Origin of the sequence: Bacillus sp. FSL K6-6038 (assembly GCF_038050455.1) — a bacterium.
GTDB classification, from domain to species: Bacteria; Bacillota; Bacilli; order Bacillales; family Bacillaceae_G; genus Bacillus_A; species Bacillus_A pseudomycoides.
In genome coordinates, this window is record NZ_JBBOUH010000001.1 from 981372 (window position 1) to 1096714 (window position 115343).

Below are 115343 nucleotides of genomic sequence, written 5' to 3' on the forward strand. Positions count from 1 at the left end.
AAATATTCTCCTAATAAACCAAATAATACTATATATTTAATTTGATTTCGCTACATAATTCAGACATAGGTAATAATAAAAATAGGATATGTAAGGTGATAACAATGTAAATGATTTTCAAAATCCATTGGATCTCTGTGATATTGGAACCTTATGTTATTAATTAATCCGCTTAATTAGTGATTAAATTCTTTTCGCAATACTACTTGTATATCTTTAAGTTCTTTTGCTTAGTTAATTATCAAAAGGAGAATTCTCTAAAGAGAAATTTAAGTTACCGAGTTATTAAACTAAAGTTGATATAAAAATATATTAACAAAAAGGTTGAAATTATACAGACCTGTCTGTATAATAAAATGCACACGGAGGGGAGGTATTTAAAAGATTCAAAATTAGCCTTTATCGATTTAGTTAATATAACGAATCATTACAGCGAAGGGGAAAATTAATATGAGCAAAGATATTAGACCACCATTTACACATGAATCTGCATTAGCAAAAGTGAAATTTGCTGAAGATGCATGGAACTCACAAGATCCAGAACGTATTTCGATGGGATACTCTCTTGATTCAAATTGGCGTAATCGTACTGAGTTTTTTTCAGGCCGAGAAGAAATTAAGAAATTTTTAACAAAAAAATTCAAAAGAGAAACTAACTATAAGTTAATGAAAGAACTATGGTGTTACACCGATAACCGAATTGGAGTACGATTTGAATACGAGTATCAAGATGAAAAAACTGGTCAATGGATGAGGTGTCATGGTAACGAATTTTGGGAGTTCGGTGAAGATGGACTTATGAAAAGAAGAGATATGAGTGGAAATGATTATCCTATTAACGAGGCCGATCGCAAATTCAAATAGTTTTTTAATAAATATTGATAAGTGAAAAATTTAAAAATGATTATGTAAACTTTTAGCAAATACATCTTTCAGAATTAGAGATCATTATAAGAGGATTTTGTATATCTAGTAGAACTTTTAAAATAATAAAATACGTATACGTTTTTTGTATTCATTAAATAAAACAATAAATGAAAGTAGGAGAATTAAAATGAATAATAATCAATCATTAAGTACATTAAATGCAGAAACGGTTCAAACATCATATGTGGAAGCTGGAGGAATAAGATTCGCGTATCGTAAATTCGGTGTGGAATCTGAAGTACCACTTGTTTTTTGTCAACGTTTTCGAGGTACAATGGAAGACTGGGATCCAGCACTTGTTAATGAAATAGCAAAAGAAAGAACAATTATCCTGTTTGATAACGCTGGTGTGGGACTGTCTTCAGGTGTTACACCGAATAGAGTTCCTGAAATGGCCAAATATGCAATTACTTTTATTGAAGCACTTGGACTAAAACAAGTGGATATACTAGGTTTCTCAATGGGTGGAATGATTGCCCAATATGTAACACTTAATCGACCAGATCTAGTTCGACGTATGATTCTTTCAGCAACAGGACCTGGTGCAGGAGAAGGTATTGAAGGATCCAGAGAAGGTGTATTTGAAGTTATGACCAGACCGGTTCATACTGAAGAAGATTTCTTATTCATGTTTTTTGACAAAACTGAAACGAGTAAGTCATTAGGGCGTGAATATTTAAAACGACTTACATGGAGAAAAGAAGATCGATCGCCTCTAGTTAGTTCGGAAACAATGAAGGCACAATTAGAAGCTATCATTAGGATGGTAAATCCTTCTGAGGAAGATACGACATTCCCCCGATTAAACGAGATAAAACAACCTGTATTAATCGCTAACGGAAATAAGGATATTATGATTCCGACAATCAATTCTTATATTATGTCTCAGAAGATTGAGAACGCTCAACTAATCATCTACCCTGATTCAGGACATGGATTTTTGTTTCAATATCCTGAATCGTTTGCCGAGCAAATTTCAATATTTTTAAGATAAATAAAGAATAACTATAAAGAGATTGTCCCCCCGAGATTATTAAATAAATAACTAAAAATCGGAGGGCATTTCATTAAATTTAGTTTATAAAAGGAGTAAATTATGAGAATTCAAAGGATGCAATGGGCAGGGATATTATTAGAAAACGAGGAAAATGTCTTAATGATTGACCCTGCTTTTAAATTTAATAAAGAATTTTTAGGTTTGCCACTTGAAAAAATATATGACTTTTCAGCATTTAAAAAACCAGATTTGATTTTAATCACGCACCTTCATCCTGATCATTTCGATCCTGAATCAATCCTTGAACATTTTGGGGAAAATATACATTTAGTTGTACCAAAGCCATGTCTGGAAGAGGTAAAATCAAGCGGGTTTAATATGGTAACCGGTTTACAAATTGGTGAAACTATTAAATGTGGGGAATTCGAAATTTTTGCAGAGTATTCGGTCGATGGGGCAGGAGATGAACAAGTATCGTGGATAATTAAAGATCGTAATCAGACATTTATTCACTGCGGAGATACTTTATGGCATGGCCGTTGGTGGAATATAGCTAATACCTACGGACCAATTGATATTGCTTTCCTTCCCGTAAATCAAGCCATTGTTAATAGAGGGAAAGGAATAATTCCTAGTAATCAACCAATATGTCTTGGACCAGAGGAAGCTATATCTGCAGCAACAATACTAAAATCAAAAATATTAGTCCCAATACATTACGGAACATTTCATAATCCTCCTGTCTACAATGAAACAAAATCACTAATTGAAAGATTGTTATCTAGTGAGAAAAACTTTGAGGTTAAATTTTTAAAAAATAAAGAAGAATTTATTTATGAATCATAATAATATATGTGTAACACCATCGACATATGCTTGATAACGATTTTTCCATCCCCCATTAAGAGATCGAAGTACAAAACTCAAGTCGAACCTTTCTTTATCAGATTGTACAAAGAAATGAAGAAAAGGGAATGAAGTAAATAATGGAAGCATCTTTTGCTAATATAAAAAAATGTATCGCAAAACCTTTAAAAGTTCCTTCAGAAGAGATAAGAAGGGACCTTTTGTTCATATAATCTCACTTATAGATAATAAAAACAAAAACTTTGGCTCTGCAAGATTTTTGTAATACTTTTAAAAGAATTTTGAAAGACATATCAATTAAAATGAATTCATAAGAGTCAACTAACGATTTAAGTAATGACTTTTACAACAAACAATATAGTAACAAGGAGAAGACAAAAAATGAATGTTAAAAGAAAACTACCTATATTAACATTTTTATCACTTGTATTTAGCGTGATTGTAATTATTTTTCCTACAAACTCTGCTTATGCAGAAGAAGATGACCGTATACTTGATATTTATGGTGATCCAATCAGAACAAATAAAGATTATATATTAGTTCATAAAGAACTTGAGCCGGATCAAGCAATAGGTGTTCCTTTAAACCAACGTGAAGCAGCTGTAGGTGCACATAAACATGGAATAACTTTTGAGACCTATATTGGTTGGTATTATCCTGTTACATCCCACAATAATTCTTATTTTGGGGGAGAACAACACTACGATACAAAAGGCAATTTATACTATGGTACCCCTATAAATTTTGAAGCCCCAAGAGGGGAAAGAGGGGATGGGTATCTAAGAAATGATACTCAAGTTTCAGTTTCAATGAAGATTGGGAATAACTCTAGATGGGGAGGAGCACCAAAATACCATCTAACTGGTACGAACTCGCCATATTTTATTCAGAACAAATCACAAGAAAAAATCTATACAGTTTTAAAAGAAAATTCTAAAGAACTAAACCTGGTAGCAGATAGAGTTACTCTATATCACGATAAATTTGGTCGACCTACTACTTCGTACAATGCTCACACTTCTTATATTTCTACTCGAGTTTTACAAAGTTGGTACACAGGTCGTGAGAAAGCTTGGGTACAACATGAAGGTCGAGGGTATGCTGGCCTTGAAGTAGTACCCATTCAAAACTCTTGGGACCCGGAGAGCGTAAATGGTACGTATCACCTTATTTCCGGTGTGAATGGGACAAGTGTTGTAGATATGAGTACACGTAGATCGCCGGATCCTAACATACCTCTTAATAATGTTCACCTACATGAAAAACATGATGGGGCGAATCAAAAATGGATATTTGAGTATGATCAAATAATAGGAGCATACCAAATTAAAAGTGCAACAAATCCAAATTTAGTGTTAGCTTGGAATGATAGTAATAATTCTAATAATGTATTTGCTACACCGAATCAACAGAAACTAGAGCATTATTGGATTCTAGAAGATTCTGGAAGTGGCTATATATATGTGAAAAATTTCAAAAATCAAAATAAGGTACTAGATGTACAAGGGAAAGGTACGTCAAACGGAACAAATATAATTGTAAATAATAATAATAATGGCTGGAACCAATCATTTAAGCTAGAAAAATTAGACTAAAGGGTTCTACTACTGCAGGCTGTGGAGAAAGTCTTTTCTACAGCCTGTTTTTATGTTTCCTATCCTTTGTCGGCTTGCTAAATTAGCTAAAATGGAGTATGGAAACCAAAAGCGAAATATGGAGCCATATGCAAGTATATTCCAATTCAGCTCGTGATCTCTCGAGACAAAAAGTAAAAACGAATCTACAAATATAGTGGGTTCGTTTTTACTTTTTCTGGAGAAAACAAGGTAATGAAATTTTTTATTGTAACAAAAACAAACGTTTCTGTTACATTTTCTATTTGAAAATATGAAATGCCTTAACTGTTGAATTAGCTGTAACAAAAATAATTCGTAACATTATTGACTTTAATTCTTTTTGTTACAACAAAACTTGATGAGTGGCTCCAAAAAGAAGGAATCGTTGCCGTACCCCAGCTACATCCAGAAATCGTTTTCGTTTATTGCTAATTTCAGATCTTTTTCTTACAAAACAAATTACTTTTCCCCTAATTGCACCTACTACTGGTAGTAGGTTTACAAATTAGAAAGCCATTATTCCCTCTTTGGTAATTTTCCAAATACCTGGTTTCGTAGTTACCAAATACCCTTTCGCTTTTAAATACATACAGGACCAACGAACATCATTATGCCATTGTAGTTCTGCTCCCTCTTTAGGGGTACGGAAACGATTCTGGGTATGAGGGGCCACTCTGGAAAAATATTCAACAGAAAAAGTTGTAGAAACCATTATCTACGACTTTTTATTATTAGAACTAGCTAATTATTAGTTGCAATTTGAAACTTCATTAATCTGGACAAATATCCAAAACATCATGAAAAAGGGCATACTCTACAGTTACCTGAGGACCAAATAAGGTTACACCTTCTGGAAATTGAACGCCTTCAACAACTTCATTTATTTCTGCATACGATAAATCTGTATAACCACCTAGTTTTAAAGTTTTATTTATCATTTGATTCAGTTCTAGCTGTTGAAAAGTATATGGTTGTACATCATATCCATTCAGCTATTACAGTTAGTAGAACAACTTCGGGAAAAGGATGTTCACTTTGCGATTTTAAATTTAGGAATAGATACTAGAACTCTAACAGGAAAATTCTTTTTAACTGTCATGGCTGCCTTTAGTGCATTAGATCGAGAAATGATTAAAGAAAAACAACGTGCAGGAATAAAGTTAGCGAAACAAAAAGGAGTGTATAGAGGAAGATTGAAGAAATACATGGATAAGCACCCAGGTATGAATCATACGATTGAATTACGGAAGCATACCAATAAAACTGTTAAGGTAATATGCCAAATTACAGGAGTGAGTCAAGCTGCTCTGTATCGTAGATTAAAAGAACTTGAATAAAGTTCTTTTTTAATTTGTAATTAAATCCCAGAGTGGCCCCTCATACCCAGAATCGTTCCCGTACCCCTACTAAAAACGACCGTTTTTGGATCTCATTGTTAAATCCCTGTTATATCAAGGGATTCAGTCTTAGCGTACAGAATCCGCGAAATGTTGGTGCTACCTCACTAAGGACTACAAAAATTTATCATTACAGTATTTTTAAAATCTGTGAACAACTATGAAAAATTCGGGGGTTTGCAACCATCCATATAATCAATGCTATTCTTAGTAACAATGCAAAGGGAACGTGATATATTCTCATATGTAATATTGCATATAAGAATGTATTGATAAAAATGTAAGCGCTTACTATAATAAAAGCATAAAGATAAATCACATCTTAGCATCAACGACAGAGGAGGAAATAATATGACAATCGCAATGGCAGTTTTATCGTTCTTAGGTGGAGTACTTCCATTAGTAACAGAACTTTTAAAAGCAGTAATGTAAGTCCATTATTCAGCAATTATTTATAAAAATTATCATACAAATGATCTGTATATCAAGAATGAATTGATGTGCAGATCATTTGTGTGAGTAAACTTTAAATCAAAAAAAGAATCCCAGAAGCCATAAGGGATTCTTTTTTGTAATTTAAATTAGATTCTTTGCATGAGAATGCAACAATATAGGACATTAAAGAAAATATAAACGTGTTACTTTACATTCTTGTGATAAGATTGCATAGTAATTTACTATAAAGTATTCATATTGATAGGATATTCTTATCAGAAGGAGAGTGGGGATTGTGAGAGAAACTTGTGTTCCGACTGGCGTAGAACTAAAAAACACTGGTTTTGGATATACCTTATCCTTAATAGGTGGTAAATATAAAATGATTATTTTGTATTGGTTGTCTGAAAATAAGGTTATGAGGTTCAATGAGCTGAAGCGATGTATTGGGACTATTTCCTTTAAAACACTAAGTGTTATGTTAAAAGAGCTTGAGGAAGATGGTCTTATTATACGTAAAGAATTTCCCCAAATACCTCCAAAAGTTGAATATTCATTATCTGAACGTGGCTGTTCACTTATTCCATTGTTAGATATGATGTGCGAGTGGGGAGAGAAAAATAGGTTTCAAGCTCTAGAAGATGTAACAAAATAGGCATAGTGTAAAAAGGAAGTACCTTCTTGTTTAGAAGGTACTTCTTATTTTAACTTTTATAAAAGTTACCTATTACATATTATCAATGAAATTTAAATAATCTTGAGTACTTTTTTCTATTTCACTTACAGATGGCTCAAATTCTGCTCCATAAAACGCAAAGAACGAACGATAATCTGCTTTACAATAGATGGCTGTCGTCTCAAACGGAAGCAATACTTGTTCAAGTGTATAATGGTATCTTCCAGCTTCACTATAATCCACATTTTTGATCCCGGCAGATACCCCTAAAGCAACTTTACGATTCTTTAATTTATCTCCTTTTGAACCATAAGCCCATCCATAAAGGAAAACATCATCCAGCCACTTTTTTAAGAGAGGAGGACAGTTGAACCAATATACAGGAAATTGGAAAACAAGGTTCCCGTGAGTTTCAACCAATTTTTGTTCTTTTTCCACATCTATGTTCTCATCAGGATAAACTTTATACAATTCGTGCACAGTATATTTTTCTGGATATTTTTTTAATTCTTCTACCCATCGCTTATTAACAACAGATGTTTCTAAACTTGGATGTGTTACGATAACAAGAGTTTTCAATGTTTCTTCCTCCTTAGGCTGATTTCATTTTTATTGTAAAGTCCAAGCTGAAAATATGTAAGTACGCACTTTTATTACAGGTACTTACATAAAGGTAAGTACCTCCAATTTGCAGTCTATTTTTATCGTGCCGAATGACCAATAAACTGATGAAAGGGAAAGAAGGCTGCATAAGATGGTCTGTCCACGGTAAATTTTGTTACAATATCCCATGAAAATTAACGTTTGGAAAATACTATATCACTATAACCTAGTTTTACACGTATCCCGGCTGAACCCCATCGCCATCAACCTAAGAAAACAGGATGGCTACAAGATGGAGGAAAATGGTACTACTTTGATGCAAGCGGAAAAATGAAAATGGGCTATATTGAAGATGAAAATGGAGCTTACTTATTAGGAACAGACGGTGCACTGTATACAAATACGGGATGGGTTCAATATGAGGGAGATTGGTATTACATTCTCGAAGGCGGAAATCTACACATGGGCTATCTTAAATATAATGATAAAACATATTATTTAGATGGATTTAGTAAAGGGAAAATGCGAACAGGTTGGATAGGAGAATTCCCACAAGGTAATTATTTCCTTCCTGCTGGCTCAATGGTAACGGGTTGGAATTTAATTAATAATCAGTGGCATTATTTCAAAGATAACGGAGGTGCTTATATGGCTGGTTAAGTTATCAAGGAAGCTGGTATTACTTTGTTGGTGCTAAGATGCAAACAAGTTGGGTACAAGATAAGGATAATTGGTACTATATGAATGCAGATGGCACAATGAAAACAGGTTGGGTACAAGATAATGGAAATTGGTACTATTTACAATCTAATGGTGCAATGGCAGTAGGAAAACATTTCATTGATGGTAAATGGTATTCATTCAAAGATAATGGCGTTATGATGTAACAAAAGGTCTTTTAAACTGAATATATGACATCAGATATCTATTTTAAGATATTTCTATAATAAAAAAAGACACCTGTGAGGGTGTTTTTTTCATCCCTCTGATTAATCTAGGAAGAATAACTTTTATAACAATAATGGGTAGTAAGTACTCTTAAGTTGATGGCGATGGGGTGCCGCCCCATCGCCATCAAGCTAACAAAACAAAATACCCCCTAAAATGAAAAAATACGCTATTATTTCAATGTAATAATAAAGGTATAAGAAATACATACATAGAAAAAATATAATAGACAGAGGTAATTATAAGATGATTTTAAAACTAGCATTTATACTTTTTGGAGTACTCTTAGTATTATGGGGTATATATAGTACTAAAAAATATGAAACATTTTTAGATAAAATCACTGGAATAGGACAATTTTTAGCCGGAATTGCATGTATAATTATAGGGATTTTAAACTTTATAAATGAAAGTAAACTTTTGAATATTAATTTACTTTCAGTGATAGGAGTAGCACCACTTGCCCATGAACCTAATATTTTGGAGTACCGCAAAACAAAAATTTCACCTCACCACAGTTGTCTATGAGAATTCAGTTCATTTTTTTGTTTTAGGGAACAATTAATTTCCAATACATGTCTTAATGCGAAAATGTGATATTTCATTGACCTTACTCAGGTATGCAATATTGCATATAAGAATGTATTGATAAAAATGTAAGCGCTTACTATAATGAAAGTATAAAGATAAATCACATCTTAGAAACAACAAAAGAGGAGGAAATAATATGACAATCGCAATGACAATTTTAAAATTTGTAGGTGGAGCACTTCCATTCGTTCAAGAACTTTTAAAAGCATTTATGTAAGTTCACTATTTAGCAATTATTTATAAATAATTATCATACCTTAATACGAAAAAAAGGAAGGAGTTGATTTTTTTGAAAATCAAGAAAAATACTAAGGGAATAAAATTACTAGCATGTTTATCAATTGGCTTATGCACTATTAATTATTCTTCTATTTCCTTCGCTGAAACAAAAACAAGTAATGCAGCTGATGCAACAAAAAAAGCTATTAACATTGATACTGGCATAGAAAATCTTAAGTATAATAATCAAGAGGTTTTAGCAGTAAATGGTGATAAAGTAGAGAGTTTTGTTCCGAAAGAAAGTACAAATTCAAATGGTAAATTTGTAGTAGTTGAACGTGAGAAAAAATCACTTACAACTTCACCAGTCGATATTTCGATTATTGATTCTGTGGCTAATCGTACTTATCCAGGAGCAGTACAACTTGCAAATAAAGCTTTTGCGGATAATCAACCTAGTTTGTTAGTAGCTAAGAGAAAACCTTTGAATATTAGTATAGACTTACCTGGCATGAGAAAAGACAATACAATTACTGTCCAAAATCCTACATATGGTAATGTGTCTGGAGCAGTAGATGAATTAGTATCTACTTGGAATGAAAAGTATTCAAAAACACATACGTTACCTGCAAGAATGCAGTATACAGAATCTATGGTGTATAGTAAATCTCAAATAGCAAGTGCTCTTAATGTTAACGCTAAATATCTTGACAATGCACTGAACATTGATTTTAAAGCGATTGCAGATGGAGAGAAAAAAGTGATGGTTGCGGCATATAAACAAATCTTTTATACCGTAAGTGCAGAACTACCTAACAATCCATCAGATCTTTTTGATAATAGTGTTACTTTTGATGAGTTAACTCGTAAAGGGGTAAGTAATGCGGCTCCGCCTGTTATGGTGTCAAATGTAGCTTATGGTAGAACAGTTTATGTGAAATTAGAAACATCATCTAAGAGCAAAGATGTACAAACTGCTTTTAAAGCCTTAATTAAGGGTCAAGGCGTTGAAGCGAGTGGACAGTACAAAGATATTTTTGAAGACAGTACCTTTACCGCTGTAGTATTAGGTGGAGATGCAAAAGAGCATAACAAGGTTGTTACAAAAGATTTTAATGAAATCCGAAATATCATTAAAGATAATGCAGAATTAAGTTCTAAAAATCCAGCATACCCAATTTCATATACTAGCTCTTTCTTAAAAGATAATGCAACTGCTGCTGTTCATAACAATACAGATTATATTGAGACTACAACTACAGAATATTCTAGTGCTAAAATGACGCTTGATCATACTGGTGGATATGTTGCTCAATTTGATGTATCTTGGGATGAAGTCTCATATGATCAAAATGGAAAAGAAGTACTAACCCATAAAACTTGGGAAGGAAACGGCAGAGACAGAACTGCTCATTTCAATACAGTCATACCACTTCCGCCGAATTCAAAAAATGTAAAAGTCGTAGCAAGAGAATGTACAGGTCTTGCATGGGAATGGTGGAGAACAATTATCAATGAACAAAATGTTCCATTAACAAATGAAATGAAAGTTTCAATTGGAGGAACAACATTATACCCAAGTGCTAATATTAGTCATTAGGTAAAAGTGAAGCGCCCTGTTTACAGGGCGCTTTTTTACTTGGTCGCAAGGGTTCTGGTGCAAAGATAAAATAAAAGAGAATATAGCTCATATATTTCTAGCGGAATTCTATTTTATGCTGTAAGCCCAAACAATCGATGGATGAATTCTTTCTGGTTTTGGACAGACTGATCCCGTAAATCAATCTGTCCAAGTTTAGGAGATTACTTGCAAAAGTTTTAGAGTTTTTGCACCAGAACCAGACTTTTTATGGATAGTGCAACTTTATTTTGGATGGATAATTTTCACAATACACATAACGTTCTGCTTACGATAGATCCTGCAAATCATTTATCCAAAAATTTACAATAAATACATAAATAATTAAAAATTAATAGATAAAATAATACAAGAAAAGTGTATCTGTTCTAGTTAACAGGATAAAGAAAATTATTTTTTTCAAGGGGGAACTACAAATGTTAAAGGAAATATCAACAGTTGCTTTAATGACGAGTGTATTATTTTTAACAGTAAATTCTACACCGAATTTGGTGGGGGAATTTTCAAATCCAAGTGTACAAGAGAAACAAAAACATTCAAAACTTGTAAAAGTGGAAGCAAAAGAGGAAACAGATGCAGTTGCCAATGCGGGTGATGCAGCTGATGATCCAGCAATTTGGGTTCATCCTCATGATTCTGAAAAAAGTAAAATTATTGGAACGAATAAAGAGGGTGGGATAGCTGTCTACAATTTAAAAGGAAAACAACTACATTCGTATAACTTTGGGAAACTAAATAATGTTGATGTACGATATGGATTTCCAATTGGAGGTAAAAAAATTGATATTGCGGCAGCTTCAAATCGTTCTACAAATACAATCGATATTTTTGCGATAAACCCTAAAACAGGAGAATTAGAAAATATTACGGGATCTCCCATTCAATCTAGCATGAAAGAAGTATATGGGTTTAGTCTCTATCATAGTCAAAAAACGGGTATTTTTTACGCATTAGTTGTAGGGAAGGATGGAACTTTTGAACAATATGAGTTATTTGACAATGGAAAAGGAAAAATAGAAGGAAAGAAAGTACGTGAATTAAAGCTAAGTTCTCAATCAGAAGGAATTGTAGCAGATGATGAGTATGGAACAATATATATCGGTGAAGAAGATGTGGCAATTTGGAAATTCAATGCGGAACCAGACGGAGGAAACCAACCGATTGCAAAAGTAGATGGTGCGGATGGAAACCATTTAACAGCAGATATTGAGGGTTTGACGATATATTATGGAAAAAATGGGACAGGGTATTTAATTGCTTCTAGTCAGGGGAATAATAGTTATGCAGTGTATGACCGTAAAGGCAACAATGAGTATATTGGTAATTTTGCTATTGTTGATGGTAAAAATGCTGATGGAACGAGTGATACAGACGGTATTGATGTAATGAGTTTTGGATTAGGAGAAAAATATCCAAATGGCATTTTTCTAGCACAGGATGGAGAGAATATGGATCATGGGAAAATAGTAAATCAGAATTTCAAAATGATAGATTGGAAAAGGATTGCAAAAGGATTCGACTCAAAATTACAGATAGAAAATAACGTAGATCCTCGTAAACTAAAATTTAGAGAAATATTTAGCAAATAGTTAAGGTGAATAAAAGATCATTTCATAGTATATTGAAATGATCTTTTTTAGAATTTTATAATGCCTCAAAACAAAAAAATTGTACATTTTCAACTAGAGATGTCAATTTTCTCGTTTGGGGAGTATTTGCTTTCCTAAGCTTGATGGCGATGGGATAGCACCACATTCCCATCAACTTAAGAAATTGGTTGTTCCCCAAAACGAAATTTCTATCTAAGAAATAAACCATTAAATGTAAAATTAAAATAAATGTATTTTATTTTAATTTCTTAAATACGCATAACCCCGTTCCAATTTTAGAACGGGGTTAAAATAAACTTTTTTAGTTTCTGGTGTGATATAATTCCATATTAAAAATATAATAACACACATTCGTTTAAAGATGGTTTGGGTTATTCCACAATCACGCCTGATTGCTATAGATCAATAATTTTTTTAAGGTTCTCAATTTAACAGGGTAAATAGTGATTTATCGGTAATTGTTATGAATTGGTTGAAACAAATCCTCTTGGCTGGTCCGAACAACAGAAAAATTGTCAACATTGTAATGACCATGAAGTATTTCATTATGATGACTTATTATCTTTTCAGCAGATAGGATTGAAGAATCTGTCGTTGAATGACCATCCCCAACTAAAGTAACATCAAAATGATTCACCGTTGCAGTTCTAACCGCTGTGTCAATACAGTGTTCTGTTTTACATCCCATGATAACAAGATGTTCGATCTCGTTTTCCTTTAAAAAATCCATTAATAGTGTACCATAAAACGCATTTGTAGCTACTTTATCAAATATTTTTGCATTGGTTGGCACTTTTACTGTCTGGTGTATTTGAAAACCTGGACCTTTGCCATCAGCAACATCTTTATCCCTCACAAAGATAATCAAAGCATGTGATTCTAGTGCTTTATTAATAACCAAATTAACATTATCTAACAATGCTTCTTTATTAAGCACATTTTTAGTTTCGTTATTACCATCAACTAATTCTTTTTGGACATCAATAATAAGCAAAGCTTGGTTCAATATAAAAACTCCTTTATGCTATAATTTATATATATGTTCTCCATATCTTTCTTCATTCTAATAATCATAATATCGCCCCCTTTTATCTTTTGAACCTATTTCGTTACGAACCTAATAAGTAGTATTGTTATATGTTAAGAGAGCAGACACTACTAGATAGGGGTCTAGGTCTTTTAACAAGTTCTCCTTGACAATTAGGACATACATAATTCATTAATTTTGTACACTCCTCACAAAATGTACATTCATGTGTGCAAATAAAAGCCAAAGATTGCTCTTCAATCTTATTATTACATTTCTCACAACATTTCCTCATTTCAAGTCCCATTTTTATTCCTCCAATAACATTTTTTTCATTATATACATAAAATTATAAATATAATATAATTTTGTTTAAATACAAATTATTAGCTATTTCATCCAAAAGACTTAAAAAATTTATTCATTATAAGCGTTTTGCTTTAAATAAAAAGGGGATGTTTAGAATAGACCATATTGACCGAAAGATTTTACATATTCTTCAAGAAGATGGACGTATATCTATGACTGAACTAGGAAAAATGGTGAACTTATCAACACCAGCTGTAAAAGAAAGAGTAAAAAAATTAGAGGATAAAAATATTATTACAGCCTATAGGGCAGTTATAAACCCAGAGAAATTAAATAAGAATGTAACGGCTTTTGTTTTGTTTGAATCAAAAAAATGTCAACAATTCAGAAATTTTTGCAAAGAAAATCCTATGGTCTTTGAGTGCCACAGATTAGCCGGACAATATAGTTATTTGGTGAAAATAGTCACTGAATCGGTGCAACATTTAGAAGAATTTATAGATGCTTCAATGGAGTTTGGCTATCCATCAACTTTAATTAACTTATCATCACCAGTAAAATATAGATGTATTTTTTAGAATAGAGTTCTTCGAATTTATTTAAGGGATGCTGCCACACATCCATCAACTTAAGGATTTAGACTATTCTTGAAGTTAAAAGCACGTTACTATTCTCTTATGTTAATGAGAAAGGGTGACGTGCTTTTTATGAATATGCATCAAAAACAAGAGTTGTCTTTATTTGCCGAAGAGTTATATCGCTATATGTCTCCCGCTACACTTAATCAATTAGCTATAGAAGCAGGCGGAATGAAACGAAAACGTAAGTGCCATGGGCACCATTTTTTATCTTTGTGTGTATGGTTAAATCAACAAATCGCTACTACCTCTCTTACTTAACTTTGTAGTCAATTAGAAACTTCAACAGGAATTTTATTAAGTCCTGAGGGACTTAATCGACGATTTAACGTGGCTTCTGTAGCCTTCTTTCGAAATGTATTTACTACACTTCTACAAGCTAAAATTGGAGGGTTATCTAGGATTTCTCATTCTCTTTCTGCTTACTTTGAGCGTATTCGCATCCTTGATTCTACAACCTTTCAAGTTCCAGATCGATTCGCAGCTACTTATCCTGGTGCCGGAGGATGTAGTCATAAAGCTGGTGTAAAAATTCAACTAGAGTATGACTTGTTGAGTGGAGAATTTTCTGATGTGAAAATTGAACCAGGAAAACGAAGTGATCAGGCGTATGGTGCGGCTCGAACAGGTATGGCACAAAAGAATGAACTATATATTCGTGACTTAGGATATTTTCGTTTACAAGAACTTTAAGTCTATTCAAGATAAGCAAGGATATTATTTATCACGTCTTAAGTTACCAACTAAGATATATAGAAAAGAATTCGAAACAGTCGTATTTAAAACAAAACCCGCTCAACTGAGACCGGTATAGGGTAGCACCACATGTCTATCAAGCTAAGAAATCGAGTCACCCAAAAAAACGAAAAAGCTCATTTCTTATCTGAAAAAAGATACTAAGTGAGCTTTTTCGGATACTACCAATAATTAGGATTATGTTAACTAAGTTTGTATATGAGATGTAAAAAACATTTACAATATATATCCAATAATGTTAGTATATATGAAATTAAATGCAATGAAGAGAAGAGTAAATAAAGTGAATTCTATACAGAGAACCCTGGTAGCTGAAAAGGGGTTAGAATTTCTTTATTGAAGCAAGGCTCAGAGCAGCACATTGGAACCGACTATAGGGGGATAGTGTGACGGGCGCTCCCGTTATAGAGCTAGGGTATAAGCCTTTTTGTTGTACCTGATAAGGTTAATATGGCGACATATTAATAAACTGGGGTGGTACCGCGATCTAAAATCTCGTCCCCAAGACACTTAAGTCTTGGGGGTGGGATTTTTTTATTTCGTTTTAAGTGTTGCATTCTATCTGATTATATTTTAGGAGGAATTCAATTGAGTTTAAAAAAAACATTGGAAAATTGGCGGTATCCATCTATCTTATTGTTTAGCATTGGTGTTTCAAGTGTTGGAAGTTGGGTTTACTTTATCGCTCTAAACCTTATCGTTCTTAACATAACAGAGTCGGCCATTGCTGTCTCTGGTTTATATATTATTAGGGCTTTATCAACGTTGTTTACTAATATTTGGTCAGGAAGTCTTGTAGATCGTTTAAATAAAAAGTATCTCATGATAGCACTAGATGTTTTTCAGACTGTGCTAATTGCATCATTACCTTTCTTCTCTTCTTTAGGGCTTATATATGCTATGGTCTTTCTTATTACAATAGCGAGCTCTATGTACCACTCAACATCGGTAACTTATATTACGAAGTTAATACCAATAGGACAAAGAAAACGTTTCAATTCTTTACGTAGCCTACTTGATTCCGGAGCTTTTTTGACTGGACCAGCAATAGCAGGAATGATGTTTACAATTGGTACACCAAATATGGCTATTTATATCAATGCTGTAGCTTTATTTTTATCTGCATTAATTACAGTAGGAATGCCTAATGTTGAATCCTCTGCACAATTAGAAAAAACATCAGATACAACAAAATTATCTCTTAAGTTATTAATAGATGATTGGAAGCTTGTTATTAGATTTAGCCGTAAGTATTTATATATCATGATGATTTATCTTTTGTTTAGTGCGATGATAGTCATGATGACAGCTACAGATTCGTTGGAAGCTGCTTTTGCAACTAGGATACTTTCCTTATCTGAAGGTGAATATGGAGTCTTAGTCAGTATTGCTGGAGCAGGAGTATTAGCAGGTTCTTTATCCAATGCAATAATTATTGAAAAAATACCTACCTCATGGCTTATTGGTATGGGTTCCTTAATAACTGCAGTAGGTTATATGGTTTTTACATCCTCTAATACCTTTATAGCATCTATAGGAGTTTTTGTTTTGTCATTTGCTACTGCCTTTTCTAATACTGGTTTTTACACATTTTATCAAAACAATATACCTGTTGATGTGATGGGGAGAGTTATAAGTATTTACAGGTTTATTGAGGCTTTTTTAATTATTACCGTTACGGCAATCTTTGGTATTTCTTCCGAGCTTATATCTATACGATTTGTTGTAGTTTCAGGAGCATTTATAATGTTTTTGGTATCTATTACACTATTTATTTGTAGTGTTCAACCATCAAAAGCGAAATTCTATTCTAATTCACCTGAGCTTAAAGATTCATTCCAATAAATTCTTTTTTTAATGAATAAAATTAGATAATAGTTATGAAATAAAAAGGATCTTTATTCAAAGATCCTTTTTACTACCGATAACGAGAATTATGTAAAAAAGTTAGTATGGATCTAACTTTTTCTTTTTTTGTTACAAACATTATATCCTCTTTATTCACAGTGTTTTGAATGTATACTTTTCTTGATGTTTTTGAAGAAAATGATTAACTCACGATAAAATGAGTTATTATCTATTTATGATGGTAATAAGTATCGCAATGATAATTGTCGTTTTTTTAGGGGATGGATTTAAGTTAGGCTCTATTTTAAAATGGATTGTGTGTATTATGTGGTTTTTTGTATTTATAGGGAATCTTTGTTATTACATTAAAAGTTTGAGAAAAAGAAATTTTAAGGATTAGATTGATATGTAAAAGCCTCAATTATCTAATATACATTTAGATAATTGGGGCTTTTGATTTTGTTATTTATCTTTTATTAATGTAAGCGTCAAAGTGTGTCCTGAAGGATTTCTTGCACGAAAAGGAGTGAAAAAAATGCGAGAAATTCATGCTTTGTAAGATATGAGGGAAGGCCCCCATATCCATCAAGCTAACAAGGACGAGTTACCCCAAAACGATAAAAACGATCAACATGCAAAGATTTTTCGTTCTGGGGGTATTATGATATCTTAACTTGATGGGTGCACGGTTAGTCCCCTTTTATAAACTCATTATTTACCAGACAGGTCTTAACCTCGATGATGATTTACCCTCATTTGCTTCATAAACTAACTTTGTTAAATCTTCCTTGAGCATTTGCATTCTTTCATCGCCTATGTTTTCAATCCAACGTTGTTCCATTTCAGTTAGTATCTTCTCTTTTGCTTGCACTACTAGCCAACCTTTTTCGGTCAAAACAATAATTTTCCCTCTCTTATCAGTTGGATGAGCTTTGCGCATTACATAACCACTTTTCTCAAGATAATCCACCATTTTACTCACAGCTTGCTTTGTAATTCCTAAATATTCGGCTAGTTCTATACCTGTCGCTCCATTAGGAGTGATGCATTTAAACATAAAACCGTGTACAGGTCTAATATCTCCAAATCCCAATTCACTCAATTTGTCATGTAGTTCATTGATTGATGCGCTAAAGGATAATGACAAAAGTGACGTAAGGTCCAATTCACTAAATACTGGATGACTCATACATAAAACCTCCTTAAATAAAGTCAATACGGTTGACTACATCTGATTTCTATTGTACTATATGGCATATAGTCAATCAAATTGACTATAATTAGTTATAAGAGAAATAAGGGATTCAACGAAACAAAAATTAATAAATTATGGAGGTTTCTCATGGCTAACATCGTGAAAATTAGAGGAAGTGTGTTTGCCCCGTATGCTTGGTTAGAACCTATTAAAGATCCTACAACAGGAAAACTTTTTGAATATACTGGTGATGCACGTGAATTTACACCTTATGCTGTAAACACAATGCGGTCAAGATTAGAGCAAGAAGTGATTATTGATTTTTATAAAAAAGAAATTTTTTCACATGCAAATGCTTGTATCGTAACTGTGAAAATTACAAATCCAGATGGTTCTATCGAGTATAAAAAAGGGAGAACAAGCACAGAAAATATTGTATGCACTAATGTTGTGTGGGGTACTGATGAAGTTTCTTTTAAAATGAGTGCAAGTGCCAGCAATCCTTTAAATACAGCAGCACCTGCAGCTGACTATGTATTAACTATACACGTTAACAAAAGTGGGGTTGCACAAATTGAAGGTGCACATGATGGGTTCCCCTGCTATGAATTTTATAAACAAACAGATTTTGGTCCATTTGAATTAATATATACACATGATTTCAGAAAAACTGGTGACACTCCAGCAGCACTAGCTGGGGAAATGGAATACAGTTTTAAAACGACAATCTAGATATAAATATTGAATAGAAGTTTACAAGCAGCAAAATTATTTATACGAAAGAAATTGCGATCTGTTTTGCTCAATGGGTCAATATTATTATTACCCAAAATAAAATTAAGAATTGCAGAGGTGTGTCTCATGACTAATATCGTTAAAGTTAGAGCAAGTGTATTTATTCCAATGTCTTGGACTGAACCTAAGAAGGATACTCAAACAGGAAACGTGATTCAATTCGAAGGTGACTCACGTGAATTTACACCATATGCTGTAAATACTATGCGTTCCAGAATTGAACAAGAAATAGTTGTAGATTTTTATAAAAAAGAAATTTTCACATATGCGAATACCGGCATAACAACAGAAAGAATCACAACTCCTGATGGTTCCGTTAATAAGAGAACAGGAAAAGCTAGTACGGAAAATATTTTGTGCACTGATGTTGTATGGAAGTCAAATGACGTCAAATTTAAAATGACTGCAAGTGCTAGCAACCCATTAAATGTATATGCACCTCCTGTTGACTACCTATTAACTGTACATGTCCAAAAAGATGGTACCGTCGATATTGAAGGTGCACATGATGGATTCCCTTGTTATGAATTTTATAAGCAACTAAATTTTGGTCAGTTTGAGAAAATTCATACACATGACTTCAGAGAAACTGGTGATACAGCTGAAGCTCTAGGTGGAGACATGGAGTATAGTTTTAAAAAGATATTATAAAGAACAATATAATACCCTTTTTATTAAATAAATATATAACAACATCAAAGAGTGAGTAACAGGAGGAAAAGCGAATGACAACAGTTTTATTTGTAAAAGCAAACAATCGTCCAGCAGATCAATCAGTTAGCGTGAGATTATATTATGCTTTTTTAGCAAGTTATAAAGAATCTCATCCAAATGAGACAGTAGTAGAGCTTGATTTATACAACGAGGAATTGCCATATGTAGGAGTAGATATGATTAACGGCACATTTAAGTCTAGTAGAGGATTGGATTTAACAGCAGAAGAAGCAAAAGCAGTAGCTGTTGCTGATAAATATTTAGATCAATTCCTTGCAGCTGATAAAGTTGTTTTTGGTTTCCCATTATGGAATTTAACAATCCCAGCTGTATTACACACATATATTGATTACTTAAACCGCGCGGGAAAAACATTTAAATATACGTCAGAAGGTCCAGTAGGTCTTATTGGAAATAAGAAAATTGCATTATTAAACGCAAGTGGCGGTGTATATTCTGAAGGACCAAAAGCCCCAATGGAAATGGCTGTTAAATATGTAGCAAGTATGATGAGCTTCTTCGGTGCAAAAGATATAGAAAAAATAGTAATTGAAGGTCACAACCAATTCCCAGATAAAGCAGAAGAAATTATTGCTGCAGGGCTTGAAAAAGCGATTAAAGTAGCAAGTACGTTTTAATTAACAAAACACTTGTCACTCTATATGGCAGTACCAACACTTTTATAGCGGTGGTACTGCTTTTTTATTCGCTTAGCTCGCATCAATTGGGTAGTAAGGATCCAATTGATGCGAGCTTTCCCTTCTCAACTTATTAAACGAAAGAAAGCAGGATTACATTACAATGGAACGTTTATGGACAAAAAACTATATAATGCTGACCATTACAGCATTATTACTATTTAGTGGTTTTTATTTACTCATGCCAACACTACCTATGTTTATTAAACAATTAGGTGGAAGTGAATCTCAAGTTGGATTTATTATTGGGGTGTTTACAATATCGGCAGTCATTTTTCGTCCTATTGTTGGAGGATTAATGGATCGATATGGTCGAATGGTATTTATAATAAGCGGACTACTATTTTTCGCAATTACAATGTATTTTTATGATTGGGTAACAGGGGTTATATTTTTAGTGGTCTTACGTATTCTCCATGGAATCAGCTGGGCAGTTGCTACAACTTCGATAGGAACGGCTGTGACTGATGTTATTCCACAATCTCGTCGTGGAGAAGGAATGGGATGGTATGGACTTGCCGTGACTTTAGGTATGGCTTTAGGACCAGTATTAGGTCTTTGGGTAATAAAATCATTTTCATTCCATTATCTATTTCTTCTATGTACAGGATTAGCACTTGTTGCATTCATACTTGCACTTGGTACAAAAATACCAGCAATTCAACATGCATCAAAAAAACCAATATCATTTTTTGAAAAAACACTCTTACCAATCGCTATTGTTACATTTTTCCTATCTCTTACTTTTGGTGGCATTACAACATTTTTACCACTGTTTGCGGCAAAAATTCAAGTTAATGCTGGTACTTTTTTCTTAGTTTATGCTGTCACACTTACAGTAGTTAGACCATTTGCAGGGAAGGTATCCGATAAATATGGAGAAGGAATCATTATTATCCCTGCGCTGTTTACACTGATAGCCGCACTATTAGTTCTAGCAATGACAAATGGGATTGTTGGACTAGTTATTACAGCTATTTTGTATGGGATTGGATTCGGATCAGCACAACCTGCTCTTCAAGTAGCCATGATACGATTAACTTCACCAGAGAAAAGAGGAATAGCGAACGCTACATTTTTTACTGCTTTTGATTTAGGGATTGGTTTAGGGTCCATTCTTCTAGGATTTGTTTCACAACTCATGGGATATCAAATGCTATTCATTGTTTGTGCTGTCTCTGGGTTTGTTAGTCTGTTAATTTTTATTTTGTTTGTAAAAAAGACGCTAACATAACTTTTAAACTTACGAAAAAAGCGCTATTCTTTTTGTAGAAATATACAGAAAGGATGGCGTTTTGGCTATGAATTTATCGATTTCTGATGAACTAGAATTGTTTTCTAAAGAGTTGCAGCGATATATGTCACCACATGCTTTGGAGAAATTTGCTAGAGAGATAGGATTTGTTCAACGAAAAAGTAAATATCGTGCACAAGATTTAGTAGCTCTTTGTGTTTGGTTAAGCGAAAACATAGCAAACACTTCATTGACACAACTAAGTAGTCGATTAGAAGCTAACACAGGTATTTCTATGAATCCAGAAGGACTCAACCAACGTTTTAACTCTCGAGCTGTACAGTTTCTGCAACAAATATTAGCTTCTTTACTCCATCAGCAATTTTGTTCTTCTAGCAAGATTCCAACTTTGTATACAAACTATTTTCGACGTATTCGTGTATTGGATTCTACACATTTTCAGATTCCGGATAAATTCACTTCTACATATCAAGGTTCAGGTGGTAGTGGTCAAAGTGCCGGTGTGAAAATTCAATTAGAGTACGATTTGTTAAGTGGCCAGTTTCTACATGTTCATGTGGGTGCTGGAAAGCACAATGATAAAACATATGGTTCTACTTGTCTAAAATCGCTCCAACCGCAGGATGTATGTATACGTGACTTAGGGTACTTTGACTTAAACGATTTACATACTATAGACGAGCACGGTGCCTATTTCATCTCACGGCTTAAGCTCAATACTCGTATATATCAGAAAAATAAAGATCCTGAATACTTTCAAAATGGAACTATAAAAAAGCACTCTGAGTATATCCAATTAGATATGGAGCAATTCATTGACCAATTACAGTCAGGTGAAACATATGAAATTCCCGAGATTTATATTGGAATGTATCAAAAGCTTCCTGCAAGACTAATTCTGTATAAATTAACTGAAACGCAAATGAAACGTAGACAAAAGGATTTAGCACTTAAAGAACATAAGAAGCAAATTACCTATAAAGAACGCAGTAAGCGGCTTAGTGCAATTAACTTTTATATTACGAATATCTCTCCGGAACACCTCCCCAAGGAACAAGTATACGATTTTTATTCCTTACGATGGCAAATTGAACTGATATTTAAAACATGGAAATCATTTTTTCGTATTCATCACTGTAATTCTGTAAAATTAGAACGACTAGAGTGCCACTTATACGGACAATTAATAAGTATCCTTCTTTGTTCTTCCACCATGTTTCAAATGCGCCAATTACTCCTCATCAAGAAGAAACGAGAATTAAGTGAATATAAAGCGATTTATATCATAAAAGATTATTTTTCACTTATTTATCAATCTTTACAAGAAGACACTCAAGAATTAATAAAGATATTGTTTCGTCTGTTTAATCTCTTACAGAAAAACGGCCGGAAATCCCATAGGTATGAGAAGAAAACAGTCTTTGATATCTTAAGCGTCGTTACTACTTTTATACAGTCAAAACTAGGGGCTTTTGACACCTCTAGGAAGAGTCTGAAAGAAACCTGATTACTGTTCAGGTGGCTGTCGGCGTAAAGGTTGCAGGAGTATGGCACAGGTTTTTACAAGGAACAGGAGAAGTTTGTATTCTGATGATAAGCGAAAAATCCAAGCGATGAACTGACAAGGATGAAAGTAGTGATGCAGAATACAGATGCGGAAGAATCCGTAGTAGTGATGAAATGGCTGTAATGGCAATGGAGCGAAGGGACTCTGTTATCTATACTTCAGAAATTGAACAACCAGAAATGGGAGGATTTAATGAAAGAAGGAAAATCGTTTGAGATTTCACAATATCAAGTACTGGAAGCATACAAACGTGTAAAAGCGAATCGAGGTGCTGGAGGTATTGATGGAGTTGACTTCACAGAGTTTGATAAGGATTTGAAGAATAATTTGTACAAGCTTTGGAATAGAATGTCTTCGGGTAGCTATTTTCCTAATCCAGTAAAAGGAGTAGAAATCCCGAAGAAGAACGGGAAAAAGAGATTGCTAGGTATTCCAACTATTAGTGATAGAATTGCCCAAATGGTAGTTCGTATGAATTTTGAGCCACTTGTTGAACTGATATTCTGTGCAAGTGAGGCAAGAAAGATACTCGACTTTGTGAATCTCACATTAGTCAGATTTATCAGGTTTAAGTATAAAACGGTGAAAAGAAGCAAAGCTAAAGCCTTTAGATATTTAGTACGTATGGCAAAAGCACAACCAAACCTGTTTTATCACTGGCAAATGGGGATACGTCCGACAATTGGATAACAAGAGCCGAATGAAGGGAGACTTTCACGTTCGGTTCTATGAGAGGCTCAGGGTGAAATCCCCTGGGCCTACTCGACTATTCCCCACCTGCCATTTGAAAATAACCAATGAGATAATCTCCTTACATACTACATGTGGAGGTTTTTTATGGAAAAACATCTATTAAAGTTACTTGACGTTTACAAATAAAAGGAGTGCTTATTTTATAGAAATAAGCACTCCTTTGTTTATTTCAAATTAAGAATTTCACAGCAGTCTTCAAAGAGATACAAGAGGAACCAACTGTTCGTAAAAGTTCGGTTCAGAAGGCTAATAATCAGCGAGGGCAAACATAATATCCTGATATTAATCTTTAACGAAAAGTGAATGCTAGGATATGTACAAATCTTTCGACTTTGTTATAAAATGGGAATGTTGAGAAAAAATTCTTAAAGTTGTTAAGGGGAAAGGTGGAAATGCAGTATGAAGATTAAGCAGTTTATGAGTGTTTGTTTTGCAGCTATTCTTACAGTAGGTTTTGTAAGTGGTTGCGATTCATCCAAAAGCTCAACGGAAGTAAAAGAGAATAAGGTATATGGAGTTGGGGATACAGGAAAAACACAAAATATTGAGCTGAAATTAGAAAGTGCGGAATTTGTCTTACCAGGACAATTTGCGAAGCAAACAAATGACAGAGTTTTAAAGGTGAAGGTGAGTTTGAAAAATAAAGGTGATAAGGTAATTAAAATGTTGCCACAAGATTTTTCACTATACCAAAAAGATGAAAAAACGAACCTTTATTATACGTCAGATCCAAATGAGTTAAAAGGAGGAGATGTCGATAACGGGAAAAAAGTATCTGGAACCATTTATTATAATGTGAAAGATTCGTCTTCTTATGAATTGGTTTATAAAAAGTACATTATGGATCCGAAAAAAGAAAAAGAAGAGAAAATTTCATTTAAAATCCAAGGAAAAGAATTGGCGGAAAAAGCAAAAGAGCTACAAAGACCTGCTGAGGCTTTGACCGCATATTTAAATGCAGCCTTCTATGATAAAGATTCTAACAAAATTAATGATTTATCAGGCGAAGATGGTACTGCGTTTGTGAAAGAAGTAGAATCTTCTTTTAAAAGAACAAATGAAAGAATGTTTAACAATCAAATCGATGAGCAAGGGATGTTAAATTACTATAAAACTTTAAAAACAGCATTCCAAAAAAATGTGAAATTTGAAACGAAGGTAGTATCCCTAGATGGAGATAGAGCTCAAGTTGAACTAAAAGCGAAACCAATTATGTTGAACGAGTTGAAATCTAGATTTCAAAGTGAAGCGATGACAATCGCAAATCAAAATCCAAATATCACCAAAGAGGAGTTGACGAAGAAATTATTCGATTATGCAGTACAGTTAATACCAGAAGCAAGACCTGGTGATACGGAAGAAACAGTTAAAATTACTATGCTGAAACACGGAAAAAATCAATGGCGTTTAGATACAGCCTCCGCAGATCAAATTATGAAAGTATTTATTAAATAATCATAGTAAGCATTTCGTTTTAGGATGTGTGCCCCTTATAAGTCAACGTAATACCACTTAAAGGATTTGATGGTGTTATAAACGAAGTCTGTTCATTTACCGTTATTGCAAAATCTATATATGTTTTTCAAGAAAACGGTAAGCTTGAATTAAATGACGGTAAGGCAAAAGATAATATTAGGTTAGTAAAGCAAAAATAAATGTATCATGCCCAAAGGGGACTAGTAAGCTATGAAACGAAACAAAGTACTATCGGTAGCAATCCCTATCATGCTATTAGCGGGATGTGGTGGGGTAGATAAAGCATCGACTGATAATAAGTCAAAAGTTGAAGCAAAACAAGAAAATAAGAAAGTAAAGCTTTCAAAAGAGGACTACCCTAACAAAGTCTATGAACTTTGTCTAGATTTTAATAGGAAGTATACAGAACACGAACGGATACTAAACCTCCCTGCAAGAAAAAGTACTCAAGATAGTTCCTTAGAAACACTACAAAGTCAACTTGGCGGTTTAATAACGGTAACTGATAAGGTCTTAAATATCGAACCTCCTAGTGAGTATGAAGATGTACATAAAAACGTAGCAGAATCAATGAATCACTTTAAAAAATCATTTGAACTCAATAAGAAAATATATAGTGCTAAAGACAAAACTACATCATCACATTTAGCGATGGTAAAAGAGTCTGATGAAGAACTGAAAAAAGCAAAAGAGTGTTGGTCAAAGTTCGAGAACGTTATTAACGATAAGAAATCAATCGGTACTAGGAAAACAGTAAGTGAAGGTGACGGTACGGTAACTGAACAAGATTTAAAAGATTTAGATAGAAAAGCCGGTATTGACATAGATGCTGTTAAGAAAAACACAACAAAAGAAGGTAAAGAGTTTGAAGGTAGTTGGGGTTTTGAAAAAGACGGTAAATTTATACCTACATTTATCTTTAAAGGTAACACATTTGAAACTTATGCAAGAGCCGAGTATCCTAGTAAAAAGAATTATGTAACAGGGACTTGGGTATACCGTAAAGACTCTTCTGAATTAATGTTAACTATTAAACAAGCATATGCAGAGGGAAAACCTATTGATTCAGAAAGACATATTATAGCATTAAAAGTCCAAAACTTTGGAGATAATAAAATGCAACTGTTTGATGGCGAGAATTTCCAAACATACCGTTTCGTAAAACAAAAATAAACGTATGAAAAGGGTTAGGTGTTGAAACCTAATCCTTTCTTAATAAGGAGGTATAGTAAACGTCAAGTAGCCCTAAAATATACTACATGAGTGGTGTATATTTTAGGGCTACTTTTTGTGTGTTATCCTTTCTTATTAATCTAGAAAGAATAACGTTTTTAACAATAATGGGTAGTAAATATTCTTAAGTTGATGGATGTGTGGTACCACCACATGCCCATCAACCTAACAGAACAGCTTGCCCCAAAAATGATAAAAATGAACTTCGTTGCTATAAAAGACATAAAACCATAAACACTTACTTCATATTTACTTTTGTTGTGGACGATAAAAAGCATCTACCAATTGATTATACTCGCTTCTTGAAATTTCTTTATTATACAGTTTAATTAATAACTCTTTATGCGCCTTCGAAAACGCCATTTTGTCAATGAATTTTGGATACATATGATTATTCTCTCTCCGTCTGATAAATTATTATGTTGCATTTCGTCTACTACCCTTGAATATTATAATAGAATAAACAACAAATGTTTTATGAAATATTACATAAATATATAATTTATATATTTATGTAAAAAGATTAACTATAAATCTAATGAACATGCGGGTTTCCTTGTTTGTTAGTTTCATCAGCAAATACGTCAGACCTTTGAAAGGTTTTTGTAACATTTATAAAAGTAAATTGAAAGATATATATAATAAGATAAATATATGGAAAGTGATTTTATGGTTCTGTTGCAAAGTGTACTTGAGTTTCGAAAACTTTGCAACAGAGCCGCAAAAGTAGAAATGTATACTTTTCTACTTTTAGATAGATAACAGTGGACTTAGTAATAAGTTAATATTATATGAAGCAGATACTTATTAATCCGATTTTAATAACATATGAGTAGGAGATGGTTTAATGGGGAGCTTTACTATCAACCGTTTTAATGGAATTGAGAAATACGAAATTTCTGAAGCTAAAATATATGCGGTGAAGAAGCAAGAAAATGAAATAATGCTATGGCTTGAAGTAGAAACAGAGCAAGAACCAATTCAATCATTACCTGATACAGTAGATTGTAAAATGAATCCTAGTGGAGAGGTAACTGTTTATATGGATAACTTAAAACTCGAAAATTTTGGAGAACAAGAATTTATTATTTCTAAAGGATATGATGAAGATAGTAACGATTTAGCAGTAAGAATATATTACTTTGAACACCAAGAGGTTAATAATAATGTACTGAAAATGAAATACAACGGAAATGGGATTTTTCATATCAATTGGACAGGGATAACTAGGGATATATCTTATTATGATGGAAGTAAGCCAGATACTACTATCGAGGTCAATGGAGAGTTTATTTTTGAAGAATTTAAAGAATGGTTATAAAAGAGGAATAATAAAACTATTAAAACGCCGTCAAAGGTTTAATCCTTCAAGGCCTATTGACAGGGTTGCTGCTCTAGTCCGCAGTAATGTTTCTATAATAAGGATATATATGTCAGAGCATAATCGAACCACTTATTTTAAATCGTGTATCTTCCTATATAAAGAAGATCTAGATACACTCGTAATTTCACAAATTTGTTTCATTGTCATATTTCCTTCTTCATACAGCTTAAGTGCATAATTCATTCCAGCATGCTTTTCATGATATTTTTTAACTCGTCCTTGATAATTTCCTTCATTTGTTGTAATTGTCTCTTTGGGTTCTGATCAACAGAACTTACTCGTACGTAACCTATTTTTCTCATATTCTACTCTCCTATTTTGAATCTTTGATTAATGTTCCATAAAGGGGTAGTAAGACGGTTCGTACTCTAGTCCGTCAGATATTTAAATAGAATAAAAAACAAATTGTGTACCCATTAAAGCCTCTGTAAGAGTTTTGTAACATTTATGAGAGAGTTTTATAACATTTATGAGAGAGAAATGAGAGATATGTTAGATATGATGAAGTTAATCTTACTAGTAGGTGTTCTAACTCACCTAGAAAACAAGGAGGAAAAATAACAATGAAGAAATTGAAGCCAGTACTTAGTGTATTAGGTAGTGTATCGATGGCAATGACTTTAGCATCTCCTGCTTTAGCAGACGTAAAGCAGCCGAATCCAGGAAGTACAGTTGAAATATTCAAAGAGGATGCAAATGCAAAAGAAGGAAAAGTTATTTATGGAACGGACGGAAAAAAGGGAAAGATGTCTACTGAAAAAATTGAAGTGCAAAATAACGATTGGGATAAAGATGGTATTTCTAACGACCTAGAGATACATGGCTATAAAATTGAATTCAATGGACAAACTGGGAAAAATGAGGCTCGGGCATGGAATCCAGAGACAGACAAAAATAAGTTAAAATTTATCACGAATCCTATGATGGGGAATTCGGATGGAGATGCTTTTTCAGATGCATATGAAGTTCAGCACTATGGCAATAACTCTGATACTGAGTTTAATCCAATGGTTGCAAATATGCCGAATTTACAAATTGGCGTAAAACGTATTAAGATTACTCCTGTTGCGTCTATTACGGATTCAAACGGTGGGTCCATTAATCAAGGTTGGGAAAAAAGTGTATCGACACAACATTCGTTTGGTATAGGAGCAGGTGTAGAAGGTGGTGCTGAAGGTTCAGCAGCTGGTCCTGTTCCTTCTGGAAAGGCCTCAGTAAATGTAAGTTATGGATACTCGAAAACATCAACAGATACAGAAAGATATTCTTCTAATCTTGATTGGTCTACCGCAAAAACTGTTGATTCAGCAAAAGCAGCGCAAGTGAGCATACAGTTAGAATATAAAAATACAGGGACGGCGTCTGCTCAAAATGTTTCACCTCATTTTAACATTCGTTTAGGAGAAGATATTATCCATACATCAAAGGGAACACAAGAACGTTATAAAGCAAATCAGTTAAGTACAGAAAAAGGTGGAAGAAATACAACAGAAGTATTGGTAGACAGTGTAGAGAATAACCCAGATGTAAAGATTTATTTATCGTTAGATCAATTAAAAGCTGTTGAACAAGGGGCCCCTCTTTCTGTTGAAGTACTACCTACGAGTACAATGGACTTGTATATGCAGGAAGATGGAAAATATATATCTTTAGGAGATTCAGGGAAATATGAATCTGATGTAAATTCTGCTACTGCATTACTAGAGACTGATATCGGGAATAAACCGAAGTTTAGAATGTATGCACCAGAAGGTGTTGGTAGTGATACAAATTTAACGTTTAACGAGGTTCTTAAGCATGTTAAAGTGGACTCTGCAAAGATAAATGAATTTATAGATAATAGCAACGGAGAGCAAGCTATTATTGCGAAAGATAATCTAGAAAATGCTAAAAAATCTTATGTATCGAAAAAAGCAAAAGTCGGTGTTTTCACAAAAATTCAGCAACCAGAATTGTCACATAGTGCTTATAATCCATTTACGAAAAAGTTTTATGCATCAGTCGTACCTGGCTTATTCGGAGCAAGTAATGAAATCTCTGCTTCTTTTGAAAATAAAAAGTCCAAACAAACACAACAAGTAACATTAGTGAAAAAAGGAAACGTATATGAGTCTAAAGAAACTGTAAGTTTGAATGATTTCAATCCAACACAAAAAGTTACATTTGAAATCAATGATGCACAAAAGAAACTTCCGACACAAAAAATTTCTACAGTTGTTACGTATGATCAAGAATATGACAATTATGTGACAGAAAAGGGCAGCGACGCACTTGTTGTAGAAGGAACTCCTTATACTATGAAATCTAATGGATATGCTGTGCAAAGTTATAAAGGTAGTAATAATTGGCAATACCTTGCGGTTGCTGGGAATTACCTTAAACCAGTTAATCTAATTATTGAAAGAAAAGGGCAGCCTAAACCTGGACAACCAATCAAAACAGGTGAAGAGGTACACATTAAAGTTCAAAATAGTGCTTATTCAGGCTATGAATATTTAAAACTTCAAGATGGTTATATCCATTTTGACCAAAAACAAAATGCAAGTACTTTTAAAATTGATCATTTATATGGAAAGGACGACCGTTTTTACAAGTCTGCTTGGAAACTACAATCTGATGGTAACGATATAGGGCTGCCTTATAACGGTTATGTGTCATATGGTAATAAGAATTTCAATAGCTGGACTTTCGAAAAAGCTAAGTAAAAGGGAACGGTTTTGTTGCAAAGTTTAAAAAAACACCGGTAATGAACGGAACCCAAAAAGTTAGACACAAGAATGTAGGCTGATTTTGGACTTGTCAACATTTACTGGACCCTAATTTAGGTGAATATTGGTTTTGTTTCTGTAAAGTGGGCATCTCTAAAAAGGCGAAGCTATCAGTGTGTTTCGATATAGAATCGGGGCACACTGATTTGGTTTTTTTCTGGATTTTTTGTTATTGTAGAACTATATATCGTTGTCAATTGTTTGAATCCATTGTTCTTTGACTTGACATTCTAAAAATTGGCTGTCTCTGTTTTTAAATGCGAAAATAATATTCAATATAAGCATTATCCAAATAATTTCCTTATGGGAATGACTTCTTATCAGATTATAAGCTTTTATACGGTAGGTTAGATGTATATATATTGAAAAACTGATTCAGAATGCAGAGTAGCGTCTTATATAGGCCTTTTCAAGATACAATCTTATGATTATAAAGATCTTGGACAACAGATACATCATAAAGTCGATTCTGACAGGATAAATGAATAATCTTCGTAAAAAAACCTGATTTAAAATTTCTGTTTGTATGACTAGATAAATACGACGATTTAGATTATTTATCTAGTCATGTAAATAAACCAATGTTAAAATTGTCAGCTGGATTACATAGCATTTTTTTTGAATTTTTGGTCATTAAGAGACCGAAGTGTGAGATTCTGATTTAGTGATACGATCAGTTGTTACATCTTCATATCTAAATTTTATTTTCCAAACGAGTGGTTAAAAACCACTGTCTTTAGACGGTATCAACTTTAGCCTTATAAGTTTTGTTTTTTATTTGTTGTAACGAACTTTAGTCGGCTTTTAGCCGAGCGTGATGCCACCTACTTGAGTAGGGGGATGTTTACATATTTATTAGATGAAAGCATATAAGAGAACCTATTGTATTATTGATGAAAAGAAGAGAGGATTACAGATGAAAAAAAGAATTTTAATCGTAGAAGATGAAGAAAATATTCGAGAAGTATGCGAACGGTATTTAGAAAGAGAAGAATATGAAGTATATACCGCTGTAAATGGCACAGAAGGTTGGGATTTATTTCTTACGTATCAACCAGATTTAATTATTTAAGATTCGATGATGCCGAAAAAAGATGGCTGGGAATTATGCGAGGAAATTCGTCAACAATCAAATGTACCTATTATTATGTTAACTGCTAAGGGCGAGGAAAGGGATCGAATTTTAGGACTAACAATGGGTGTAGATGATTATGTAACAAAGCCGTTCTCACCTCGTGAATTAGTATTAAGAGTTCAAATTATACTAAAAAGAAATAACCAGATACCGATACAGGTAAAAGAATCCCTATCAGAAATAATAGAATTTCCAGATTTAAAAATTTATCCAAAGACAAGATGTGTACTTGTTTGTGAAAATAAAGTGGAGCTAACGGCGAAAGAGTTTGAGGTACTTTATGTCATGGCAAAACATCCAAAACAAGTATTTTCTCGCTCTCAATTTCTTGAACTTATTTGGGATACTGAACATGAAGTGACTACAAACATAGTAACCGTGTTAATCAGTCGTTTACGTGACAAGTTGAGAAGCATACGATAAAGAATCGTTGGATTCATACGATTTGGGGGATAGGATATCGTTTTGAGCCAAATGGAGGAAATGAAACATGAGATTACGTATTCAATTGTTACTGATGAATGTATTAAGTACCAGTATCATGGTACTTGCTATATGGTATAGTGAGACGAAAATGTTACTTGAACCAGAACAAACAAGGCTATTAACAATAATTGCGGTTGTTGCATTCATGATTTCAACGTTTATTTACTGGTTAATGACACGCCCTATCATGAGATCTATCAAAAATTTAATGGCATTAACGAAACAATTTAGTGATAGACAATTTGAAACAATGTATATAATTGGAAAAGAACCGCAGGAGTTTAAAGAATTAGCAACAGCCTTTCAACAGATGGCAAAAAAGTTAGAAGAAGGGTTTACTAAGTTAGAAGAAGGGGAAAAAGCACGTAAAGAGCTGATTACGAATATTTCACACGACTTACGCACGCCTATGGCTAGTATGCAATTAATGATAGAAGCAATACAAGATGACCTCATTGAAGATCCTGAAATGAAAAAGCAGTACTTATCGACGACCTTAAAAGAAATAAAACGATTAAGTGGATTAATTAATGACTTATTTGATCTTTCAAAGTTAGAACTTGGACAAGTAGATTTTTATCCAAGTTTCACACATATGGATAAAGTTCTATTAGATGTACTTGAGTCATACTCTGTCTTATCAGCAAACAAACAGATTGATTTACAATTGCATGTTCCTGATACATTACCTCGGCTTTTAATCATGCCATGTAAAATAGCACGAGTTATCAGTAATTTGTTAGATAATGCGATTCGGTATTCTCCTGTCTCCGGAACAATTGAGTTGATTGTAGAGGAAAATAAGCAGAAGCAACAAGTCCAATTCATTTTGCGTGATGAAGGAGAAGGAATTACTCCAAATGACCAATTACGTGTATTTGAACGCTTTTTTAGAACAGATCAATCCAGAAGTTCACAATCTGGAGGATCCGGCCTCGGACTCGCCATTACAAAGTCATTAATTGAAATGCACAACGGAGAAATTGGTGTGAGAAATCGCTCAGATGGAAAACAGGGAAGTGAATTTTGGTTTACTCTTCCCATCACATCAGAAAAAAATAAGACTGCTGAAAGATCTGTGTAATATTTATATTATAGAAATAAAAGGTCTCCTGTAACGTACCACTAAACAGTGTGTTACAGGAGGTCTTTTACTTGATAAAAATAAAATATGTATTTTTAATAAAAATATCTGTGCAGTTTTGTTTTTCTTTCCCCCTACTTCTTCTTTGTTATATAAAATCTACACAATAAACGTGAAATTGAACAAATTAGATGCTTTAAAAAATTTCACACTTATTCTAGGTACTATACTTTCAGAGTCGAAATGTTTTAAACAAATGTTCGTTTAATGTCCTCACAATTGATGCTACATCATATAAGTAAAAAAGAGATAAGAACACTTTTATTAAGTGCATTATCTCTTTTCGAATATGTATTTCATATCCCATGTAAATTTACCACATATTTCAATGGGACTTACAGATTGCTCTTCAATAATAATTATATCTTATTTTTGTAAAAAATATACAAATTTAACTTTTCTCAAAATACATTATAGAAATAGCTGTACTTTGTTTGTGTTAAAAAATTATAGTTATCTTTACCTATCATCACATATTTTTATAACTTCTATAAACTGAATGTAAATATAGTTAATTAGGTAAGAATTTTATATATACACATTTATAGGTGTTTTGGATACAATTATCATTTTCCCTTTTCGCAATTATATCTTTAAATGAAATGCATGTAATCTGCATTTCATCTTTATATAACGGATATATATTATTAATATATCCAATGGGATGTGAAAAAGTATACGAGGAGAAAAATAAAAAAGAAAATTTCATCAATCCATGCGATGGCGCTATTAACAGTAGAATATTCGGTAACAAGTGCGTTTCCTGGAACAATGACACCACATTGAAAAAAGGAGTTGGTATGTTTGTAAGTGATAGTACTACAGCTCCTTCTGAAAGTGGTCATACTGTACGAAGTGGACAGCGTGATACAGTCTTTACAGAGCTAGGAGAGGTGATAGAGAAAGTACGCCCCAAACTGAACATTCTCCAGTATTTATTCTTTTAGAAATGGTATATAAACAGAACGTATCTAAACATACGAGGAATCAATTGTTAAAACTACCATCTGGATTATAGAATCGCTTTTAATAATTTTTAGTGAATAGAAGACCAAAGTGCTGGCTTCTAACCTAACAATACTATCAGTGATAACAGCTGTATATCTAAGTTTCATAGATTTATTAGATGAAAGCAGATAAACGAAACATTTCTTTTGTGATTGATGAAAAAGAAGAGAGGATTATATATGAAACAAAGAATTTTAATCATAGAAGATGAAGAAAATATTCGAGAAGTATGCAAACGATACTTAGAAAGAGAAGGATATGAAGTATACACAGCTATGAATGGAATGGAAGGCTGGGATTTATTTCTTACTCATCAACCAGATTTAATTCTTTTAGATCTGATGATGCCGAAAAAAGATGGCTGGGAATTATGCGAGGAAATTCGTCAACAATCAAATGTCCCTATAATTATGTTAACTGCTAAAGGCGAGGAAAGAGATCGAATTTTAGGCTTAACAATTGGTGCGGATGATTATGTAACAAAGCCGTTTTCACCTCGTGAATTAGTATTAAGGGTTCAAATTATACTAAAGAGAGGTAATCAGATACCGATACAAGAAGAAGAATTCCTATCAGAAGTGATAGAATTTCCGGATTTAAAAATTTATCCAAAGACGAGATGTGTACTTGTTTGTGAAAATAAAGTGGAGTTAACAGTGAAAGAGTTTGAGGTACTTTATGTCATGGCAAAGCATCCAAAACAAGTATTTTCTCGTTCGCAACTTCTTGAACTCATTTGGGATTTTGAATATGACGGGGTTACACACACGGTAACCGTGTTAGTGAGTCGTTTACGTGAGAAGCTGGAGAAACATACGATAAAGAATCGTTGGATTCATACGGTTTGGGGAATAGGATATTGCTTTGAACCAAATGGAGGAAATGAAATTACGCGTATTTGAACGCTTTTTTAGAACAGGTCAATCCAGAAGTTCACAATCTGGAGGATCCGGTCTCGGACTCGCCATTACAAAATCATTAATTGAAATGCACAACGGAGAAATTGGTGTGAGAGATCGCTCAGATGGGAAACAGGGAAGTGAATTTTGGTTTACTCTTCTCATCACACCAGAAAAAACTAACAACTTATCGAATTTCATTATTAAAGAAAAGACACTCATTTGGGTGTCTTTTCTTTATGAAAAAATCCCTACACAATGTGCTGGGACCAGGAGCGACTGTATCGTATCTTTATCTTAGTACATACACCCTCCACTAGCAAAACTGTATAACGCCATTTTTGTAAATTAAAAAACAAATTATTTAAACACCACTTAAATGATGCCCACTAACGCATAACCACTTCAAACATTATCAACCTCTATCAAAAGATACCAAAAAATTATCAATGATAATCACTTCATCTGTTTAATCTTCTATAGAAAAACGGGCAGAAATCCCATCGATATGAGAAAAACAGACATACACGTTAATGAATGTATATTGTGTCTCCTTTTGTAGATAACAATCTTTAAAACAAATGCATGTTATCTGCATCTAATCTTTATATAAAACTTATACCATATAAATATACCTAGAAGGTAATACAGAACTTATAGGAATCTACCATTTTGAAAAAAACATACTAAAAGTTTTTGAGTCATTTTAACCGTGTTTTAAGTAAATTGTGTTGGTGACCGATTTCAATAGTTTTTCTCCATATAAGGCAACACAAATGACATTGTATTGCACTACATGCTCTTAGCGTTGCTAAAATTATTTGTTTTAATGTCGAAATTTACTTAACGTGGTTTTTTTCTGATTTGCGGTCTGTACCCATTATAGATGGTTCAAGAAGGAGGAATTTTATCAATTTACCGTCTGCATTTATATTTGTAAGAGTTTTGTAACACTCACGATATTATTTTTATTTTAAAAAAATCTATTAAATTGTAAACATATTATCAAAAGCAAGTTGATCCAAAGGGGATTTTTTTATGAACAAAAAAATGATTATATTTCCTATACTGATTTTTATATGTATTACATCGGTCTATTTTTTATTCAGTCCAAGAGTAAAAGGAACAATGTATGAAGATACATTATCGAAAAAAGTTATCGTCATAGATCCAGGACATGGAGGAAATGATCCTGGATCTATTGGACCAAAAGGAACAAAAGAAAAAGATATAACTCTCAAAACAGCTAAAAACATTCAACAAAAGCTCGAGGGAAAAGGAATGACTGTAATTTTAACGCGTGAAGATGATACGTTTGTACCACTAAAAAATCGCGTAGCTATTGCTCACAATAAATCAGCTGATCTCTTTCTTAGTATTCATTATGACGGTTTCACAACTAATGATGTAAAAGGAGTAACAACATACTATTACAAGGGATTAAAAGAACAAGCATTGGCAGAAACGATACACGAACATTTATTCAAACATATACAGGCAAAAAATAGAGGTGTAAAATCTGGCGATTACTATGTTTTACGAGAAAATCAACAACCATCAATTTTACTTGAGCTAGGTTATATTACAAACCCAGAAGATGAGGAACGAATGAATTCACAACAATTCCAAGCAGATGTAGCCTCTGGAATTGTTAATGGTGTTATAGAATATTTTAAAAAATAGTAGTCTAGTTAAATCAGACTACTAAACCAAAAATAAAATTCAGTATCTATCAAAAATTTTATTTTTAATAGATACAATTATTTAGTAGAAAATATTAAAGGTTACTAGAAAGGACATACTAGAATGTTTACAAAAGGACTAAAAATAACGGTGATTATATCAATAGTTGCTTGTATCACACTAGGAATTTTTATGTTTCAATTCTTCACATCACCTGCCAAAGGGGTAATGAACCAAGAAAATACTGTTCAACTGGCAAGTGAGCAAACAAAAGGAGAAATGAAAAAAATAGCACCAGATCAATACAATGGTCAGGTTCGCAAAGTAGCATATTTAACATTTGATGATGGACCAAGTCAATTTCAAAAAGAAATCTTAGATATTTTAAAGAGTAATAATATAAAAGGAACTTTTTTTATGATTGGTGGAAATATCCCAGCTCATAAAGAAAGTGTAAAACGCTTAGTAAATGAAGGGCACTATCCAGGTATTCATAGTATGACACACAATTTTAAAAAGCTATATACCCAAGGCGAATTTGTTGAGGAGATGCAACAAGCGCAAGGTATCATGAAAGAAGTAACTGGAATTCATCCAAATCTTGTTCGTTGTCCATATGGGAGTATGCCCGGACTTAAACAGGAATTACGGGATAAAATGGTAAGTGTCGGCATGAAAGAGTGGGATTGGACCATAGATTCTTTAGATTGGCAGTTCACAGGAAATCCAGATGCTGTGGTTCAAAAAACAATTTCTCAGGTTAGTGAAAATCGCGAAATCATTTTAATGCATGAAAAATCACAGACAGTGCAGGCGTTGCAAAGAATTATTGATGATCTTCGTAGTAAAGGTTATGAATTTGAAGTATATGATGAAGCCTCTCATTTCCCATTAAATTTTTGGAAGGATAATCGTATCTAAGTAGGAGGAATTGCAGTTGATATATAGAAAATTAGCACTTATAACAGCCCTATCTGTAACCTTGTTGTCAGGCTGTTTAGGACAAAAACCAGAAGCAAATTTGTATGTAGCACTTGAAAATGCTACAAAACAAGAAAAGACAATATTTGAAGATACAAAAAAATTAGCAGCATTAGAAAAACAAGGACAAGAGTTATATACTCAAATTACACTTGAAGGAAAAGAGAATAATCAAGTAGTGAAAGAAAAGTTAGATCAAGCTGTAACAAACATACATGATCGTGAAAAAGTATTAGAGAAAGAGAAAGCTACCTTAGAAAATGCACAACATGAAGTGAAGTCTGTTGATAAATATATAAAGAAATTGGAAGATAAGAAATTAAAAGAACAAGCTGAAGAAGTTCAAGACATGTATAGAAATCGTGCTGATTCTTTCAAGAAATTGCATGATAGTTATAAAAAATCATTACAATTAGAACAAGAACTGTACAAAATGCTACAAGCAAAAGATGAAAAACTTAAATCAATTACTGAGAAAGTAAAAACGATCAATCAGTCTTATGAACAAATTCATTCAGATCAGGATAGATTTAATAAATACACGAATGAGTATAATCAGAACAAATTAGCCTTTTATAAACAAGCAAATATTAAAGTTAAAGAAATTAAAAAATAAAACGATTGTAAAAAACGAAGTGTATTGTGAGAGTTTTTTATAATTCAAACCCAAGAAGCCAAATTCATTCTAACCAAGAATAATTTGGCTTTTTGGGTTCGACAGTCGGATTGTTAAAACAGAACTATTCAATTATATGTTATCTAGTAGTGGTATTCATGTACACTGCCCATTACATATAGCCACAATAGAAGGGAAAGACATTACGAAAGAGCAGTTAATTACAAAAATATGGGGCTATGAATTTATTGGTGATGATTGTAAAGTAAATAGCCATATTGGTAAATTACAAAATAAATGGGAAGATAAATCTAAGAGTGTTATAATCATTGTTCGAGCGAGTTGTAAACTGGAGGATAAATATGAAAAGGGGAATTGTATTAAAACTATTTATGTTAACAACAGTGTTGTGTATGTCGATCTTGGCAACCATTTTTGTTGGACAAACAATATTCTTTAAACAATTTTATGCGAATAAAAAAGTGGATGATATCAAAACAAACATGAAATCTTTTGAAACAGATTATTTAAATAGTAAAGGAAATTCACAAGTCATTCAAAAGTTAGAACAAGATTTCTATCGAGAACATAATACATGGATTACAACATTAGATAGTAATGGGAATTTAAGGGGTTTAAATGATTTTTATATAGAAGTAAAATTAGATCAATCTAAAAATAAAGAAGGTCAATTCGCTAATTCTACAATTACCATACCGCTGTATAATTTCAAGGTTGAGGACAATCATGCTAGGAATATTGCAAATGAAATATTCCCTTTAGGAGAAACAGTTAATTTGCATGGTATAGAAAAAAATACTACATTCATTCCTTATTTGGTATTCTTCAAAACAAAAACTCCAAATTTGATAAATACGACATTAGATAAAAAAATAAATGAAATTGGTGACGAACTTAAAAATAAATATAGACCTAAAGACTTCTCTGAAAAAGAGCAGATTGAATATCAAATAGCATATGATAAAGAAATACCTGTAAAATATCTAGAGGGGAAAATTACAAAGGTTCAACTTACGGGTGGGAATGAACAATCGAATTTTGTTTATTCAAATAACTTATTTATGGAAAGGATACAAGAGTTTCAGGCAGACTTATTGCTAAATGAAAAGAATACTAACTATAATTCATTACAAGAAATCGATTATGAGCAGCATGATATTAAATATAAGCTCATAATAAAACCGATAAAGGATAAAAGCGGTGCAATAACATACATTTTCTCAATGACTTCGTTGCAGCCAGTTGATGAAGCTGTACAAATGATAAAAGAGTATTATGTCTATATTATTATGTTTGTGTTGCTTCTTATTTTTCTAGCTTCTTTTTACTATTCAAAAAAGATTGCAAGACCCTTGTTACAAATAAATAAGACAACCCAAAAAATTGCAAACTTAGATTTCTCGGAAAGGGTTCCAGTCATGTCAAAAGATGAAATCGGTGATTTATCTCAAAATATTAATTTACTTTCAAATACATTGCATTCACATATTGAGCAATTGCAACTAGACATAGAGAAAGAAAAAAAATTAGAAAATACAAGAAAAGAGTTTATTTCAGGGGTATCGCATGAGTTAAAGACACCTCTAAGTATTATGAAGAGTTGTATTTCTATTTTAAAAGATGGTGTTGCAAGTCATAAGAAGGAGTATTACTTTAAGGCAATGGAAAAAGAAGTAGATAAGATGGATCTGTTGATTGTAGATATGCTTGAGTTAGCAAAATTTGAATCTGGTACGTATAAAATGCAGATGGATGTTTTTTATATTGACCAAGCCATTCAGCATATCTGTGAACAATTATCTTTGGAGATAACAAAAAAGCAATTACATGTTCACACACATCTTTCTACAATTGAAGTCATTGCAAATTATCGTCGTATGGAACAAGTAATCACAAACTTTATCACGAATGCTATTCGTTATACGCCAGAAAAAGAGGATATTATTATTTCTACAATAGATGAGCCAAGTCACATAAAAGTTTGTATCGAAAATAAAGGGGCCCATATTGAAGAAGATCAATTAGATAAGATTTGGGATCGTTTTTACCGAGTTGATACAGCTCGTCAACGCTCACAAGGTGGAACAGGTCTTGGGCTTGCCATTTCAAAAAATATTTTAGAACTTCATGGAGCAGAGTATGGGGTACACAATACAGTTGATGGCGTGTTGTTTTATTTCTATTTACAGAAAAAAGTGTAGAACGGAGGTTCTACACTTTTTTTCATTTATTTTGATAGTATCTTTACCTTTTCTTTAACATAAAGAGAATAGGTTGATTTGTATCTAAACGTACAAAATTCCCGAAATAATATGGTGCGTTCTGTTGCAAAAAGATATAATTTTATTTAATACGTAGTTGTGTTTCGGTATCAAAGAAATGTACTTTGTTCATATCAAATACAAGTTGCATAGCCTCTCCTGTTTGATAATCATTACGTGTATCTAAACGTGCAATAAAGGATTGATTGTGTAACGTAGCATAGATCATCGATTCGGCTCCAAGCAATTCTGCAACTTCAATTTTTATATTTATAATACAATCAGGCAATGTTTCTAACATACTTGGATTATCATAGATATGTTCCGGACGAATGCCAAGAATTATGTTTTTATTTTCATAACCTTGTTCACGTAGTGCTTCTAATTTTTTTTCTGGAATACTCAGTTTGATATGACCTAAAATAAAATTTCCATTTTCCACTTTTCCCGTAAAGAAATTCATGGCTGGTGAACCAATAAAGCCACCAACAAATACGTTTTCAGGATATTCATATACTTCTTTTGGTGTACCAACTTGTTGTATCCGTCCATCTTTCATAACCACAAGGCGCGTTGCCATTGTCATTGCCTCAGTTTGGTCATGCGTAACATAAATGGTTGTTGTTTGTAAGCGATGATGCAGTTTTGAAATTTCAGAGCGCATGGTAACACGTAGTTTTGCATCTAGATTTGATAATGGCTCATCCATTAAAAATACTTTTGCATCACGGACAATGGCACGTCCTAAAGCAACACGTTGTCTTTGGCCACCGGATAACGCGTTTGGCTTCCGTTTTAAAAGTTCTTCTAATCCAAGAACTCTTGCTGCGTTTTGAACACGACGTTCGATTTCATCTTTTGGTAACTTACGAATTTTTAAACCAAATGCCATATTATCATAGACGGTCATATGAGGATAGAGGGCATAATTTTGGAATACCATTGCGATGTCCCGATCCTTTGGTGGTATGTCATTCACATATTTCTCATCAATGTATAAATCTCCTTGTGAAATCTCCTCTAATCCGGCAATCATACGTAAAGTGGTCGACTTACCACATCCAGAAGGACCAACAAACACTATAAATTCTTTATCTTGAATATGAAGATTAAAATTCACCACCGCTGGCACGTTATTGTCATATATTTTATAAATGTTTTTTAATACTACCTCTGTCATGTTGTTACCTCCTGTAATAAAAAAACTATATATGTTTTTATCATTTTTGTTTTCCCTGAATTTTTAAGTATTCATGTTGAACCTCAAACGCTTTTGCTCATCTATCAGAACAAACAATAATACTTTAGAAACTCTATTGGATAGATTTAGGGGACCAGTCTGTATTTCAAGCCATAAGACAAGTATAGGAAACCAAAAAAATCCCTTGGGCTCAAAAGTAGAATAAGAGAAACCGCCGTCCAATTTTGTGCAGTTTCTCTTATTTATCGTGGGCTTTTATGAAACAATGGCCCCTGACATGGTTTATTGGGTATGTCGTCTTATTTAGTAGCTGAATAGTTACATTTATTTTTTGTTAGCTGCATCCTGAGAGATCATGTCCATAGAAAATGTTATGAAACGAGAAACTTGTACTGAATTCACTTCTTCCCCCGACTTCTCAATAGGTTGATCTAGAGCCAAATATATGTCCTTTTCTTCAAAGGTAGGTTTAATAAGGAAAGTTTCTTTTAGGATATTAACTTGATAAAAATCCTTCTTCAGTGGATCTTTTGCACTTGGATCTGGTTTGATTACTTTTCTATCTTTTTTAATGTCTAGTCCTTTTTGCCCTATAGCTTGGTTCCATACTGTAAACTCCGGTTCCGCAACCTCATCTAGATACGCTAGGATTTCTTCATCACTAATTTCTTGTTTTTTTGCTACTTTATTTTGAAGTTTTTTTGCTACAGTTGTTTTTACATTTTTTCTAAACTCGGGAACTTTCTCTTTCAGTTTTTCATAGTGATCATCTATTTCATTTGCTTCTTTTTTGAACTCTTCAAGAGTATAAAAGCCCTTATTTCCTACAAATATTCCTTTAAATAAAACCTCTTTATTATCTGGTTTCACATAAAACTCCCAACCGCCTAATACCTTTCCTTCAAAATGCACTTTATAATATTCTTTCTCCTTATTATCCGTTGAATTTAGATTGGGTTTTGTAACTTCTGCTGTTAATGAAACCGTGTACTCTTGTTTGTCTTTTTGATAATAACTTTTTATTTCTGGGACCGAATTAAACAATACGTTAACAATTTCTTGATCTTCTTTTGAGAGTGTATCTTCTATAGAGAGTTTTGTTTCCTCAACAGGTGATTCCTTTTTCTCTGTACTCGTATTTTGAGCAACAGATTTCACCGAATTCTCATCACCTTTGTTACTACATGCAACCATACCAGTTAGTAACATGCCGCTACATAACATCAGAATCATTTTATTCCTCTTCAATTCTAATCCCCACTTTGCTAGTTATTTTCACTTTAATTGCTACTACCTGTCGTGAATTATATATAGTTTATTCGTTTATATATGTCGTCACTCGATTTTGGATTAGTGCTGCTACATCCTTAGCTGATTTTTGACCACTAAAGTATGACTTGGACTCCTCAGCAATAATGGATTCAATTTTAGTACCTTGTGGGCTCTGAACGCTTATTTCAGCAACCATTTTCTCTAATTCTTGTATATCACTCTCAGTAACGTTAATCATAGAGCCACTTATATGCTCAATTTTCCCTTTTTCCTTCAATGTTTTGATTTGTTGTTCATATAAAGCTTTATTAATTGGAAATGCATTCCCTTTACTTTGGACCTCATCAGACATTAAAAACTTAAGAAACTCCCATGCTTCCTTTTTAACCGGTGATTTCGCATTTATGCCTACTGTTGTGTACGGTGTAAAAGCAACTCCCTTTTTTTGTCCAGCTATATGTGGTTTTTGATATATCTTTGTCCCTGTTATACCAAATGTAGCTCCCGTACTGAAATAGTCTTCTACCGACATGATCATTGGTAGAAGGTTAAAATATGCTTCGCCTAAATTAACAGAATCTGCAGTGGCTATTTTCTCGTCATACATCTTTTTTACGTCTTCCAACATCTGTACAAATAAATCAGACTCGAACTTTGCTTTTCCACTAGTTTTATCTACTAGCTCATTGTAATGATCTTGCACCAGAAATTGCAGCATTTGTTCCGGAGGAGTATTCCCAATAACCTTTTTATCTGTTCCTTTGCTTGATAACTCTTTTCCGATGCTTGTGAACTCACTCCAAGTCCACTCTTTGTCATTCACTTTTACTCCAGATTGTTGTATCGCTGCATCGTCCCCAAGCAGGCCACTTAACCAAAAATATAATGGAATACCATAAAGTTTTTCACCTGTTTTCGAATTATCTAAAACTTTATTAAAATATTGATTTTTATCAAAAGATTTATCCTGTTCCATCATTTTACTTAAGTCTGTAAGCAAGCCTTTCTTCCCATACTTGTCCGCAGGTAAACCGTCTAGTACAATTACATCGGATCCTTTACCTGATAAAAATTCTGTATTCACCTTACTAATCGTTTTCTCTATAGAGGTATCGTCTGTCTTTGATCCCTCTTTATCTGATCCGTTTTCTGGAAAAGCCCCTTTTATCTGGATGTCAATTTTGGGATTCTTTTGTTCATATAGTTTCTCTGCCTGTTTTAGGGATTTAGTATCACCTAAAGTCGACACTTCGACTATCGTTTTTCCATCTTTTGTTTTTCGTTCCTCTTTGCTATCACTATTTCCGCAACCTGCCACGAGGCTGATTGATAGACTTGCTACTAGCATCATACAAACCTTTTTCATTTTAAATTCTCTCCTTATTTTTGTTATTTTATTTTTACTCGTTCTCCTTTTTTCAAAGGTTCACTGGTTTGTAAAACAATTTGATCTTTCTCATATACTCCTTCCAACACGACTGTTTCTTGTCCATTGGATTCACCAACAGTAATAGGAGACTCTTCTATATAAAAGGCATTACCTAAAGGTCCTTTTTTTTCTTCTATTGTATAGACAAATGTTCTCTGTCCTTCCTTCTTAATCACCTTATTTGGTATAAGCACGCCTTTAGTCAATTGTTTAGTCAGTGTAGCTTCTACCTGCTCCCCTTTTTTCAGTTCTTCTCCTTGTACTTTTACAAGAATACGTTTCTGTGGTTGTGGAGTTGCTGATGTTTGTTCAAATTGCTGTTCATCTTTTGGTTCACCTTTTTGTTCATCTTGCTGTTTACCTTGTTCTTCCGGTCTCTGATTTTCATTACTTTCTATATTTTTAATCTCTATAAGTTCACCTTCTAAGGATTTAGCATTTCCTTTCAAATTTATCTTTTCTCCAACCTTCAAGTGCGTGGCTAAATCAGCAGGTACTTGTACTTCAACCTTAAAGCCTTTACTCTCATCAGAGAGAATTACATCACCTTCATCTCTCGTAGAAAGCTGATCCTTCTTTGCATTTATTTTTGTAACAACTCCATCGAAAGGAGCGATCAGCTTCTTGCTCATTTCTAATTCTTCTTTTAAACTTTTAATTTTTCTTTCTTGCGTACTAATCTCAATTTTTTTGCTCTCCACAGCTGTTTTGAGACTTTGTAAACTTGTCTCACTTATCCCACCATTTGGTTGACTATTTGATTTGTTTTCTTGTTGATTATCCTGTTGATTATTTGATTTGTTTTCTTGTTGATTATTTGGTTGATCATTTGATTTGTTTTCTTGTTGATTTTTTTTTGCTTCATTATAATTTGCTTGAGCGTCATTCAGTGCTAACTTTTGAATTTGAAGAGTTGCTTCTTCATCAAGAATCACTTGTTCACTCTTTTTACTATCGTATGTCACTAATAATTGATTTTTTTTGACACGGTCTCCTGCTTTTACATGCACCTCCTTCACTTTCGCCTCTATGCTACTATTACTTAACTTTGCTTCTTCTTGTGGCTGTAATTCGCCATTACCTGTAAACGTTTGTTTAAGCTCACTATTTTTTGGCTTCTCTGTAATAACCTTTGGCAAGTTCCAATTCGCTAGCGTATTGCTAAAGAGTGTAAGGATAATTAAAAGCCCTATAAATAAACTGGAAATAATTTTAATATTTCGTTTTTTTCTTGTAACGACTTGTTCCGTTCTATTCTCCATTGTGTTCCCTCCTAAAATCTTTCCGAAGGAATGTTTACATTGTAATTCTTCATTATTCCTTCACACCTGATAACTGAATTCCCTTAATAAAATAGGACTGCGCATATAAAAATAAAAGTATCATTGGGGTCATATACAGAATAGAAGCAGAAAACCCAACCCCACGTGCCTCTTTGTTAATTTTTGATAAATAGAGCGATAATGGATGTTTGGATTCATCATTCAGAAAAATAAGCGGCTGTTCGATCATATTCCAATAATCTGCAAATAATAAAACAATAAGAGCGGCAATTCCAGGACGAATAAGAGGAAGAATAATCTTAAAAAAGATTGTAATATGGCCAGCTCCATCCATCTTAGCCGCCTCTATATACGCATCCGGGATATGCAACATGAACTGCCGGAGCATAAATACACCAAATGCACCAAAGATTCCTGGAAGAATAATAGACGCTATACTGTTCAAGATTCCAAGTTTATCCGCCATGATATAATTTGGTACGAGCGTAACTTGGAATGGCATGAGCATCGTCAAAAGATAAACTATAAACAACTTGTCTCTTCCTCGAAATTGAATCTTAGCAAAGACATAGGCTGCAAACGATGCAACGATTACTTGACCTACTATTATTGGTACAACCATGAATACTGAATTCCAAAACATTTTTAAGAATGTCGGATTTTTCACTAATACTGTTCCATACTGTTCAAATGACACTAAATCTGGGATTAGTTTTAAATTAATGAACGGTGTATCCTTTTTCACTTCTCCAATCGAATCATAATTGGATCCAATCTCTTGCTCAGTCATGAATGAATTCGTCAAGGTAAATACGATTGGAAATAGCATCATGACCGCTAATATCGTCAAAAATAGCGTTAACATCCATTTACGAAATACATTTTCTTTTTTCATCTGCTTTTCCCACCTAATTCATAAACTTTCGAAAACGACGTTCTATTGCAAACAATACGAATACAAGGATAGAAATAACCGCCACCATCAACGTGGCAGCCGCTGTCAACTTTTGAATATCAAGCGACACGAACATATTGTTCATATAATGCTGCATCATATACAAACTGTCATGCGGATAACTTCCTGCAATCAAGTATGTTTCCCGAAAGACTTTAAACGAATTGATAATCGACATTAATATGACAAAGAACATTGTTGGTGTTAAATAAATCAGTGTAATATTTATAAATGTATGCATACGACCTGCACCTTCAATTTCTGCAGTTTCGTAATACTCTTTGGGGATATTTTGTAGAGCTGCTAAAAATAAAATAATGTTGTATCCGATATTTTTCCATAGATATACGATTGTCAAAACAATAATTGCCCAATTTGATTTCATCCAATCAATTCGTTCAAATCCCATATTGTGCATCCATACGTTAAACGTACCGTTCCAATCGAATAAAATTTGCCAGAGCATGACAATGGAAGCCACAGGAACGACAAGTGGTAATACAAACGCGCTTCGTAACCAATTTTGAATATATACATTTTGATTCAAACAAAGTGCCAGTAATAAGGAGATAATGATGATGAGCGGTACACTCACTGCGGTAAACCAAAACGTATTCGTTGCTGCTTTGAGAAAAGAAGCACTACCTAGCAGTTCTTTATAATTGGCTAAACCGACAAAAGAACCATCAGTAGTGCCGTCCATTAACGAATAAATCATTCCCATTACAAATGGAATCAGATAAAAAATTGAAAAACCAATTGCACTTGGCAGAAGGAACAATAATGCTATACTTGTATCCTTTTGCATAAAATCCCGAAATTTTGTTGGGGATTTTTTTTTATCTTGAAGTTTATTCAAGGATCGATGGTCGCGATCCAAAAAAACATTCCGAATATATGATCGACTTTTGTTTATTTTCATTCGTGGATCCCTCTTTTTTATGAGTCTATTTTTATAAATCCATCTTACAATTATGTAGTTTAGTGGACACAGATGCAGATGAAATGCAGATAAAATAAAGAAATGAGGGATTTTAGTTCCGATGTTCATAAAACGGAATAAAAAAATGAAGGTTCCCCTTCCTTGCTTAGAATCATAAGGTGAAATCGAAAAGATAATAGATAAGCTTTATCAACTTTAGATAGGCTGGGTGGTTCTGTTGTAAAGGCCATGAATGGTTTCAATGCTTTTTATTGTATAAGGGGTATGGCGAAGGTTTAAAAGTAAATAGAAAAATGAAAAAAATAGTAAAATACAAGCAGACCAAATTTAGAAAAAGATAGGCTCTCAATTGCCTATGTATGATAGTCAGAAATCCTACATTAAAGAAATAGTTGAAGGAACTGGAATCCCTTAATATTCTTTATATAGAACGATTAATCATCCGAAACTTGAAAAAACACAGATGTGAATACCTCTGTGTTTTTTACTTTGCGTTCTACAGCAAGAACATTGTCACTAAGCCGACAGGGAACTAGTTAATTTATGTCCAAATTGTGTTTAAACGAACGATTTTCTTTTTTCGTTTTGGTGACACTTTAAAATATTAGCTTGATGGCTATGTGATGGTACGCCAAATAGTGTAGTTAACAATCTTTTATATGTTGTGTAACTCAAAATAAAATGTTTATAAAATTAAGACTACTAAGGTATTTAGAGTTCGAGGCAGTTACACAAAATATAAGATATGGGTAAGTAAAGGAAAGAGTTTTATGTTTTTTCAAATTCCTAAAAGAGTTATATAGATCAATAAAATATGTTTTTTTGAAATTGTCACTTTTCTGTAACATAAGTGATTTATTTTATATAGGTAACTAACATGGAAAGAGGGAGAAGTTATGAAAAAAATCATACCGATAGTTGCATTAATGGGCATACTAAGTTTAGGGATGCAAGAAATGAATGTGAAAGCTGAGACATACAAATGTGCAGATTCCAAAATGGATTTTTGGAATTCTAAAAGAACAGGTACTAATTTTATGAATAGCACTTCATTACCTGAGAATTACAAGAGTGCAAAGGAGGCTCATATTGAATATGTTCGTTTAGCACCTGATAAATGGGCAAAAGATAAAGCTTTCTTCTCTGGTGACAAACCAGATACACCAGGAAAAGATTTTCTTATCGGTAATGCAGATAACTATCAAGGATTAGTGAAAGAGGATGTAGCAAAATTAAAAACAGATTTAGATGCTGCACAATCACAAGGAATTAAAGTTGTACTTACAATGCTTTCATTACCTGGTGACCGTTGGCGCCAATTTAATAATAATCAGAATGATGATAGAATCTGGGAGGAAGAGAAATATCAAGAACAAGCAAGCCAATTTTGGAAGGACCTTGCTCTTGAATTAAAGGATCATCCTGCTGTGGTTGGTTACAATATTATAAATGAGCCACACCCAGAAACATCTAAGAAAAATAGATATAATGATTTTTGGACGGAAGATTATGAGAAATGGTATTCAAAAGTGAAGGGGACCCCAGCAGATTTAAATAAATTTTATCAAAAAGTTGTTACTTCAATTCGTGAAGTAGATAAAGAAACACCCATTATTTTAGATTCAGGCCTATATGCCACACCTTGGGCTTTTAAATATCTTAAACCAGTTAAAGATAAGAAGACATTGTATGCATTTCATATGTATGAGCCATATCAATTAACAAGCCAGCGTGAAAATCAAAATAAAGAGTATCAATATCCTGGAATTGTAAAAGTAGGAGATGTAGAAAAACCTATGATGTGGGATAAAGATGGATTAAATAAATTCTTACAGCCTGTTCAAAATTGGTCTAAGAAGAATCATGTACCATCTAATCGAATCATTGCTGAGGAATTTGGAATTAACCGTACTGTTCCTGGAGCACCTCAGTACATGCAGGACTTAATTTCTATATTCAATCAGAAAGGGTGGCACAAATCATTCTATGCATTCCGTGAAGATACTTGGACAGGAATGAATTATGAATTAGGAACAGGAAAAACAAAATGGGACGAAGAGGGTAAACCAATACGTCAAGATAACCCTCTCTGGGATGTAATTAAAAATGATTTACAAGCTCATAAGAAGTAAATTATTACTAAGTAATATAGTGTATTAGGAACTTGACGGATATATTATCCGTGTTTGAGCATCTGATCTATTAGGATTAGATGCTCTTTCTTTATCCCTTGATATATAAAGGGTACACCTTATGTTGTACCTTTACGGACAAAAAATAACCAAAAAGAAATAAGGTGATATTTAAAAGTTCCTTTTACTCCCGATGTATTGACAGGAAAATTAATTATAATAATTAAATATAATGATATAAAGTTATTAGTGAGGGATAAATATGTTTACAAATAAAAAAGGGATTCGAATTGGTTTAGGTTTATTTATCTTTTTATCTATAATTCAATTTACTATTGGCTATATAGAGGGATATTATAAATCTTCTACAGGTAATGAGTTATTAATTTCAGGAACATGGAAAACTGTGTTATTAGATGCTCCTGAAGGTATACTTGTTATTTTAGGAGCAATTGCTTTATAACAATGCACGAAGAAGTTACTAGAAAAAACGGCATCTATGTAGATTCCGTTTTTTTCTGGTTTGCTACCGGTAAGTGGGGGGATATTAACACATATATAGGATATACAGTTTGTTTGTCTAAAAAAAAGGAAAGCAGATGGCTTTCCTCAGAAATAGTATGTTGAACCAAACGGAATTGTTGAGAAATCAGTTGGATGTATGACATGATGTACAACATGATGATGTATAACATGTGTAAAGAAGGGATTCTGTGCCATCGTTTGGTGAATTGCCTGTTCTGTCACTTCTCCAGAATGTAATGTGATAGCGATTTGTCGTGTGTTATTAAAGTATGGGCTTATCATACTAATTCGTCTCACTCCTTTATAACAGTTGGCTTGCCTTTTTACATGTTATGTCTATGTACTGAACAAAGAGCTTATTTTATTGAGATTTGGTTACCGAAAAGCCGAGCCTAATTTGTGTACTGCCAGTATTTCGGAAAAAACCATGCTAAGGGTTTGGAATATTGAAAGTAACAGGAGCATTATAATATTTCGTTTACTACCGATAACTTGACTTATGTAAAAAACTAGTATGGATCTAGTTTTTTTTGTTTATGGATGTTTTAACCTCTTTATTTAAAGTGTTTCGAATATATACGTTTGTTAGTGATTTTGCTAAAAATAGCTAAATTCGGATAAGGCTAATGAAATCAATGTTTTGAAAGTAAACTAATAATAAAAAGTTTACTTTCATTTAGTGATCTTATTGAGTCCTATCTCAATAGAAACTCAATTAATAATTTACATGAATTTTTACATGCTAAGAGCTTAAATCTTTTTTGGTCTTCAATAGTTTTATTATCTGCTTGGTCGGATACAGACTTCACGCATAGGAATGGTATTTTATTAACATAAGAAACATATGAAAAAGATGCTATTTCTTGGTCAACAGCAATAGCGTTATGGGTACTGCTTAAGGATAGTCTCAAAGCATCTTCTCTAATACGTTGGTCTCCCGATATAACCATCCCATTGTTGATTTTATGTTCACTGGTATTGATAGCAAAATTAAGAAAATCACTAAATATAGAATTATTGCCATCAATAATGGATGTTCTACCAGTATATAGGTCCCACACATCATCGCCTTTTCCAGCATTCGTAACATCATGTTGAAGCATTTGTCTTGCAATGACAATTTCTCCACCCTTGATGCTATCTGACAAACTTCCACAAATTCCTGTCATATATATTTCGTCAGGATGAAACTCTGATATAAGTAATTGTGTACAACTAGAACAGTTTGTTTTTCCAACACCACTTATAACGGATATAATCTCTAAATTGTTAATATTATGATGATAGAATTCCCATGCGGCAATTTTACGAACTTTTCTACTCGGATATTCTTCGTGTAAATAATTTAGTTCAGGTTGCCAAGCTCCAATTATTCCTATCCTCTTCATTTTTATCCTCTCCTTGTCCAAATTATACCAAAAAGATCTTGTTTTAGGATATAATATAATCAGAATGTTAAGATGAATTGAAATATTGATATGTTAATACAAAAGGTAGGTAATTATATGATTCGTGAAGCTGAACCAAAAGACAGTAATGTAATTGAAAATTTATATAAAAAATTAGCACCGCATAGTAAAAACATTAAGGTTTTACCAGAAAGAATTGAGCAGATAAGGAATGATTCTAATAATTTCTTATTTGTTTATGAGGAAGATTGTAAAGTTAAAGGAAGTATATTTATGACTTTTTGTCTTGATCCAGGATACCAATTTAGACCATATACTGTTCTAGAGTATGTGATTGTAAATGAAGATTTTCGAGGTAATGGGATAGGTGAAAAGTTACTAAAGCATGTAGAGCAAATATCAATTGCAAGAGGATCCACAAGAATTATCTTATTAAGTAGTACAACTAGAATAGAAGCACATAAATTCTTTGCTAAAAATGGTTATGATGGAACTATAAGTAAGGGCTTCAAGAAATATATACCAATTAATTAAGTTTGATATATAAGAACCACTCTTAGATATAGTAGTGGTTTTCTTAATTGTTTTTAAATTAATTAACACATTAAAGAAAGTCATCGTGAACCACTTAAAATAAGCATTTTGTGTCAACGATGCATAAAATTGTCGTTATGGGGATAAATCAAAACCTTAGGTTGATGGCGATGGGAACCCTTATATAACAAAGCGTCGAGATCAAAGCATTAAGTAGCTTTAGACAAAGAACAAGCCGATTTCCTTAATGTACAGAAAATTGGCTTGTTGATTCGTTACTCGTTAAAAATGTTTGTAAAGCTTCTAGAGGTTATCATATCAAAAAAAGAAAATTTTACGTTAAACAAAAACATTGGTTACCAAAAAACAATGTTTTTGTTTAACTTCTTAATGAATTCATTCACCTGTGACTTTCTTTTTTATTTTTATGTTGTGTAATGATGGTGAGCTCATGTCTCTTTATCTCAGCAAGCTCATCAGAGGTATAACTAAAAATTCCAGATGCTTTTACTGGATTCGAAGTTATCGTTGCGAGTTTTCGCTTCTCTCCTGGTAGTGCATGAAAAAGTTTATTTAGGTCAAAAGAAGCACTACCTGGTTTTATATTTGGAAATTCCTGTTTAATATATTTTAGAGCTAAAGGACCATTCATGTGACCATTATTGTCACTTTTTAAGTAATATGTTTGCCAATTTGTCAGCGCAATACCAGTATTCCCTGCATCTAATTGTTTTTGTGTAATATAATACGTATCATGTTCATATAGATCTGAGGCATCGGGATTTAAGTCCACTATTATACCAGCTTGCTTAATCAGAAGTTGTTGACCATGTTTTATCGTTTTATATTCAACTTTCCCATCTTCATAGAAAACTTTAATTTTTTTAGAAAAGTTTTGGTTCTTATAATAATCATACACACTAATGCCAAATTCTCCTTTGTTAAAAGTAGGAGCTTTGTAAGCACGGTTTTCATTGTTAGCTGTATAATCATATTTAGCACTTTGTTCTGATAAAAGAATAACAAAAGGCTCTTTTAGAAACGTATCATAGGTATCTCCAAATGTTGTAAGAATCGTTTCTCTTGTATCAACGTCTGCTTTCACTTTATGTTTTGTAATTGGGTTGAAACTGAATAAGATTCCCATCGCTATTCCTACAGGGGAAATTTTTTTTATACTTCTCTTTATCTTTTCTTTCATGACTTTGTTCCTTACTTTCTAAATATACTGTTACCAACATGTTTAAATTAATATCGGTAAGTTTATCTTAATTTAAACCCCTTTCAAATTTCTTTCGTAATTGTTACAAAAGTCTTTCTTTGACTTTCTCTGTTTTCGTAAGAATTGTTGCTATCTTGACCATACTGATAAAAGGTTGACTTTCAACTAGTACATTGGAGTTAAAGGAGGGTTAACATGAAAGATGAATTAAGTATAAATATCTATTTAGATGAAACTGATACTCCGTTTTCAAGATATTATAGCTCAGATGATGTTCACCTAAGCTCTGACCTTGAAGATTTTCTTTTGTCAAAGCTACGCAGTGGCAAAAGAAAAGAAGTTGAAATATTTTTTTTAGGCCAGAATGATTTTGACGAAAAGTTACTGAAGACTGCCACATGTAACACTTTTTCTAACATCTTGAACGAAGAAGAATATACATATGCTAGAAATGTCAATAAGGCTATTGTTTTGTTTGTGGTTGGTATTATTGTTGGGTTGATATACTTGAAGCTTTCAAGCAATCATGCCTATATTGCAGGAGTTTTAAGCATAGTGTGTTGGGTTTTTGTTTGGTCAGGTACAGAGATTTATTTTTTTGAAAATCAGCAAATCAAACGAAATATTAGAAAATGCAAGAACATTCTAAATTCCAATATGCACAAAAAATAGAATGCTAGTAAATATTTATATTCGCGAAGCTGATTTTCGGATTCTATCTTGTACTTGGAAGTCGTGATGAAGATTAATATCGCCATACGAAGAAAGCGTTCATAAATACCTAAGACCTGGATTTAATCTGAGGTCTTATTTTTATCGCAAAAAAACAACAATCTATACGAAAAGAGCCGTGACTTTAAAGAAGTTCAACCAATATGAATGAAAAACAAGCGAATTTCAGTCTCTAATTTATGTTAACAATAATGTGTCTACTTCTTCTATGTTTAACCGATGAATTTTGAAAAGGTTTTTAACGGTATGCTATGAAACGATATCAATTTGATTTTAGTTAAGAAGCAAATATGGAGAGTTGGGAGAAATTGGTGTGAGAGATCGCTCAGATGGAAAACAGGTAAGTGAATTTTGGTTTACTCTTCCCATCACATCAGAAAAAAATAAGACCGCTGAAAGACTTTTGTAATATTTATATTATAGAAATGAAAGACTTTCTTGTTACTATACCACTAAACAGTATACTACAGGAGGACTTTTACTTTATGAAAAGAAAATATGTATTGCTTATAGGAGGTTCCATAATTGTTGGGGGAATTTTATGGTCATTGTTCCGCCCCGAGAAATTATTTATTGATAAGCAAGTGAATGAAGCATTGCCACAAACAGAAATACAATCAAACAAAACAAAACAACAAGAAGAACGAGTAATAAGTACAGGTCAGTTTCAAAACGGTGTTCATGAAACAACTGGAACGGCAACGATCCATCAATTAGGGGATGGAAAACGTGTTTTACGACTTTCAAATTTTTCAACTTCTAATGGACCAGATGTTCGAGTTGTATTAGTTCCTACGAATCGTTTGAAAAATAACGAAGATGTTAAAAACCATCAGTATATTGAATTAGGAAAGTTAAAGGGAAACAAAGGAGACCAAAACTATGAAATTCCTGAAGGGATAGATGTAAGCACATACGGTTCGGTTTCTATATGGTGTAAGAGATTTAATGAAAACTTTGGTGCGGCTTATTTTGAAAAGTAAGAAAGAACATAAAAATGAGGCTTGTGTACATGTCCCATGCCTATTAACTTAAGAACGAAAACAAAATAAACTTTCGTTCAAATGAACTAAAAAAACTCTTGAAATACTTTTTTCCTTAAAAATGAGCATGCCAAATAAACATAGATAGGCATCATTTTTAAAAATGATGCAGCTTTCTTTTGTCTTCTCAATCCATCATACTCATAGACAACACCCATAATATCAAAGACTGTTTTCTTCTCATATCGATGAGATTTCCGACCATTTTCTGTACTAGGTGGAATAGGCGGATTAGAATCTTTGTTATTTCTTGGGTGTTTTTCTGTATAGCTTGATGGGCATGAGGCCAAGTTGAAAAATACAGAATATCTTATAAAATTCGGAATTTTATAAGATATTAACGAAAGAGTTTTGTAACATTTTCGCAAGAAAAATGAAAGGTATTTAAACTAAGATGAACTTATAAATATTGATTTTATATTTTTAAATCAACATACGACAGTCTTTATATGTTTATTTTTTACAGTGTTACATGTAAGCAATCTAGGCTAAATTTTACTAAGAGAGGACAACAAAAATGAAGAAAAAATTTAAAACAATTGGAATTGGAAAGAAAGTCATTCCTACCGCAGCGGCATTAGGTATTCTTTTTTCAGTAGCTCCTATTGCAGAAAACAAGGCTAGCGCAGGGATAGGTACCGTACTCGATGTGACGATTACTTCATTAGGTATAGTGAAAGACATTTATGAAGGACTTGGAATATCTACAGGGGATCCCGACTTAACTGATTACACTGGTCCCTATGCAGAGAATGTATCTTACAGATCTCCTAATTTTAAATCTGGGGAATTCAATATCTCTATGCATCATACGAAAAATGATTCGAATTTTACTAAGCCGATTAAAGTACTTTATCCAGATGGAAAAAGTGAAATTCACAAATTAAAATCAGGACAGCAACTTAAGCTTACAGAAGCGGGTACCATTGTAGATCTAAATCCTGATGCAGAATCTGTTTCAGAACACAATCTTCTTTATATTACACAAGCGCAATTAGATGAAGGAAAAACGGGAGTTGCGCTTAACCAAGTTAAAACTATATATGTAGAAAAAACATCTGGTCAAAATGTAATTCTTCGTGACGAATTTTATAAGAAAAAATTTGGGGAACGTTCTCTTGACGGATTTAAAGGTTTATTTACTGACCTATTCTCTTATTTAACAGAAGAAGAAAAGAAGATAGCAACATTGACTTCACATCCAGTAGGCAGAGAAGTTCTTTCTAATTATGTTACGAATAATCCTGAAGCTCGTGCAGACTTTAATAACAGGTCAACTAATATATTGGCGGAATCTACAAAAATCCTAGAGACACCTATTTCACTACCATTTAGTATACTAAATGACGGTAAACCTTATCAAATTATCCCCTATAAAAAAGGGACGAATAAAGTATTGGTAAAAACAGGTTCAAAATATCTTTCAGGGAAAGAAGGAAATGCACTTCAATATTCTGATTCGATTGGTGATGATGAAGTGTTTGAACTTGTTCAGACCGGTAATTCTCATGATAATAAATTCCAATTCTATTTAAAAAACAAGAATGGAGTAAGTTTGGCTGGTAATTCTTATGTTCAACAATTTGGTACTGATTGGAGTTTCAAATCCGAAATTCGTTTCACTGCAAAAACTAACAATGAAATTCATAACTGGTTAAGAGCATGGTACCCTGGGAAAGAAAATGAGAAACAGAATTATGACGGAATAGAGTTCAGAAGTAATGATAAAGGTGATAGTTCTATATGGACTGCATATGATTCTACTGGAAAATTGATTAAAAATAGTTGGGTAAACCAAGGTACGCAAAATCCAGGTTGGTATTATGCAGATGCTTCAGGAGTTCTCTTGAAGGGTTGGCAGAAAATTGAGGGGAATACGTATTATTTTAATCCGGAGTCTAACATGATGGCTTCAGGAATAAATTCACAAATTGAGGGTAAGTACTATCACTTTAATGATTCTGGTGCTTTGCAACGATCAGCATGGAGAGATAATTACTATTCTGATGCTTCTGGAGCGTTGGTTAAAGAAGGTTTGCGGGAAATCGATGGTAAAATTTATGATTTCCAAAATTACCAACCTACTAAAAATAAACTACGTTTAGAAGATCAAAATGTCATTCTTCATTTTTCTGACAAGGGCGTGCTTGAGAGAGCTTCTGATCTGAATGGAAACGCACTAACTACTCCTACAACTGTTATTTTTAACGAGAAACAAGTAGCCTTTGAGAAAAACGGTGCTATTAGAAAATTAGGAGTGACTGAAAAGAGAGCTTTCCCTCAACCGGATGGAAGCGAGAAGAATGCAATCCACTATTATAGCTTAGAAGAAGGAGCTACTTATGCTGGTTGGAAAACGATTGATGGAAAGAAATATCATTTCAAAGACGGCGCACACTATACTTTCGATGGACATGAAACCATTGACGGAAAAAGATATTATTTTAATCATGACGGAGAAGCTAAGCTAACAGGGTTCGATAAAGTTGATGGTAAGATATACCATTATGACGATAAAGGCGTAATGCAAACGGGCTGGCAACAAATCGATGGTAAATGGTATTACTTCGATGAATCTGGAGCAGCTAAGATAGGATGGTTCTCAGTTGGTGGTGGGTATCATTTCCCTTATTACGGATACTTTACGTATTATGCTAAACAGGATGGTTCAATTTATACAGATACCAAGGTTGAAATTAACGGAAAAACCTATAAATTTGATAGCCATGGACACAAAGGCTATTAATCATCCAAAAAATCTATTTTTTATAAATATGACTCGCTAAATGAGATTCCCACGCCCTCCAGATGCTTTCAGCATCTGGAGGGTTTTTATTAACTTGATGGTGATGTGGTGCACCTCATAAAGAAAAAGAACCTGCTCGAATGACTATTGCGGCTATTGGTGGTTTTATCTGCATCTCACTTATTTATATCTTACCAGGAGTATTATTATTAATCGGCGGACTTATGGGGCTTTTACGTAAAAATAAAGCTGCTGTATCTGCATAAAATACTGATTTGAAAGGCACTCGTAAGGGTGTCTTTCTTTATTTCTTAAAGGACCTGCTCATATATTGTTTAAAAACATAAAGTAATGTGTATCCGTTAAAACACATGTGCATGGTCCCTCTTACTCAAGGAGGAAATGTTATGGGCTTTGGAGGTAGTTGTGGTGGTTTTGGTGGCGGATTCGCTTTACTAATTGTCCTGTTCATTCTGCTAATTATCATTGGTTGCAGTTGTTGGGGCGGCGGATTCGGTTGCTAGTAAAGAAAAGGCACTCATTGGAGTGTCTTTTCTTTATGAAAAGATCCCCACACATTGCGCAGGGATAAAGAGTGAATGTACTCATATATTACAACAATACTCCTCCACTAACAAAACAGTAAAATCTCATTATGGGGCACGGCAAGAATTCCTTCTTTTTTGAGCCACTCACTAGAGGACAGTTATATAATTATGTTTTTGCATTTAATGGAAATGGAGTTGTTTGAGGTCTATTAGGGGTCCTGACGTCAAAACGCGGACATCGTATATTATCAAGACTTAAATTGTAAAAAGTCATAAAAAATTAAGGGTATTACATATAAGTCATTTATTATATGTAATACCCCTTTACTTCTTTTATTATGATTGAGAGATTAAATCATTACTTTATAAGAATTAATTATAAATATAGATAATTAAGTTGTAATTTACTCTGTTGAAGTGATGCACCTAAAATGAAGGTAACTATTATATAAGGGATAATTTTATGAGTAATAAATTGAAATATTTATTAGGGATTAGCATTACCGGATTCGGGGATGGAATTCAACAAATTGCTTTGCTATGGTATATTTTTCATTTAACAGGACAATCAACTTCTATCGGATTAATGATTGCTATTTATTATATACCAAGTGTCATTTTAACACCTTTTGTGTCTGTTTATGTAGATCATCATGACTCTAAAAATATGGTTGTTCTAACAGATAGTATTCGATTTGTACTTGTTTTAATCATGGCGATTCTCGTTTTCATAAGATTTGAATCAGTATTTGTTTTTTACATTATGCAATTCTTATTAGCAGTTTGCTACACCATTTACAAACCTGCATCTTCTGCATTTATTAAGGAAGCATTCTGTAATCATGATATACCATTTGTCATATCAAAAGCATCTTCATTAAATGAAGCAGCATTAATAGTGGGAACTGGTATTTCTGGGTTATTTCTAGTTAAATTTTCTTTAGCTACTAGTTTCTTTATTAATTCTGTAACATTTTTAGTTGCGGCTATTTTCTTTTCTTACATAAAAAGAATGAACCCTAAAAAAATAAAGAATACAAGAATATTCTACCTTGCAGAATTAATATCGGGATGGCATTTTATTAATCAAACAGAAGGAATGAAATACTTACTGTTTTTATCTATTTTGAATAGCATTAGTATACAAATGACAACAACTTTATTATTACCTCTTGCAGAACAGTTTGAAGGAGGGAGCGGACTCTACTCAATATTTGAGATGGCATTTTCAGTAGGAGGGATTATAGCAGGTTTTATTGCTATCTATTTTTTAAAAAAGTTTAAACATAAAGTTATTTTTATTACGATGGTGGGTATGGCAACCTCTTCTTTTTTATTATATTTGAATGACTATAAAACAACGGCCGTTATTTGTATATTTATAATGGGGCTATTTACCATGTCGCACTTGATTATTGTGCAAACGTTAATACAGTTGAATACTACAACAGAATATATTGGCAGGGTAATAGGCTTAAGAACGATTCTAGCATCATTTGTTAAGATATCATCTGCTCTATTAACTGGTATTTTAATAACTCGTATGGGAGTGAATAATATTTTGCTTTTATTTTCTATCTTAATATTGGCTAGCTTTATTACGATTGGAAATATGAAAAAACAAATGTATTAAAATGAAGGGAAATACATCTGGAAGATTAATCAGAGATGCTGTTACAGGCTGTAAATAACTTACGAATAGGGGGATAAAATGATTAATATACGTTCGAAAACAGAGGAACTAAGAGCAAAATTAAAAACTATATTGAGTCGAGAATATAAAGAATAAAGGCATATTCTATAAAGAGCGTGTTAAAACACTTCATAATGAAATACATAGATGTTTATAAGAATAAATAAAAGATGCTTTCACATAGGGGGCCCGCCACATCGCCATCAAGCTAAATGCACGAGTTATCCCAAAACAATAAAAACGAGCAAAATGCACAAAATTTTCGTTCTGGGGGTATTATGAGATCTTAAGTTGATGGGCATAGGGTATCTCATTTTCGTTAACTTGATGGCGATGTTTCCGTACCTCAAATAGGGTGATAATTATTATAGGTGTATCAGATTTCTTGTAGCTTTTAAATTAAAGGCCTTACCCAAAGTTGAGAAAAATCCACATATCCAAAATATTTCATCCTAATATTCGTTAGATCTGATGAAAAAGGAATCTGACATTTATCATAATATAAGGGAATCATAATAGAGGATTCTATCAGTTCTTTTTCAAGGTCTTTATTTAATGAGGGCCACTTCTCAAAATGTGTACGTTTGTATCTATCAAGGTGTTTTTTTATTGTTTCATTTGTTTTTACAATCTTAGCCAACGGTGAATATCTAGCTGTTAGAAAATAATAAAATGATATCTCTTGATTCATCTCGAATACCTCACCATGAATAAAGAGATCAACTTGTTCATTAAGTTTTTCATCTCTCAGATAGCTTTCAAAAGGAACCCATTTGACTAGAAAAGGTATATTTTCTTTTTCTAAGACATTCATTAACCACTTTGTCAGTTTTTCTGTATACTGAGTAGCTTTTATAATAAGTGGTTCTTTAAATGCGGGGCGTGATTTTTGTCGCATATCGATTTGATGATCTATTTCCTTCAAACAACTCGTAGGGTTGGGGATCTTATTAAAGTCATATTCATAGATATGATTGATATTCTTAGTAATAATATAATGTAAGTAGTTACGAACATCGATTCGTTGAATAGATGAATTACGCCAGGCATTCATAATTATAACGCCAAAGCCAGAATTTCTTTCTACTTGAAAGGTGGAAGTGTTCTCGTTGCGCTTGGAAGATTGATAAATAGTATCAAATTCTAGAGGAACCTGAATGAATTCTACTGTATCTAGCAATGGTCTTTCCTGAAAATAATCATTAAATGCTATCAATGATGTCTTTTCCTGGTTATTCTCTCCTATATAAAAACCACCAGTTCCCACAATTACACCGTTATTTTCTTTATAAATGCTTGTATTTATCATACATAACATTTGTAAACAATAGCTACAACCATCCGGATAATGTATGTCAATAATTAATGGTGATACAATATCTATGTTCTCTATTGGTGCCCATAAGTCTTTATAGTATTTATGACTCCGTAGTTTTGAGAGACATAGTTTCACGTCAGTCGCTGTTAAGATGGATCCATCATGAAATTTTATGGACTTTTTTAAGTATAGTCTAAGCTTAGATTGAGTTAAATCCCAACTATGAGCTATTTCAGGAAATATGTTCCCCTTTTCATCCATATAAACAAGTCGATTGAACACGTTTGCGACAATGTGTGCACTATGTACATCGGCAGCTTCTAGTGGATGTGTTGTTAAAAAGGGCTTTCTTCTAGGAATAATTAATTTATCATCCGAATTATGTATATAGCCAAATTTTGAGTGAAACTTAGTCATCAAACGTAGTTTACTGTTTGGAGACCAATTATATAGTAAATATTTACTGCTTTTTTCAATAGGTTGTTGATCCATAATCTCCATCACTTGTGACTCATAGATTTGTTCTATATTTTTAAGCCATTGAAGAGAGGAAGTGTGTCCTCTTCCTTTTCCAGAATTGAAAATTAGCCAACCTTCATCCATCCATTTATGTAAGTAACGTACTGTTTGCTTTGTACTTAAACTTAAAAAGTCTGCTAGGTCTTTTATTTTTATGTGTCCTGAAGAAAATGATTGCCATAGATCCAATAAATTTTTATCCATTTTCCTATCTCCTTCTATAAGTAGACATATTTTTCTAGATATGTCCATTTTTAGTTTGATAAGTCTAGTTTAATATAACATTAGATAAAAGGAGGAGATACTATGAATTGGAAAGACTTTGAGCAAAATATAAAAGTACGCTTAATTACATCATTTTTTAATCGTGCTGTTACATCAGCAGTAATGCCTTTCATGGCATTGTTTTTTGCTCAAGAAATAAATAAAGTATGGGCCGGTTTATTTTTAATCTCGACTGTTATTTTAAGTTTTTTTTCAAGTTTAATTGGAGGTTACATTTCCGATCGCTTTCAACGGAAGAAAGTTTTATTGTTAACTTCTTCTTCTAGTGCTGTAATGTTTTTATTAATGACCTTAAGTTTATATCCTACAGATAAGTTGATTTGGTTATTTGCAATTGCTTATGTAGGTTTTGTAATATCTAGCAGTCTTGGTCGTCCATCCATGCACGCTATAATAATAGATTCAACTACACCAGAAAATCGAAAGGCTGTTTATACAATTGACTATTGGCTTATGAATCTTTCGATGGCAATTGGTGCTGCATTAGGTGGTTTTTTATACATTAATCACCAAAAAGAGTTATTTATATTACTAACCTTAGTTTCTGCTACACTACCAATTACCTATAAATTGTGGTTAGTTGCTGAATTTAATAATTTCTTAGAACCAAAACATGAAAATATAGTATTGGATCTAATCCAAAACTATAAAATTGCTATTCAAGATGTAGCATTTTTAAAAGTTGTAATAGGATCTACATGCATATTTGCGGCAGAGTTCTCCTTGAATAGCTATATAGGTATACGACTTTCAGAAACATTTAATACAATAAACGTTGGGAACTTTGAAATAGTAGGAGTAAGGATGCTGAGTATTCTCAACATACAAAATATGCTTTTAGTGGTATGTTTGACGTTTATTGTGAATAAATTTACAGATCGTTTAAGTGGAAAGAAGGCGTTACTCTTAGGTCTGGTTCTCTATGGTGTAGGATATGTAACAGTAACATCTGCAAATACTTGGTACGTACTTATTATTTTTAATTTTATTGCTACTGTTGGTGAACTTGTCTACTCGCCTGTCAGAAATGCAGAACAAGCTAATATGATTCCGGCTGATAAAAGAGGATCTTATTCAGCTTTTGCAGGTCTATCAGATATTGGTGCGGACCTGATTGCAAGAATTACCATTATCGTTGGTGCTTTCTTGATTCCTACGATAATGTCCGTTTACATTGGAATCATTGTGATAATTGGCACATTCCTCTTATACACTGGATTGTTCATTAGAAAAGATATTCAGTCTAAAGAAATATTGAAGAAAATATCATCATAATATAATACTTTAATAGTTATACATGGACAAAGAGGACAAAAGAGGAAGGCTTCCATACAGAACGACGCGGAAAAGGAAATGTTGGTGGCCCTTCCTCAAAACAGCTATCTTCTGATGACAAGCTAAAGAAAGCTTATTTATCTTGCGTAAAAGATAGTACGACACGAGAGATTTTAGCTTATCATGTTTCCCCTTCTTTACAAATGGATATCGTCTATCAAACATTAGACAAATTAAAAGATAGATTAGGAGATATGATTCATCCTGAAGCACTTTTACACTCAGATTTTTCATTACACGCACCCGGAATTTCAGCGCTGTGTAAAGGAAATGGGTATGAGACAGTCTATGTCACGTAGAGGAAACTGTCTAGATAATGCCTCAATGGAATCCTTTTTTGGTCATATGAAAGATGAATTAGACTATAAGTGTTGTCAAACGTTCCGATCTCTTCAACTAGTAATCGAGAATTATATACAAGATTATAATTATGATCGTTATCAATGGACTCTCAAAAAAATGGCTCCGGTACAATACCGGAACCATCTTTTAAGTGCTTAATTTTTAAAGGTCTTTTTATTAAACTGCCCATTTTATAGGGTACAGTTCATATATTGGTTCTCCTCTTTTTTATGAAATCTTATCTTCTATATATAGGCAATGTATGTTTCCCTTGAATTAAGTTCCACTCATCCGAACTTCTTAGAAGTTTAATATTTAACAATGCTTTGCCATCTACGATTTCAATATCAATTTGACCTTGTTTACCAAATTGATTGAAAATTAAAGTTGCTTTATTATCTTTGAATGTTACAGTACCGTCTATATATGCTATATCTTCAGCGTTATCGGAATAAGAAGATACACCGACAACTGCTTCGTTGTCAGAAATAGGACTAATCTTCATCATTGTGAAAGCTGGGCCGATATACGGTGGTTTCGTCGGTAGTTCTTGTTCTGACCATGTTCCTTGAACGTTGTATAGAATAGAAGTTGGTTTTGCATCAGGATTCCATGCACCGTCTTTATCGAGATAGTACCATTGTAATTGATCGTCGACAAACCATCCAGTTTTCATTGCACCGCTTTTATCAAGGAAGTACCATTTGTTTTGGTCGAGTACCCAACCCGTTTGCATAATACCCTTTGCATTTAAAAAGTACCATCTGTTTTGATCAAGAACCCATCCAGTGTGCATAGCGCCATCTTTATTTAAGTAGTACCAATCATATGGTGAGTTTTGATGCCATCCAGTTTTCATGACACCATCTTTTCCAAGAAAGTACCATTTCCCACTATCGGAAACCCACCCATACTGCATAGCACCGTTTTTATTGAAGAAGTACCACTTTTCATCTTGTTTTAGCCATCCAGTGTGCATAGCGCCATCTTTATTTAAAAAATACGAATGTGGTCCTTCTTGATACCATCCAGTTTTCATGACACCATTTTTTTCAAGGAAATACCAATTGTTATTTGTGTTTACCCATCCTGTTTCCATTTTTCCATTTATGTAGTAATACCATGCGTGTTGTTTTTGTACCCAACCTGTTATTGGAGTAGACTGTTTATTTGTTTCTGCATAAACATGAGGTTGTATTCCGCTAAACAATATACCTGCAACAAATAACATACTAACGATTTGTTTTTTCATAGTAATCTGCTCCTTTTTTAGAAAAATGCCTTTCCCTACTACTAATATATCTAACTAATAAAACGAATTCAACACTTTTATTACAAACGTGTTACAAAAATGTTACAAAAGTATCAAAATATTTCTTTCTGTAAGGGTTTTATTCCTTATTATCTGTTAATAAGGAATAAAATCACCATTATCATTAGTATGCAAAGGAGTTTTAAAATCCTTCTTGCTAGCTGTTTCTTTTCCATTCTATTATAGAAGAAAGAAATTCGTAAAAATTAGCAATGTGGTTTTGATTCTCTAGCATTTTTCATAGGATGCTAGAAAAATTTTCTGTTAGATATTTTAAACATGTAAGTGTATATTCTGTAAAGAAAAAGAGGAGAAATGTAATGAAGCGAATGATTGCATCAATATGTGTAGCAGGAAGCTTATTAATAGCACCTATACAAAGTTTTGCAGAAGTAAAGACAGGTGGAAATCAGCAAATTGTCGTAAAAGATGGCTGGGTGTTTGAACAAAACAATTGGTATTACTATGTGAATAATGTGCCGGCAAGCGGATGGAAAAAGATTCAGGGAACGTGGTATTACTTTGAGAGTAACGGCGTAATGAAAACAGGTTGGTATTTTGACGGAACGAATTGGTTTTATATGAATAGCAATGGTGGAATGGAGACAGGATGGAAAAAGATTCAAGGAACGTGGTATTACTTTGAGAGTAATGGCGTGATGAAAACAGATTGGTATTTTGATGGAACGAATTGGTTTTATATGAATAGCAATGGTGGAATGGAGACAGGATGGAAAAAGATTCAAGGAACGTGGTATTACTTTGAGAGTAATGGCGTAATGAAAACAGATTGGTATTTTGATGGAACGAATTGGTTTTATATGAATAGCAATGGTGGAATGGAGATTGATTGGAATAAAATAGGCGGGGCATGGTATTACTTTGAGAATAGCGGTGTATGGGTTGCAAGCAATGATGCTGACTATTTATATACAATAGGAGAAAATCAACAGCTTATTCTTGTGACGGCAAATGATTATGGAACTAGTAAGGCAGAAATTCAAACATTCGAGAAGCGAAATAATAAATGGTATCCAGTGTATGCTGCTATGCAAGGATATATTGGACGTGATGGATTTGCTTATACAATAGCAGAAGGAGGAAAAAGTTCTCCGCGTGGTAAATATACAATTGGAACAGCTTTTGGTCGCTACGGTAATCCAGGAACAAAACTACCATATCGACAAATTACATCAAATGATGTTTGGGTGGATGATTCTAATTCACCTTTATATAACACGTGGCAGCAAAAACCAGCAAATGACCGTTGGAGCAGTGCCGAAAATATGAATATTCCTCAATATGATTATGGGTTTGTGATTAACTATAATACAGAACGAATAGCTGGAGCTGGCTCGGCGATTTTCTTCCATATTTCAGATATGTATACATACGGTTGCACAGCAACATCTCGGGAAAATGTTCTTTCTGTTTTAAGATGGTTAAATCCTGCTAAAAGTCCTGTGATTGTACAAACACCGGAGAGTGAACTGAAATATTATTAAACGAAAGAAAGTGTCCGTCAGTGGGGGACTTACTGCCCACGAATAGCGGGATTAAAGAGTGATATAAAAAAAGAAGGTGGCACGATCCCCCTTATTGTAGACAGTAAAAAGAAAGCACATTAATCTGTTTACTATGGAGGGGATTTTTCTATGGGCAAAATTAGTGTTTATTTAGGGAAAAGAATTTTTATTAAAATAAAGTTTTAGACCAGAAAGTTAATTTTAAATTTTGATAATGAAATGTTATGTAGACTTCATGTATATACAGTATCTAATAGTTTTATGTATCTTAAGTTGGTGTTATATTCAAGCAAAAAACGAGTAAGGAGACAGAACTATGGATAAGCAAGTTGTTATTGAGGAGCATACACCAGAATGGGCACTACAATTTAAAGAAGAACAAAGGATTCTAAACAATATAAAGGTGTTTTCACATATGGAAAACACCTTTTCAAGCTAATTGAAACTACCAGCTAGCCACCTCAACATCCGCTTTTAACCATTTTTCCCAAAGTGGATCTTCTATTTTAAGTAAGCTTAATGAAGTGCCTTGCATGTCTAAGGAGGTTAGATGGGTTCCGACTTTGACAAATCGAATATCTAATCCTTCAAGCTCACATAAACGGCGAATGTCATTTGCGAAGATATACTGTTCCATTAATGGGGTAGCGCCTAATCCATTAATCAAGATGGCAAACTTGTCTCCTTTTTTCCAGCGGTAAATACTTTTGAGCTTATTCATAAGCTCAACCGCCAATTTTTCAGAAGAAGATAACATTTCTTTCCGGTATCCTTTTTCTCCGTGGATGCCGACTCCGTAAAAGACTTCATTGTCTTGTAAGGTAAAAGAAGTCTTTCCTTGGATAGGGTCGGTTGCTGGAGAGAGCGCAACTCCTAATGTATGCAGATTCCGAATGACAGAATGGCCGATGCCTGTTAATTGTTGCAGTGAATGGCCTTCAAGAGCCGCTGCTCCGAGTATTTTATGAACAAAAATCGTACCAGCTACTCCTCGTCTTCTTTTATTAAAGGAAGCATCATCTTCAATGGAAACATCGTCATTCACAATGACATGATCAACAAGTCTTCCTTCTTCTTTTGCTAAAGATTCAGCAGTTAAAAAGTTTTCTACGTCAGCTTGAAAGTTTTTAATGATTAATAGGACGCCCTTGTCTTTGGGCACAGAGCGAACTGCCGCTACTATTTGTTCTGGTGTAGGAGGGGTGAAAATTTCTCCATTGACTGCCGCTGAAAGCATGCCTTTTCCTACATAACCAATATCAGCTGGTTCGTGCCCGCTACCGCCGCCGCTTATAATGGCAACATCTTGCCCAATTTTAGCAAGGTCTTTCTGATAAATGATGTTGTGTTCTTTGTTATAAGATATTCTATCGTTATGTTCAAAATAAAAACCATGCAACATATCTTGAACAATATTTTGAGCATCATTCATAATTTTTTTCATTGTTTTTCCACCTTATGATTTGTGTGCTGATTGCTTTAGTAAAAGGACTAATTGATTGTTTATCATATTTTTCATCATCGAAGACATGATAGACGGATCAATAGCGCAATGATTCTCAATCCAATCTTTTATTGTCCCAACAAATCCGTGACTATAAAAAGAGGCCAGTGTATCTTTTTTTACCTCAGAAATTGCTAATTTACAGCCAATTAATAGTTCATCGATGATTTTGAGATATAAGTTTTTCGTATGTTCAAAGAGATAATAATTAAATGAATTTTGCTCGATTACTTTAAATGCATTTCGGTAGAAGCATTGGTTTTGGTAAAAGTAATCAAATAATAGGTCGAAAATATTTTCCCATTTTTCATAATCAAGAAAGTCTATAATATTCTCTTTTGTTTCTTCTTTATAAATCCAACTTAACAATTCAAATTTATCTTTAAAGTGATAATAAAAAGTTTGCCTGCGCATCTGACAATTTAACATAATGTCACTCACGGATATTTTATGGAAAGGTTCAGTTTCCATTAATTTTTTTAATGAGTTGGCTATGATTTTTTTTGAAATGATAGAAGAGGTCATTATAATCATCCCTACAGCTTTATTCGTTTTTAATAATTAACATCCTACCTATAAATGAAGTGGGTGTCTTTAGACAAATCGTTCATTTTGTCCGTTTACCATAAAACGCTTTCATTTTATTATAGTTAATAAGAATACGCTTTCAAATATATCATAATTCAGAAGAGAATGTACCGTGGCAGGAAAAGCAATAAAATTATGGAAGTGTGGATACGAATAGGTTTGCGAAGAATGTAACAAAGCTTACAGAGGAGGAATAACAAATGAAAAAAATTATAAATCAACCTGAAACGCTCGTTATGGAGATGTGCAATGGGATGGTTATGGCTCATCCGGAACTCGAGTTATTAAAAAAGTATAAGGTCATTAAGAAAAAAGAAATGAACGAAAATAAGGTAACTTTAATTAGCGGTGGCGGTAGTGGACATGAACCGGCACATGCGGGGTTAGTAGGAAAAGGAATGCTGGATGCGGCAGTATGCGGAGATGTGTTTGCTTCTCCATCGCAAATACAGGTGTATCAAGCGATTAAAGCAACAGCTAGCAAAAAAGGTACGCTGCTCATTATTAAAAATTACAGTGGCGATATCATGAACTTTAAAAATGGTGCTCACTTAGCTACTGAGGATGGCATTGAAGTAGAATATGTCCGCGTAGATGATGATATTGCAGTAGAAGATAGTCTTTATACAGTGGGACGCCGCGGTGTTGCGGGAGTTGTGTTAGTACATAAAATAGCTGGTGCGGCAGCGGAAGAAGGTATGGATTTAATGCAGGTGAAAGCTGTAGCGGAAAAAGCAGCGGCAAATGTTCGAACAATCGGTCTCGCATTAACTTCCTGCACGGTTCCGGCGAGTGGATCACCTACTTTCAAATTAGGTGAAGATGAAATGGAATATGGCGTTGGTATTCATGGAGAGCCAGGCAGAAAACGTGAAAAAATTGCGACTGCAGACGAATTGGCTTTACGCATGACAAATGACCTTGTGAAAGATTTAGGACTAGATGAAGATGCTGAAATTGCTGTTCTAGTAAATGGATTTGGCGGTACACCGCTTCAAGAACTGTATCTGTTTAACAATGCAGTTACGAGAGAGTTAAGTAAAAGAAATATACGAATCAATAGAACGTTTGTCGGTAATTACATGACGAGTATTGATATGGCTGGAATTTCTCTAACAGTGATGAAACTAGACGATGAGCTGAAGACATTGCTATCGAAAGAATGTAATACACCTGCGTTTAAAGTAGATGGACCAATTGAGAGTGTAGAATACGTTGATATTGCGGAGCACGAAGAAGAGAAGCCAGTTTTCTTTGAGACGGAAACAGCTGAAGAACATGCAATCATTAAGAATGAGGTAATCACATTAAATAATATGATTTATCTTATAGATAAAATGAGCGAAGTTATTATTAAGAACGAAGTACCATTCTGCGAACTGGATACGCATGCAGGTGATGGTGATTTTGGAATGAGTGTCGCGAAAGGATTTAAACAATTAAAGCGTGAATGGAGCTCGATTTTAGATCAAGAGCATTTAAATATTGGAACTTTCCTTGATGCGTGTTCTATGGTGATTATGGAACATTGCGGTGGAGCTTCTGGTCCAATTTGGGGCGGAGCTTTCCGAGCTGCAGGTAAGGCTATGGAAGGGAAAATGGAATTGACAGTTGGAGAGTTTGCTGAAATGTTGCAAGCTGCACTTCATGGTATACAGTCTATCGGTGAGCGCTCTTTCGGAAGAGGAGCAGAAGTAGGCGATAAGACGCTTGTAGATGCGCTTGTACCTTGTGCAAATGCTTGGTCAGAAAGCGCTGCAGCTGGTACAGACTTTAAGACTGCTTTTGAAAAAGGGGCAGCGGCTGCCGTTAAAGGAGCAGAATATACAAAAGAAATCGTCGCTCGAATGGGCCGCGCTGGTACGGTTGGTGAAAGAAGCTTAGGTTATCCTGATGCTGGTGCCTATGCGCTAGGGGTTATTTTTACGGAGCTTTCTCGTAGTTTAAGATAATGGTATTTCGGGATACTGGAAAGTCTCAATTGTGTAGGTGAATAGAAGGGAAATAAGAAAGAGGCAACGCCAAATAAAAAGGTACCTTATGAAGCAGCAGGTACCTTCTTAAGATAGATAATTAATGTTTATGAAAACATAAAAAAGGAAGAGAATTATAAAAATTCTCTTCCTTTTTGATTTACGCGAAATTTCATGTTCATTAGCTGTTTAGTTCATCGGAAAATGCTGTAGAAAACAGTATAAAACATGGTTTTTAGATGTAATATTGTATATTAAAATATATTGATACTTTAATAAGGGCTTACTATAATAAGAGTATAAAGATTCATAATATCTTAATATTAAAAAGGAGGAAATGATTATGGCAATCGCAATGGCAGTTTTAACATTCTTAGGTGGAGTACTTCCATTAGTAACAACACTTATAAAAGCATTCATGTAATATAATTCTCTGCACTTATTTTTTAAAATTATCATACAAATAATCTGTACCTCAACTGATAATTAGTTGAGGTACAGATTATTTGTGTGAGCAAACTTTAAACAAGAAAAAGAATCCCATAAATCATAAGGGATTCTTTTTCTTTATGTGTAATTATGACTTTAATGTTTTTCCACTCTTTCTTTGTTGTACCCTACAAAAGAAAACAAGAAAGATACCTATTTTGAAACAAGTCATATGGCATACTGTGAAATACCGTTAAATCTATTTCATTAAAACATCCCAATAGGGTTTACTCTATTGAGATGTTTTTGTGAATAAAAGATTTATGCTATTTAGCCTATATTTCCGTTGAAATGTAGACGGGTACGCCTTTTAGTCGTTATTTTCTTATTAGCATTACGCATATTGATTTTATGAACTTAATTAATAAATAAAAGATAGGATGAAAACAATGTACGAAATAAATGTAATGAAAACGAGGAAGCATATAAGCATCGTATTGGATACACATTGTTCTATTCTTTTTTTCATTTTAATTTGTTTTATTTTTTCAATTTTGCAGGATCAATTTGAATTTGTCCTTTCCAAGATCCAGTTACTTTTCCGATTTTATTTATATTTACATTTATCGTAAGTGGTTGTTTAAAGGATCCTTTCCCTTCAGGACCTTCAACAAATGTAACAACGCCTTCTGGTTTATCTTTATCACGAATACCTACATGTTTTAATTCTTTTCCATCTGCCATTAATTTGAATGGTAAACCATCTGCCCCTTGAATAAATCCTAACTGTGAGAACATACCATCCTTAGTATTATATTCAGGATTTTCTTCTTGTTGTCCATTTGCCTTACCATCACTTTTAAGGTCTAATCCAGTTGTATCAAATTCAAACGGTACTAGACTTCCATCAGCTTTTTCCAGTTTATAATGAACTGATATACGAGAATCTGCAACGTATAATTCTTTCAAATGCACAGTGACACCTTGATCAGTTATTTTTTCAACTATTTTGATGCTACAAACCTATGCAACAGAACCCGTTAGAAAATATGTACATGAATAACTACATATAAACTCCTTGTCCCTCTAGATAAACTACTGAATATCTCCATACAAACTCCAGATAGCGTATATAGAATAAAAACTATCAAGGAGGTTAGAAAAAATGAATTTTATAAAACGCGCAATTCTCAGTATGAAAAAACGAAAAGGAACATCATTAATTTTGATGGCTGTCTTTCTGATTGTTACAAATTTAGTGTTGGCAGGATTCACAATCCAAAATGCATCAAAAAAAGCTGCTGATGCTGCAAGAAAAAAACTGGGTGCAGATGTTACTTTGGGTCTTGATTTTGATAAATTAGGAAAACAAGCAAGGGAAACTGGAGAAATGCCTAATCCGCCGCATCTCAACACAAAAGAAGCAGATCAATTAGCGAAGTCCAAGTATGTAAAAGACTATAATTATATAACCAATACTTTCGGAATTTCGGATGGGTTTAAATTAGTAGGAGCTTCAGAAGGAGAAGGAGAAGAAGAAGGAAAAGGTAGAGCGGGAGTGGCGACTGTACGAGGAGGATCAGGTTCAGGTTCAGAAATAGATATGAATTCTTCGCTTATAATAGAAGGAGTGCGCAAGACTTTATTACAAGAAAGTTTTAAAAATGGAAAAAGTAAAATCATTGATGGGAAACCAATTACAGAAAAGATGAAAGATCAGAATGTAATTTTAATGGAAAAACGATTAGCGGAACAAAACAACTTGAAAGTAGGAGATAAGGTTAAAATTCAATCAGGCGATAAGAAGAAAACTCTTGAATTTGAAATTATTGGTATTTACGAAACGGATGAACAAGCACCATCGATGGGTGGAAATGCCCCTCCTATGATGGATCCAGCTAATAAGCTATATATGCCTCACTCTACTGTCAAAAAATTAGAGGCAGATGAAGGTGCTAGTAGTAGCATTCAAGTCGTGTACTACTTGAACGATCCACAATACATTGATGCATTTAAAAAAGAAGCAAAACAATCTAATATTGATTTTAATTATTTTAAGTTAGATGCACATGATTCATTGTACAAACAAATGATTGGTCCTATCGAAAATATCTCTTCTACTTCTCAAATGATTATATATATTGTATCTATTGCAGGTGCTATTATCTTAGGATTAATCATCATGTTATCGATTAAAGCACGTCGTAAGGAAATGGGGATTCTATTGTCCATTGGAGAGAAAAAATGGAAACTGATGGCACAGTTCGTAGTAGAAGTAGTATGTATTGCTATTTTAGCATTTGGATTATCCATAACAACAGGAGCTAAAGTTTCTCAATTCGTAGGGGATAATTTACTTTCTAATGAAATTGCTACAGCAAGCGAAGAAAAAGACAATTCACAAAATGGTAGTGTAATGATGGTTGGAGCTGGTGGTAATCTACAAAACCAAAGCGAAGATCCAATTGATAAAATTGATGTAAGTGTAACAGGAGAGGATTTAGGAAAAATGGGGGGAATTGGACTGACTATTGCTATACTAGCAACTATTCTTCCGGCATTATCTATTCTACGCTTAAATCCAAAACAAATCCTTTTAAAAGATGAATAAGGAGGCTCGACATGGAGACAATTTTACAATTTAAAAACTTAAATTATTATTACGAAAGTAACCGAAAAAAAGTAGCGATACTAGATAATGTTAATTTTTCTTTTCAAACAGGGCACTTTTACACGATTTTAGGGCCATCTGGATCTGGTAAAACCACAACGCTTAGCTTAGGTTGTGGGTTAGATATACCTAAAAATGGTTATGTACTCTATAAGGGTAAGGATATTCGAAAGATTGGTTTAGATCGATACCGGAATCAACATGTATCTGTGATTTTCCAATCCTATAACTTAATTACCTATATGACTGCTCTTCAGAATGTACTAACGGCAATGGAAATTACAGGTGTTCAGGTGCAAAATAAAAAGGCAAGGGCATTAGAATTATTAGAGAAGGTAGGACTTACAGAAGTAGAGGCGAAGCGAAATGTCCTGCAACTAAGTGGTGGACAACAGCAACGTGTAGCAATTGCTCGAGCACTATCTTGCAATGTTGATTTACTTATTGCTGATGAGCCAACAGGAAACCTTGATGAAGAAACAGCAAAAGAGATTATTGAGTTGTTTCAGAAGCTTGCCCATCAAGAGAATAAATGTGTAATTGTTGTTACGCATTCACAAGAAGTTGCAAAAAAATCGGATCGAGCGATTTTTTTGAGCAAGAAGCAATTAGTAGTAAAAGATATTAATAACCTTTAAATAACAAACTCCCCTATTAATAGGGGAGTTTGTTATTTAGATATTGGAATACTAACAAAAAATTGTACACCCTCTTCTACATTATTTATAGAATACCTTATACCCAGTGCTTCAAAAATTTGTTTGACGATATATAACCCTAAGCCACTCCCACCAGTATTTCGATTTCTTGACTTTTCGATTCGATAAAATGGTTTGAAGATATCTTGTATATTCTCTTCATTAATTTTGACACCTGTATTGATGACTTGCATTTGGATGTGGTTTTGTTTAGAATCTTGGGTTAACTGTATATAGACTTTTTCGTTATGCGGTGAATACATAACCGCATTATGAATAATGTTTTTACAGGCTTTTTCTAACAGAACACAATCCGTATAAACAAAAAGGTCAGAATCAATTTGTTTTATGATTTGAATGTCTTTTTGAGAAGCAAAAAATCCGATATCTTTTGTGATTGTATCCATTAATTCTGAGAGATTTACTTCTTCTAATTGTAGTTTAAAGGTATGTTGTTCTAGTTTTGACATGCTTAAAATTTCGCGAACCAGTTGTTCCATACTTTCAATAATTTGGTGATTTTTCTTTAAGTATTGGTCACGATCTTGATAGGGACCAATATTATAGATCATCCCTTCTAGGTATCCTTTCATAACAGTGAGAGGAGTTTTTAATTCATGTGATACAATTGCAAAAAATTCTCTGCGTTTTGCTTCTATTTCTCTTTCTTTTTCAATATCGCTCTTTAATTGCTGATTCGCTTTTTGTAAATTGAACATAGCTTGTTGTAAATTAATAGACATATCGTTCAAGCTATTGGATAATTCTCCTAATTCATCCGTGGAACGAACCTCAATTTTTTCGGAGAAATCTAAGTTTGCCATCTTTTGTGCACCCTCATTAATATAAATGAGTGGTTTTGTAATAAACCTTGAATAGAAATAAGCACTTCCTATACCAATCACAAGTACAATGATACTGATATAGGGAAGAAAACGTACTAAGACTTGCGTAGCTTCATCAATAGGTTGAAATGTTGCGAACACCACAAGTGTTAAGGTAACATCTTGGAATTGAATCGGCACAGTAACATCATATGAATTACGAAGGTAATCTGAACTCCCTAATGGTGTTGCTTTGGCAATCACATGTGCTTGGGTGCCTCTTTGAATAAAACTAAAAGAAGGAGAATACATAACTACGCCTTCCTTATTTTGAAGGGAAATCATTGCGTTATTTTTTTGTGCGTATTCATCAAAAAGTGGTATAGCATTTTGAAACGTAAGATCTTTAGATTTATCAATTATTTCTTCTATTCCTGTTTGAAGCTGATCTGTTTTGTATTGCTCATAAAATGTAGGGAGAAAGAAGTATAAAGTTAAATAAATCAGGACTGCAAAGGCTAACAAAATGAGGGATGTAGTCATAAAGAGTTTATAGGTAATTCTCTTCGTCTTCATGATTTTCACAATCCTATTCATCGATTTTGTAACCAATGCCCTTTACTGTTTTAATGTAGGAAATATCTAATTTTTTTCGTATGTTTTTAATGTGTGTATCGATCATACGAGTTTCTCCGTGATACTCGTATCCCCAAACCTTTTCTACGATGCTTTCTCTTGTGATTACTTTTTTCTTATTTTGAAGTAGTAGTTGCAGAATTTCGAATTCTTTTGCCGTTAAGGGGATTTCCAACTCATTTATATATACTTTATATGCATCGCAATCGACATGTATTTCTTTAAAAAATAAATGATTCTCCGTACTTTGATCATAGCTTCTCCGCAGCACTGCTTCGACTCGTCTAATCAAAACATGAAAAGAAAAAGGTTTCGTAATATAATCATCGATGCCAAGATCAAATCCCTTCATTTGATCTTGTTCTTCTTCTAACGCGGTTAGCATAATAATGGGTATATTTGACTGACTTCGAATCATTTTGGCAACTTCAAATCCATTAAGGTTTGGCATCATCACATCTAGTAGAATTAAATCAAAGGATTGTTTATTAAATTGTTTCATGCCCTCTAATCCATCTGATGCAACTGTAACAGCATACTGCTGAGTCATTAAAAATTGTTTGATTAATTCCTGAATTTCTTGATCATCCTCTACCACAAGAATATGATAGTTCATCCTTATATCACCTCTTGTAGCCATTATAACCTGCTTATCTGGAGTTTATGTGGAGACGTATTAGAATACATAGAAACAATATAAAAACTTCACAGGAAAACTATATTTATATCATATCAGCTCCAGATTCAAGAGATATGATATAAAAAACTACAAGAAAGAAGGAGGTAATCAAAATGTCACTTGAAACAAACATAATTCTTTCTTTATTTAGATGTAAAACTGTGGATGGTCTATCATTCGGATAGTAGTCGCATAAAAGTGAAAAAGAAATTAAAACCAGCACCATACTTACATAAGTACGTAAGTGTAAAGAAACGAAAGCTATATAAGTCTAGTTAACAAAAATGTTACATCCCCTCCATCGTACACACTCTTTATAACATCCTTATTTTCATTCCTGAATAGTAACTTTACGGGTAAAAAGAGAGAATCAAATTGATTCTCTCTTTTTCGTATATTCGATGACTAGATACTGAAAATCTTTACTATAACTTTAGATTAATCCCATATAGAATACAGATTAAGTTTGTATGATAAATGTATCAAATAGAAAGGAATGATACATGATGTTGACGATTTACACAATCTATCAAATTTTATCTCTTCCTTCTTATTTACACACAAATCTATTACCATCTATTCTCACCAGAACGCTCAGCCCTAAACTGAAAAAGTAAATGAGCTTGATATAGGTAATAATTGGATTGTTATTTTGTGTAAACACCTGTATAACACGCTACTATGTACATTGAATACCTTATTTGATGAGAGCCGAATAGGCTCTTTTTTTTAGAGACAAGTTCGAAGTGGGGTTGAATATCGTTGTATATATTTTTGTAGGGATTTCGATTTTGATTCTTGTTATCGTAAATTCTATAACTATAATTATTTACAACAAGTGTTGTTTTTGCAACAAAAGTATCAAAAATATTTACATCAGATTTATGTAAAAACAATATGATGTTGCAAGAAAAGTTCTGGATTACTAGTTATTCAATGTATTGAAGAAAAAGAAAATTTGAAATAGGAAGGTGAGCATATATGAAACAAGATGAAGTAATCAAACAGTTTACCACACCACTAGATGCTCCAGCATTCCCGGTAGGTCCTTATCGATTCCACAATCGAGAATACTTAAATATTTTAGGTAGAAAGGAAAGAAATTAGATATGGTTAAGATGAATAGAAATACTAACAGTCCTCAGTTATCTGAGAATTTGCAAATGTTTAGTCCTGTTACAGTTATTGGAGCGGGTGTTATTGGGATTTCATGCCCTATACAAACAAAGGCGAAGTCTTCAAATAGACTCCGCCTTTTCGGTGTATAACGAATTACAGGAATTATTAAGGGTTGCATAACCATTTAACGATGCAACCCTAGATTCTCTATGTTTTGGGTAACTTTGCAACAGAACCTTTATAAATCTATTTTGTCGCTTTTCGTCCTACTAATACCCAGTACAGAGATAAACTGAAAAGGGTAACGAGTACGAGGATGAATAGGATATTACTAAACATGGAAGCATCCACATTGTTTGTCATTCCGAAGAAACTTTTTTTCATTGCGGAATGGTCCATCATTGCCGCTGTGTAGGCAATTCCGATTGACATCGCGACATTAAGTGTTAAATTATAAAATCCGATTGCTGTTCCTGTTTTTTCTTTCTCAATTGTACAAATGCAAGAATCAAGTAATGGTGCATACATGAATGCAAATGAACTAGAGAATAGAACCATAGAGATTACGAATACAACAACAGAAGTGTTTATAAAGAATCCGCCTAATAGTAAGCTGACGATAATGCTAGACATAGCGAGTGTAATACATTGCTTGCTTCCCATAACCTTTGCAACTTTTCCTGAAAGAGCCCCAACGATAGTCGCTGCGATATATCCTGGAATTAATAATAGTGAAATTGTATCTAGCTGCAAACCGTAAATCTTTTCAAGCAAGAATGGGAATAGGAAAATATATGCTAGCTGTACAGAGTAAATGATAAATGCAACGCCAAGCAATGAGATAAACTGCTTATTTTGGAAGAATGAGATTCCGATAAAAGCTTTTGAATTCTTACTAATATAAGTAAGGAACAAAGCAATTGCAACAATAAACAAGACTAGGTAAAGCCAATTGAAATCTGTAATATATAGTAGTAGAGATGCTGAAATGGCTCCGACTAGGAATAATCCTAATACATCTACATGACTGTTTTTCGCTTCTTCCTTAGGAATGTATTTTAAAATAAAAGGAAGAGTGAAAAGTGTTACTAAAGAAAGTAAAAATAGAGTTGTCCAATGGAAATATGTTGAAACATAACCTCCAGTTAATGCACCGATAAGCTGTGAAAGAGCAAAACTACTTGTACTTAATCCTAAAAATTTCTTTTGTTCATCTGCAGGTAAATGCTTTGTGACAAATATTACATATAACGTTTCAGCTGATGCTAAACCAGCAGTTTGGATAATACGTGAAATAACAACTAGTAAAAACGAATGTTGAAAAATATATCCCATGACTGAACCGACACAGATTAAAATAATCCCAGCGCTAAAAAGTTTTCTAAAACTAATAGAATCCGCTAAAGCTGCGTAAACGACTGCTCCAATTCCAATCACAAGACCAGCTAATGTTGCTTGCCAGCTAACTGTTGTCGCTGAAATGTGAAAATCTTTTGCCATATCAACAGAAATAATCTTAAACGAATTGTCAATTACTAAACATAATAGAAATAACAGTAAGGTAACAGGTACTGCTTTCTTAGCACTATATTTCTGAGTTTTCTTCATGCTCACATCTTCATTAATTGTAGACATAGCTATATTCCTCTTTTCTTGTTATTCAGGGAATTGTCTTCCTGAGTCATGATTGTCTGGCCTTTAACTACCAATTGATCCTTTTGTAAAGGATGGTTTCAGTAATTTCTACACCTTTTGCTTCATATGCGAGGCTTTCTTGTGCACAGTTGTACCGATTTTTGTTCGTTCCTTCTTATGGTGTTTAAAAAGGAAACGTTTTCATGAACAACCAAAAACATCTTACCTTTTGAGTACGCTTTCATGATGATGCATAATAACTCCTTGAACTATATAATATTGTTTGGTTATTTAAAAACTTGTATGCACCTGAATATTGAAAAGGATATCATGCCTTTCCTTCTTATGATGCTTACAAGGAAGCATTTTCATGAACAACCAAAAACATCTTACCTCTTGATTGCGCTTTCATGATGACTCTTTGGGATATACAATATTGTATAGTTGTCTAAAAACTTGTATGCATCTGAACAATGAAAAGGATATCATACCTTCCCTTTGCTCACAACCCATCTTTCTTTTGGAATTTGTCTTTTTTGTTACAAAAAAATCGCCCCCATTATAATTGTAAGTAACCACACAAACAAGAAATAGGAGACGATTTTTTTATCCCGCATTAACGTGCAGTAATACTCCCACCTCAAAATTCGGTGAAAGCAAAGCAGTTAGATGGGAGATCAACTGCCCGTAAAAGCCCGATTGGCTCAACTAATAATCAGTGGGGGATGAAGAAAGCCCCCACTGATTAAAGTTTCACTTTATGAGTAACCATTCAGCTATTTTCATTCATTAATAACATGGGTCGGTTAATTCTACCAATGGACTATAGCAATTTAATCCCAGAAGATTATGTGGTAAGAGTGATCCATGACATGGTGAACAAGCGAAAACGGAAGTAGAACAGGAACAAGATAAGGGAGCAAAAAAGAGAAAAAGAAAGTGTATCAAGAGAAACGAAAAATACATAAGAAACTGAAAGAAGACTATTTATCACGACTACAAAAATATGAGTCACATCAAGAGACTTTCGGTGATCGTAATAGTTTCTCGAAGACAGATCCAGATGCCACGTTTATGAGAATGAAAGAAGACCCCTGAAAAACGGTCAACTGAAAGCTGGATATAATGTGCAAGTAGGAACAGAAAATTAGTGTATTGTAGGATACTCTCTTCACTAAATTCCGACAGATACACGTTGTTTCATACCGCATTTGGAGAAATTAAAAGAAGCCAATAGCTCTCCACGAATGGAAATTTCTAAGAGATAATGGATTGTTCATTCGATTATTTAGATGCTTTAATCTTTATTTGACTAAATTCTATTGGTATATAGTATTTATTATAAACCACAGGGTATTTGTCGCTGATATATACACTTTCTAAAATTAAATCAAATTCCTCCCCGTGGAAAATTTGGTATTTTAATGACGGAGTATTGGCGGAATTAGAACGTTTAATTTCAATGGTAGAGGAGTTAGCCAGTTCATATACTTTCTCCTCCAACATTTCCAACACTTGCTTCTCGTTATGTAAGTCAAGGTTCAATTTGGAAACGGCTTCTATTGGCATCATAGTAAAAGCAAAAGCTACTATCTTATCGTGATTTTTATACCAGCGTTCCAACGCAACCACTGCAGTCATTTGTTGATTTAATACTTGCATTGCATAGTCCGTTACTAGGTCAATTCGGAAATTAAGTTCGATATCATCTATTTTTTCCGTATAGCATTTATATAAGGGATTCCCCAGCTTCTCTAAGCCATCGCTACTTTCATTATGATGAAATCTTGTAATGAAATTTCCTTTTCCATGGATATTTTTAACCAATCCATCTTCTTGTAAAAGTGCCAAAGCATGTCTTAATGTCATTCTGCTCACACCAAATGTTTTGGCCAATTCGGGTTCTGTTGGAAGTTGGCTGCCTAGAGGAAATGTTCCATCCGTGATTAATTTATACAATTGGTCATACACAATGACGAATAGTGGTTTTTTTGGTTTATTGAGTTCATGAAGTTTATTGTTCATTTTCTTATACCCCTATAGTTTTTCAAATTCGTGACGATAAATTCTATTTCTTCTCGTTTTATAGTAGTTTATTTTCTTTTTCTATTGTAGCTTACTTTTCCGCGTAAATTAATACGCTTTCAAAAATTCATTATAATTTGCACTAGGTGTATTTGTCACTCAAAATGAAGATGAACGATATTGCGGACCACATCTTCATTAATCAAGAGTACGAATTTCAGTGGCTTGCGTTACATGAAGAAGAGGATGATGGGAAGGACTTCTGTTATGACCTTCGAAATCAAGCGGTTCAAACCATTTATCGGGATTAAAGAAGGTCATTGTACTTGATGCTGGAGGGAAAGCGAGTGACAGTTTTATAGAAAGAGCCTTAAAATTATATACTTAGAAGATGGTTTCAATATCGCAACGAATCTATTTTTTTCTAGAGGATCTAATTTGTTTTTGATACATTAATAGTTGGGAAATACAAATAAGGGGTAGAGATGTAGATATGGAATTATTTGACTATTATAAGCGAAAAGGGAAGTTTAAACTTTTTATTGGAACCTGTATTTTTCTATTTGCACTATGGTGTGTATATGGAACTTGGGGAATGGTGAATTGGGGACAAGTTATTTTTATTGTAATCGTTTCTTCTGTTTTTTTCGGAATTGGATTTTGGCAGTTACGAAAAGGGAATTTGATACAAAAGAATGCGGTGAAAAGTAATGTAACGTTTTGGGATGTCGATACGTTTGTTGTATTAGAATTGCCTAAACAGAATAAACAATTTGGTTTATATCATCCTGATGGGGGATATGTTGCTGGAACAAAGATCATTTCATCTAACATTCTTTTTTCAGTGATACCTTTTTTAAGTAATAAAGATGTTTATGGATTAGAAGCGAGTAGCGGGGAAATTCTTGCATATTTTCATACTGAAGCTGACGGGTATGATTGGGTAATCTATGATTCGAATTATAACCAAATTGGTATGTTTAAAGAGAAGATGATACAAGGATTTGCGGCGATACGTGGTTCTTTAATGACTGATAAAGTAACAAAATTGTCCGATGTAGAAGTAGAGTTTGATTTTATTCAAAGTACTCTTCGTACAACAGATGGACGTACATTAGCAATCGGTAAGCAAGGGTATATGCCTATAGAATGGAGTGAAAGGTTTATGGGACTAAATGTGCCTACTATTACATTAGGTTCCAATGCGTCTAAGAATGAAAAAATTCTAGGGCTAGGGGTGCTCCTTTATAGTTTATATACAATTGAGATTAGAAAAAATAGAGCGAGCATTTGATAGGAAAAAATAAACGAAACGATTAGAACAGAGTCCATAAAGTGATTCTGTTCTTTTTATTTATAAACCTTACAAAGATGTCACCTTTCTGTAAGATTATTAGATAGTTCATTTATTTTTTTAATGTAATAATAAAGATATAAGAAACGCTAATAAATTTTATAAATTATAGGAGAGTGTCAATCATGATCGTAACAACAACTTCTGGAATTCAAGGGAAAGAAATTATTGAGTATGTGGATATTGTAAATGGTGAAGCTATTATGGGTGCAAATATTGTCCGCGATTTATTTGCTTCTGTTCGTGATGTTGTAGGTGGCCGTGCTGGGGCATATGAAAGTAAATTAAAAGAAGCGCGTGACGTTGCGATGGAAGAAATGAAACAACTTGCGAAGCAAAAAGGAGCAAATGCAATTGTTGGCATTGATGTAGACTACGAGGTTGTTCGTGACGGCATGTTAATGGTTGCTGTAAGTGGTACGGCTGTGCGTATATAAAAATAAAAAGCATGTTATAGATGATAGGATAATCCCCTTAGAGTAGAAATACCCTAAGGGGATTTTTCATAATTAAAAAGGCTCAACACCTAATACTTATTCAGACGAATTACAACTATCGGCTGTTCAAAGCTATTTATATGGTGAATGCAATTATCAACTCATAGCTAAGCGATAGAATATTAGGAGTTCTACACAAGTTAAAGATTGGCGAAGAAAGTATAAAGAATTTGGTGAAATTAAAGGTATCCGTGGAAAGAATAATGGAACTCAAGGGATTCTTCATCTACTAAAAGGCACAAGTTTCATATTTAAAAAAGACATGTCTGATTACATGGCATACTAAATTTTTCAGTGTACATCGCTCGAGTTATTATAAATGGATTCAAATGAAGTGCTCGTTACAGATGAAGCTTTAGAATTCAATGGTATAATACTAAAAAACGGATATACCCAATAAATCTATCATTACTGTAATTTTAAGGGATTATACTACAAATCAGAGCCTAATGAAAAAGAAAATCCCATTCCAAAAAACAAGTAAGAGTACCGTTCTAAAAGGAGGAAAGCTTCATGCGAAATGCTGTATACGAGTTGGTTGAGACGAATGATAGTCTGCCTTTTGATGTTTCATTGAACAGTGTCAATTATGTACCGAGTCATTGGCATAACAGCGTAGAGATTATTTTTGTGCTGCGCGGTACGGTGGAGGTTAGGCTAAGTCATGAGAAACGGACGCTTTCTGAGGGAGACGTGCTACTTATCAACCAATGTCATGTGCATGAGGTGATTGGCCTTGATCGGAATATTATTGCGACGTTTCTTATTCCTTTCAGTTATTTGAAGGAAAAAATAGCACGTGCAGATGAGATTAGCTTTGATTGTTATTCAGGAGATAAGGAGCGGCGTCATGCTTTAGACCTGGTGCGACGTTTATTGGCTGAAAGCGGTGAGTTATTTTTCAGGCTGTACTTGCAAAGTAAAGCGGAAATTACTGATCCTCACGTTTCTCCGCTCCTTTCAGATCAATTAAGTAATATACCGCAGACGCTAATTGCAACTGCTGAATTTGATTATTTAAAAGTAGAGTGCGAAGCTTACGCGGCAAAACTTGCACGAAGCGGCGTACCTACAAAGCTTATTCAGTACAACGGTACAGATCATGCATTTATGGATAAAATTGGTTTGTATCCGCAAGCGGAAGATTTAATAAATGAAATTGCAAAAGAGGTTAAGCGAGTATTTGCTTAATTAGAAAAAGCTTGTTCAAAAATACGTTTTTTGAACAAGCTCTATATTTCAAGATGCATAAGGAACTTTGAATAGTTTTATGATAAAGATATCAAATGAATGAAAAGGAGAAGAGAAATCATGGAATCATTATTTCTCTTCTTTTTTATTTTTCCGTTGTTTATAGCAGTCAAAACATTGAGAAAAGGAGTTATCGCTGCATTGTTCTGGATCTCATTCGCATGGGTTAAAGCTAGGATTAGCTAGCACCTCGTATGGTCTCATCATATCGTAATCTTCGTGTTCAAGAATATGACAGTGCCATGGGTAAGTTCCTGTAAATGGACCAAAGCGTGCGATAATCCGGGTCACTTCTCCGGGATTAGCACGAACAGTATCTTTCCATCCTCTCTCGTTTGGATCAGGTGGTATGGGCGGTCCGACTTTGAGGTCAGAACCATTTGGATCGCCAGTAAATACAGCACGATTCAAAATTTGAAAATTGACAAGGTGCAAATGAATCGGGTGAGTGTCTGGTGTCGTATTGTACAGCTCCCAAATCTCTATAGTTCCATTATACGGGGTTTCTGTAATAGGCTGATTCCACTCCATGTTATTTAATAATGGCATAGGGCGTCCAAAATTATCGGTAGCTTCAAGTAAAGTGTTTTTTCGTGTGATTACAGCATCCTGGGGATTCAGCAGTTCCAAGCAACTCAACTTCTCTGGAATTTTACTTTTGTCAGGTTTGCAGCATGTTTGTTTGACGCGAAATTGCATAATCTGTCTCAGATCTTCAGAAGGACTTTCGCCGTCAGAGAACGGGGTTGGTGCGTCATTTGTTAAAATAATACGTTGACCATTATGGTTTGAAAAATCGACAATGACATCGGCGCGTTCCGCAGGTGCAAGGATGATTTCGGATACTAGGACTGGTTTTTCCAAAAGTCCTCCATCCGTACCAATTTGGACAAAATTTTGCCCAGAGCTCAGCTTCATACGATAAAAACGAGAATTGGAGCCATTTAGGATGCGGAACCGGTATTTCCGCGGCTCAACCTCAAGATAAGGCCATACTTTTCCGTTGACTAAAATTGTGTTACCGAAAAATTCAGGGACGACTGACGGATTTGGTAATGTAGGATCGATTGGTGGAGGTGGCTGTGGGGCTGGAGGCGGCGTATTTCCTGGTTGGGATGGATAAAAGAGTTCACCATTGGCATAGAACGAACGATCTTGGATGACCAGCGGGATTTCAAAGTTTCCACTCGGAAGATTCAACTTTTTTTCTTCTGCATCTCTGAGAAGATAGAAGCCCGCAAGACCTGCATAAACGTTCAAACGAGTAATTCCAAGGGCGTGATCATGATACCAAAGTGTTGTAGGGCGTTGACAGTTTGGATAATAGTAGACTTCAGTCACGAATTTCGGCCCAACATTTTTAAAATCTCTTGTGAACCATGCATCAGGATATCCGTCACTTTCTGGACGAACACGGCCTCCATGTAAATGGACAACCGTCCTAACAGAAGGTATGGATGATTCCGAACCATGAACAGTTTGGTCGACAGGCAGCAGGTGTTCAAAGGGCAATTTATTTTTCCATTTTACAAGAATAGGGTGATTTCTTTCTGCTTCGAATGTAGGACCCGGGTACATACCGTTATAGCCCCAGACAGTAGTTGGCGGCAAATCCCGATGTAATTTTTGTTTGACTTGCTTCATTGTTACTTCATAGAATGGTACTCCATCATGGGTACCTTCTGCTTTTAAGACAGGAGGAATTGGTAATGCATCGACAAATTTTTTAAAAGACAATTCACTGCCTCCTTTTTAAATCATCAAATATTGTTTGTCATATATAATATGAATTTAATGTAGGCCGGTATAGACGAATTTCTAACAGGAAATGAATGAAATAGGCTGGAATTGTAAAAAAGCAATTTGTTTCAGAGAAAATTTCATTTAAATGAGTTATGGTGAACCGTACCCCGAATAAGTGATACGGTTTTTACTAGCAGTTAAAAATCATAACAGTATAAAAATACATTAAGTTTTGTTTTCATTGAATCAAAATAAATTTCTTTTTCATTTATACGTTCAAAGTTTTGACTATCATAAAATCCATAGTTACATTTATTATCTGTATATAGATATAAAGATTTCACATTCGTACTTTTCATATAATTAGACAAATGATTCATTAGAGCCTTTCCAACCCCAAGACCTCTAGATTCCCCTGATACAATAAATAACTGTATACAACCTTGAAAATCATCTTCCTTTCCTTCTATAAGTTCTTTATATGTGTCTTCAACCTTTGAGGATTCTTTTATGAATTTTTTATTCTCTTTATTAGTCATGAATACTTTCAGCATGGTGTAGGCAAAACTTAAAGTATTATGAGCTTTCTTTAAACGCTTTTTGTCTTTTTTTGAATCCCCCAAAATAACACCAATAATTTTATTGTCTTTTTCTGCTACTTTGCTAAATGAACTCCCTAAAATACAACTTTGCAAATAGATGTTTAATACGGAATCTAAAAATTTTTTATCCTCAATCATTTCATTGAAGCCAAATGCTTCACCAATCAAAGCTTTGACAGGTTCATAATCTTCTTTAACTAGACTTCTGTATGTTACTGTATTCATGTTTCGAAACTCCCTTGTATATAAGTAAATTTTGTATTTTATTGCAAATATCTTATTATGATCATAAGGTCTCCTTTAAGGGGAGAGTCAATGATAATATAAGAAAAATATAAAGGAAGTGATTAGGGTGAAAAACTTATTTTCTATTGGGGAAGTTGCGAAAATAAAGGACATCACAATAAAAGCGTTACGATATTATCACAAAATGGGGATTCTTATTCCAAGATATATTGATGAAACAACAGGTTATAGGTATTATTCTATAGATCAATTTATTCATATAGATATTATAAAAAGCTGTAGAGAGTTAAGAACGAGTATAGTAGAGCTTCAAGAGATTTTTAAGGACTGTGATACTGATCAATTACTACAATTTTTACAATTAAAAAGATATGAAGCAGAAGAAAACATAAAGAAAATGCAAGAAGTAATCAAAACCATTGATAGCTTAAATATGAAGGTAGAGACTTCTAAGGATATATTAAATAGTGATGAGATATCTATTCAGTTCTTTGAACCGCGCTATGTAATTGTAGCACCATGTAAAGAAGTGGGAAGTTTACAAGAGCTACTTTACTATTCAGACTTAGAGAAAACCATTCAAGATAAAGAGGGGAAAATGTCAATGGAAAGAGGAATCATATATAACTTTAATTCAGAGGGGGATGCAGAACCAAAATATGTTTTTAGTAGATTTCAAGGGAATTCTAATATAGAAGCTGAACAAAATATAAAAATATTACCAAAGGGAAAGTATGTAACGTTATCTTATAGTAAAGAGAATGAAGAGGAACGTAGAAGAAAACTAGTTAAATATGTGAAAGAAAATAATTTGAAAATTAAAAGTGTTATTGAAGTGGAGTTACTTAATGATTTCTTTAATACAGAATCCTATAGTTGTCAAATTCAGATGCTTATACAGAACTAAGGTAAACACTGCTACATCACTATCCAAGTTATGTGGCGAAGCATCGGAACGGGTACCTAATTTCTTTAAGTACCAACCTTTGCTAACGAAATGCATATCATCGGTTTCTTTTTTATCAAAGGTTGTTGGTTTTATAACTGAAAATATTTACAAGAACATACGTTTGTGTATTGTGAGTTTAATGTTATAATTATATTAAATTAATTTAGAAAAGAGGGATTAAATTGAGTGAGGTAAAAAACATAATTGGTAATTTTAGTCATTATTCATCTTGGTTAAGCACTTTAGAAGAAATTGATGACACATTATGGTCTAAACCAATAGCCGAAGGTAAGTGGTCTGTAAGTGAGATAATAGCCCATATTATGAATTGGGATAATCATCTATTAAAAGAAGTCCTCCCATCTGTACAAAATGAAAAGGGAATGGAGTTTCCAAATTTTGATACATATAATAAAAAGGCATCAGACTATGCAAAATCAGGAATATCACAATCAAAACTTCTTGAAGAAGCAAAAGATACAAGGGAACTACTTATAAAAGAACTTAACGAATTTCCAATCGAAAAGTTAAACAAGTCATTAACTGCAAATGGTGTAACTCATTGTCCACATACTGGAGCACCTTACTCACTTATATATATTGTTAAGGAATTTACAGACCACGATAACCACCACAAAGGACAAATTATACAATTCTTAAGGGAAAACAATTTGGACTAATTCAAGTTGTTTTTTTGTCTTTCTCACCACGTTTTTTGTCTTTTCTATGAGCGATTTCACGATGATATTTTAAAGATTCTCGAAAGAAAGCTTCGTCGCTCACTATGATGCCTTGTAATGGATTAAAACCAAGACTTCCTAATGCGTTCAAGATTTTGTGTCTCCCATATATACGAAAACAGCCTTTATGAAAAATAAAAAAGCAGCAACGCAAAAACAAACGTTGCTGCTTTCTTGTATTAGTATTAAGCCGACTCTCTCTTCATTCTCTCAAGCAAACTAGCCAACACATGCGTACGATAGGATTCTAGTTTTTTACCTTCATAAGTACGGATACCTAATTTTTTTAGTTCTTTTACATACCAACCTTTGCTACCGAAATACATAGAATCGCTCCCCTTCAAATTTGTCTTTTATGTGTTCTGATTGTAATGGAGGTACGGGAAATGGATGAAGGAAATGAATTTCGTGTGAAAATGGTTAACTTCGATGCAAAAGACATATATACTAAAGGTAGTATATAACGAGGTGGGCACGATGTGATTATAGGGAAGCACGAAATTCAAATTGACCAAATTACGAGCGGAAAGGTGAATATATTTACTTTCTACCGAAATAGAAAGCAAATTGACGATCCGTTTTTACAATTGCAAGAGCCATCGCTTACGGCTAACTACTATTTCCATTTTCATTTGGATGCAGAGAGCCTGAGTCTTCTGCAGGAAGAGTTTCCTAGCGTATATCCGTATGACGGGAATGGAACCATTCACGACTGGACGGAAAAGATGAAAGATGAATTGCAGCGCCAAATTCAAACTGGAAAGTGGAACAGACGCGTGCGTATCGGTAACCGGATTCTAGATGTGGTATTTACGTGGTGTGATGAAGATATGGAATGAAAAAGAAGCGGATGACGCTTCTTTTTTTAGCGCTGGAATAAAACGAGTTTTCCCGCTGAAGATGTGCAGCGATGTGTGTGCTTATGCAATCCCTTTTCTTGTAAAATGGATGCTCCTTTTGATTTCGCTTCTGCTTCTGTTGCCGCCTCGAATGATTCGTCTAGCATTTTTGAACCATCTTTTTCAAAGACTGTTAGAACGTATACTCCCATGAAAATTCCCTCCAAAAATTAAAATCAGAATCTTATAACTATTTTGCCATAAAATGCTAGAATATGCAAAGAAATATGTGACATTGCGTGGTAAAATAGAGTGAAACTTTTATAGGATAAAGAAAGGATCGTTTAGTTGTGAAACAAGTAAAGTTTATACATGCGGCAGATTTGCATTTGGATAGTCCGTTTAAAGGGATGGAAATGAATGTGCCGTCATCTGTTTGGGAAAGAATGAAGCAAAGTACGTTTCAGTCGTTTGAGCGTATTATCGATAAAGCAATTCAAGAGCGCGTTGATTTTGTATTACTAGCAGGAGATTTATATGATGCGGAAACGAGAAGTCTTAGGGCGCAAGTGTTTGTGAGGGAGCAGATGAAGCGCCTTTCGCAGTATGAGATTCCGGTGTATATCATTCATGGTAACCACGATCATTTAGGGGGAAGCTGGGCAGCAATTGAGTTTCCTGAAAATGTTCATGTGTTTGCAGAGCCATATGTAGAAGAAAAGCCGTTTTATAAAGATGGTGAACTGCTTGCATCTATTTATGGGTTTAGTTATTTGCAGCAGGCTGTAACGGATAATATGACGGCGCAGTATGCAAAAATGAGCGATGCGCCTTTTCATATTGGCATGCTTCACGGGAGTGTGGAAGGCGATGCGGAACATAATCGCTATGCGCCGTTTCAAATTCGTGAGTTAAAAGAAAAGGGATTTGATTACTGGGCTCTTGGGCATATACATAAGCGAGAGATTTTAGCAGAGGAGCCGTATATCATTTATCCAGGCAATATACAAGGACGCCACCGGAAGGAAACAGGAGAGAAGGGGGCGTATCTTGTTGAGATAACAGAGCAGGGAACGGTGTGTTCATTTTTCGGTGCGGCGGATGTAGTTTGGGAAGAGACGGAAATTAGCATTGATGAACTGCAAACAGTTGATGACCTTATGACAGCTTGTACGGAAGTGATGAATGAATGGCGTCAGGAAGAGGAAGGAACTCTTTTGACAATTGTATTCATCGGACAAGGGCCATTGTCTCCTTATTTACGTGATGAAAAACGTGTGGAAGAGATTTTTCATATTTTAGCAGCGGGAGAAGAACGAAGAGATTTTGTGTATGTGATGAAGTGGAAGAATGAGACGGTTTCATTTGCAGAAATCCAGCGATTAAAAGAGGAGAATCATTTTGTTGGTAGTGTATTGCAAGAATTGGAATCATTTACGAATATGGATGCGGTGCTCAGGACGATTTGGACATCTCCAGTTGCGCGTAATGTGATTGAATCCTTTTCAGATGAGGAAAAAGCAGAGATTCAAAAGGAAGCGGAAAATATTATATTAGAGCAACTATTCCAGCAAGAGAGGGATAAAAAATGAAAATTGAAAAACTCCATATTTATGGTTATGGAAAATTAGAAAATGTGGAAATGGATCTTTCATTGCTGACGGTGTTGTACGGTGAAAATGAAGCAGGAAAATCAACGATTCGTTCGTTTATGAAGAGTATTTTGTTTGGGTTCCCAATGAGAGGACAAAGGCGTTATGAGCCGAAAGAAGGCGGGAAATACGGCGGCAGGGTGACTGTTATGACTGAGCAGTATGGGAGACTCCAAATCGAGCGCTTGCCGAAAACGGCTGCTGGGGAAGTAACAGTATACTTTGAAGATGGAAAAACAGCTGGAGAAGAAGTGTTACAGACTGTGCTGAGCGGGATGAATGAGAGCCTGTTTGATTCTGTCTTTTCGTTTGATATGCACGGTCTTCAAAATATTCATCATATTGGAGAAGCTGAAATCGGAAATTATTTATTTTCGGCGAGTGCAGTTGGGAGCGATGCCCTGCTGCAGTTAGATAAAAAGTTAGAAAAAGAAATGGAGCAGCGTTTTAAGCCAAATGGTCGTAAGCCTGAGATCAATGCGTCACTTCAAGAAATAAAGAAGCTCCAAGAAAAGCTTGGGGCGTGGCAAGGGAAGATTGGTACGTATGAAAAGTTAATGGGGCAGTTAAAAGAAAATGAAGGGCGTCTTGCTCATATTCGGAATGAAAAAGAGATGGCAGAAAAGCGTAAGCAAGACTATGAAGTATTGGCTGCATTGCAACCTCTTGTGATTGAAAAACATGCATATGAAAAAGTGCTAGAAGAACAGAAGAATCCGTTTCCTGTTCGAGGAGTAGAACGTTTCGAAACGATAAAAGCAAAACTCGAGCCGCTCGGGGTGCAATTGGATTCCATCCAGAAAAGGATGGAAATGGTGCAAACGGAAGTGGATGGGGTAGAAGTACAAGAAGAGCTCTTGCAAAAGGATAGCTATGTAGAAGAACTTCGTATGCAGCATATGTCATATGAAAATGCACGTCAAGAAATGCGTGATATTACAGTAAGTATTGGAAATATGAAAGAAGAGATAGAAGAGCTTGAGCAGCAAATTGGTGCTACTTTTGAGAAAGAAAGTGTGCTTTCATTTGATACAAGCCTTGCAGCGAAAGAAATGATAACGCAAACGGTGCAAAAGGCAAGAGCATTAGAAATACGGAAAGAGCAGCTAGATGAGCGCTTTAAAGTAGTGCAAGAGCAACTAGAAGAACAGGAAGAGAATGTAGGGCACATCCGAAAGCAGATGTTAGCGGATGAAGAGCGACAGGCGCTTGTAGAAAAGGAAAGATCGTTTCAAGATACAGTTTTTATGGGTACTGGCGTGGAACGAATGAAGCGTAAATATGAAGAAAGAATGAAAATCGCGCAGGAAAAGAAAAAGCGCTGGCAGACGATTTGTTTCCTTTTGTTAGCTATTAATACAGTGATTTTGCTGACAAGTATATTTCTAGATAATCGTGCGTTGTTATTTACAAGTGTTATCGTCTTTGTCCTAATTGTACTTGCACTTGTTTTGTATAAAGATACTTCTTCCGATGGTTTACAAGAAGAACTGCTCTCGCTGCAGCAAAGTGCAGGCGGAAGGCAAAATGAAGAGGCGCTATCCATTCGTTATCAATTAGAAAAAGATGAAGAAATTCGTAAATTATTTGAGCGAGAGTCTTATAAATTACAACAAATAGAACGAACCTATGATAAAGGTGTTTCTGCATATGAAGAATGGGAGCGAGATACGTTTCGTATGGGAGAGCAAGTCGATACATATAATGCGCGCTATTCTTTCCCGCACTTTTATACATATGCGCATATATTGCCAGCATTTGAACGCATTGAAAAGATGCAGCAGTTATATCGTGAGGTAGGAAAGCTGGCGGAGCGAAAAGGAATATTATATGAAATGATTTCGCAGTTTGAACATAAACTAGAAAACGTTATGGAAAATACAGATTTTGATCATCTTCATATGATCAGTAATCGTATTCAAAAGGAAAAAGAAAAGAAACAAAAGAGGGAGCAGCTTTTAGGGAAGCTAGCTGATTGGAAAGAAGAACAAGCGCTATTACAGCATCAAGTAGAACAACTTACATTAGAAAGAGATGCGCTCTGGGAAATGGCAGCAGCTACTGATGAAGAAATGTTTTTAGAAGCTGGCAAGAGGGCAGAAAAGCGTGAAGATGCAGAGAAGCAAGTAGAGCGGTTATCACCTCAAATTGACATGTTAGAACAACGTTTAACAAGCTTATCATTAGCGGAACACTATCAAGTGGAAGGGTATGAAGGAAAGCTGAAACAAGAAGCGCTCTATATACAAGACTTCCTTTCACAAGAGAAGGAGTTGACCGAGCGTATTGCGGAGCACCGCGTAGAGATTGCGAACTTAGAAGAAGGTAGTACGTACGGTGATTTACTCCATGAATGGGAAATGAAAAAGTCTCAAGTACGTGAGCAAGTGAAGAAGTGGGCGGCGTATGCAGCGGCAAAAACAGTGTTAACAAAAACAAAGCAATACTATCATGAAGTGCAGCTGCCGCGCATTTTACAAAAGGCCGAGGAGTATTTTGTATATTTAACAGGTGGTCAGTATAGTAAGATTTTTTCACCATCAGAAACAGAGCCGTTTATTGTAGAACGAAGTGATGGTATTCGTTTTTATAGCCATGAACTCAGTCAAGCGACAGCGGAACAGCTCTATTTATCATTGCGCTTTGCATTAGCGCGGACGTTTGAACATGATTATCCATTTATTATTGATGATAGCTTTGTGCATTTTGATGCACTACGAACAAAACGAACAACCCAGTTAATAAAAGAAATTGCGAAGGATAGACAAGTGATTTTCTTTACATGCCATGCCCATCTATTATCATTCTTTGCGGAAAAACAGATTATAAAATTAACACGTGAGCATAAAGAAAATAAGGTATAATGTGCTATACTAAAAGTACTTAAGTTGGTGGAGGAATCAGGATGAAAAAGAAAATTGCAGAATATGAAGTTGGTGAACAAGTCGATATCTTCTTGTTAATTAAGACAGCGACAAAAGGTATCGCGAGTAATGGGAAGCCATTTTTAACAGTAATCTTACAAGACCAAACTGGAGATATTGAAGCGAAGCTATGGGATGTATCACCAGAAGTTGAGAAACAATATGTAGCAGAAACGATTGTGAAAGTAGCTGGAGATATTCAAAACTATAAAGGGCGCATTCAACTTCGTGTGAAGCAAATTCGCGTTGCGAATGCGAATGAAGTGACAGATATCTCAGACTTTGTAGAAAAAGCACCAGTGAAAAAAGAAGATATGGTAGAAAAGATTACACAGTACATATTTGAAATGAGAAACTCAAACATTCAGCGTCTCACAAGACACTTATTAAATAAGCATCAAAGTGAATTTTTAGATTATCCAGCAGCAACGAAAAATCACCATGAGTTTGTATCGGGGCTTGCTTATCACGTTGTATCGATGCTTGATTTAGCGAAAGCCATTGCTACGCTATACCCATCTTTAGATAAAGATTTACTGTATGCAGGTGTTATTTTACATGACCTTGGAAAAGTAATTGAATTATCTGGTCCGATTTCAACAACGTATACATTAGAAGGAAATCTACTTGGCCACATTTCCATCATGGTAAACGAAATTGGAAAAGCAGCAGATGAGCTGAAAATCGAAGGAGAAGAAGTATTAATTCTTCAGCACATCGTTTTATCTCATCACGGCAAAGCTGAATGGGGTAGCCCAAAACCGCCATTAGTAAAAGAAGCGGAAATTCTGCATTACATTGATAATTTAGATGCGAAGATGAACATGATGGATCGTGCCCTTGGGCGCACGAAACCAGGTGAATACACAGAACGTGTCTTTGCACTTGATAATCGTTCGTTTTATAAGCCTACTTTTCATAACTAAATAATACTTATGAGGCAAGTGATTTTAGCGTATAGCTGAGGTTGCTTGCCTTTTTTATTTTTAAAAGTGGAGGTAGTAACACATATCCATCAACTTAAGAAATTGGTTGTTTCCCAAAACGAAAAAAGTAAGCTGAATTCTTATAAATAACTGTAGAAATATAAAATTTTCGTTTTGGGGATATTTCAAAATCTTAGCTTGATGAGTATGGGGCGTGGCCCTATCTTAAAAAATAAACCTTTTTTCCTACTTTTCATTATTTTTTTCTTCAGAAACAAAAAAAGCCTCTCAAATAAACCGAGAGACCCTTTAAAATAAAAATCACTTTTGACACAAAACAATGATTTTATATGGCGTAGTTTGGGCTGGTATACTCATTGTTGTAAGACCATAAATAACTATTAAATTTCGATTCGCAAGATTCCCTGTAAAAAATTGGCCATTTGTTAATAAAATTTGAGTAGAAGGAGAAATATTTAATTTTAATTTTCCATCACTACTCTCTAACTGTTCATTAAAATTATCTACTTTTACATTTTGATAGGGTATATATTTCGCTATAACAATTGCTTGAAATTGTGGTGGGAAAATGAGAGGAACAGGGACGTTAGCATCGTAAAATCCAGTTACTTTATCTCCTACTACTACCGCTGCGTAGTCAATAAAATAAGTATTTGGTTTCACTACAAAATTTGTTAGAGTCCCATAACCATTATCTACGGATATTAATTTAGTACATCCTATTTCTTCATTTGATCCTGTTACAAAATCGTTAATCATAGTTATTGTCCCATCAAATGATTGAAAGTTTTTCATTCTAATACCTCTTTTGTTTATATAATTAAACTTTTATCGTTACTCTATAATTTTTAAAAACATGTAAATGAACTAATCCTTCTTGTATCAATTCCAAAAATCACCCAAAACCTACCGTTCCATCTAAAACCAGTAACAGATCTTCGTCCTACAAAAATCGGATAATACCAAAACTGTTCACCATTCGTAAGCCATATATAGGTATTTCGAAATAAACAGAATGAAATTGCCCCTGGATCAACAGCAAATGGTGAAGCAGTTGATTGTTGAGGAATAAATGATGGAGGAGGAGATGTTGGAGCTTGTGAACTTTGCTGTCCTGGTGCACCCGGAAAACCTGGCATTCCCGGTATACTTGGAATCTGAGGACCAGGGAATTGACGATCGAAGTATTGATTATAATTTATATAAGGAAAATATATTGACTCATTATACATTTAAAAATCACCTCTTTATTTTTAAAATCTCCTAAAGTATTAATATGTAATATTTTCCGTATAGGAAGCTTATTCACTTCCTATACGGAAAATATTTTAATAAAGCGGATATCAAACATAAATGTATTACCCTTTGTTTTTGGTATGTTCGGCTCGGCGACATATCCATACTTGCCGAATTTCTTCATACAATGGAGGAAAGGTGGGGTTAAACCCCACGAATTTAACGTAACTTTATATATGAAATAAATTGATCTGTCATCTTAATTCACATAATTTTCAAAACTATAAACCTTGCATGTTAATATTTGTTATATAATAAAGAGGTCCTAGTAGTCTTAAGAAATAGTGATCCCTAGTTTTTTTGATAAGATAGTTTGTTTTACCCTTCAGTTTACATTATTTTAAAAAGAACTTGTATTTTTTTACAAGTTCTTTTTATTTTTACTACAAAACGAAAAAAGAGCGCATGATTAATCTCACTTCTATTTTGGATGAAGTCTATTCCTATACCCAAACCCTAGAAAGTACCTGGTTATTTCCTTCTCGAAAAGGAGATCAACCCATTAGCCAAATCCAAGCGTACCGACAATTACAAAAAGCTGGAGATTTTACCGATGTAGAATCCATTGGTACGCACACTATGCGCAAAACCTTCAGCTATTGGTTTTATAAACAAAAGATGTAGCAATGTTGCAAGAAATACTCATCTATAGCCATGTAAATCCTTACGTGACCTTTAAATTGGATATGATAGAACGAATTCAAATTGAAGAGAGATCATATCTAGAGGAATCAGTGCATTCTTAATTCATATCCTTATTGCGAGTAGTGACAGTTTCGCTGGTACTACCCGCAATAAGGATATGAAAGCTATTTTTTATGAGGTGGATTTTAATTATGTCTTTCGAGTTGAATATTCTGATAATTATTTCTCAAGTTATTTATATATTTAGAGGGATATACAATTTGTGGAAAAGTGATAATATTTAGATAATTATAGTTGTAAACGAGGGGGATGAATTTCTATGAGTGCACATGTAGTAACGAAAGAACAGATTAAGCATTCATTAGACGCTTGGTATCAGTCAATGCTGCAACAACAAGTAGAGAAAGCGACACGATTGAAAGAAGAGATTGATGAGAAGATTGTTAATGTCGAAGAAGATCAAAGCTTATTGTTATATTACGCTTTACTAGATTTTAGATATAAGGTGTTAATTGATAGTTTAAGTATTACAAAAAATAGTTTTGATATTATTGAATCATATAACAAACCTTCTGATGAGATTCTTTCTTATTACTACCACTTTTTTAAGGCAATACATGCTACGTTAACAACGAATTATAATGATGCTAGTGAACATTATGAGAAGGCCGAAAACCTGTTAAAATATATGCCTGATGAGTTGGAATGTGCTGAATTTTATTATAGGGTTGCTATTTTTCACTATCATTTTTACCAACCTATTGAATCAATTCAATATGCAATCAAAGCAAAAGAAAAGTTCGTTAAACATGCAGGATACGAAATTAAAGTTGGGTTATGTGAAAATACTTTAGGTGCTTCCCTTGTATACTTAAAACAATATGAACAAGCAGAAGAGAAATATAATTCAGCAATTAATATTTTCCAAAAGTTTGGCGAAAAGGAATTGGTTTTAAGTGTTCGCAATAATTTAGGTTGGCTATACGCAAGTCAAAATCTTTCTACTTTAGCAATTCGCCATTTATCAGAAGTAACAGAGAAGAAACCAACACATTTTAAAGCGGTCTTCTTACAAGCAAGGGAATATTATAAACTCGGTGAAACAAATATTGCAAAAGATATGATAGAGCAAGGATATGAGCTTTGTGTGAAGCTAGAAAATGAAGAATATCAGCATCACTACAAGATTTTACGAGCATTAAATGGGAATTTTTCAACAGAAGACTTGGAAAATATTGTTCTTGAAGGAATTACCTTTTTCGACAAGGAATTACTATATAATTACATTCAAGAGTATGTAGAAAAACTAGCGGTTAAATTTTATGAGAAAGATAATCATGTGAAGGCAAGTAAGTATTTTCATATAGGCTTACAAGCTAAAGAGAAAACATTTGAGAAAGGGGCTTTAAAATGATAAAAAAAGTCACTACTGCTGTAACAGGGTTAGCTTTAATTGGTATAGTATCTATTGGTTTAGGGAGTTCATTCACATATCAAGCAGGTCACGCAGACTTACCTGTACCTGCAAACCCTGATTATGTTAATATTGGAGAAGGCGGCGGAGCACCTTCTAATGAGCATGGAGACTATCCAGCACCAAAAGAAATTTAAGTAAATTTACAGCAAAAAAAGAAGAACGTTTACCCTCACTAAAAGGCGTTCTTCTTTTATTTTTTTCTTTATCCTTCATTTCTATAAGTATATAAAACTTTTGAAAAATGATTGACCTACTTTTTATTTGTAACTATAATGATTACAAGAGAGTTGAACAGTACGAAAATAATCAAATACAAGAAATATCCCAATGCATTCTTACTTAGAGAGAAAGCATATTTTTTTATTATAGTTGTAACTTATATGGTTACAACTATGTGGCTATAAAATGCTGACAAAAAGTGAAAGCTTATGTTAAGTGTATTTTTTCATGATTTAAAGTAGAGGAAAGGAGACAATAAATTTGAAACGATTAAAGTTCTATATAATTAGTTGTATTGTTCTTGTCGTATTAGTGATTTGTAATATCGTTGAGAAACCAACAGCAAAAGTAGAAGAAGTAAAAAATACTGTTGCAACAAAATTAAACACAAAAGAAAAAATGGTAGACATAGATGGACAAACGATATATTTTAAACAAATTGGTGAAGGGAAACCGCCGCTGCTCATGCTTCATGGCTTTGGAGGTTCTTCTGATGGATTTCGTGATATTTATCCAGAATTAGCGAAAGATCATACGATCATTGCAGTTGATATTTTAGGATTTGGTCGTTCTTCGAAGCCTATGGATTTTCAGTATTCATTCCCAGCGCAAGCAAATATATATTATAAGTTAATGAAAAAATTAGGCTATGATAAGTTTGCGGTGCTTGGTCATTCAATGGGGGGAGAGATTTCTCTTAATTTAACATACCTATATCCTGAGGCGATTACGCACCTTATTTTAGCGGACTCGACAGGAATAGAATCCTTCCAGCAAAAAGAAGGTTTCCAAAAGCCGAATTTATCGGTTGATTTAAATACGGTATCTACCATTACGGATTATGATAAAAATGCGGTGAAAAATAGAAGAGATGATAAAGAGCATTATAGTGAATTAAGTAAGATGAGAGAACATCGATTAGCGATGGATGCGAATGAAATCAAGGTGCCGACCTTAATCATTTGGGGCAGAAATGATAAAAGCGTTTCATGGAAAAATGGTGAAGCATATCATCAACTATTTAAAAATAGTACATTCCATATTATTGAAAAAGGGTATCATGCTCCGTTCCGTCAAGAGCCGGAAGAGTTTATGAAATATGTCCAAGCTTTTTTTGAAAAGCATGCTGTATCTATCAATGAATAGAATTACCCGTTCCTTCTTTCATAATTAAGAAGATGATTCAAACAAAGGTTCTGCTATTTAGGACAGAACCTTTTTATTTTGCTATCTTATGTATTTCACCCTGCATAAAAAAATATTTCTCAACATTTCATTTGTTGAAAAATATTGAATATTCGTCATAATACGAATATTATGTTGTTATCGACAAAAAAAACGATAGTTCGCAAACAACGGGGAGGAAATGCATTGAAGAAGAATAAGAAGTTAAAACCTTTATCAGTATTAGCAACAGCGGCAGTGCTAAGTAGTACTTTTGCTTTTGGAAGTCATGCAGCATATGCTGAAACACCATCATCATCTCTACCAATAGATGAGCATTTAATACCGGAGGAGCGTTTGGCAGAAGCGCTAAAACAACGGGGAGTAATTGATCAATCTGCATCACAAGCTGAGACATCAAAGGCTGTTGAAAAGTATGTTGAGAAAAAGAAAGGGGAAAACCCTGGGAAAGAAATCATTACAGAAGATAGTCTTACGCAAGAAGCTTCTGATTTTATGAAAAAAGTAAAAGATGCAAAAATGAAGGAAAATGAACAGGCGCAGCAGCCAACAGCAGGACCAGTAGCTGGACAAGATGCAGGATTGAATCCTAGAAAATTAAATGGAAAAGTACCTACTACACCAGCGAAGCAAGAAGAGTACAATGGAGCTGTTCGGAAAGATAAAGTGCTTGTTTTACTCGTAGAATTTAGCGATTTTAAACATAACAATATTGATCAAGCGCCAGGATACATGTATTCTAAGGACTTTAATCGTGAACATTATCAAAAAATGTTATTTGGTGATGAGCCATTTACGCTATTTGATGGGTCAAAAATTAATACATTCAAGCAATATTATGAAGAGCAATCAGGTGGTAGCTACACAGTTGATGGAACTGTAACGGAGTGGCTTACTGTTCCAGGAAAAGCTTCTGATTATGGTGCAGATGCTGGTACCGGTCATGATAATAAAGGACCTTTAGGACCGCGTGATTTTGTGAAGGAAGCATTAAAAGCAGCAGTAGCAAAAGGGATAAACTTAGCTGATTTTGACCAATTTGATCAGTACGATCAAGATGAAGATGGTAATAAAAATGAGCCAGATGGCATTATTGATCATTTAATGGTTGTTCATGCTGGCGTGGGTCAAGAAGCTGGCGGCGGTAAATTGAAAGATGATGCGATTTGGTCTCACCGTTCAAAACTTGGATCAAAACCATATGCAATTGATGGAACACAAGCTTCTGTTCCGAATTGGGGCGGAAAGATGGCTGCATACGATTATACAATCGAGCCTGAAGATGGAGCAGTAGGTGTGTTTGCCCATGAGTACGGTCATGATTTAGGCTTACCGGATGAGTACGATACAAAGTACACTGGACAAGGTGAACCAGTTGAATCTTGGTCTATTATGAGCGGCGGCAGCTGGGCTGGAAAGATTGCAGGAACAGAGCCAACAAGTTTTTCACCACAAAATAAAGAGTTTTTCCAAAAGAATATGAAGGGTAACTGGGCGAATATCGTTGAGGTAGATTATGATAAACTTGGCACGGGAATCGGTGCTGCAACATATTTAGATCAAAGTGTTACGAAATCAAAACGACCAGGAATCGTTCGCGTTAACTTGCCGGACAAAGATATAAAAAATATCGAATCGGCATTTGGTAAGAAGTTTTATTACAGTACAAAAGGAAATGACATTCATACAACACTTGAGACACCAGTATTTGATTTAACAAATGCAACGGATGCTAAGTTTGATTATAAGGCATTCTATGAGCTTGAAGCGAAGTATGATTTCCTTGACGTGTACGCTATTGCAGAAGATGGAACGAAGACACGTATTGATAGAATGGGCGAAAAAGACGTAAAAGGCGGTATGGATACAACCGATGGTAAGTGGGTTGATAAATCATACGATTTAAGCCAATTCAAAGGGAAAAAAGTAAAACTGCAATTTGAGTATTTAACAGATATTGCAGTAGCTTATAAAGGATTTGCGTTAGATAATGCAGCATTAACTGTAGATGGCAAAGTTGTTTTCTCTGATGATGCAGAAGGACAACCTGCAATGGCGTTAAAAGGATTTACTGTGTCTAACGGATTTGAACAGAAAAAACATAACTACTATGTAGAGTGGAGAAATTACGCTGGTTCTGACATGGCGTTACAACATGCACGTGGCCCAGTCTTTAACACAGGAATGGTTGTATGGTATGCGGATCAAAGCTTTACAGATAACTGGGTAGGCGTTCATCCAGGTGAAGGATTCTTAGGAGTAGTAGATTCTCATCCAGAGGCAATCGTAGGGACATTAAACGGACAACCGACTGTGAAAAGCAGTACGCGTTATCAAATTGCCGATGCGGCATTCTCATTTGATCAAACGCCAGCATGGAAAGTAGATTCGCCAACTCGCGGTATCTTTGACTATAAAGGATTACCAGGCGTTGCGAAATTTGATGATTCTAAGCAGTATATCAACAGCATCATTCCAGATGCAGGACGTAAGTTGCCGAAACTAGGATTGAAGTTTGAGGTAGTAGGACAAGCTGAAGACAAGTCTGCAGGTGCAGTTTGGATTCATCGATAGAATTTTAAAGACAGTACTTCTATCTACGGTGATTGTAGATGGGAGTACTGCTTTACTTGTTTGAAAAAGAAATTGTCATAACTCTTGTCTTACCTTCATATAGTGAAACTAACAAGGCTTGTCTCAGGAAAGGAAGGGCGAAGAGTGGAAACTTTACCATGGTGGATTTATCTTGTTATTATCGGGATTGTCGTAAGTGGTTACATGGTTTTATATACTTCGAAAAAAGAGCAAGATATGGATAATGAGTTTATTGAAAAAGAAGGAGAAGTATATATGAAGCGTTTAGAAGAAGAACGCGAGAGACGTAATCAAGAGAGTGATAAGGATTCTGTGTTGCTTTAATCCTAGTAAAGAGTGAGTAACTAATCGGTTATTCACTCTTTTTTTGCGCCATCATTATATTGCGATTTTTAAGATATATCGACCGTTTCTCGTCATATATCGGCAATTGGACATAGGATATCGACTGTTCAACACAACGCGACAAGAATGAGAATTAAAAATTTCTCTTGCTAGCTTTTCTTTTCGCTTAAATTGTGTACTATAAAAGGTAGGATGACGTAAAGAAGGGGAATTTTTGAATGGAATTTCATGAACAAAATATTTTGCCAGCTGTTCGGCAAATAAAAGATTTAGAAAAGTTACTATATAGTTCTTATGAGTATATTGTTATTTTAGACATTCATATCGGTCAATTGAAAAGTGTTGTTGCACTTGCGAAGCAGCATTGTAAAAAGGTATTTTTACATGTCGATTTAATTCACGGTTTGCAAAGCGATGGCCATGCGACAGAGTTTTTATGCCAAGAGTATAAGCCATATGGACTATTGTCGACAAAGGCAAGTGTAATTATGAAAGCGAAGCAAAAGGGTGTTGTCGCGATTCAACGTATCTTTTTAATTGATTCGAGTGCAATGGAAAAAAGTTGTAATCTTTTAGAAAAAACAAAACCAGATTATATTGAGGTGCTTCCCGGAGCTTTAACAGGTGTGATTGCTGAGGTAAAAGAACGGACGGGCGTACCGATTTTAGCAGGCGGATTTATTCGTACGGTTGATGATGTAGAAAGAGCGTTATCCGCTGGTGCGACGGCAATTACAACGTCGAAAAAAGAACTCTGGAAACATTACCAAAAATAGAAAAAGCTTTCTTTTAGGCGGAGAGAGGATCCGTCTGAGCATAGAAGCGGTCAGTACCCATTTTCGTCCCATGCCGTATGAAAACAAAGAGAGAAAATGAGTGGAAGACCGCTTTTGTTTACAAAGCCGCGATTTATATGTGGGAAAACCGAAATAAAAGCTTTCTTTTAGGCGGGAAAGAGGATCCGCCTGTGTAAAAAAGCGGTCAGTACCTAATTTCGCCTTATGCCTTGTACAAACAAAGGGAGAAAGTGAGTGAAAGACCGCTTTTTTCTCGTAACAGTGGCTTGTATGTTGAGAAAAATAAAAAGTGTCGAAAATGTGAAAAGAATGTATTGACACCGCTTTCATTTAAGGTTAACATTATAGATAAGTTAATAAACGTGACGGAGAAAAGAAGAGATCCACATTTCATTGTTTCTATATTTTTTATATAGAAGCATGCCAGGTGTGGATCTTTTTCTTTTGAAAAAAAAACGAATGGCCATTCATTTTACCTCTATCACATTGGAATTATTTAAATTGATTGTGGAGGGATTTTATGTCAGCATTTTTAGGGGAGTTAATAGGGACAGCGTTGTTAATCGTTCTTGGTGGCGGCGTTTGTGCAGGCGTAAGTTTAAAGAAGTCGTTTGCAAAGGATTCTGGTTGGATTGTTATTACGATGGGCTGGGGCTTAGCGGTTGCCATCGCAGCATATGCAGTAGGATCGATTAGTGGGGCACATTTAAATCCAGCAGTAACAATTGGACTTGCTTTTAAGGGAGCGCTTCCATGGAATGATGTACCAGGTTATATCGCAGCGCAAATGATCGGTGCAATCATCGGTGCAATTATCGTATATTTACATTACTTACCTCATTGGAAAGAAACAGAAGACCCAGGTACAAAATTAGGCGTTTTTGCAACAGGACCAGCAATTCCGAATACATTTGCAAACCTTTTAAGTGAAATGATTGGAACATTCGTTTTAGTATTTGGTATATTAGCAATTGGTGCAAATAAATTTGCGGATGGTTTAAATCCATTCATCGTAGGTTTCTTAATTGTAAGTATTGGTTTATCATTAGGTGGAACAACAGGTTATGCAATTAACCCAGCTCGTGATTTAGGACCTCGTATTGCACACTTCTTCTTACCGATTCCGGGTAAAGGTGGATCAAACTGGAAATATGCATGGATTCCGGTAGTAGGACCGATTTTAGGTGGATCACTTGCAGGTTTATTCCATCAAGTTGTATTTGAAGGAAAACAAAATGCAGCATTTATTTATGTGATAATTGCAACTGTGATTGTACTAGCAATCTCTTATATGACAAGTAAAAAGAGCGAAAACAATACAAATAGTAGAAAAGTAGCATAAGGGGGAACCGATTATGAAAAAATACATTCTTTCATTAGACCAAGGAACAACAAGCTCACGTGCAATCCTTTTTAATAAAGAAGGTAAAATTGTTCATTCAGCTCAAAAAGAATTTACACAACATTTTCCAAAGCCAGGTTGGGTAGAGCATAATGCACAAGAAATTTGGGGATCAATTTTAGCGGTTATTGCAACTTGTTTAAGTGAAGCGGACGTAAAGCCAGAGCAAATCGCTGGTATCGGAATTACAAACCAACGTGAAACAGCGGTTGTATGGGATAAAGAAACTGGTAAACCAGTTTATAACGCAATCGTATGGCAATCTCGCCAAACAGCTGAAATTTGTGATGAGTTAAAAGAAAAAGGCTATAGCGATATGGTTCGCGAAAAAACAGGACTTTTAATTGATGCATATTTCTCAGGTACGAAAGTAAAATGGATTTTAGATAACGTTGAAGGTGCAAGAGAAAGAGCAGAACGCGGCGAATTATTATTCGGTACAATTGATACATGGCTTGTATGGAAATTGTCTGGTGGTAAAGCGCACGTAACAGACTATTCAAACGCATCACGTACATTAATGTTTAATATTCATGACCTGCAGTGGGATGATGAGCTTCTAGATATGTTAGAAGTGCCGAAAAGCATGCTTCCAGAAGTACGTCAATCTTCTGAAGTATATGCCCATACAGTTGATTATCATTTCTTTAACCAAAATATACCAATCGCAGGTATCGCAGGTGACCAACAAGCTGCGTTATTTGGACAAGCTTGCTTCGGTGAAGGTATGGCGAAGAATACGTATGGAACTGGTTGCTTCATGTTAATGAATACAGGTGAAAAAGCAGTTGCATCTGAACATGGCCTATTAACAACAATTGCATGGGGTTTAAATGGTAAAGTTGAATATGCGCTGGAAGGAAGTATTTTCGTAGCAGGTTCTGCAATCCAGTGGTTACGTGACGGCATGCGTATGTTTAAAGATGCAAGTGAGAGCGAAGAATACGCATCTCGCGTTGAATCAACAGATGGCGTTTACGTTGTTCCAGCATTCGTAGGGCTTGGAACACCATATTGGGATAGTGAAGTACGCGGAGCGGTATTTGGCGTAACACGCGGAACAACGAAAGAACACTTTATCCGTGCAACGCTAGAATCATTAGCATATCAAACAAAAGATGTATTATGTGCTATGGAAGCAGATTCAGGTATTGAACTGAAAACATTACGCGTTGATGGAGGAGCGGTTAAGAATAACTTCTTAATGCAATTCCAAAGTGATATGTTAGATGTTCCAGTAGAGCGTCCAGAAGTGAATGAAACAACGGCTTTAGGTGCAGCGTATTTAGCAGGTCTTGCAGTTGGATATTGGGAAAACCAAGACGAAATTAAGGCGCAGTGGAATATGGACAAGCGCTTTGCACCAGCAATGGAAGCGGAAACAAGTGAAGAGCTATATGCTGGTTGGAAAAAAGCAATTGAAGCAACAAAAGCTTTTAAATAATTATAAACAGTGTTATAATGATGATAAGTTAATAATTCGGTAGGAGATTTGGAGAGACCACAACACGCTATAGAAGCGAATTCTATAGCGGAGTTTGTGGTCTCTTTTTTCGTTATCAAAGGGAGGAATTACCATGAAATTTTCAAGTAAACAACGTAAAGACGTATTAAATGGAGTAAATAAACAAGAGTTAGATGTGATCGTAATTGGTGGAGGTATTACTGGTTCTGGTATTGCATTAGATGGAGCAACACGCGGTTTATCAACAATTGTGTTTGAAATGCAAGACTTTGCAGCAGGTACATCAAGTCGTTCAACGAAGCTTGTACACGGTGGTTTACGTTATTTGAAACAACTTGAAGTGAAAATGGTAGCAGAAGTTGGGAAAGAGCGTGCGATCGTATATGAGAACGGTCCCCATGTAACAACACCAGAGTGGATGTTACTTCCGTTCCATAAAGGCGGTACATTTGGTTCATTCAGTACATCAATCGGTCTTCGTGTATACGACTTCCTAGCGGGTGTAAAACGCAGCGAACGTAGAAAAATGTTTAGCCGTGAAGAAACAATGAAAAAAGAACCGCTTGTAAAACAAGAAGGCTTAAAGGGCGGCGGTTATTACGTAGAGTATCGTACAGATGATGCTCGTTTAACAATCGAAGTTATGAAAGAAGCAATTGAACATGGTGCAAAAGCAGTCAACTATGCAAAAGTAGACGGTTTCTTATATAAAGATGGAAAAGTATGTGGTGTACGTGTCGTCGATTTATTAGATGGAGAAGTGTATGAAGTATACGGTAAGAAAATTGTAAACGCAGCTGGACCTTGGGTAGATACATTACGTGAAAAAGATAATTCAAAAAGAGGAAAAGTATTGCAATTATCTAAAGGTGTTCACTTAGTAATCGATCAAAAACGTTTCCCACTAGGGCAAGCGATCTACTTTGATACACCAGACAAGCGTATGGTCTTCGCAATTCCACGTGGCGGAAAAACATATGTAGGTACAACTGATACGTTCTATGATAAAGACGCAGCAGTACCACAAATGACAACAGAAGATCGCACATATATCATTAATGCGATTAACTATATGTTCCCAACTGTGAAGATTACAGAAAAAGATATTGAATCAAGTTGGGCTGGTGTTCGCCCATTAATTTATGAAGAAGGTAAGAGTGCATCTGAAATTTCTCGTAAAGATGAAATTTGGACTTCTGAATCTGGTTTAATCACAATTGCGGGTGGAAAATTAACAGGATATCGTAAAATGGCTGAAATGGTAGTAGATTATGTAACGTCATTATTACAAAAAGAAGGACATAGTGCGTATCCGAAAAGTGAAACGAAGCATATGCCAATCTCTGGTGGACATGTAAGTGGATCAAAACAATTCCCAACATTCGTTGCGAAAAAAGCACAAGAGGGAACAAAATATGGTTTAACAGCAAAGCAAGCAGAAGAGTTTGCGAAATTCTATGGATCTAACGTAGATATTCTCTTTAACTTAGCAAAACAACATAAAGCAGAAGCAAAAGAATATAACATGCCGTTAGACGTGCTTGTACCGCTTGTATACGCGATGGATTATGAAATGACAGCAAAACCTGTTGACTTCTTCGTACGCCGCAGAGGGGCTGTATTCTTTAACATTCACTGGGTATATGAGTGGAAAGAAGCAGTCGTTGCATATATGGCAGCAAAATTAGGCTGGAGCAAAGAAGAACAAATGAAATACACAGCTGAATTAGAGAAAGCATTAAGAGACGCTGTAGTGCCTGTAGATCAGCAAGAACAAGCAGCTGCATTAGCATAAAAATAAATACACTTTTTTCCGAACGAAACCCCGAATTGTCCACAATTCGGGGTTTTTTAACAGAATGTTGGGAAACGGGAACTGGACGGCTCCTGTTTTTATTTATCGCAAAGTCGATATCCTTTGTCGAAACGCCAATATATTTTGAAAAACGGTCGATATATTTGGATTTGCGCCTATAAAATTTCATTTACTAGTTTCTACTAACCCATTCTGTTACTTCTTCTACAACAAATTCTCCTGTCTCTTCAACGGCCTAATAAAAAAAGCTCGGCATATGCCGAGCTTTTTTTATTATTTCTTCTCTTTTTCAGCTTTTGGAGTCTCAAAGGTATCTTTTAAATCTTTATCTTCAACCTTCACATCAGCTTTTTTAAGTTCTTTGTCTTGAAGCTCAGCCATGAATTGAGGATCTTGTTTTTTCTTCTCAACTAGGCCTTTTTTAATGTTTGCTTTTTCTTCTTCAAATGATTTTTGTTCTTTAATATCAGTTACTTTGATGATATGGTAACCGAATTGTGATTTCACAGGCTCACTTACTTCATCTTTTTTCAATTTATATGCAGCATCTGAAAATTCTTTTACCATTTTACCAGGTCCGAAGTAGCCTAAGTCGCCGCCTTTTTCAGCAGAACCTTTATCTTCTGAGTATTGTTTTGCTAATTCTTCAAAAGATTTACCTTGTCCAAGTTCTTCTTTTACTTTTTTCGCAGTTGCTTCATCTTTTACAAGGATGTGACTTGCTTTAATTTCAGGTTTATAATTCTCTTTTAATTCTTTGTCAGTGATACTGCTTTCAATAGCTTTGTCCATCGCTAATTCAGCACGAACGCTTTCTTTAAATGAGTCTTTTGTAAAGCCTTGTTGTTTTAAAGCTGCGTCAAATTGATCGCCAAGTTGCTTTTTGTATTCATCATATTTTTTGTCAACTTCTTTATCGTCGACTTTATGGTTTTTAACAAGTACTTTCTCAAGTACCATACCACGTAAAATTTGTTTACCAGCTCTGTCTTTCATTTGTTTGTAAAGGTCTTCTTTTGAAATGTCACCAGCTTTAGATGTAACAATTTTGTCAGATGATCCACATGCTGATAAAGCAATCAAACTTGTTGCTGCTAAGGCAAGCATAGCTTTCTTCATTCAATAAACACTCCTACTATTATGTATTTTTAATTTATCCCGCACAAATGGAGAGCGTCCTCATTTCAGATGATGCTTGTCCAAAAGAGCCCGATTAAGTCTCACTGGTTTCGCCTTCTTATAAAGTTAAAAGCCTGCTTAACAGGGCTTACCGAGGCTGAGGATAAAATTTAGCTGAAGGTAATTTTATTCTATAGTATAAGCAATATGTACAAAATTTAATATATCACATTTCGACGTCTTTTCCTATTGATAAAGAAAAATTACCTATTTGTTTATAAAGATTGTCAGATTGGGAATGAGTACCAATTTGGGCGAATGTGCATATATAGGAAAGAGGAGAGGGGATGGGTGAATGAATTCATCACTTATTTTATTGGTTGTACTGTTTATTTTATTAGTCATTATAGGTATAATTTGCTTATAGAGGAAAAAATGAGGAAGGGGCTTTCCTTCCTCACTTTGCATGAAATATAATTTCTATATAACTAGAAATTAATAGAATGGTAATACATACATTAATAACCCGAAAAGCGCTCGTTTGTCGGCTCTCGGATAGTTGTTTCCGCACACACAGTGTATGTGTCAGGAAATTCGTGTAGAATAGAACAATAAGTGCAAATGTGACAAAAACAATTTCTATAAGAGTCACGAGGAGATACCTCCTTTTGGCCAAAATACATATACTTTTATATATTGTATCATACGATATTTTGTTAGTGTTATAAAATTCAGAAATAGAAGACCTTGTGTTAGAAAGTGAGGGGAAAAATGGACGTTGTAAAACGACTAGAGCAAGCTGAATATTATGTAGAACTTCTTTTCCAAATGATCGATGAAGATAAGTGTCCATTTTATTCTTTAATTATAAAGAAAAAAGCTCGTAAAAAAGATATTGAACGTATACTGAATCTTTGTGAACAATTGAACGAACAATACATAGTAGAGAAACAAGAAGGCTTACTTTTGTTTGATGCTCTTTTGGAGCAGTTTGAAAAAGCGCTTCCACATCAGCTCGAAGTAAACGAGACTGCAGAAGCGCTACATAGACAGGGCTTATTTCAGCCAATTATGCAAGAATTTTTACGCATGACAGCGAAAAAATAATCAATATTATTTTTTAATTAATTTTTGATCGTGTTCCATAAAATTTTCCTCAATACTTTCTAGTGATTTCTCAAAAATATCGATAAAATCTTGTCCATAAATATTTCTTAAAATCGCGATTAACTCGATGTTTTCTGGGAACTTACCATAAAAATTGCGAAGTGCAAGAGCGCCATTAAAGACCGAATTATTTTCAGGGGCATACTCCTCCATTAATTGCAGTAGCAATGTTTCCCCTTTTTCTGTAATTTCAATATACGTATTTCGCTTATCATCTTCTTTTTTTGAAAATACAAGATAGCCGCGCTCTTCAAGTTTTTTGGAAAAGTTAAATGCAGTTGATACATGCATAACGCCAAACTTTGCAATCTCGGAAATAGAAGCCCCTTTTAAATGATAAGCAATGGATAAAATATGATGTTCGTTAATGTTTAAATCATATGGTTTAATCCACTGTTGCCAATCTTTTTCTACGCATTTCCATAATGCCTTCGATAATTGAGCAATGCGTTGACTGAAAATCATGGCTTCTTTTACCGAATAATCTTTTTCTCCACTTTTCATTTACTCACCCACTTTTACATTCTTATTCATTAGTATCTATTATGCCAGTAAAATAAAAATTAATAAAGTCTTTTTGTGAGAATTGTGAAAATTTTTAGGAAAAATTATATTCTTGTACAAATCATGCATAACTGTGGAAGCGTTTTAGGTGTCATAACAATATGTGTTATCTTCACGTAATAGAGGATAACATATATTGTAAATGCATAAAAACACGACATATCTATGTGATATGTCGCGGGAAGAGAAATAGTTATAAAAAATATTTGTTATATGCAAAAACTAAGAATGAAACATCGTTTACGCTTTTTCTGGAACTGCTTGTTGCAGTTTTTCAATTGATTTTTGAATGTCTAAAATCTCTTGTTCAATATGAAGCTTGTTTTGGGAAATATCTTGTTTCCATGTGGAAAGCGTATCCTGCATATCGTCTTTCAATTCTTGAAAAACTTCTTTACCTTCTGAAGCTGTTTCAACAATTTGACGTTTTAATAATTTTGTATCAGCAGTAATATCAGCCAGCGTTTTTTTTATATCATTTCCTTTTTCTTTTAGTTTATCCCGCATATCTTTACCAGAAGAAGGAGTAGAAAAAAGAACGGCTAGTCCAGCGACAGCTCCGCCACAAATGATACCTGTTACAAAGGATTTAACTTTTGACATAAAAGGAAACCTCCTTATTTTTTGTTGGTATTCATGATGTATAAAACAATGCATATGCTTAAGACAAGGGGGGAGAAAAGTGAAACTTGTGACAACAATTTGTTTTATCGTAAGTCTTTTCTTTCTTGTACGTGCTATGCATTTATTGTTATTTATAAAGCAAAAAAGATCGTATCCTCCAGCATTTTGGGCTAAGAAACAAGCCATGCAGTACATTTCTTTTGGAGGAATAGGCTTGTTATGTACAATCGTATTTTATATGTTTCTATAGTACGGTTTACAATTCGTACAAAATAGAGAGAATTCTTACCCTTATTTTACACTATTTGCAATGGTACTTGCGATGTTTTGTAAATTTTCCGTCGTATATTCATTTTGGTGTGATTTCCAAACAGCGCCAAAACCATCGTTTTCACCGTAGCGTGGAATTAAATGAAGGTGGAAGTGGAATACAGTTTGTCCAGCCTTCTCACCGTTGTTATTCAAAAGGTTAAAGCCGACTGGGTTAAATTCAGATTTAATCGCATTTGAGATTTTAGGAACGACAGAAAAAATATGTGATGCGATTTCTGGCGTTAAAGCAAAAATATCTTGTTTATGTACCTTTGGAATGACAAGTGTATGTCCTTTTGTCACTTGGCTAATATCTAAAAATGCAAGCACATGTTCATCTTCATATACTTTTGAGCAAGGGATTTGTCCTTCAATGATTTTACAAAAAATACAATTATCCGCTGTGTGATTCATTATTCTCATCCTTTCAAGTAGTCTTAGCCGTATTTTACCATACTTACATAGGAGAACAAACACGAAAAACAGGAAGCTGACTCAGCTTCCTGCTTTCTGAAGAGGGATTGAAAAAGCATTTAATATAATCTACCGTTCGCAGACACCTCATTTATTTAGGAAATATGTGACAATTCGGCTCGTATTCTGCCTTAGACACCCCATTTACAATGAAATGATAATCCTTTATGAAATGAACTTGTTTATTTTATAAAACAGTATATACTCTCCTCGAGACACCCCGTTTCTAAAATAAAACAAACTATCTGGTTTCGTGTAAATTTTCTTTGTCCATTATGGACACCCCATTTCATGATGATTTCGCTAGGCTATGTTCATCAACTTGGTGGTTGCTTTTTCAATGTGTTCCTTCTTCACTAATTATGATGTCCCATTTTGCAGAGGATATGTAAAGAAATTAATTTTTTTTTTTTGAAGAAATTCGATACTATGTAGTATCTTTTGTTTTTTGGTAAGATGAATGTATACATTCTGATAGAATATACGCTTTTGTACAAACAAATGAATATAACGAAGAAAGTGGTGTCATATGGGACAGTTATTACGTGTGGAAAATGTCACAGGAGGATATACGAAGCGGCCGGTGCTGCAAAATGTTTCATTTTCTGTTAATAAAGGTGAACTTGTTGGTTTAATCGGTTTAAATGGTGCTGGTAAAAGTACAACGATTAAACATATCATCGGTTTAATGGAACCGAAAAAAGGTACGGTAACAATTAACGGAAAAACAATTCGAGAAGATATGACAGCGTATCGATCTAGTTTTTCTTTTATTCCTGAAACACCTGTATTATATGACGAGTTAACATTGGAAGAACATTTAAAGTTAACAGCGATGGCATATGGTATAGATAAGAAGCAATATGAAGAACGCGTCGGGCAATTATTAAAAGAATTTCGAATGACGAATCGTTTAAAATGGTTCCCAGCTCATTTTTCAAAAGGTATGAAGCAGAAAGTGATGATTATGAGTGCTTTTCTTGTTGAACCGTCACTTTATATTGTCGATGAACCTTTCGTTGGACTCGATCCATTAGCGATTCAATCATTACTCCAAATGATGGACAAGATGAAAAAGAGCGGTGCTGGTATTTTAATGAGTACCCATATTTTAGCGACAGCAGAACGTTACTGCGATTCCTTTATTATTTTACATCAAGGTGAAATTCGTGCGAAAGGAACGTTATCTGAGTTGCAATCACAATTTAACATGCCAGGTGCGACGCTAGATGATATTTATATTGCGTTAACAAAGGAAGAAGATTATGAATAGCAAAGCATTATGGAAAGAACGGTTCAAATATTTCTTAAAAGAAGTTCGTACATATAGTAAGTATGTTTTTAATGATCATTTAAAATTTATTTTCGTATTTATCATTGGAGCAGGGGCCTATTATTATCAGCAATGGTTGCAAACACTGACTCCTTCATTTCCGACCGCGCTAGTTATGGCGGTACTATTAGGACTTGTATTAACAGCAGGATCGATTCAAACGTTATTAAAAGAGGCGGATCTTGTGTATTTACTTCCAGTTGAAGAAAAATTAAAACCATACTTTACAAAAGCATTTCTCTTTACATTTATGATTCAGCTATATGTAATCGCAATTGTAGCGGCGGCACTTGCTCCGCTATATTTCCAGCAGATGAAGCAAACAGGAGGGGCTTACATATGGATTGTGGCTGCACTTGTTCTCGTTAAAGCATGGAATTTATTTGTAGCATGGGAAAAATCATTTTTAACAGATCAAGGCATGCAGCGCGCGGATTGGTTTGTTCGCTTTTTATGTAACGGGTTATTTGTATACTTCCTTGTCGAGCGAACTTCAGTGATTT

102 protein-coding genes, 16 pseudogenes and 1 other annotated feature (1 of these 119 only partly in view) are annotated in these 115343 nt (G+C 34.2%); of the genes and pseudogenes, 78 read left to right on the forward strand and 40 right to left on the reverse strand.

Features of this window, described 5'->3' with window-relative positions; translation table 11 throughout:
- The first annotated feature begins 450 nt into the window (after nucleotides 1–450).
- The 4 genes from NSQ40_RS05000 to NSQ40_RS05015 all read left to right on the forward strand — a co-directional run bounded on the left by NSQ40_RS05000 (nucleotide 451) and on the right by NSQ40_RS05015 (nucleotide 4387).
- Nucleotides 451–864 (forward strand): nuclear transport factor 2 family protein, encoded by a 414-nt coding sequence (locus tag NSQ40_RS05000; RefSeq protein ID WP_003203873.1) that lies wholly within the window; start codon nucleotides 451–453, stop codon nucleotides 862–864.
- Nucleotides 865–1054: 190 nt separating this feature from the next.
- Complete coding sequence (locus NSQ40_RS05005) at nucleotides 1055–1921, forward strand: alpha/beta fold hydrolase (protein ID WP_003203875.1); 867 nt, start codon at nucleotides 1055–1057, stop codon at nucleotides 1919–1921.
- Between the two features lie 102 nt (nucleotides 1922–2023).
- Nucleotides 2024–2770, forward strand: a complete 747-nt coding sequence (locus NSQ40_RS05010; RefSeq protein ID WP_033796691.1) for an MBL fold metallo-hydrolase — start codon at nucleotides 2024–2026, stop codon at nucleotides 2768–2770.
- Between the two features lie 402 nt (nucleotides 2771–3172).
- Nucleotides 3173–4387, forward strand: coding sequence for an RICIN domain-containing protein (locus NSQ40_RS05015; RefSeq protein WP_041488800.1), 1215 nt, complete (start codon nucleotides 3173–3175; stop codon nucleotides 4385–4387).
- 526 nt (nucleotides 4388–4913) lie between these two features.
- Here NSQ40_RS05015 and NSQ40_RS05020 read toward each other — a convergent pair.
- On the reverse strand, nucleotides 4914–5120 hold the full coding sequence (locus tag NSQ40_RS05020) for a winged helix-turn-helix domain-containing protein (RefSeq protein WP_033796689.1): 207 nt from the start codon (nucleotides 5118–5120) through the stop codon (nucleotides 4914–4916).
- A gap of 58 nt (nucleotides 5121–5178) precedes the next feature.
- Entirely contained in the window at nucleotides 5179–5346 is a 168-nt protein-coding gene (locus NSQ40_RS05025) for a hypothetical protein (RefSeq protein ID WP_003203883.1), read from the reverse strand.
- A gap of 45 nt (nucleotides 5347–5391) precedes the next feature.
- Between NSQ40_RS05025 and NSQ40_RS05030 the strand changes: the two are divergent.
- Together NSQ40_RS05030 and NSQ40_RS05035 are read left to right on the forward strand one after the other, a co-directional pair.
- Nucleotides 5392–5745 (forward strand): annotated as a pseudogene (locus tag NSQ40_RS05030) (recombinase family protein); the annotation flags it as partial.
- A 790-nt stretch (nucleotides 5746–6535) separates the two neighbouring features.
- Nucleotides 6536–6895: a winged helix-turn-helix transcriptional regulator gene (locus tag NSQ40_RS05035; RefSeq protein ID WP_033796714.1), complete on the forward strand. Its 360-nt coding sequence runs from the start codon at nucleotides 6536–6538 to the stop codon at nucleotides 6893–6895.
- A gap of 72 nt (nucleotides 6896–6967) precedes the next feature.
- On the opposite strand, the gene NSQ40_RS05040 is transcribed toward NSQ40_RS05035, so the two are convergent.
- Complete coding sequence (locus NSQ40_RS05040) at nucleotides 6968–7495, reverse strand: NAD(P)H-dependent oxidoreductase (RefSeq protein ID WP_003205180.1); 528 nt, start codon at nucleotides 7493–7495, stop codon at nucleotides 6968–6970.
- A gap of 294 nt (nucleotides 7496–7789) precedes the next feature.
- Between NSQ40_RS05040 and NSQ40_RS05045 the strand changes: the two are divergent.
- The 3 genes and pseudogenes from NSQ40_RS05045 to NSQ40_RS05055 all read left to right on the forward strand — a co-directional run.
- A pseudogene (locus NSQ40_RS05045) lies at nucleotides 7790–8406 on the forward strand (nucleoside triphosphate hydrolase); the annotation flags it as partial.
- Nucleotides 8407–8713: 307 nt separating this feature from the next.
- A complete protein-coding gene (locus NSQ40_RS05050) occupies nucleotides 8714–8995 on the forward strand; it encodes a hypothetical protein (protein ID WP_003205185.1) in 282 nt (93 codons plus the stop codon).
- Nucleotides 8996–9338: 343 nt separating this feature from the next.
- Nucleotides 9339–10877, forward strand: coding sequence for a thiol-activated cytolysin family protein (locus tag NSQ40_RS05055; RefSeq protein WP_258248169.1), 1539 nt, complete (start codon nucleotides 9339–9341; stop codon nucleotides 10875–10877).
- A 113-nt stretch (nucleotides 10878–10990) separates the two neighbouring features.
- Here NSQ40_RS05055 and NSQ40_RS05060 read toward each other — a convergent pair.
- Nucleotides 10991–11074, reverse strand: a pseudogene (locus NSQ40_RS05060) (IS6 family transposase); the annotation flags it as partial.
- Between the two features lie 258 nt (nucleotides 11075–11332).
- Between NSQ40_RS05060 and NSQ40_RS05065 the strand changes: the two are divergent.
- Nucleotides 11333–12505, forward strand: coding sequence for a phytase (locus tag NSQ40_RS05065; RefSeq protein WP_003203196.1), 1173 nt, complete (start codon nucleotides 11333–11335; stop codon nucleotides 12503–12505).
- Nucleotides 12506–12974: 469 nt separating this feature from the next.
- Here NSQ40_RS05065 and NSQ40_RS05070 read toward each other — a convergent pair whose 3' ends face one another.
- Both NSQ40_RS05070 and NSQ40_RS05075 read right to left on the reverse strand, forming a co-directional pair.
- Nucleotides 12975–13532, reverse strand: a complete 558-nt coding sequence (locus NSQ40_RS05070; RefSeq protein ID WP_003203198.1) for an isochorismatase family protein — start codon at nucleotides 13530–13532, stop codon at nucleotides 12975–12977.
- 127 nt (nucleotides 13533–13659) lie between these two features.
- Nucleotides 13660–13860 carry a DUF1272 domain-containing protein gene (locus NSQ40_RS05075; RefSeq protein WP_018766997.1) on the reverse strand — a complete coding sequence of 67 codons (201 nt, stop codon included), beginning with the start codon at nucleotides 13858–13860 and terminating at the stop codon, nucleotides 13660–13662.
- A 157-nt stretch (nucleotides 13861–14017) separates the two neighbouring features.
- Between NSQ40_RS05075 and NSQ40_RS05080 the strand changes: the two genes are divergently transcribed.
- From NSQ40_RS05080 to NSQ40_RS05090, 3 genes and pseudogenes are all read left to right on the forward strand, one after another.
- Complete coding sequence (locus NSQ40_RS05080; protein ID WP_016131863.1) at nucleotides 14018–14440, forward strand: Lrp/AsnC family transcriptional regulator; 423 nt, start codon at nucleotides 14018–14020, stop codon at nucleotides 14438–14440.
- A gap of 129 nt (nucleotides 14441–14569) precedes the next feature.
- A pseudogene (locus NSQ40_RS05085) lies at nucleotides 14570–15311 on the forward strand (IS4 family transposase); the annotation flags it as partial.
- 198 nt (nucleotides 15312–15509) lie between these two features.
- Nucleotides 15510–15762: a binding site (T-box leader), on the forward strand.
- Between the two features lie 82 nt (nucleotides 15763–15844).
- Nucleotides 15845–17101, forward strand: a complete 1257-nt coding sequence (locus NSQ40_RS05090) for an MFS transporter (RefSeq protein ID WP_258248170.1) — start codon at nucleotides 15845–15847, stop codon at nucleotides 17099–17101.
- Nucleotides 17102–17819: 718 nt separating this feature from the next.
- Here the strand turns inward: NSQ40_RS05090 and NSQ40_RS05095 are convergent.
- The gene (locus NSQ40_RS05095) at nucleotides 17820–18293 is read right to left on the reverse strand and encodes a MarR family winged helix-turn-helix transcriptional regulator (RefSeq protein WP_006097468.1); all 474 of its coding nucleotides are present in this window, start codon (nucleotides 18291–18293) and stop codon (nucleotides 17820–17822) included.
- A gap of 153 nt (nucleotides 18294–18446) precedes the next feature.
- Here NSQ40_RS05095 and NSQ40_RS05100 point away from each other — a divergent pair, with 153 nt between their 5' ends.
- The 8 genes from NSQ40_RS05100 (at nucleotide 18447) to NSQ40_RS05135 (ending at nucleotide 26730) form a co-directional block, all read left to right on the forward strand.
- On the forward strand, nucleotides 18447–19031 hold the full coding sequence (locus tag NSQ40_RS05100; protein ID WP_006097469.1) for a DUF3238 domain-containing protein: 585 nt from the start codon (nucleotides 18447–18449) through the stop codon (nucleotides 19029–19031).
- Between the two features lie 129 nt (nucleotides 19032–19160).
- Nucleotides 19161–19745: a DUF3238 domain-containing protein gene (locus NSQ40_RS05105; RefSeq protein WP_018783170.1), complete on the forward strand. Its 585-nt coding sequence runs from the start codon at nucleotides 19161–19163 to the stop codon at nucleotides 19743–19745.
- Nucleotides 19746–19819: 74 nt separating this feature from the next.
- On the forward strand, nucleotides 19820–20446 hold the full coding sequence (locus NSQ40_RS05110; RefSeq protein ID WP_006097471.1) for an FMN-dependent NADH-azoreductase: 627 nt from the start codon (nucleotides 19820–19822) through the stop codon (nucleotides 20444–20446).
- Between the two features lie 163 nt (nucleotides 20447–20609).
- Nucleotides 20610–21740: an MFS transporter gene (locus tag NSQ40_RS05115; protein WP_018783169.1), complete on the forward strand. Its 1131-nt coding sequence runs from the start codon at nucleotides 20610–20612 to the stop codon at nucleotides 21738–21740.
- A 67-nt stretch (nucleotides 21741–21807) separates the two neighbouring features.
- On the forward strand, nucleotides 21808–23268 hold the full coding sequence (locus tag NSQ40_RS05120) for an IS4 family transposase (RefSeq protein WP_141525823.1): 1461 nt from the start codon (nucleotides 21808–21810) through the stop codon (nucleotides 23266–23268).
- Between the two features lie 252 nt (nucleotides 23269–23520).
- Entirely contained in the window at nucleotides 23521–24018 is a 498-nt protein-coding gene (locus tag NSQ40_RS05125; protein ID WP_098102060.1) for a hypothetical protein, read from the forward strand.
- A gap of 462 nt (nucleotides 24019–24480) precedes the next feature.
- A complete protein-coding gene (locus NSQ40_RS05130; RefSeq protein ID WP_003202754.1) occupies nucleotides 24481–25536 on the forward strand; it encodes a DUF5105 domain-containing protein in 1056 nt (351 codons plus the stop codon).
- Nucleotides 25537–25767: 231 nt separating this feature from the next.
- Entirely contained in the window at nucleotides 25768–26730 is a 963-nt protein-coding gene (locus tag NSQ40_RS05135; RefSeq protein ID WP_003202756.1) for a DUF3994 domain-containing protein, read from the forward strand.
- A 309-nt stretch (nucleotides 26731–27039) separates the two neighbouring features.
- Here NSQ40_RS05135 and NSQ40_RS05140 read toward each other — a convergent pair whose 3' ends face one another.
- On the reverse strand, nucleotides 27040–27177 hold the full coding sequence (locus tag NSQ40_RS05140) for a hypothetical protein (RefSeq protein ID WP_003202758.1): 138 nt from the start codon (nucleotides 27175–27177) through the stop codon (nucleotides 27040–27042).
- Between the two features lie 460 nt (nucleotides 27178–27637).
- On the opposite strand from NSQ40_RS05140, the gene NSQ40_RS05145 reads away from it, so the two are divergent.
- Nucleotides 27638–28111, forward strand: a complete 474-nt coding sequence (locus NSQ40_RS05145; RefSeq protein ID WP_098100878.1) for a hypothetical protein — start codon at nucleotides 27638–27640, stop codon at nucleotides 28109–28111.
- Nucleotides 28112–28243: 132 nt separating this feature from the next.
- Here the strand turns inward: NSQ40_RS05145 and NSQ40_RS05150 are convergent.
- Both NSQ40_RS05150 and NSQ40_RS05155 read right to left on the reverse strand, forming a co-directional pair.
- A pseudogene (locus NSQ40_RS05150) lies at nucleotides 28244–28408 on the reverse strand (helix-turn-helix domain-containing protein); the annotation flags it as partial.
- The gene (locus NSQ40_RS05155) at nucleotides 28354–28476 is read right to left on the reverse strand and encodes a recombinase family protein (RefSeq protein WP_003202762.1); all 123 of its coding nucleotides are present in this window, start codon (nucleotides 28474–28476) and stop codon (nucleotides 28354–28356) included. The gene NSQ40_RS05155 and the pseudogene NSQ40_RS05150, both read right to left, overlap by 55 nt.
- 261 nt (nucleotides 28477–28737) lie before the next feature.
- Here NSQ40_RS05155 and NSQ40_RS05160 point away from each other — a divergent pair, with 261 nt between their 5' ends.
- The 11 genes and pseudogenes from NSQ40_RS05160 to NSQ40_RS05210 all read left to right on the forward strand — a co-directional run bounded on the left by NSQ40_RS05160 (nucleotide 28738) and on the right by NSQ40_RS05210 (nucleotide 41116).
- A complete protein-coding gene (locus NSQ40_RS05160) occupies nucleotides 28738–30879 on the forward strand; it encodes a binary toxin-like calcium binding domain-containing protein (protein ID WP_098100877.1) in 2142 nt (713 codons plus the stop codon).
- 979 nt (nucleotides 30880–31858) lie between these two features.
- Nucleotides 31859–32571 (forward strand): annotated as a pseudogene (locus NSQ40_RS05165) (response regulator transcription factor).
- Nucleotides 32568–33647 carry a sensor histidine kinase gene (locus tag NSQ40_RS05170; RefSeq protein WP_033796683.1) on the forward strand — a complete coding sequence of 360 codons (1080 nt, stop codon included), beginning with the start codon at nucleotides 32568–32570 and terminating at the stop codon, nucleotides 33645–33647. The pseudogene NSQ40_RS05165 and the gene NSQ40_RS05170 overlap by 4 nt, the downstream one beginning before the upstream one ends.
- A gap of 830 nt (nucleotides 33648–34477) precedes the next feature.
- Nucleotides 34478–34612: pseudogene (locus NSQ40_RS05175) on the forward strand (class D sortase); the annotation flags it as partial.
- Nucleotides 34613–34894: 282 nt separating this feature from the next.
- Nucleotides 34895–35617 carry a response regulator transcription factor gene (locus tag NSQ40_RS05180; protein ID WP_033796682.1) on the forward strand — a complete coding sequence of 241 codons (723 nt, stop codon included), beginning with the start codon at nucleotides 34895–34897 and terminating at the stop codon, nucleotides 35615–35617.
- A pseudogene (locus NSQ40_RS05185) lies at nucleotides 35601–35816 on the forward strand (ATP-binding protein); the annotation flags it as partial. The gene NSQ40_RS05180 and the pseudogene NSQ40_RS05185, both read left to right, overlap by 17 nt.
- 836 nt (nucleotides 35817–36652) lie before the next feature.
- Nucleotides 36653–37297, forward strand: a complete 645-nt coding sequence (locus NSQ40_RS05190; protein WP_018766984.1) for an N-acetylmuramoyl-L-alanine amidase family protein — start codon at nucleotides 36653–36655, stop codon at nucleotides 37295–37297.
- A 123-nt stretch (nucleotides 37298–37420) separates the two neighbouring features.
- The gene (locus tag NSQ40_RS05195) at nucleotides 37421–38218 is read left to right on the forward strand and encodes a peptidoglycan-N-acetylglucosamine deacetylase (protein ID WP_033797850.1); all 798 of its coding nucleotides are present in this window, start codon (nucleotides 37421–37423) and stop codon (nucleotides 38216–38218) included.
- Nucleotides 38219–38234: 16 nt separating this feature from the next.
- On the forward strand, nucleotides 38235–38894 hold the full coding sequence (locus NSQ40_RS05200; protein ID WP_033796681.1) for a YkyA family protein: 660 nt from the start codon (nucleotides 38235–38237) through the stop codon (nucleotides 38892–38894).
- A 136-nt stretch (nucleotides 38895–39030) separates the two neighbouring features.
- Entirely contained in the window at nucleotides 39031–39354 is a 324-nt protein-coding gene (locus tag NSQ40_RS05205; protein ID WP_080547278.1) for a winged helix-turn-helix domain-containing protein, read from the forward strand.
- Entirely contained in the window at nucleotides 39257–41116 is a 1860-nt protein-coding gene (locus tag NSQ40_RS05210) for a sensor histidine kinase (protein WP_033796680.1), read from the forward strand. The genes NSQ40_RS05205 and NSQ40_RS05210 overlap by 98 nt, the downstream gene beginning before the upstream one ends.
- A gap of 142 nt (nucleotides 41117–41258) precedes the next feature.
- On the opposite strand, the gene NSQ40_RS05215 is transcribed toward NSQ40_RS05210, so the two are convergent.
- The 6 genes from NSQ40_RS05215 to NSQ40_RS05240 all read right to left on the reverse strand — a co-directional run bounded on the left by NSQ40_RS05215 (nucleotide 41259) and on the right by NSQ40_RS05240 (nucleotide 48238).
- Nucleotides 41259–42356 (reverse strand): ABC transporter ATP-binding protein, encoded by a 1098-nt coding sequence (locus NSQ40_RS05215; RefSeq protein WP_098100984.1) that lies wholly within the window; start codon nucleotides 42354–42356, stop codon nucleotides 41259–41261.
- Nucleotides 42357–42701: 345 nt separating this feature from the next.
- Nucleotides 42702–43610 (reverse strand): hypothetical protein, encoded by a 909-nt coding sequence (locus tag NSQ40_RS05220; RefSeq protein ID WP_033796679.1) that lies wholly within the window; start codon nucleotides 43608–43610, stop codon nucleotides 42702–42704.
- A gap of 82 nt (nucleotides 43611–43692) precedes the next feature.
- A complete protein-coding gene (locus NSQ40_RS05225; protein ID WP_018766978.1) occupies nucleotides 43693–45015 on the reverse strand; it encodes an ABC transporter substrate-binding protein in 1323 nt (440 codons plus the stop codon).
- Between the two features lie 23 nt (nucleotides 45016–45038).
- Nucleotides 45039–46340 carry an efflux RND transporter periplasmic adaptor subunit gene (locus tag NSQ40_RS05230; protein ID WP_033797849.1) on the reverse strand — a complete coding sequence of 434 codons (1302 nt, stop codon included), beginning with the start codon at nucleotides 46338–46340 and terminating at the stop codon, nucleotides 45039–45041.
- Between the two features lie 52 nt (nucleotides 46341–46392).
- A complete protein-coding gene (locus NSQ40_RS05235; protein ID WP_003202798.1) occupies nucleotides 46393–47256 on the reverse strand; it encodes a carbohydrate ABC transporter permease in 864 nt (287 codons plus the stop codon).
- Nucleotides 47257–47269: 13 nt separating this feature from the next.
- Nucleotides 47270–48238 (reverse strand): carbohydrate ABC transporter permease, encoded by a 969-nt coding sequence (locus tag NSQ40_RS05240; RefSeq protein ID WP_018766976.1) that lies wholly within the window; start codon nucleotides 48236–48238, stop codon nucleotides 47270–47272.
- A gap of 917 nt (nucleotides 48239–49155) precedes the next feature.
- Between NSQ40_RS05240 and NSQ40_RS05245 the strand changes: the two genes are divergently transcribed.
- Nucleotides 49156–50391 (forward strand): glycoside hydrolase family 5 protein, encoded by a 1236-nt coding sequence (locus NSQ40_RS05245; protein WP_003202802.1) that lies wholly within the window; start codon nucleotides 49156–49158, stop codon nucleotides 50389–50391.
- 262 nt (nucleotides 50392–50653) lie between these two features.
- Nucleotides 50654–50854, forward strand: a complete 201-nt coding sequence (locus NSQ40_RS05250; protein ID WP_003202804.1) for a DUF3937 family protein — start codon at nucleotides 50654–50656, stop codon at nucleotides 50852–50854.
- Between the two features lie 146 nt (nucleotides 50855–51000).
- Here the strand turns inward: NSQ40_RS05250 and NSQ40_RS05255 are convergent, their stop codons facing one another.
- Nucleotides 51001–51213: a hypothetical protein gene (locus NSQ40_RS05255; RefSeq protein ID WP_231399028.1), complete on the reverse strand. Its 213-nt coding sequence runs from the start codon at nucleotides 51211–51213 to the stop codon at nucleotides 51001–51003.
- Nucleotides 51214–51611: 398 nt separating this feature from the next.
- Nucleotides 51612–52304 (reverse strand): 5'-methylthioadenosine/S-adenosylhomocysteine nucleosidase, encoded by a 693-nt coding sequence (gene mtnN, locus NSQ40_RS05260; RefSeq protein WP_003202809.1) that lies wholly within the window; start codon nucleotides 52302–52304, stop codon nucleotides 51612–51614.
- Between the two features lie 117 nt (nucleotides 52305–52421).
- On the opposite strand from mtnN, the gene NSQ40_RS05265 reads away from it, so the two are divergent.
- Entirely contained in the window at nucleotides 52422–52859 is a 438-nt protein-coding gene (locus NSQ40_RS05265; protein ID WP_033796678.1) for a GNAT family N-acetyltransferase, read from the forward strand.
- A gap of 400 nt (nucleotides 52860–53259) precedes the next feature.
- Here the strand turns inward: NSQ40_RS05265 and NSQ40_RS05270 are convergent, their stop codons facing one another.
- Nucleotides 53260–54060 carry a hypothetical protein gene (locus NSQ40_RS05270; protein ID WP_003202814.1) on the reverse strand — a complete coding sequence of 267 codons (801 nt, stop codon included), beginning with the start codon at nucleotides 54058–54060 and terminating at the stop codon, nucleotides 53260–53262.
- Between the two features lie 216 nt (nucleotides 54061–54276).
- Between NSQ40_RS05270 and NSQ40_RS05275 the strand changes: the two genes are divergently transcribed.
- From NSQ40_RS05275 to NSQ40_RS05300, 7 genes and pseudogenes are all read left to right on the forward strand, one after another.
- Complete coding sequence (locus NSQ40_RS05275; RefSeq protein WP_033796677.1) at nucleotides 54277–54753, forward strand: hypothetical protein; 477 nt, start codon at nucleotides 54277–54279, stop codon at nucleotides 54751–54753.
- Nucleotides 54754–55114: 361 nt separating this feature from the next.
- Nucleotides 55115–55222, forward strand: a pseudogene (locus tag NSQ40_RS29410) (sensor histidine kinase); the annotation flags it as partial.
- 76 nt (nucleotides 55223–55298) lie between these two features.
- Nucleotides 55299–55796 carry a DM13 domain-containing protein gene (locus NSQ40_RS05280; RefSeq protein ID WP_003202815.1) on the forward strand — a complete coding sequence of 166 codons (498 nt, stop codon included), beginning with the start codon at nucleotides 55299–55301 and terminating at the stop codon, nucleotides 55794–55796.
- A gap of 577 nt (nucleotides 55797–56373) precedes the next feature.
- Entirely contained in the window at nucleotides 56374–58602 is a 2229-nt protein-coding gene (locus NSQ40_RS05285; protein ID WP_003202819.1) for an N-acetylmuramoyl-L-alanine amidase family protein, read from the forward strand.
- Between the two features lie 140 nt (nucleotides 58603–58742).
- Nucleotides 58743–58868, forward strand: a pseudogene (locus NSQ40_RS05290) (hypothetical protein); the annotation flags it as partial.
- Between the two features lie 141 nt (nucleotides 58869–59009).
- Nucleotides 59010–59126: a YjcZ family sporulation protein gene (locus NSQ40_RS05295; protein WP_018782884.1), complete on the forward strand. Its 117-nt coding sequence runs from the start codon at nucleotides 59010–59012 to the stop codon at nucleotides 59124–59126.
- A gap of 487 nt (nucleotides 59127–59613) precedes the next feature.
- A complete protein-coding gene (locus NSQ40_RS05300) occupies nucleotides 59614–60783 on the forward strand; it encodes an MFS transporter (protein ID WP_003202825.1) in 1170 nt (389 codons plus the stop codon).
- Nucleotides 60784–61237: 454 nt separating this feature from the next.
- On the opposite strand, the gene NSQ40_RS05305 is transcribed toward NSQ40_RS05300, so the two are convergent.
- Nucleotides 61238–62884 carry an ABC transporter substrate-binding protein gene (locus tag NSQ40_RS05305; RefSeq protein ID WP_033796676.1) on the reverse strand — a complete coding sequence of 549 codons (1647 nt, stop codon included), beginning with the start codon at nucleotides 62882–62884 and terminating at the stop codon, nucleotides 61238–61240.
- Nucleotides 62885–62986: 102 nt separating this feature from the next.
- Here NSQ40_RS05305 and NSQ40_RS05310 point away from each other — a divergent pair, with 102 nt between their 5' ends.
- Both NSQ40_RS05310 and NSQ40_RS05315 read left to right on the forward strand, forming a co-directional pair.
- Nucleotides 62987–64240, forward strand: coding sequence for an MDR family MFS transporter (locus NSQ40_RS05310; RefSeq protein ID WP_003202829.1), 1254 nt, complete (start codon nucleotides 62987–62989; stop codon nucleotides 64238–64240).
- 131 nt (nucleotides 64241–64371) lie between these two features.
- Nucleotides 64372–64801 (forward strand): annotated as a pseudogene (locus NSQ40_RS05315) (transposase); the annotation flags it as partial.
- Nucleotides 64802–64880: 79 nt separating this feature from the next.
- Here the strand turns inward: NSQ40_RS05315 and NSQ40_RS05320 are convergent.
- Nucleotides 64881–65894 carry an N-acetylmuramoyl-L-alanine amidase family protein gene (locus tag NSQ40_RS05320; RefSeq protein WP_003209578.1) on the reverse strand — a complete coding sequence of 338 codons (1014 nt, stop codon included), beginning with the start codon at nucleotides 65892–65894 and terminating at the stop codon, nucleotides 64881–64883.
- A 380-nt stretch (nucleotides 65895–66274) separates the two neighbouring features.
- Between NSQ40_RS05320 and NSQ40_RS05325 the strand changes: the two genes are divergently transcribed.
- Both NSQ40_RS05325 and NSQ40_RS05330 read left to right on the forward strand, forming a co-directional pair.
- On the forward strand, nucleotides 66275–67459 hold the full coding sequence (locus NSQ40_RS05325; protein WP_341286069.1) for a cell wall-binding protein: 1185 nt from the start codon (nucleotides 66275–66277) through the stop codon (nucleotides 67457–67459).
- Between the two features lie 337 nt (nucleotides 67460–67796).
- A complete protein-coding gene (locus NSQ40_RS05330) occupies nucleotides 67797–67919 on the forward strand; it encodes a hypothetical protein (protein WP_003205188.1) in 123 nt (40 codons plus the stop codon).
- Nucleotides 67920–67925: 6 nt separating this feature from the next.
- Here NSQ40_RS05330 and dhaQ read toward each other — a convergent pair whose 3' ends face one another.
- On the reverse strand, nucleotides 67926–68924 hold the full coding sequence (gene dhaQ / locus NSQ40_RS05335) for a DhaKLM operon coactivator DhaQ (protein ID WP_003205191.1): 999 nt from the start codon (nucleotides 68922–68924) through the stop codon (nucleotides 67926–67928).
- A 12-nt stretch (nucleotides 68925–68936) separates the two neighbouring features.
- Nucleotides 68937–69509: a dihydroxyacetone kinase transcriptional activator DhaS gene (gene dhaS, locus NSQ40_RS05340; RefSeq protein ID WP_033796686.1), complete on the reverse strand. Its 573-nt coding sequence runs from the start codon at nucleotides 69507–69509 to the stop codon at nucleotides 68937–68939.
- 263 nt (nucleotides 69510–69772) lie between these two features.
- Here dhaS and dhaK point away from each other — a divergent pair, with 263 nt between their 5' ends.
- Entirely contained in the window at nucleotides 69773–71524 is a 1752-nt protein-coding gene (gene dhaK, locus NSQ40_RS05345; RefSeq protein WP_003205195.1) for a dihydroxyacetone kinase subunit DhaK, read from the forward strand.
- Nucleotides 71525–72514: 990 nt separating this feature from the next.
- Here the strand turns inward: dhaK and NSQ40_RS05350 are convergent.
- Nucleotides 72515–72988: pseudogene (locus tag NSQ40_RS05350) on the reverse strand (DUF4179 domain-containing protein); the annotation flags it as partial.
- A gap of 151 nt (nucleotides 72989–73139) precedes the next feature.
- Here NSQ40_RS05350 and NSQ40_RS05355 point away from each other — a divergent pair.
- Both NSQ40_RS05355 and NSQ40_RS05360 read left to right on the forward strand, forming a co-directional pair.
- Nucleotides 73140–74585, forward strand: coding sequence for an ABC transporter permease (locus NSQ40_RS05355; RefSeq protein ID WP_003195651.1), 1446 nt, complete (start codon nucleotides 73140–73142; stop codon nucleotides 74583–74585).
- Nucleotides 74586–74596: 11 nt separating this feature from the next.
- Complete coding sequence (locus NSQ40_RS05360; protein ID WP_003195652.1) at nucleotides 74597–75283, forward strand: ABC transporter ATP-binding protein; 687 nt, start codon at nucleotides 74597–74599, stop codon at nucleotides 75281–75283.
- Between the two features lie 32 nt (nucleotides 75284–75315).
- Here NSQ40_RS05360 and NSQ40_RS05365 read toward each other — a convergent pair whose 3' ends face one another.
- Together NSQ40_RS05365 and NSQ40_RS05370 are read right to left on the reverse strand one after the other, a co-directional pair.
- A complete protein-coding gene (locus NSQ40_RS05365; RefSeq protein ID WP_033796687.1) occupies nucleotides 75316–76764 on the reverse strand; it encodes a sensor histidine kinase in 1449 nt (482 codons plus the stop codon).
- Entirely contained in the window at nucleotides 76757–77443 is a 687-nt protein-coding gene (locus tag NSQ40_RS05370) for a response regulator transcription factor (protein ID WP_003195656.1), read from the reverse strand. The genes NSQ40_RS05365 and NSQ40_RS05370 overlap by 8 nt, the downstream gene beginning before the upstream one ends.
- Nucleotides 77444–78463: 1020 nt before the next feature.
- Between NSQ40_RS05370 and NSQ40_RS05375 the strand changes: the two genes are divergently transcribed.
- Together NSQ40_RS05375 and NSQ40_RS05380 are read left to right on the forward strand one after the other, a co-directional pair.
- On the forward strand, nucleotides 78464–78589 hold the full coding sequence (locus NSQ40_RS05375) for a hypothetical protein (protein WP_003195658.1): 126 nt from the start codon (nucleotides 78464–78466) through the stop codon (nucleotides 78587–78589).
- Nucleotides 78590–78691: 102 nt separating this feature from the next.
- Nucleotides 78692–78781 (forward strand): annotated as a pseudogene (locus NSQ40_RS05380) (IS6 family transposase); the annotation flags it as partial.
- 66 nt (nucleotides 78782–78847) lie between these two features.
- On the opposite strand, the gene NSQ40_RS05385 reads toward NSQ40_RS05380, so the two are convergent.
- A complete protein-coding gene (locus tag NSQ40_RS05385; protein ID WP_003195662.1) occupies nucleotides 78848–80236 on the reverse strand; it encodes an MFS transporter in 1389 nt (462 codons plus the stop codon).
- Between the two features lie 939 nt (nucleotides 80237–81175).
- Here NSQ40_RS05385 and NSQ40_RS05390 point away from each other — a divergent pair.
- Nucleotides 81176–81334, forward strand: coding sequence for a hypothetical protein (locus NSQ40_RS05390; protein ID WP_003195664.1), 159 nt, complete (start codon nucleotides 81176–81178; stop codon nucleotides 81332–81334).
- Between the two features lie 186 nt (nucleotides 81335–81520).
- Here NSQ40_RS05390 and NSQ40_RS05395 read toward each other — a convergent pair whose 3' ends face one another.
- Complete coding sequence (locus NSQ40_RS05395; protein ID WP_003195666.1) at nucleotides 81521–82261, reverse strand: GntR family transcriptional regulator; 741 nt, start codon at nucleotides 82259–82261, stop codon at nucleotides 81521–81523.
- Between the two features lie 164 nt (nucleotides 82262–82425).
- Here NSQ40_RS05395 and NSQ40_RS05400 point away from each other — a divergent pair, with 164 nt between their 5' ends.
- The 4 genes from NSQ40_RS05400 (at nucleotide 82426) to NSQ40_RS05415 (ending at nucleotide 85303) form a co-directional block, all read left to right on the forward strand.
- A complete protein-coding gene (locus NSQ40_RS05400; protein ID WP_003206049.1) occupies nucleotides 82426–82572 on the forward strand; it encodes a hypothetical protein in 147 nt (48 codons plus the stop codon).
- 182 nt (nucleotides 82573–82754) lie between these two features.
- Nucleotides 82755–83555: a hypothetical protein gene (locus tag NSQ40_RS05405; protein WP_003206052.1), complete on the forward strand. Its 801-nt coding sequence runs from the start codon at nucleotides 82755–82757 to the stop codon at nucleotides 83553–83555.
- 185 nt (nucleotides 83556–83740) lie between these two features.
- Nucleotides 83741–84052 (forward strand): heavy metal-binding domain-containing protein, encoded by a 312-nt coding sequence (locus tag NSQ40_RS05410; RefSeq protein WP_003195672.1) that lies wholly within the window; start codon nucleotides 83741–83743, stop codon nucleotides 84050–84052.
- 633 nt (nucleotides 84053–84685) lie between these two features.
- On the forward strand, nucleotides 84686–85303 hold the full coding sequence (locus NSQ40_RS05415) for an alpha/beta hydrolase fold domain-containing protein (RefSeq protein ID WP_080548517.1): 618 nt from the start codon (nucleotides 84686–84688) through the stop codon (nucleotides 85301–85303).
- Nucleotides 85304–85519: 216 nt separating this feature from the next.
- Here NSQ40_RS05415 and NSQ40_RS05420 read toward each other — a convergent pair.
- Nucleotides 85520–87100: pseudogene (locus tag NSQ40_RS05420) on the reverse strand (multicopper oxidase family protein); the annotation flags it as partial.
- 203 nt (nucleotides 87101–87303) lie between these two features.
- Nucleotides 87304–87933 carry a GNAT family N-acetyltransferase gene (locus NSQ40_RS05425; protein ID WP_097787150.1) on the reverse strand — a complete coding sequence of 210 codons (630 nt, stop codon included), beginning with the start codon at nucleotides 87931–87933 and terminating at the stop codon, nucleotides 87304–87306.
- 127 nt (nucleotides 87934–88060) lie between these two features.
- Between NSQ40_RS05425 and NSQ40_RS05430 the strand changes: the two genes are divergently transcribed.
- Both NSQ40_RS05430 and NSQ40_RS05435 read left to right on the forward strand, forming a co-directional pair.
- On the forward strand, nucleotides 88061–88861 hold the full coding sequence (locus tag NSQ40_RS05430; RefSeq protein ID WP_097787151.1) for a MerR family transcriptional regulator: 801 nt from the start codon (nucleotides 88061–88063) through the stop codon (nucleotides 88859–88861).
- A 224-nt stretch (nucleotides 88862–89085) separates the two neighbouring features.
- Nucleotides 89086–89583 carry a DinB family protein gene (locus NSQ40_RS05435; protein WP_033797719.1) on the forward strand — a complete coding sequence of 166 codons (498 nt, stop codon included), beginning with the start codon at nucleotides 89086–89088 and terminating at the stop codon, nucleotides 89581–89583.
- Between the two features lie 10 nt (nucleotides 89584–89593).
- Here the strand turns inward: NSQ40_RS05435 and NSQ40_RS05440 are convergent.
- Nucleotides 89594–89752, reverse strand: a pseudogene (locus NSQ40_RS05440) (IS1595 family transposase); the annotation flags it as partial.
- 76 nt (nucleotides 89753–89828) lie between these two features.
- The gene (locus NSQ40_RS05445; protein WP_003195687.1) at nucleotides 89829–89969 is read right to left on the reverse strand and encodes a YflJ family protein; all 141 of its coding nucleotides are present in this window, start codon (nucleotides 89967–89969) and stop codon (nucleotides 89829–89831) included.
- A 153-nt stretch (nucleotides 89970–90122) separates the two neighbouring features.
- Here NSQ40_RS05445 and NSQ40_RS05450 point away from each other — a divergent pair, with 153 nt between their 5' ends.
- A complete protein-coding gene (locus tag NSQ40_RS05450; RefSeq protein ID WP_097787152.1) occupies nucleotides 90123–90482 on the forward strand; it encodes a hypothetical protein in 360 nt (119 codons plus the stop codon).
- Between the two features lie 26 nt (nucleotides 90483–90508).
- Here the strand turns inward: NSQ40_RS05450 and NSQ40_RS05455 are convergent, their stop codons facing one another.
- Nucleotides 90509–90694, reverse strand: coding sequence for a YhzD family protein (locus tag NSQ40_RS05455; protein ID WP_003195690.1), 186 nt, complete (start codon nucleotides 90692–90694; stop codon nucleotides 90509–90511).
- 138 nt (nucleotides 90695–90832) lie between these two features.
- On the opposite strand from NSQ40_RS05455, the gene NSQ40_RS05460 reads away from it, so the two are divergent.
- The 3 genes from NSQ40_RS05460 to yhaM are packed head-to-tail and all read left to right on the forward strand — an operon-like array spanning nucleotide 90833 to nucleotide 95984.
- On the forward strand, nucleotides 90833–92074 hold the full coding sequence (locus NSQ40_RS05460) for a metallophosphoesterase family protein (RefSeq protein ID WP_003195692.1): 1242 nt from the start codon (nucleotides 90833–90835) through the stop codon (nucleotides 92072–92074).
- On the forward strand, nucleotides 92071–94998 hold the full coding sequence (locus NSQ40_RS05465) for an ATP-binding protein (protein WP_097787153.1): 2928 nt from the start codon (nucleotides 92071–92073) through the stop codon (nucleotides 94996–94998). Before NSQ40_RS05460 ends, NSQ40_RS05465 begins: the two co-directional genes overlap by 4 nt.
- Before the next feature lie 41 nt (nucleotides 94999–95039).
- Nucleotides 95040–95984 (forward strand): 3'-5' exoribonuclease YhaM, encoded by a 945-nt coding sequence (yhaM, locus tag NSQ40_RS05470; RefSeq protein WP_003195696.1) that lies wholly within the window; start codon nucleotides 95040–95042, stop codon nucleotides 95982–95984.
- Nucleotides 95985–96305: 321 nt separating this feature from the next.
- On the opposite strand, the gene NSQ40_RS05475 is transcribed toward yhaM, so the two are convergent.
- On the reverse strand, nucleotides 96306–96800 hold the full coding sequence (locus NSQ40_RS05475; protein ID WP_003195700.1) for a hypothetical protein: 495 nt from the start codon (nucleotides 96798–96800) through the stop codon (nucleotides 96306–96308).
- A 53-nt stretch (nucleotides 96801–96853) separates the two neighbouring features.
- On the reverse strand, nucleotides 96854–97237 hold the full coding sequence (locus tag NSQ40_RS05480; RefSeq protein ID WP_033795931.1) for a hypothetical protein: 384 nt from the start codon (nucleotides 97235–97237) through the stop codon (nucleotides 96854–96856).
- A 451-nt stretch (nucleotides 97238–97688) separates the two neighbouring features.
- Between NSQ40_RS05480 and NSQ40_RS05485 the strand changes: the two are divergent.
- From NSQ40_RS05485 to glpD, 10 genes and pseudogenes are all read left to right on the forward strand, one after another.
- Nucleotides 97689–98047, forward strand: a pseudogene (locus NSQ40_RS05485) (tyrosine-type recombinase/integrase); the annotation flags it as partial.
- Nucleotides 98048–98265: 218 nt separating this feature from the next.
- Nucleotides 98266–99360: a Rap family tetratricopeptide repeat protein gene (locus NSQ40_RS05490; RefSeq protein ID WP_097787155.1), complete on the forward strand. Its 1095-nt coding sequence runs from the start codon at nucleotides 98266–98268 to the stop codon at nucleotides 99358–99360.
- A complete protein-coding gene (locus NSQ40_RS05495) occupies nucleotides 99357–99557 on the forward strand; it encodes a Phr family secreted Rap phosphatase inhibitor (RefSeq protein ID WP_098101457.1) in 201 nt (66 codons plus the stop codon). Before NSQ40_RS05490 ends, NSQ40_RS05495 begins: the two co-directional genes overlap by 4 nt.
- Nucleotides 99558–99903: 346 nt before the next feature.
- The gene (locus tag NSQ40_RS05500; RefSeq protein WP_097787157.1) at nucleotides 99904–100788 is read left to right on the forward strand and encodes an alpha/beta fold hydrolase; all 885 of its coding nucleotides are present in this window, start codon (nucleotides 99904–99906) and stop codon (nucleotides 100786–100788) included.
- 225 nt (nucleotides 100789–101013) lie between these two features.
- Nucleotides 101014–103401, forward strand: coding sequence for an immune inhibitor A domain-containing protein (locus NSQ40_RS05505; protein WP_098716370.1), 2388 nt, complete (start codon nucleotides 101014–101016; stop codon nucleotides 103399–103401).
- 144 nt (nucleotides 103402–103545) lie between these two features.
- Nucleotides 103546–103746 (forward strand): sporulation YhaL family protein, encoded by a 201-nt coding sequence (locus tag NSQ40_RS05510; RefSeq protein ID WP_003195714.1) that lies wholly within the window; start codon nucleotides 103546–103548, stop codon nucleotides 103744–103746.
- A gap of 239 nt (nucleotides 103747–103985) precedes the next feature.
- Nucleotides 103986–104543, forward strand: coding sequence for a glycerol-3-phosphate responsive antiterminator (locus NSQ40_RS05515; RefSeq protein WP_003206079.1), 558 nt, complete (start codon nucleotides 103986–103988; stop codon nucleotides 104541–104543).
- 541 nt (nucleotides 104544–105084) lie between these two features.
- The gene (gene glpF / locus NSQ40_RS05520; RefSeq protein WP_003195722.1) at nucleotides 105085–105906 is read left to right on the forward strand and encodes a glycerol uptake facilitator protein GlpF; all 822 of its coding nucleotides are present in this window, start codon (nucleotides 105085–105087) and stop codon (nucleotides 105904–105906) included.
- Between the two features lie 13 nt (nucleotides 105907–105919).
- The gene (gene glpK, locus NSQ40_RS05525) at nucleotides 105920–107410 is read left to right on the forward strand and encodes a glycerol kinase GlpK (RefSeq protein ID WP_003195725.1); all 1491 of its coding nucleotides are present in this window, start codon (nucleotides 105920–105922) and stop codon (nucleotides 107408–107410) included.
- Nucleotides 107411–107543: 133 nt separating this feature from the next.
- Nucleotides 107544–109226 (forward strand): aerobic glycerol-3-phosphate dehydrogenase, encoded by a 1683-nt coding sequence (gene glpD / locus NSQ40_RS05530; RefSeq protein ID WP_003195727.1) that lies wholly within the window; start codon nucleotides 107544–107546, stop codon nucleotides 109224–109226.
- A 294-nt stretch (nucleotides 109227–109520) separates the two neighbouring features.
- On the opposite strand, the gene prsA is transcribed toward glpD, so the two are convergent.
- The gene (gene prsA, locus NSQ40_RS05535) at nucleotides 109521–110366 is read right to left on the reverse strand and encodes a peptidylprolyl isomerase PrsA (RefSeq protein ID WP_003195728.1); all 846 of its coding nucleotides are present in this window, start codon (nucleotides 110364–110366) and stop codon (nucleotides 109521–109523) included.
- 355 nt (nucleotides 110367–110721) lie between these two features.
- Between prsA and NSQ40_RS29415 the strand changes: the two genes are divergently transcribed.
- Complete coding sequence (locus NSQ40_RS29415; protein ID WP_224796251.1) at nucleotides 110722–110793, forward strand: YjcZ family sporulation protein; 72 nt, start codon at nucleotides 110722–110724, stop codon at nucleotides 110791–110793.
- A gap of 30 nt (nucleotides 110794–110823) precedes the next feature.
- Here NSQ40_RS29415 and NSQ40_RS05545 read toward each other — a convergent pair whose 3' ends face one another.
- Nucleotides 110824–111018: a hypothetical protein gene (locus tag NSQ40_RS05545; RefSeq protein ID WP_018766633.1), complete on the reverse strand. Its 195-nt coding sequence runs from the start codon at nucleotides 111016–111018 to the stop codon at nucleotides 110824–110826.
- Between the two features lie 119 nt (nucleotides 111019–111137).
- Here NSQ40_RS05545 and NSQ40_RS05550 point away from each other — a divergent pair, with 119 nt between their 5' ends.
- The gene (locus tag NSQ40_RS05550; protein WP_003195729.1) at nucleotides 111138–111473 is read left to right on the forward strand and encodes a DUF1878 family protein; all 336 of its coding nucleotides are present in this window, start codon (nucleotides 111138–111140) and stop codon (nucleotides 111471–111473) included.
- 6 nt (nucleotides 111474–111479) lie between these two features.
- Here the strand turns inward: NSQ40_RS05550 and NSQ40_RS05555 are convergent, their stop codons facing one another.
- Complete coding sequence (locus tag NSQ40_RS05555; RefSeq protein ID WP_003195731.1) at nucleotides 111480–112037, reverse strand: HTH-type transcriptional regulator Hpr; 558 nt, start codon at nucleotides 112035–112037, stop codon at nucleotides 111480–111482.
- Nucleotides 112038–112337: 300 nt separating this feature from the next.
- Nucleotides 112338–112700, reverse strand: a complete 363-nt coding sequence (locus NSQ40_RS05560) for a YtxH domain-containing protein (RefSeq protein ID WP_003195733.1) — start codon at nucleotides 112698–112700, stop codon at nucleotides 112338–112340.
- Between the two features lie 79 nt (nucleotides 112701–112779).
- Between NSQ40_RS05560 and NSQ40_RS05565 the strand changes: the two genes are divergently transcribed.
- Nucleotides 112780–112971 carry a hypothetical protein gene (locus NSQ40_RS05565; RefSeq protein ID WP_003195735.1) on the forward strand — a complete coding sequence of 64 codons (192 nt, stop codon included), beginning with the start codon at nucleotides 112780–112782 and terminating at the stop codon, nucleotides 112969–112971.
- Between the two features lie 41 nt (nucleotides 112972–113012).
- Here the strand turns inward: NSQ40_RS05565 and NSQ40_RS05570 are convergent, their stop codons facing one another.
- Complete coding sequence (locus NSQ40_RS05570) at nucleotides 113013–113447, reverse strand: HIT family protein (protein ID WP_003195737.1); 435 nt, start codon at nucleotides 113445–113447, stop codon at nucleotides 113013–113015.
- Between the two features lie 589 nt (nucleotides 113448–114036).
- Between NSQ40_RS05570 and ecsA the strand changes: the two genes are divergently transcribed.
- The gene (gene ecsA / locus NSQ40_RS05575; RefSeq protein ID WP_003206087.1) at nucleotides 114037–114780 is read left to right on the forward strand and encodes an ABC transporter ATP-binding protein EcsA; all 744 of its coding nucleotides are present in this window, start codon (nucleotides 114037–114039) and stop codon (nucleotides 114778–114780) included.
- On the forward strand, nucleotides 114773–115343 hold the beginning of the coding sequence (locus tag NSQ40_RS05580) for an ABC transporter permease (RefSeq protein ID WP_033797723.1). 641 nt of this gene lie beyond the right edge of the window; the window shows 571 of its 1212 coding nt (coding positions 1–571); its start codon is at nucleotides 114773–114775; the stop codon falls past the right edge of the window. The genes ecsA and NSQ40_RS05580 overlap by 8 nt, the downstream gene beginning before the upstream one ends.

What these genes read in the sequence shown, in the direction of transcription:
- NSQ40_RS05000 (WP_003203873.1), top strand. Translation starts at nt 451, where the DNA reads ATGAGCAAAGATATTAGACCACCATTTACACATGAATCTGCATTAGCA.
- NSQ40_RS05005 (WP_003203875.1), top strand. Translation starts at nt 1,055, where the DNA reads ATGAATAATAATCAATCATTAAGTACATTAAATGCAGAAACGGTTCAA.
- NSQ40_RS05010 (WP_033796691.1), top strand. Translation starts at nt 2,024, where the DNA reads ATGAGAATTCAAAGGATGCAATGGGCAGGGATATTATTAGAAAACGAG.
- NSQ40_RS05015 (WP_041488800.1), top strand. Translation starts at nt 3,173, where the DNA reads ATGAATGTTAAAAGAAAACTACCTATATTAACATTTTTATCACTTGTA.
- NSQ40_RS05020 (WP_033796689.1), bottom strand. Translation starts at nt 5,120, where the DNA reads ATGGTTTCTACAACTTTTTCTGTTGAATATTTTTCCAGAGTGGCCCCT.
- NSQ40_RS05025 (WP_003203883.1), bottom strand. Translation starts at nt 5,346, where the DNA reads ATGATAAATAAAACTTTAAAACTAGGTGGTTATACAGATTTATCGTAT.
- NSQ40_RS05050 (WP_003205185.1), top strand. Translation starts at nt 8,714, where the DNA reads ATGATTTTAAAACTAGCATTTATACTTTTTGGAGTACTCTTAGTATTA.
- NSQ40_RS05065 (WP_003203196.1), top strand. Translation starts at nt 11,333, where the DNA reads ATGTTAAAGGAAATATCAACAGTTGCTTTAATGACGAGTGTATTATTT.
- NSQ40_RS05075 (WP_018766997.1), bottom strand. Translation starts at nt 13,860, where the DNA reads ATGGGACTTGAAATGAGGAAATGTTGTGAGAAATGTAATAATAAGATT.
- NSQ40_RS05095 (WP_006097468.1), bottom strand. Translation starts at nt 18,293, where the DNA reads ATGAGTCATCCAGTATTTAGTGAATTGGACCTTACGTCACTTTTGTCA.
- NSQ40_RS05100 (WP_006097469.1), top strand. Translation starts at nt 18,447, where the DNA reads ATGGCTAACATCGTGAAAATTAGAGGAAGTGTGTTTGCCCCGTATGCT.
- NSQ40_RS05105 (WP_018783170.1), top strand. Translation starts at nt 19,161, where the DNA reads ATGACTAATATCGTTAAAGTTAGAGCAAGTGTATTTATTCCAATGTCT.
- NSQ40_RS05110 (WP_006097471.1), top strand. Translation starts at nt 19,820, where the DNA reads ATGACAACAGTTTTATTTGTAAAAGCAAACAATCGTCCAGCAGATCAA.
- NSQ40_RS05115 (WP_018783169.1), top strand. Translation starts at nt 20,610, where the DNA reads ATGGAACGTTTATGGACAAAAAACTATATAATGCTGACCATTACAGCA.
- NSQ40_RS05120 (WP_141525823.1), top strand. Translation starts at nt 21,808, where the DNA reads ATGAATTTATCGATTTCTGATGAACTAGAATTGTTTTCTAAAGAGTTG.
- NSQ40_RS05125 (WP_098102060.1), top strand. Translation starts at nt 23,521, where the DNA reads ATGAAAGAAGGAAAATCGTTTGAGATTTCACAATATCAAGTACTGGAA.
- NSQ40_RS05130 (WP_003202754.1), top strand. Translation starts at nt 24,481, where the DNA reads ATGAAGATTAAGCAGTTTATGAGTGTTTGTTTTGCAGCTATTCTTACA.
- NSQ40_RS05135 (WP_003202756.1), top strand. Translation starts at nt 25,768, where the DNA reads ATGAAACGAAACAAAGTACTATCGGTAGCAATCCCTATCATGCTATTA.
- NSQ40_RS05140 (WP_003202758.1), bottom strand. Translation starts at nt 27,177, where the DNA reads ATGTATCCAAAATTCATTGACAAAATGGCGTTTTCGAAGGCGCATAAA.
- NSQ40_RS05145 (WP_098100878.1), top strand. Translation starts at nt 27,638, where the DNA reads ATGGGGAGCTTTACTATCAACCGTTTTAATGGAATTGAGAAATACGAA.
- NSQ40_RS05155 (WP_003202762.1), bottom strand. Translation starts at nt 28,476, where the DNA reads ATGAGAAAAATAGGTTACGTACGAGTAAGTTCTGTTGATCAGAACCCA.
- NSQ40_RS05160 (WP_098100877.1), top strand. Translation starts at nt 28,738, where the DNA reads ATGAAGAAATTGAAGCCAGTACTTAGTGTATTAGGTAGTGTATCGATG.
- NSQ40_RS05170 (WP_033796683.1), top strand. Translation starts at nt 32,568, where the DNA reads ATGAGATTACGTATTCAATTGTTACTGATGAATGTATTAAGTACCAGT.
- NSQ40_RS05180 (WP_033796682.1), top strand. Translation starts at nt 34,895, where the DNA reads ATGAAACAAAGAATTTTAATCATAGAAGATGAAGAAAATATTCGAGAA.
- NSQ40_RS05190 (WP_018766984.1), top strand. Translation starts at nt 36,653, where the DNA reads ATGAACAAAAAAATGATTATATTTCCTATACTGATTTTTATATGTATT.
- NSQ40_RS05195 (WP_033797850.1), top strand. Translation starts at nt 37,421, where the DNA reads ATGTTTACAAAAGGACTAAAAATAACGGTGATTATATCAATAGTTGCT.
- NSQ40_RS05205 (WP_080547278.1), top strand. Translation starts at nt 39,031, where the DNA reads ATGTTATCTAGTAGTGGTATTCATGTACACTGCCCATTACATATAGCC.
- NSQ40_RS05210 (WP_033796680.1), top strand. Translation starts at nt 39,257, where the DNA reads ATGAAAAGGGGAATTGTATTAAAACTATTTATGTTAACAACAGTGTTG.
- NSQ40_RS05215 (WP_098100984.1), bottom strand. Translation starts at nt 42,356, where the DNA reads ATGACAGAGGTAGTATTAAAAAACATTTATAAAATATATGACAATAAC.
- NSQ40_RS05220 (WP_033796679.1), bottom strand. Translation starts at nt 43,610, where the DNA reads ATGATTCTGATGTTATGTAGCGGCATGTTACTAACTGGTATGGTTGCA.
- NSQ40_RS05225 (WP_018766978.1), bottom strand. Translation starts at nt 45,015, where the DNA reads ATGAAAAAGGTTTGTATGATGCTAGTAGCAAGTCTATCAATCAGCCTC.
- NSQ40_RS05230 (WP_033797849.1), bottom strand. Translation starts at nt 46,340, where the DNA reads ATGGAGAATAGAACGGAACAAGTCGTTACAAGAAAAAAACGAAATATT.
- NSQ40_RS05235 (WP_003202798.1), bottom strand. Translation starts at nt 47,256, where the DNA reads ATGAAAAAAGAAAATGTATTTCGTAAATGGATGTTAACGCTATTTTTG.
- NSQ40_RS05240 (WP_018766976.1), bottom strand. Translation starts at nt 48,238, where the DNA reads ATGAAAATAAACAAAAGTCGATCATATATTCGGAATGTTTTTTTGGAT.
- NSQ40_RS05245 (WP_003202802.1), top strand. Translation starts at nt 49,156, where the DNA reads ATGAAAAAAATCATACCGATAGTTGCATTAATGGGCATACTAAGTTTA.
- NSQ40_RS05250 (WP_003202804.1), top strand. Translation starts at nt 50,654, where the DNA reads ATGTTTACAAATAAAAAAGGGATTCGAATTGGTTTAGGTTTATTTATC.
- mtnN (WP_003202809.1), bottom strand. Translation starts at nt 52,304, where the DNA reads ATGAAGAGGATAGGAATAATTGGAGCTTGGCAACCTGAACTAAATTAT.
- NSQ40_RS05265 (WP_033796678.1), top strand. Translation starts at nt 52,422, where the DNA reads ATGATTCGTGAAGCTGAACCAAAAGACAGTAATGTAATTGAAAATTTA.
- NSQ40_RS05270 (WP_003202814.1), bottom strand. Translation starts at nt 54,060, where the DNA reads ATGAAAGAAAAGATAAAGAGAAGTATAAAAAAAATTTCCCCTGTAGGA.
- NSQ40_RS05275 (WP_033796677.1), top strand. Translation starts at nt 54,277, where the DNA reads ATGAAAGATGAATTAAGTATAAATATCTATTTAGATGAAACTGATACT.
- NSQ40_RS05280 (WP_003202815.1), top strand. Translation starts at nt 55,299, where the DNA reads ATGAAAAGAAAATATGTATTGCTTATAGGAGGTTCCATAATTGTTGGG.
- NSQ40_RS05285 (WP_003202819.1), top strand. Translation starts at nt 56,374, where the DNA reads ATGAAGAAAAAATTTAAAACAATTGGAATTGGAAAGAAAGTCATTCCT.
- NSQ40_RS05295 (WP_018782884.1), top strand. Translation starts at nt 59,010, where the DNA reads ATGGGCTTTGGAGGTAGTTGTGGTGGTTTTGGTGGCGGATTCGCTTTA.
- NSQ40_RS05300 (WP_003202825.1), top strand. Translation starts at nt 59,614, where the DNA reads ATGAGTAATAAATTGAAATATTTATTAGGGATTAGCATTACCGGATTC.
- NSQ40_RS05305 (WP_033796676.1), bottom strand. Translation starts at nt 62,884, where the DNA reads ATGGATAAAAATTTATTGGATCTATGGCAATCATTTTCTTCAGGACAC.
- NSQ40_RS05310 (WP_003202829.1), top strand. Translation starts at nt 62,987, where the DNA reads ATGAATTGGAAAGACTTTGAGCAAAATATAAAAGTACGCTTAATTACA.
- NSQ40_RS05320 (WP_003209578.1), bottom strand. Translation starts at nt 65,894, where the DNA reads ATGAAAAAACAAATCGTTAGTATGTTATTTGTTGCAGGTATATTGTTT.
- NSQ40_RS05325 (WP_341286069.1), top strand. Translation starts at nt 66,275, where the DNA reads ATGAAGCGAATGATTGCATCAATATGTGTAGCAGGAAGCTTATTAATA.
- NSQ40_RS05330 (WP_003205188.1), top strand. Translation starts at nt 67,797, where the DNA reads ATGGATAAGCAAGTTGTTATTGAGGAGCATACACCAGAATGGGCACTA.
- dhaQ (WP_003205191.1), bottom strand. Translation starts at nt 68,924, where the DNA reads ATGAAAAAAATTATGAATGATGCTCAAAATATTGTTCAAGATATGTTG.
- dhaS (WP_033796686.1), bottom strand. Translation starts at nt 69,509, where the DNA reads ATGACCTCTTCTATCATTTCAAAAAAAATCATAGCCAACTCATTAAAA.
- dhaK (WP_003205195.1), top strand. Translation starts at nt 69,773, where the DNA reads ATGAAAAAAATTATAAATCAACCTGAAACGCTCGTTATGGAGATGTGC.
- NSQ40_RS05355 (WP_003195651.1), top strand. Translation starts at nt 73,140, where the DNA reads ATGAATTTTATAAAACGCGCAATTCTCAGTATGAAAAAACGAAAAGGA.
- NSQ40_RS05360 (WP_003195652.1), top strand. Translation starts at nt 74,597, where the DNA reads ATGGAGACAATTTTACAATTTAAAAACTTAAATTATTATTACGAAAGT.
- NSQ40_RS05365 (WP_033796687.1), bottom strand. Translation starts at nt 76,764, where the DNA reads ATGAATAGGATTGTGAAAATCATGAAGACGAAGAGAATTACCTATAAA.
- NSQ40_RS05370 (WP_003195656.1), bottom strand. Translation starts at nt 77,443, where the DNA reads ATGGCTACAAGAGGTGATATAAGGATGAACTATCATATTCTTGTGGTA.
- NSQ40_RS05375 (WP_003195658.1), top strand. Translation starts at nt 78,464, where the DNA reads ATGAAACAAGATGAAGTAATCAAACAGTTTACCACACCACTAGATGCT.
- NSQ40_RS05385 (WP_003195662.1), bottom strand. Translation starts at nt 80,236, where the DNA reads ATGTCTACAATTAATGAAGATGTGAGCATGAAGAAAACTCAGAAATAT.
- NSQ40_RS05395 (WP_003195666.1), bottom strand. Translation starts at nt 82,261, where the DNA reads ATGAACAATAAACTTCATGAACTCAATAAACCAAAAAAACCACTATTC.
- NSQ40_RS05400 (WP_003206049.1), top strand. Translation starts at nt 82,426, where the DNA reads ATGAAGATGAACGATATTGCGGACCACATCTTCATTAATCAAGAGTAC.
- NSQ40_RS05405 (WP_003206052.1), top strand. Translation starts at nt 82,755, where the DNA reads ATGGAATTATTTGACTATTATAAGCGAAAAGGGAAGTTTAAACTTTTT.
- NSQ40_RS05410 (WP_003195672.1), top strand. Translation starts at nt 83,741, where the DNA reads ATGATCGTAACAACAACTTCTGGAATTCAAGGGAAAGAAATTATTGAG.
- NSQ40_RS05425 (WP_097787150.1), bottom strand. Translation starts at nt 87,933, where the DNA reads ATGAATACAGTAACATACAGAAGTCTAGTTAAAGAAGATTATGAACCT.
- NSQ40_RS05445 (WP_003195687.1), bottom strand. Translation starts at nt 89,969, where the DNA reads ATGTATTTCGGTAGCAAAGGTTGGTATGTAAAAGAACTAAAAAAATTA.
- NSQ40_RS05455 (WP_003195690.1), bottom strand. Translation starts at nt 90,694, where the DNA reads ATGGGAGTATACGTTCTAACAGTCTTTGAAAAAGATGGTTCAAAAATG.
- NSQ40_RS05465 (WP_097787153.1), top strand. Translation starts at nt 92,071, where the DNA reads ATGAAAATTGAAAAACTCCATATTTATGGTTATGGAAAATTAGAAAAT.
- yhaM (WP_003195696.1), top strand. Translation starts at nt 95,040, where the DNA reads ATGAAAAAGAAAATTGCAGAATATGAAGTTGGTGAACAAGTCGATATC.
- NSQ40_RS05475 (WP_003195700.1), bottom strand. Translation starts at nt 96,800, where the DNA reads ATGAAAAACTTTCAATCATTTGATGGGACAATAACTATGATTAACGAT.
- NSQ40_RS05480 (WP_033795931.1), bottom strand. Translation starts at nt 97,237, where the DNA reads ATGTATAATGAGTCAATATATTTTCCTTATATAAATTATAATCAATAC.
- NSQ40_RS05490 (WP_097787155.1), top strand. Translation starts at nt 98,266, where the DNA reads ATGAGTGCACATGTAGTAACGAAAGAACAGATTAAGCATTCATTAGAC.
- NSQ40_RS05495 (WP_098101457.1), top strand. Translation starts at nt 99,357, where the DNA reads ATGATAAAAAAAGTCACTACTGCTGTAACAGGGTTAGCTTTAATTGGT.
- NSQ40_RS05515 (WP_003206079.1), top strand. Translation starts at nt 103,986, where the DNA reads ATGGAATTTCATGAACAAAATATTTTGCCAGCTGTTCGGCAAATAAAA.
- glpF (WP_003195722.1), top strand. Translation starts at nt 105,085, where the DNA reads ATGTCAGCATTTTTAGGGGAGTTAATAGGGACAGCGTTGTTAATCGTT.
- glpK (WP_003195725.1), top strand. Translation starts at nt 105,920, where the DNA reads ATGAAAAAATACATTCTTTCATTAGACCAAGGAACAACAAGCTCACGT.
- glpD (WP_003195727.1), top strand. Translation starts at nt 107,544, where the DNA reads ATGAAATTTTCAAGTAAACAACGTAAAGACGTATTAAATGGAGTAAAT.
- prsA (WP_003195728.1), bottom strand. Translation starts at nt 110,366, where the DNA reads ATGAAGAAAGCTATGCTTGCCTTAGCAGCAACAAGTTTGATTGCTTTA.
- NSQ40_RS05550 (WP_003195729.1), top strand. Translation starts at nt 111,138, where the DNA reads ATGGACGTTGTAAAACGACTAGAGCAAGCTGAATATTATGTAGAACTT.
- NSQ40_RS05555 (WP_003195731.1), bottom strand. Translation starts at nt 112,037, where the DNA reads ATGAAAAGTGGAGAAAAAGATTATTCGGTAAAAGAAGCCATGATTTTC.
- NSQ40_RS05560 (WP_003195733.1), bottom strand. Translation starts at nt 112,700, where the DNA reads ATGTCAAAAGTTAAATCCTTTGTAACAGGTATCATTTGTGGCGGAGCT.
- NSQ40_RS05570 (WP_003195737.1), bottom strand. Translation starts at nt 113,447, where the DNA reads ATGAATCACACAGCGGATAATTGTATTTTTTGTAAAATCATTGAAGGA.
- ecsA (WP_003206087.1), top strand. Translation starts at nt 114,037, where the DNA reads ATGGGACAGTTATTACGTGTGGAAAATGTCACAGGAGGATATACGAAG.